We start from the raw sequence: 112,760 nt of genomic DNA on the forward strand, positions 1-112,760 counted from the left end.
GTTCAGCCCGACGAACTTCTCATCGAGGAAGGCGGTGAAATCGGTGTCGTTGGGCAGCGCGCGGTAGATCTCCACAGCGAACGAGGTGCCGACCGGGTGAGGGGCGGCCCGGCCGAAGATGTCCACCAGCTTCGCGTTGTTCCGGGACGTCTCGAACATGATCACCGGGCCGGTGGAGCCCCGCGCCTCCAGGTTGAGCACCACACCGCCGTCGGCGGCCAGCGGGTGGCTGGCGGCGAACGCGGCAGCGCCGCAGAGGCACGCCTCCTCGGCGTCGGTGAGCACGAAGACGATGTCGTTGCGGGGCCGGGGGCCGGTGGTCAGCGCGCGGGCCACCTCCAGGATGGTCGACGTGCCGGCCGCGTCGTCGTTGCCGCCCGGCCCGGTCTGTACCGAGTCGTAGTGGGAGACCAGGAAGACCCGGCCCGTCGAGTCGGTGCCGGGCAGCCGGGCCACCACGTTGCGGACCCGGGCCACTGTCGCCCCGCCCGCCGCCCCGCTGAGCTGACCGGCCTCCGGAGCCAGAGTGTCCTGCACCTCGGTCTCCAGGCCCAGCCCCCGCAGCTGCTGCTCAAGGTGCGCGCGGACCTGCTCGTTGGCCGGGCTGCCAGCGACGTGCGGCCGGGCGGCGATCACCTGGACGTCCTGGTACGCCCGGCCGGCGCTGAACTCGTCCGCTGGCGCGTCGGCCGGCTTCGGAGCCGGGGTGCGCAGGTCGAGCAGGCTGCCGGCGCCGACAGCGGCCAGCGCGACCAGCGCCGCCGCGGCCGCCACGAGCCGCCGACGCGGCCGGGTCAGCGCGCGGTGGGCCGGGGGTACGCCCGGAATCGGACGGGGCGGCGTGCCCGTCGCGGCCGGGGTGGTAGGTGCGCCCACGGGGACTCCTCGGGGGGTGGTGGGGCCTGGGGTGGGATCATCCTGCCCGTCGGCGGCCGCGGACGGGATGGCCGGTAGGCCGGGGGTTCACCAGCCGCCCGGTTTGTCATCGGGCGGGCAGTGATGCGGCCCATCCCCGCCCGCGCCGCGGGCATCGTGTTGTGTGCGACCGTTGTCTAATACAGGATCAGCAGGGCACTCGGAAGGAGCCCGACATCACCAGCGAACTCCCGCGTCTCGCGGCGGTGACCCGGCCGCACCGGGGGACCGGCTCGGCCGGCTCCCCAGTCGTGCCGTATCCGCACGGTGGCCTGGCGCGGCATGCCAACCTGCCGCCGGGTGAGCGGCTGCGGGTGCTGCTGGTGGAGGACGACGAGGGCGACGCCTTCCTGGTCGGTGAGCTGCTCGCCGAGACGAACTCGATGATCGACCTGCTGGTCGCCACCAGCCTCCGGGAGGCGCGGCAGCGGATCGGCGGCGTCGACTGCGTCCTGCTCGATCTGGGCCTGCCCGACGCGCAGGGGCTGGACGGGCTGCGCCAGGTGTTGGAGATGTCCAGCGGCGCCGCGGTCTGCGTGCTGACCGGCCGCACGGACGAGCACCTGGGCGTGGTGGCGGTCGCCGAGGGCGCCCAGGACTACCTGGTCAAGGGCCAGGTCGACGGGGTGCTGCTGACCCGGGCGCTGCGCTACGCCGTAGAGCGTAAGCGCGCCGACGAGAACGCCCGCCGGCTGCGCGAGGTCGAGCTGCGCCAGGCCGAGTCGGCCCGACTCGAACGCGGTCTGCTGCCCCAACCGCTGATGACGACCGACCAGGTGGCGGTGCACACCTTCTACCGGCCCGGCCGGCACGCCGCGTTGATCGGCGGGGACTTCTTCGACGTGGTGCAGACCCATCCGGACCGCCTCGACCTGATCGTCGGCGACGTCTGTGGGCACGGGGTGGACGAGGCCGCGCTCGGGGTCGAGCTGCGGGTGGCCTGGCGGGCCCTGGTGCTCGCCCGGGTGCCGGACGACGAGGTGCTGCCCGCCCTGGAGCAGGTGCTGATGAGCGAGCGCCGCCTCCAGGAGATCTTCGCGACGGTGGCCACCATCAGACTGGACCTGGACGCCAACCGGGCCACCGTCCGCCTGGCCGGGCACCCGCCACCGCTGCTGCTCTCCGGCGGTCGGGTCGCCCCGGTGCCCGCGCCCGGCGGCCTGCTGCTGGGCGTACGACCGCGCCGGCCGATCGCCTACGACCTGGAGTTCGACACCGATGACTGGTCCCTGTTGATGTACACCGACGGCCTGATCGAGGGGCGGGTGGGCGCCGGCAACGAGCGGCTCGACGTGCCGGGCCTCAGCGGGTTGCTGGACGAGCCGGCGAACCGTTCGGTGTCGCTGCCCGAACTGCCGGCCTGGCTGGTCGGGCGGGCCGAGCGGCTCAACGGTGGCCCGCTCGCCGACGACGTGGCCATGCTGCTGGTCAGCCGGGGTGGTGGCCGGTGAAGCCGGTAATCGGCGGCTGGAGTCTGCGCCGCCGGGTGATCACTCTGCTCACCGTCGTGGGCGTGTTGCTGATCGGCCTGGCCGCCGCGGAGGCGGCGATGGCCGCCCGCAACCGCACCCAGATCGACGCCGTGCTGAACCAGACCGGCCCGTTGCGGGTGCAGTCGCAGGAACTGCTCAACGCGCTGCTCGACCAGGAGACGGCGATCCGGGGGTACGCGGTCAGCGGCGATCCGGCCGACCTCAGCCCTTACCGGGAGGGGTTGGAGCAGGAGAAGACCGTCGTCGCCTCGATGCGGACGCTGCTCGACGACTATCCACAGATCGGCCAGGAGCTGCGGATCGTCGAGGAACAGACGGCGCAGTGGCGGCAGTCGGTGGCGGAACCGGTGATCACCACCACCGAGCAGAATGGCACCAGGGCCGGCCAGGCGTTGGTCACCGAAGCGGCCCGGCAGCAGTTCGACCAGGTGCGGTCGGCGGTGAACGACCTCCAGGAGGAGATCCTGACCGCCCGGGAGCAGGCCGCCTCCAACGTGCGCACCAGCAGCAACATCCTGGTCGTCCTTCTGATCGTCGCCGCGCTGGTGGTGGTCGTCGCCGGGGCGCTGCTGCTGCTCTCCCTGGACCGGATGGTCATCCGACCCCTGATCGGGCTCGCCGACCAGGTGCGCGAGGTCGCCGAGGGCGACTACCAGCACGGCATCGCCACCACCGGCCCACCGGAGTTCGTCCGGCTCGGCGAGGACGTGGACGCGATGCGGCAGAAGATCGCCGCCGACCTGGCCGAGGTCCGGGCCGCCCGCGAGCGCATCGAGTGGGTCAACAGTCAGCTCCAGAAGCAGGCCGAGGAGCTGACCCGGTCCAACCGTGACCTGGAGCAGTTCGCGTACGTGGCCTCACACGACCTGCAGGAACCGCTGCGTAAGGTCGCCAGTTTCTGCCAGCTGCTCCAGCGCCGTTACGCCGGGCAGCTCGACGAGCGGGCCGACCAGTACATCGCCTTCGCGGTGGACGGCGCGCAACGGATGCAACGCCTGATCAACGACCTGCTCGCGTTCTCCCGGATCGGGCGGCTCACCACCGGCTTCGTCGAGGTCGACCTCAACAAGGTGATGGGCGACGTGGCCGGCCAGACCGAGGCCGCCAGGCAGTACGCGGACGCCGAGTTGACCTGGACCGAGCTGCCGGTGATCTCGGGTGAGGAACCGCTGCTCACCAACCTGCTGGCAAACCTGGTCAGCAACTCGATCAAGTTCCGCCGTCCGGACGTTCCGTCGAAGGTGCACGTCTCGGCCCGGTTGGTGGGCTCCGAGTGGGAGATCACCTGCCAGGACAACGGCATCGGGATCGAGCCGGAGTTCGCCGACAAGATCTTCGTGATCTTCCAGCGGCTGCACTCGAAGGACGCGTACCCGGGCACCGGCATCGGGCTGGCGATCGTCAAGAAGATCGTCGAGTACCACGGCGGTCGCGTCTGGGTGGACACCGACGTGCCGGAGGGCACCGCGATCCGGTTCACCCTGCCGGCGCTTCCCCAGGACGTCGAGGCGGCTGCCGCCGCCGATTCCGCGGATGAGCCGGACGCCCCGACCGTTGACGACCCGACGCCCTCGACCGAGGCGCCAGCGGTGCTGGAGGAGCAGGCCGACGGGGCGGACCAGCCGGACCGGGCCGACGAGAGGCCGGAAAGCGGTAGAACGGGTGACATGAGGGAGACGGTGGGATGACCGCGCCGGCGGATGGCAAGAGCCCGATCGAGGTCCTGCTCGTGGAGGACGACCCGGGTGACGTGCTGATGACCCAGGAGGCGTTCGAGGAACACAAGCTGCGTAACCGGCTGACCGTCGTCTCCGACGGGGCCGAGGCGCTCGCCTACCTGCGACGGGAGGGCCAGTACGCCGACGCGGTGGCGCCCGACCTGATCCTGCTCGACCTCAACCTGCCCCGCCGCGACGGCCGGGAGGTGCTGGAAGAGATCAAGAAGGACGAGAACCTGCGCCGGATCCCGGTGGTGGTGCTCACCACCTCCCAGGCCGACGAGGACATTCTGCGCAGCTACCAGTTGCACGCCAACGCCTACGTGACCAAGCCGGTGGACTTCGAGCGCTTCATCTCTGTGGTCCGTCAGATTGACGAGTTCTTCGTCAGCGTGGTCAAGCTGCCGCCGCGTGGCTGACACGCTGCTGGACGACGTCGGCGACCTGCTCTGGGAGGCCGCCGAGCAGGTCGTGCTGCCACTGTTCCGCAAGCTCGACGACGACGACGTGTCGGAGAAGGCGCCCGGCGAGGTGGTCACCGTCGCCGACCGCCGGGCCGAGGAACTGCTCTCGGCGGGGTTGCGACGGTTGCGGCCGGGCTCGATGGTGGTCGGCGAGGAGGGTGTCGCCGACGATCCGGGGTTGCTGCGGCACCTGCGCGACGGCGGGGACGTCTGGCTCGTCGACCCGGTCGACGGCACCGCCAACTTCGCCGCCGGTCGCCGGCCGTTCGCCCTGATGGTGTCGCTGTTGAGCGACGGGCGGCCGACCGCCGGCTGGATCCTCGACCCGCTCGCCGACACTCTCGCCGCCGGCTCGGCGGACGAGGGCACCCTGCTCAACGGTCGTCCGGTGGACGGCGCCGGTTCGGTGCCGCCGCTCGGCGAGCTGCGCGGCGTGGCGATGACCCGGTTCCTGCCGCCGGAGACCCGCGACCGGGTCCGCGCCGGCGGTCGGCGGCTCGGTGAGCTGCTGCCCGGCCAGCACTGCGCCGGTCGGGAATACCTGGACATCCTCACCGGCGAGCAGCAGTTCGCCCTGTTCTGGCGCACCCTGCCCTGGGACCACGCCCCGGGCGCCGTGCTGGTCCGGGCCGCCGGTGGTGTCGCCCGCCGGTTCGACGGCGTCGACTACCACCCCGCCGACGAGGGCCACGGTCTGCTCGTCGCGGCCAACGAGCAGGTCTGGGCCGAGGTGCGCGACGCTCTGCTCAGCACCTGATCAGCGCGCTGAGCGACCGGGCTGGGACGCTCCGTCGACATCGGGGCAGCCCGAGGGTCATGGGGGTGGTCACCGGCCCGCAGTCCGGTATCGTGACCGGCGGTCTCCGCCAGCAGGCCGCCGACCGGCGCCGAAGTGCAATGTTCCTCGGGGGCCGGCGGTCGACGGAAGGACGCTTTCGTGCCCAGGACCAGGCTCAGCCCGCGGCTCGGTCGCCGCGCTCTGTTCGCCCTGCTTGCCGCAGTCGCGCTGGTGCTCGGCGGTGCCGCCGTGCCGGCGTACGCGGAGCCTGGCGAGGGGGGCAGCAAGAAGCTGCAGGACGCGCTGGAGCTGACCGCCAAGGGGCACATCGAGGCCAAGGCCAAACTCGACAACTCCAAGCGTCGCCAGACGGCGCTGACCGGCGAGCTGACGACGCTGGAGGGTCGGCTGGTCGGGCTCAGCGCCCAGGTGGGCGAGGTGGCCGCCCAGTCGTACCGGGTTGGTCGGCTGAGCGCGGTCTCGATGCTGCTCAACACCGCCACGCCGGAGGCGTTCCTGCAACGCGCTGGCGACCTCGACCTGATGGCCCAGCGGGACAGCAAGCGGCTGCGTGACCTCACCGACGCCCGGCAGCAGGCGCAGCAGGCAAAGGTCGCCATCGACGCCGAGGTCCGCGAGCAGCAGAAGCAACTCGCCGTGATGGCGAAGAAGAAGAAAGAGGCCGAGGCGGCGCTCGCCGAGGTCAGCTCCGGTGGCAGCAACGGTTTCAGCGGTGGCAACTCCGCCTCGGCGAAGCCGGCGCCGCGTAACTCCGACGGGTCGTGGCCGTCGGAATCCTGCTCGGTGAAGGACCCGACCACCTCCGGGTGCATCACCCCGCGCACCCTCAACGCGCTCAAGCAGACCCAGGCGGCCGGCTACAAGCGGCACGTCTCCTGCAAGCGCAGCGGTGGCAGCGGCGAGCATCCGAAGGGCCGAGCCTGCGACTTCTCGGCCGCCACCAACGGCTTCGAGGACAAGAACGCGACCGGCGGCGACAAGGCGTACGGGGACAGCCTGGCCGCCTGGCACGTCCGCAACGCCGACCGGCTGGGTGTGCTCTACGTGATCTGGTATCGGCAGATCTGGCACCCCGGCACCGGGTGGCGCTCGTACAGTGGGAGCGGCAGCCCGGCGGCGTCCCACACGAACCATGTTCATCTCTCGATGTACTGACCCGAAGCACCAGCTTCGCTGCGTACCATCGCGACGATGAGCTCCCCACCGTCCGACGTAGCGGCCCTGCCTGCGCCCCCGGCCCCGCCCGTGCCGATCACCGGCCGGGCGCTGCCCAACGGCCTGGCCGCCTTCCTGGTCTTCTTCTCCAGCGGTGCCGTGCTGGTGCTGGAGACCGTCGCCCTGCGCCTGGTCGGCCCGTACGTCGGGGTGACCCTCCAGGTGACCAGCTCGGTGATCGGCATCGCGCTGGCCGCCATCGCGTACGGGGCGTGGTTCGGCGGCTGGCTGGCCGACCGACGCAACCCGCGAGGGCTGCTCGCGCCGGCGTTGGTGCTGGCCGGCATCGCCACAGCGGTTACCCTGCCCGTCGTCCGGTACGCCGGTGAGGTGCTGCGCGGCGGTGCGGCCAGCGGCATCCTGCTGCTCGTCGCGCTGGCGGTGTTCGTGCCGGCCGCGCTGTTGGCCGCTGTCACCCCGTTGGTAGTGAAACTCCAGCTCGCCGACCTGCGTCGTACCGGCCAGGTGGTCGGTCGACTCTCCGGGATCGGCACCCTGGGCGGCATCACGGCAACCCTGCTCACCGGGTTCGTGCTGGTCGCCGCCCTGCGTAGCACCGTCATCCTGCTGACCCTGGCGGTCGCGCTCGGGCTGGTCGGCCTCGGCCTCGGCTGGTACCTGCGCCGGCAGGAGCCCACCGAACTGCCCGGTCCAGCTCGGGCCCGGGCCGCACTGGCAGTGCTCGGACTGGCCGGGGCGGGGCTGACCACAGTGGCACCCAACCCGTGCGACATCGAGACGGCGTACCACTGCGCCCGGGTCACCTCGGACCCCGCCCGGCCCAGCGGGCGGACGCTGCTGCTCAACTCTGCCCAGCACTCGTACGTGGACCTCGCCGACCCGAAGCACCTGGAGTACGGGTACACGAAGTGGATCGGCGCGGTCGCCGACGTCGCCGCGCCGGCCGGTCGGCGGGTGGACGCGCTGCACCTGGGCGGCGGCGGGTTCACAGTGCCGCGTTACCTGACCGCCACCCGCCCCGGCACCGACAACCTGGTGTTCGAGATCGACGGCGGGCTGGTCGAGTTGGGCGAGCAGGAGCTGGGCGTACGGCCGGGGCCGGAGCTTCGGGCGGTGGTGGGTGACGCACGGATGCTGGTGGCCGGTGAGCCGACCGACAGTCGTGACCTGGTGGTCGGTGACGCGTTCGGGCACCTCGTGGTGCCCTGGCACCTGGCCACCCGGGAGATGGCAGCCGACGTCCGGCGGGTGACCCGCCCCGGCGGCGTGTACGTGCAGAACGTCATCGACTACCCGCCGCTGCGGTTCATCCGCGCCGAGTTGGCCACGGTGGCCGCCGAGTTCGGGCACGTCGCGTTGATCGCGCCTCCGGAGGCGCTCGCCGAGGAGCAGGGCTCCAACTTCCTCATCGTCGGCTCCGATGCGCCGCTGCCGTTGGAGGCCGTTCGGGCCCGGCTGGCCGAGGTGGACCCGAAGGTCAGCCTGCTCTCCGGTGCGGCGCTGACGGACTTCGTCGGCGGGGCGATGGTGTTGACCGACGACTACGCCCCGGTGGACCAACTGCTGGCCACCGCCTGATCGAGTGACAATCGTGACCGATTCCGATACTCCAGGTGTAGGCCGGTTGATCCTGGGCAACAACGGTCACCATGGGTGGTGGGGACCGAAACGGCGCGCAGTTGCTCGATGAGCGGTACCGGCTGATCGAGCAGCTCGGCGCGGGTGGCATGTCGGTGGTCTGGCGTGGCTACGACGAGGTGCTCGGCCGCCAGGTCGCGGTGAAGGTGCTGGCGTCCCGGCTGGCCAGCGACCGGGCCTTCCGCCACCGCATCCGGATCGAGGCGCAGGCCGCCGCGCGGCTCTGCCACCCCAACATCACCAACGTGTACGACTACGGCGAGTCCGAGCAGGTCGGGCTGACCGTGCCGTACGTGGTGATGGAGCTGGTCGACGGCGCTTCGCTGGCCAGCCGGTTGGGCCGGGAGAGCCGGCTGCCGTGGCGGGAGGCGGTGACCATCGGCGCCGAGGTCAGTTCGGCGCTGGCCACCGCGCACGCCCGAGGTGTGGTGCACCGCGATGTCACCCCGGGCAACGTCATGCTCACCTCGACCGGGGTCAAGGTGGTCGACTTCGGCATCTCCGCGCTCGTCGGGGAGAGCGAGAAGGGGCCGGACGGCGCGCTGTTGGGCACTCCCGCGTACCTCGCCCCGGAGCGGCTGGACAACGGCCAGGTCTCCCCGGCCACCGACGTGTACGCCGTGGGGCTGCTGCTCTACCGGATGCTCACCGGCCGACTGCCGTGGCAGGCCAACACCACCACCCAGATGCTGCGTGCCCACATGTACAGCGACCCGGATCCGATGCCGGAGGTGCCGGGGCTGCCCGACGAGGTGACCGACCTGGTGCGGCGCTGCCTGGCCAAGCAACCCGCAGACCGGCCGGCGACCGCCGAGGTGGCCCGGACCCTCGCCGACGCGGCGGGGATGCTGGCGGCGGTGCCGGTCTCCCCGGCCGGAGGGCCGCTGGACGCGGCCGCGCTCGCCAGCGCGGGCACCACGATCCTGCCCTGGTCGGCGGAGACCGACGCGTTGCCGATCTCCCGTACCCGCCAACGGGACCGGAGGGTGCGCCAGCGGGTGAGCCGTCGTCGGCGTGTGGAGGCCGGAGTGGCCGCCGTGGGGTTGATCGCGGTCACCGGGGCGATGTGGGGGTTCACCTCGCGCAGCCCGGCCAGCGGCGGCGACCGGCCGACGACCGAGGCCCGGATGGGTCTGCCGGCGGCGGCGCCCTGCGAGGTGGCGTACGCGCTGCGCACCGACTCCGGCACCGAGTTCGCCGCCGAGCTGACCCTCACCAACACCAGTGGCCGTGAGCTGCGGGACTGGACGATGAGCTTCGCCTTCCCCGGGCAGCAGAAGGTGACGAAGGCGGAGCCCGCGCCGGTGCACCAGCAGGGGAGCACTGTGCTGGTTCGGCCGGCGCCCCAGCGCACCACGCTGGCGCCCGGTGCGGCCGAGAAGGTGACCCTCACGGGTAGGTACAGCGGGGCGAACCCGTTGCCTGTCGAGTTCCGGCTCGGCGAGGCGACCTGCGGGGTTCGGGTGTCCGGGGTGGCCGGCAGCGTGCCGTCCACGGCCCCGCCGAGCAAGGCCGTCACGACGAAGGCTCCGCCCAAGGCCGCGAAGGGGCCCAGCGGCTCCGGTTCGGGTGGCGGTGCGTCGAAGGCCAAGCCGCCGAAGCCTCCCCAGGCTCCCGCGAAGGCCAAGGCCGCGGGTGGTGGTCCGGGAAAAGCGGCAAGGTGACCAAGGGGCCGGGTGGTCACCGGAAGAAGTAGGCAGGCCACACCGAGGCCGGTCGGCGTGCGGCGGGTCAGCGCATGCCGGCGAATCGCTGCACCTGGTCGATCCCACCCTCGACGATGACCACCCCACCCCGGGGGAGTGCGATGTCGTCGGACGCGTACCGGAAGCGCTCGCCCGGCAGCTTGGCGCCGATCACGCGAATCCCGTAGCGCTCCTCCGGTCGCAGGTCGACCAGGGTGCGGCCGACCAGGGACTCCGGCACCCGGACGGTGGCGATCGCGAAGTCGTCGTCGAACTCGATGAAATCGAGCAACCGGCTCACGATCAGGTGCGCGACCCGGTCCCCGGTCTCCGCCTCCGGGAAGATCACGTGATGCGCGCCCACCGATGCCAGGATCTTGGCGTGCTTCTGCGAGGTCGCCCGCGCCCAGATCTGGGGCACACCCAGCTCGACCAGCGCCAACACGGTGAGGACACTCGCCTCCACCGAGGCCCCGATGGCCACCACCGCCCGCCCGAAACTGGTGATGCCCAGTTGCCGCAGCGCCCCCTCCTCGGTCGCGTCGGCCTGAACCACACGGTCGAGCTGCGCCGACCAGCGCTGCACCTTCGCCGGGCTGCGGTCGATCGCCAACACCTCGCGGTTCATCCGGGTCAGCGACCCGGCCAGGTGACAACCGAATCGACCCAACCCGATCACCACGATGCCGCCGCTGTCCGCCCGTCTAGCCGACACCTCGGCCCTCCCTGCTTCCAAGGGCGGGTCTCCGACGCGCGGGCCGCCCGACACGTCCGAAACACGCCCTAGCCGACAATGGGTTGCTCCTGGGGATAGCGGTAGAGCCGGCGCCGGGTGTTCAGGGCGATCGCCGACCCCAGGGTGAGCGTCCCGACCCGGCCGATGAACATCAGCACGGTCAGCGCCAGTTGGCCGCCGGCCGGCAGTTCGGCGGCCAGACCGATGGTCAGACCGGTGGTGCTGAACGCCGAGGTGATCTCGAACAGGGCCGCGACGAAGCGGACGCCCTCGGTGAGCAGCAGCAACAGCATGGTTCCGGCCGCCACCAACGCGACACTCAGCAGCGCCACGGTGACCGCCTGCCGCTGGCTCGCGGTGGCCACCCGCCGGTGCCCGATCGTCACGTCGGGCTCACCCCGCAGCTCCGCCCAGATGGTGAACGCCAGCAGGAAGAACGTGGAGACCTTGATGCCCCCGGCCGTGCTGGCGCTGCCGCCGCCGATGAACATCAGCACGATCAGCAGGGGGTAGCTCTCCTCCTGAAGGGCGGCGATGTTCAGGACGCTGTAGCCGCCGGTGCGGCTCAGCGCGATCTGGGTGAACGACGCGAGGATCTTGCCGGGTACGTCGTACTGGCCGATCGTGCTCGCGTTGGTCCACTCGGCGGTGAGCAGGCCAACGAAGCCGATCACCAGCAGCACCACGCTGCCCCAGATGGTCAACTTCGTCGCCACCGCCCAGTGCGCCGGCTGACGCCACTCGCGTACCGCCTCGAACAGCGCGGGAAACCCGAGCCCGCCGATGATCGCGCCGATCGCCAGCGGCAGCGACACCCACGGGTCACGGCTGAAGGCCAGCAGACCGTCGGTGTAGAGCGCGAAGCCACCGTTGTTGAACCCCTGTACGGCGTGGAAGGCACCGGACCAGAGGGCCCGCCCGAACGGATAGTCGTAGGCCAGCCAGAGCCGACCGGCGATCAGCACTGTCATCACCGCCTCGCAGGCGAAGACGGTCAGCGCGATCCGGCGGAGCAACCGGCCCACGTCACCGATGCCGAACTCCGCCGTCTCGGCCTGCACCAGCAACCGGTTGCGCAGCCCGAGCTGACTGGAGACCACCAGGATGACCAACGCCGCGACGGTGAGGATGCCGAGGCCGCCGAGCTGGGTGAGCAGGGTGATCACCACCAGTCCCCAGCCGGACCAGTAGTTCGGCGTGTCGGTGATCGCCATGCCGGTGACCGACACGGCCGAGGTGGCGGTGAAGAGCGCGGTGACCACGGGTGGGCGTACGTGTTCGACGGTCGCCCAGCGCGCCATGAGCAACCCGGTCCCGAGCAGGATCGGCACCAGGAACGCGAACGGCACCAGCCGCACGGGATTGCGGAAAAACCGGCGCACCAGACAATCTTCCTGGCCGCCCGCCACCCTGGAGGGGGAACGGGCATTCCGGAGATTCATCTGCCGGCCAGCCATCGACCAACTCCTGGCAAATCGCGGGCGGTCTGCTTACCCGGACCAACCGATGACAGGAGACGGCGTTGCGACGTACCCTCTCGACCCTCGGCGTGGCCGGCGTTCTGCTCGCCGCCGCCGTGGCCCTGCCGACCATCGCGGCCGCCGAACCGGCTACGAACGCTGACCACTCCCGGGCCAACGACCGACCAATCGTGATCGGTCACCGGGGCGCCAGCGGCTACCGCCCGGAGCACACGCTGGAGGCGTACCGGTTGGCGATCCGGATGGGTGCCGACTACATCGAGCCGGACCTTGTCTCCACCTCCGACGGCGTGCTGGTCGCCCGGCACGAGAACGAAATCTCCGGCACCACCGACGTGTCGACCCGCCCGGAGTTCGCATCCCGCAAGGCGACGAAGACCATCGACGGCGTCGCGGTGACCGGTTGGTTCACCGAGGACTTCACCCTCGCCGAGCTGAAGACGCTGCGGGCCAAGGAGCGGCTACCGCAGGTACGCGTGGCGAACACCGCCTTCGACGGCCGCTTCGAGGTGCCCACCCTCCAGGAAGTCATCGACCTGGCCCGGACCGAGGGGCGGGCACGGGGCCGCACCATCGGCATCTACCCGGAGACCAAGCACCCGAGCTACTTCGCCTCGATCAAACTGCCGTTGGAGGAGCCACTGCTCCGGGTGCTGCGGCAGAACAAGCTGGACCGGAAGAACTCGCCGGTCTTCATCCAGTCGTTCGAGACGGCCAACCTGCGTCGCCTGAGCCGGCTGACCGACGTGAAGCTGGTCCAACTGCTCGACGCGACCGGCCGCCCCTACGACTTCACCGTCGCCGGTGACGCCCGCACCTACCAGGATCTGGTCACGCCGGCCGGGCTGAAGTGGATCGCCGGGTACGCCGACGGCATCGGCGCGAACAAGAACCTGCTCGTCCCCCGGAACGCCGCCGGCGCCCTGCTCGCCCCCACCACAGTGGTACGCGACGCACACCGGGAGCACCTGCTCGTGCACTCGTGGACGTTCCGCGCCGAGAACCAGTTCCTTCCGGTGGACTTCCGGATCGGCACCGACCCGAACGCGCGCGGCGACATCACCGCCGAGTACGAACTCTTCCTCGGTCTGGGCCTCGACGGTGTCTTCAGCGACCACCCGGACACTGCCGTCGCCGCCCTCGCCGGCCGCTGACCCACACTCGGCCCGGAGCTGATCCGCTCCGAGCCGACCACCGGGCCGACCATGCCCGGCCCACACGCTGGCCCGTCGTCCGTCACCCGGACGACGGGCCAGCGGCACGTCCGAGCGGGTCCGCCCCGCAAGATCACAGGATGACGGCCGCTCCTAGCCGCCGTCCGCCGCAAGATCGTGCTCGATCCAGGAAGTAGTGGTGTCGTGCGCGGGGCGAGGCCCCTACATCCAGGATCGAGCACGATCTCGAGACCAGACCGCCGACTCGAAGGTGTTAAGGCAGCAACATCACCGTTGTTGCTGCTTCGACTCGCTCCGAGGCAGCAACAACGGTGAAGTTGCGGCGATCTTCGCCCGCTGCGGTCGGACGGGGAGTGCTACCGGCCGGGGTGTTCGGCGACGTAGGTGCCGCGGCCGGGCTGACCGGTAATCAACTCGCGGTCGTGCAGCAGAGAGAGCGCCCGGGAGGCCGTGTTCATGTGCACGGCGTAAGCCTCGGCGAGTTCCCGGGTGGAGGGCAGCTTGTCACCCGGCTTGAGGTCGCCGCTCTTGATCTTCGCGGCGATCTCGTTGGCGATGCGGCGATATGGGGCTTCTGCTGTGGGCATGGTGAGGACTCCGGTCGGTTCGGCGTCCTCGATCATGCCGGCCTACACCAGTTACTGCAACAGGCTGTGGTGTCGCTGCTTCGAAGGGTCGACCTACACAAGCATTTGGGGTAGGTTGCTGATGTCCGGCTCCGGTTGGTTCGGCAAACCCTCGGGGGCGGGCGTGAGGTGGGCTCCGCGTTCGTACCGCCGCCGATGAGGGCTGCGGGCGTGGGGCCGGGCGGTCTGGTGGGCGTCCCCTACCCGCACACCGGACCGCCCACCAGATCGACGAGTCGAGGGTGATGGCTGTGCGCATGGATAGAGAGCGTTTCGTGGTGCACCTGCCGGTGGTCGCGGTAGACCTGCCGGGGGCGCTGCGGTTCGCTCGGGTGATCACCCGGGCGCTGGGCTTCCTCGCCGACGTCGATCGGGCGGAGACGACGGTGTCCGAGGAGGACGCTCAGTGCGTACGTCATCGGGTCTTCTGCGACAGCTTGCTCGATGGTCGTCGGCGCTGCCCGCGCGCGGCGGCCCACGACGGACCCTGCGGGTGACCGAACCGGGCGAATGGCGCGGAGAGACACACGGCTCGGGTGGTCCGTGGGGGTTCGGGCCATCGAGGGCGTGGGCTCCCGGCTGGTAGTGCGGCCCGTTGTAACCCTCGGCCACCTCATTCCTGTTACTTGTGTGTTTCCGCCACATAGCTCGTGGGTGACGTCACTTCTAGCGTGAGCCGTCACGAAGAAGTTCTCTCCCTCTGAGTCCTCATGTGGAGTCGCAATGACGGTCCGGACGACGCGGCGGGCGTTCCTCTCCGCCGCCACGATGATGGCCGCGGCGCTGGCCGCCACGGCCTGTGGCAGCCCGCAGGACACCGCCACCGGCGGCGGCGACAGCGCCGCGCCGGTCAAGGTCGGCCTGGTGTACTCCCAGTCGGGAGCCCTGGCCAGCTACGGAAAGCAGTACATCGAGGGGTTCAAGGCGGGGCTGGACTTCGCCACCCAGGGCACCGGCAAGGTCGGTGACCGGAAGATCGAGCTGACCGAGGTCGACGACGCGGGCGATCCGGCCAAGGCGGTCTCCGCGGCGAAGGACCTGATCGGCAAGGGCACGAAGATCATCGCCGGCTCCACCGCCTCCGGTGTGGCGCTCCAGGTCGCGCCGATCGCGGCGCAGAACAAGGTCCTGTTCATCTCCGGCCCGGCCGCCACGGACGCGGTGACCGGCGCGAACAAGTACACCTTCCGCTCCGGTCGGCAGTCCTACCAGGATGTGGTGACCGCCAAGTCGTTCATCGGCGACCCGACCGGCAAGAAGGTGGTGGTCTTCGCCCAGGACGGCGCGTTCGGCGACGCCAACGAGGCGGCCGTCAAGGCCGTCATCGGCACCGCGGGCGCGACAGTGAGCAGTGTCCGGGCCCCGGCCAGCGCCACCGAGTTCACCCCGTTCGCCAGCCAGATCAAGGCCGCCAAGCCGGACCTGCTCTTCGTGGCGTGGGCGGGCACGACCGCCCCAGCCATGTGGCAGACCCTCGACCAGCAGGGCGTCCTCTCGTCCACCACTGTCGTCACCGGCCTGGACATCCGCGCCTCGTGGCCGACCTTCGGTGCTGCCGGCGCGAAGATCTCCTTCCTGTCGCACTACTTCGACGGTGCCAGCGACACCGAGGCCAGCAAGGCGCTGAAGGCCACTGTCAACACCATCGACCTGTTCCACCCGGACGGCTTCGCCGCCGCCCAGATGGTGGTCCGCGCCGTGCAGGAGGGTGGGGACGACGTCGACAAGATGGTCACCGCACTGGAGGGCTGGAGCTTCGACGGGGTCAAGGGCAAGATGACCATCCGGGCCGCCGACCACGCGCTGCTCCAGCCGATGTTCCAGGCCAAGCTGACCGGCAGCGGCACCGCGTTCACGGCGACCGCGCAGAAGAGCCTCACCGGTGACGAGACCGCGCCGCCGGCCGTGGCCATGAAGGGCTGACCATGCTCGCCACCCGCGGTCTGACCTGGCGGATCGGTGAGGTCGCCATCGTCGACAGCGTCTACCTCGACCTGGCGCCCGGGGAGTTCCTGGGCGTCATCGGACCGAACGGCGCCGGTAAGACCTCACTGTTCAACCTGATCACCGGCCTGCGCCGGGCCACCGAGGGCCGGATCGTTCTGGACGGGCAGGACATCGGGGCGCTTCCGCCGCACCGGCGGGCCCGCCTCGGTCTGGGCCGTACCTTCCAGGCGTCCTCGGTCTTCGGCTCGCTGAGCGTGCGGGAGAACGTCCGGCTCGCCGTGCAGGCGCACCGCGGGGGCTCGATGGCGCTGTGGCGGCGGGCGGCGGCCGACCGGGAGGTCGCCGCCGCCGCCGACGCGGCGCTCGACCGGGTCGGTCTCGCCCACCGGGGTACGGCCCTCGCCGGCACCCTGGCCCACGGCGAGAAGCGCAAGTTGGAGATCGCCCTGCTGCTCGCCGGTGAACCGCGGGTGATGCTGCTGGACGAGCCGATGGCCGGGGTCAGCGCCGAGGACGTACCGGAGCTGGTGGCGGTCATCAAGTCGTTGACCGGCGACAGCGGCCGGGCGGTGCTGATGGTCGAACACCACATGGACGTCATCCTGGAGTTGGCCGACCGCATCGCCGTCATGCACCACGGCGCGCTGTTGGCCTGCGACACCCCGGAGACGGTCATGGCCAACCCCACGGTGCAAGAGGCCTACCTGGGGGAGTCGCTGTGAGCGCGAGGAGTGAGCCGGGTTTGCGAGCCCCGCAGTCGCGAACGGAGGCAGCCCCGATGGAACCGATCCTCAGTGTCGAGGAGCTGTCGGTCCGGATCTCCGGGCTGCACATCCTCCAGGGGGTGTCCTTCACTGTCGCCCCGACCGGCGTGACAGTCCTGCTCGGTCGCAACGGCGTCGGCAAGACCACCACGCTGCGCGCGATCGTCGGCCTCACCCCACCCGCCGGGGAGGTCCGCGGCACCATCCGGATGGGCGCGCAGAGCCTGCTGGCCCGGCCGACGCACCGGCTGGTCCGCGGCGGGCTCGGCTACGTGCCCGAGGACCGCTGCGTGTTCGCCGGGCTCACCGTCGCCGAGAACCTGCGGCTCGCCGAGCGGCGCGGCACCACCCCGGCGTACGACAAGGTCTTCGCGCTCTTTCCGGAGCTGGACCGGCGCGGACGGCAACGGGCCGGTTCGCTCTCCGGCGGTCAGCAACAGATGCTCGCGATCGGTCGGGTGCTGCTCAACGACAACCGGCTGCTGCTCGTTGACGAGCCGACCAAGGGGTTGGCGCCGAAGGTGGTGACCGAGGTGGCCGAGGTGTTGGAACGGGTCGCGGAGTCGGTGCCGGTGCTGCTGGTCGAGCAGAACCTGGCCGTCGTACGCCGACTGGCCCGCGACGCGGTCGTGCTGGCCGCCGGCAAGGTGGCCTGGACCGGCGACGCCCGTGAGCTGCTGTTGGAGACCGCGTTGACGAAGTCGCTGCTCGGGGTCGGCTCGGCGGAGGTGTCTCACTGATGGGGACCGTGATCCTGTTGGCGCTGACCGGGCTCGGCCTGGCGGCGCTGTACTTCCTGGTCGCCTCGGGCCTGTCCCTGGTCTTCGGCCTGGCCGACGTGCTCAACTTCGCGCACGGGCTGTTCCTCGGCGTCGGCGCGTACGGCACCTGGTGGGCGGCGGGCAACCTGCCGGGCGCCGGCCCGGACGGGTTGGGCTTCGTGTTCGCTGTCGCCTTCGGGGTCGCCGCCGGCACGCTGGTCGCGATCCTGGTCGAGCTGGTGCTGATCCGCCCGCTGTACTCCCGCACCATCGAGCAGGTGCTGGTCACCGTCGGGCTCTCGCTGGCCGGGGTGGCGTTGCTCCAGGCCACCTGGGGTGCGGACGCCCGGCCGTTCCCGCGTCCGGACTGGACCCGGCAGGTGACCGGGATCCTCGGCGCGCAGGTGCCCAACGGTGGTCTGCTGCTGATCATCGCGGCGGTGCTGGTGCTCGGCGCGATCCTGGCGTTCCTGCGCTGGACCCGGTACGGCCTGGTGATCCGGGCCGGGGTGGAGAACCGGGAGATGGTGACCGCGCTGGGCATCGACGTCCGCAAGGCGTTCACTCTGGTCTTCGCGATCGGTGGGGCGGCTGCCGCGCTCGCTGGCGCGCTCGGCGGGGTCTACTTCGGCACCGTCTCGCCCGGGCAGGGCGGCTCGCTGCTGATCTTCGCGTTCATCGTGGTGGTGATCGGCGGGATGGGCTCGGTGGTCGGCTCCGCGTACGCGGCGGTCGTGGTCGGGCTGGTGCAGCAGTTCGTCAACTACTACGGCACGTCCGGGCTGGGCGACATCTGCGTGGTCGGGCTGCTGGCCGTGGTGCTGCTGCTGCGCCCGCAGGGCATCGCCGGAAAGGTGGCAACGGCATGACGGTGATCGACGCGCCTCGCGCGCAGGTGCCCGACGAACTGAGCCCGCAGCGGGGGCGGTGGCACCGGGTCCGCCCGTTCCTGCCGCTGGTCGCGCTCGTCGTGCTGGCGATCCTGCCGTACTCGACGATCTCCCTGCCGGGGATCTTCGAGGGGCCGGTCAACTCGCCCGGCACCCTGCAACTGCTCGCCATCTGCCTGATCTTCGGCGGGTTGGCGGCCGGATACGACCTGCTCTTCGGCCGGACCGGGATGCTCTCCTTCGGGCACGCGTTGTACTTCGCCGCCGGTGTCTACGGCACCGACATCCTGGTCACCCGGGCCGGTCTGCCGCTGTGGCAGGCGGCGCTGCTGACCATCACCGGCGGCACCATCCTGGCGGCGCTGCTCGGCGCGGTGGCGCTGCGGACTGTGGGCATCGCGTTCGCCATGGTCACGTTGGCCTTCGCCCAGGTGGGCGCGATCCTGGTGGCCCGGGACTTCGGCGGCCTCACCGGTGGTGAGGAGGGCCTGCCGCTGGACGTGTCCGGGCTGCCCGCCGGGCTGGTGGGGGTGACCAACACGGTCAACCTGTACTGGTTGGCGCTGGCGTACCTGACCCTTGTGGTCTTCGTGGTGCACCGGGTGAGCGGGTCACCGACCGGTCGGGTGCTCGCCGGGCTGCGCGACGACGAGCGGCGGATCGGCGTGCTCGGGCTGGACCCGTACCGCTACAAGCTGGTGGCGTTCACCCTGGCCGGTGGCCTGGCGTCGGCGGGCGGGGTGGTCTACGTCCTGATCGTCGGCGGCGCGTCGCCGCACATCACGTCCTCCGAGCTGACCCTGTCGCTGCTGGTCATGGTGGTGCTCGGCGGGCCGGGCACCCGGTGGGGTCCGGTGCTCGGTGGTGTCCTCTACATGTACCTGGACCACCGGCTCACCGCCTTCGGCACGAGCGACGCGGTGGACAACCTGCCGGCCTTCCTCAGCCGTCCGCTGAGCCAGCCACTGTTCGTGCTGGGCACTGTCTTCATCCTGGCCGTCTACTTCTTCCCCGGAGGCCTGGCCAGCCTGGCCCCCCGCCTGTCCCACCTGACCCGCGCCCTCCGCCCCCGCTCCCCCCGCTGAGGTCCGCCCGCTGTCGCCCCGTCGATCATGAAGTTGTTGCCGTGACACGCCGCACCGGATGGCGATAACTTCATGATCGACGGGGTTCTTTGGCAGGGGGAGGGGTGGGAGATGGATTCGCGGGTCGCTGTTGTCAGTGGGGGCGGGACCGGGATCGGCGCGGCCGTGGCGGGAGTGCTCGCCCGCGACGGTTACGACGTACTGATCGTCGGGCGGCGGGCCGACGTGCTGACGGCAGCCGCCGAGCAGATCGGCGCGGACTGTGGGCGGCCGGACGCGATCACCGCCGTGACCGCGGACCTGACCGATCCGGAGCAGCTCGACGCGGTCCTCGCGGCGGTTGGTGACCGGCCGGTCGACGTGGTGGTCAACAACGCTGGTGGTTACCTGGGCGGGGATACCGACACGTTGGCCGGGACCGCCGCACACTGGCGGGCCAACCTGGACGCCAACGTGCTCACCGCAGTGCTGCTGACCGAGGCTCTGCGGCCGGCTCTGCGGCGCCCCGGTGGGCGGGTGATCCTGGTCAGCTCGATCGCCGCCCAGCGCGGCGGCGGTGGGCCGTACTCGGCGGCGAAGGCGGCCCTGCACGGCTGGGCGTACGACCTGGCGGCGCAGCTTGGTCCGGAGCAGATCACTGTCAACGTGGTGAGCCCCGGCTACGTCGCCGAGACTGAGTTCTTCGGTGACCGGATGACCGCCGAGGGGCACGCGAAGCGGGTGGCGGCGACCCTGGTCGGGCGGGCCGGGCTGCCGGACGACATCGCCGAAGCGGTCCGCTATCTGGCCAGCCCGGCGGCCGGTTACGTCACGGGTCAGATCCTGGGCGTCAACGGAGGCTCAGTCCTCGGCCGCTGACCCCCGGCCCTGACCTGGTTGATCAAGAGGTTTGCGTCAGAATCAGGCCGAATGATGACGCAAAGCTCTTGATCAACAAGGGCTTGACGCACGGCGCTGGTAGAAATGCCGGGTGGAGACAGCAGAGCGGGCAGGCGTACGGGAGCGGGCCGAGGCGGTGCTGCGCCGGCTGGCCGGTGACCACGCCCGGCTGCGCGAGGACCAGTGGCGCGCCATCGAGGCACTGGTCGTCGACCGGCGGCGGGTGCTCTGCGTCCAGCGCACCGGTTGGGGCAAGTCGGCTGTCTACTTCGTGGCCACCGCCCTGCTCCGGGACCGTGAGCAGGGCCACCAGGCCGGGCCGACGGTCATCGTGTCGCCGCTGCTGGCGTTGATGCGCAACCAGGTCGAGGCGGCCGCTCGGGCCGGCATCCGGGCCCGCACGATCAACTCGGCGAACCTCGACGAGTGGGACGAGATCACCGCCGAGATCCAGACCGGCGCTGTGGACGTGCTGCTGATCAGCCCGGAGCGCCTCAACAACCCGGACTTCCGCGACGGCGTCCTGCCGAAGTTGGCCGCCACCACCGGCCTACTGGTGGTCGACGAGGCGCACTGCGTCTCCGACTGGGGGCACGACTTCCGGCCGGACTACCGGCGGCTGCGGACGTTCCTCGCCGAACTGCCCGAGCGCACCCCCGTGTTGGCGACCACCGCCACCGCCAACGCGCGGGTCACCCAGGACGTCGCCGAGCAGCTCGGCGACGCCCTCATCCTGCGCGGCACCCTGGACCGCGAGTCGCTGCGCCTCGGGGTGCTCGACCTGCCCAGCCCGGCGCACCGGCTGGCCTGGCTCGCCGACCACCTGGACCAGCTGCCCGGCTCAGGCATCGTCTACACGCTGACAGTGGCGGCAGCGGGCGAGACGGCCGAGTTCCTGCGCTCCCGGGGCTACCCGGTCGCCTCGTACAGCGGGCAGTCCGACGACGCCGACCGGCGGGCCGCCGAACAGGACCTGCTCGACAACAAGATCAAGGCGTTGGTCGCCACCAGCGCCCTCGGCATGGGCTTCGACAAGCCTGACCTGGGCTTCGTCGTCCACCTCGGCGCGCCACCCTCGCCGATCGCGTACTACCAGCAGGTCGGCCGCGCCGGCCGCGCCGTCGAGCACGCCGAGGTGCTGCTGCTGCCCGGCGTCGAGGACGCCGCGATCTGGCGCTACTTCGCCTCGCTGGCGTTCCCACCGGAGCAGCAGGTCCGGGCCGTGCTGGCAGCCCTGCACACCGACCGCCCGCTCTCCACCCAGGCACTCGAACCCCTCGTCGACCTGCGCCGGGCCCGGCTGGAGCTGATGCTCAAGGTGCTCGACGTGGACGGCGCGGTCCGCCGGGTGCGCGGTGGGTGGCTCGCCACCGGCGAGCCGTGGGTCTACGACGAGGCCCGGTTGCGCCGCGTCGCCGAGGCGCGCACCGTCGAGCAACAGGCCATGCGGGAGTACGCGACCACGTCCGACTGCCGGATGCGGTATCTACGGGAACGCCTGGACGACACCGAGGCGGTCGACTGCGGCCGGTGCGACAGGTGCGCCGACCCTCTCTTCGCCGCCGACGTGTCGACGGCCGCGCTCGCCGCCGCGCAGGCCTTCCTGGGCCGACCCGGCGTGGAGATCGCGCCGAAGAAGCTCTGGCCGACCGGGCTCGACGCGGTGGGCGTACCCCTCAAGGGCCGGATCGCCCCCGCGGACCAGGCGCTGCCGGGCCGGGCCGTCGGGCGGCTCTCCGACCTGGGTTGGGGTGGCCGGCTGCGTGCTCTCGTCGGCCCGGAAGCGCCGGACGCGCCGCTGCCCGACGACGTCGCCGGCGCGGTCGTGGAGGTGCTGAAGGCGTGGGCGCACGGCGACGACCCGTGGCCCCGCCGGCCGGTGGCGGTGGTCGCTGTCGGTTCCCGGAGTCGGCCCCGGCTGCTCGGCTCGCTCGCCGAGCGGATCGCCACAGTGGGCCGGCTGCCGCTGTTGGGTGAGGTCGCCGCATCCGGCCCCGGAGGCCCGGCCGGGCCGCGCGGCAACAGCGCCCAACGGGTACGCGCGCTGCACGACGCCTTCACCGTGCCGGCCGACCTGGCCGACGCGCTGGCCGGGCTGGACGGCCCGGTGCTGCTCGTCGACGACCTGATCGACTCGGGCTGGACGATGACACTGGTGGCCCGGGCCCTACGCCGGGCCGGCGCGACGGACGTGCTCCCGCTCGCCCTCGCCGTGGCCGGCTGACCCGCCGCCGTCGTGCCGGTCGCGTGGCCGTTCGGGTCTGCGCCGTCGTCCGTGCTTGGTCCGGGTGCTGCGGCGCGGGTTGCGGCGGTCGGGTGGGAAAGTTCCCGGGCGGCGTCGAGTGCGACAGGCGCCACGCTGTCCGGGCGTCGGCCTGACCCGGCCGGACGCGGCGGTACCGTGGGCGGCATGACCGACCACCAGCCCGTCCGCCGCCCGTACCCCGGCGCGGACCCGACCGCCGGGGACGAGGCCGGCCAGGCGCTGGGCGTCGGTCGTGGCTGACGAGGTTCCCGCCGGGCCGGACAAGAGCACTCTCCGGCTGGCGCTGGTGGTCGGCGGGCTGGTGCTGGCGGTGCTGCTCGGCTTCGGCCTCGGCCGGCTGAACGCCAACGGTGCCGCCACCGGCAGTCCGTCGTTGGCCGCCGAGCACACCGACCCGCCGGGCGTCGCGCCGCACAACCACGGCTCCGCCACGGCCGCCGATCAGGGCGCTGCCAGCGAGCCGGGCGGTCTGGCGGTCAGCGCGGCCGGGTTCACCCTGGCCCCCCTGGCCACCGAGTTCGAGGCGGGTCGTCCCGGTCAACTCCGCTTCCAGGTGCGCGACGCGCAGCGCCGGCCGGTCACCCGGTTCGCCATCGTGCACGACAAGCCGCTGCACCTCATCGTCGTCCGGCGGGACCTGACCGGTTACCAGCACCTGCACCCGACCATGGCGGCGGACGGCACCTGGTCGGTGCCGTTGACCCTCGCGCAGCCCGGCCTCTGGCGCGCGTACGCCGACTTCACTGTTGTCGCCGACAACGGCGCGCAGACCGCGGTGACCCTCGGCACGGACCTGGTGGCGCCCGGTGACTACCAGCCCAGCCCGCTGCCCGGGCCGGCCACCTCGACGACAGTGGACGGCTTCAGCGTCGGCTACCAGGGCACCCCGCAGGCAGGGGCGACAGTGCCGCTGACCTTCCGGGTCGACGGCGCTGGCGGTGCCGCCCCGCTGGAGCGGTACCTCGGGGCGTACGGGCACCTGGTGGCGTTGCGCGAGGGCGACCTCGGCTACCTGCACGTGCACCCGGAGACCGAGCTGGTGGACGGTCAGATCAAGTTCTGGTTGACCACTCCCGGTCCGGGCCGCTACCGCCTGTACCTCGACTTCCAGGTGAACGCCGAGGTCCGAACGGCGGAATTCACCCTCACCGTCCCCTAGGCTCGACCCCCACCCCTCCCGTTGATCATGAAGTTATCGCCACCCGCCGCGGCGTGTCGGGGCAACAACTTCATGATCACCGGTGCTTGAGCGGGAGTGGGAGTGGGAGCGGGACGGGGTTAGCCGGCTCGGCGGATGGGGCGGCGGGCCAGGTAGCGGAGCAGGTCGCGGATGTGGTGTTTCTCCTCGGCGGGGACCGTCGGGTCGGCCAGCCGGTCCAGGATGGCCCGGACGTCGGCCTCGACCGGGCCGTCGTCGTGGCGTCGGCGGGGCGTGGGACCGGCGTCGGGTAGCCCGAGCGCGCGGAACGCGGCGGCGACCGGCAGATCCAGTGCGGCGCAGAAGCCGCGCACCTTGGCCAACTCGGGGTAGTCGTGCCAATCGCCGGCCAGCCAGCGGAACACGGTGGAGCGACCCACGCCCGTGTGCGAGGCAAGATCAGTCACGGTCCAGCCACGTTCGTCACGAGCGTCATCGATGGCGCGCCGGACGAAGCGGGCGAAGGCCATCTGCGGTGATACGTCGGCGGATCCCATCCCTGTGTGTCTTCCCCTCCCGCCGGAGCACCGGGACGATGCGCCTTCCGAGGGTAGTACGCCCAGGGCCGGAAACAATTGACTGACCGCACAAACTGTCCCGTGGGTGAGACTTTTCTCTGGAAGCGTTTGTGCAGAACGAAAATTGCATCGAGCGATCATCATCGTTCTTCTATAAGCTCGGTGCCCGTCCCGACCTGGGGTCTGTCGCCTGCCGCGTCCGACCGGACCACCGCCGAGGAGCACCATGGCCGATTCGAGCCGCCCCCAGCCGTACCAGCCCGGTGCGGTGAGCCTCTTCTTCGTCGCCAAGGCCGGCGTCTTCGCGGCCGCGTTCTGGATCTGGTTGCTGGTCCTGGTGCTGCGCGCCGACTCCGCGACCGGCCTCCAGGTGCTGGCCGCCACCGGCACCATCACCACCACCCTGGTCGCGGTCCTGCTCGGTGCACGCATGGCGTTGCAACACAACGCCGCCATCCGGCACGCCGAGGTGAAGAAGCTGCTTGTCGACATCTCCTGGAACGCCTTCGCGGCCGCCGGGAACGCCGAGACCGGGGGCAAGGTCGTACCATTCCCGACCGTCCCGGGCGACGCCCAGCGGCCCGGTGCCGAGCGGGTGTCGGTCCTCGACCGCGGTGTCAGCGAGCGCAACGGTGGCCGGGACCGCCGACGCTAGCCAGCTAGGAGGCGGGCGTCTCTCCGGCGGCCAGCAGGGCCTCCAGCCGGGGGGTGACCTGCCACTGGTCCACCAGCTCGCGGTACTCCGCGCGCTGCGGTCCGGTCGCCTCGGCCCCGGTACGACGTGCGCGGATCAGCAGGTTACGCGGTGTGTGCTGCGAGTCCACGAACTCCACCACCTCGGCCCGGTAGCCGTGCACCCGCAGCAGCCCGGCGCGCAGGGCGTCGGTGAGTACGTCGGCGAAGCGCTCGCGCAGGATGCCCTGCCGGGTCAGCAGCTCGTACGGGCCCGGGGCGGGGTGGGCGCGGAGCTGCTTCGCCAGATCGTGGTGGCAGCACGGCGCGGCCAGCACCCAGCGGGCCTCCCAACGCACCGCTCGGGCCAGCGCCTCGTCGGTGGCGGTGTCGCAGGCGTGCAGTGCCAGCACCAGGTCGGGGGCGGGGTCGACGACGGCGTCGGCGATCGTCCCGGCCACGAAGCTGACCTGGTCGGCCCAGCCCAGCCGCTGCGCCAGCTCGGTGTTGCGCCGCCGCTGGTCCTCTCGGACGTCCACGCCGATCAGCTGGACGTCGAGCCCCCGACCCGTCAGGTAGCGGTACGCGGCGAACGTCAGGTACGCGTTGCCGCAGCCCAGGTCGACCACCCGTAGCGGACCGGTCAGGTCGTCGGGCAGGGTCGCGGCCAGGGCCCGCAGGAACGCGTCCACCTGGCGGCGCTTGGCCGCCGAGCCGCCGATCTCGGCGAAGATCGGGTCACCGGGGTCGAGCAGGTATTCCTTGGCCCGGTCGTTTCCGCTGGGCGTCGCCGCCGGTCGGGACGTCGCGGCCCGGTGCACCTGCGCTTCGCCCGACTTGGTTACCCGCAGCTGGAGCGTCGCGTCGGCCGTCTCGACGTGCCAGTTGCCGAACGGCTCGGCGAGCAGTTCGTCGATCGCCGCTGTGGCCTCGGGACCGGAGGCGACGTTGCGGGTGTACGGGCGAGCGCCGTCGGACGTGGTGATCTGCATCCGGTGCCCGGCCTTGAGCGTCACCGGCCGCAGTTCGGCCCGCTCAACGGTGGGGCGGCGGCCGCGTCGACGTCCGGCGGCGACCGCCCGGGTCAGCGCGGGGTCGAGCAGCAGCGCCCGAACCTCGGTCAGGGCGGCGTCCAGTGGTTGCGGCATCGTTCCATCTTCGGCAGGTGGGGTGGGAGAAGGGAAACATCCCCCGCACCGCGCGAGGCGGTGCGGGGGATGTCAGGTGTGGCTGGTGGTCAGTCGGCTGTCGCCTCGGCCGGCGTACCCGCACCGGAACCGCCACCACGGCGGCGTCGGCGGCGGCGCGGCTTGGACGCCTCGCCGTCGGACGCGGCGGCCGCCTCGGCGGGGGCGTCGGCGGAGATCACCGCTGTCGCCTCGCCCGGGACCACCTCGCCGGCCCGGCGGCGACGCCGGCGGCGCGGGGTACGGCTGCCTTCGTCGGCGGCGTCGCCCGCAGGTGCCTCGGCGACGGCCGGCGTGCCGGCGTCGGAGCGGTCGCGGCGGCCATCGCTCCGACCACGGCGCTCGCCGCGACCCTCGCCACGGCTCTCACCGCGTCGGGGGCCCCGACCACCGCTGTCGCCCCGGCGGGAGCGGGTCGTTCCACCCAGATCCTCTTCGATCTCGGCGGACAGCCCGGCCCGGGTGCGCTCGGCCGTGGGCAGCGTGCCGCTGACCTCGGTGGAGATGTGCAGGTCGGTGTAGAGGTGCGGCGACGTGTGGTACGTCTCCGGCGGCTCCGGCATCTCCAGACCGAGGGTCTTGTCGATGATCCGCCAGCGCGGCATGTCGTCCCAGTCGACGAAGGTCACCGCGACACCCGTCGCGCCGGCCCGGCCGGTACGACCGATCCGGTGGGTGTAGGTGTCCTGGTCTTCCGGGCAGTCGTAGTTGATGACGTGGGTGACGCCGGTGACGTCCAGCCCGCGCGCCGCCACGTCGGTGGCGACCAGAATGTCGATCTTGCCGGCCCGGAAGGCCCGCAGAGCCCGCTCACGGGCGCCCTGGCCGAGGTCACCGTGCACCGCGGCGACCGCGAACCCGCGGAAGTCGAGGTCCTCGGCGACCCGGTCGGCGGCCCGCTTGGTCCGCGTGAAGATCATGGTCAGGCCACGCCCCTCCGCCTGGAGGATGCGCGCCACCACCTCGACCTTGTTCATCGAGTGGGTGCGGTAGACCAGCTGCTGGGTCTGCGGGGACGGGCCGGTCTCGGCGGTGTGCCCGGCGTGGATCGTCATCGGCTGGCGCAGGAAGCGCCGCGACAGGGTGACGATCGGATCCGGCATGGTGGCCGAGAAGAGCATCGTCTGCCGGTCTTCCGGCAGCATCGCCAGGATCTTCTCGACGTCGTCGAGGAAGCCCAGGTCGAGCATCCGGTCGGCCTCGTCGAGGACGAGTGCGTGCACCCGGTCCAGACGGAGGTGCTTCTGCTTCTGCAGGTCCATCAGGCGGCCGGGAGTGCCGACCAGGATCTCGACGCCCTTGCGCAGCGCGTCGATCTGCGGCTCGTACGCCACGCCGCCGTAGATCGGCAGCACCCGGACGCCACGCGTCCGGCCGGCGGCGGCCAGATCCTTGGCGACCTGGATGCCCAGCTCACGGGTGGGGACGACGACCAGCGCCTGAGGGACACCGTCGCTGCCCTCGCCCGGGGCGAAGACGCGGTCGAGCAGCGGTACGCCGAAGCCGAGGGTCTTGCCGGTGCCGGTGGGCGCCTGACCGATCAGGTCGACGCCGCGCAGCGCGATCGGGATCGCGTACTCCTGGATGGCGAAGGCGCGGGTGATGCCGGCCGAGGCCAGGGCCTCGACGGTCTCGGCGCGGGCGCCGAGTGCGGCGAACGTGGGAGCCTCCGGTCGAACCGGGGCGATGGGGGCCAGTTCCTGGCCGTCCAACAAATCTTGAGTCAGGTCGCTCATGTGGATGTGGGGGTGCCCTCTCGTGGGTGCGCCCGTCATGTCCTCAGGGCGCGTTCGGTATGACGCGGGCCACACGGTCGGCGGCAGATTGCCGAGCCGGACCGGGCCGCACGCGCGCCGCGGGCTGAGCTTCGATCAGGTCGGCGCCCACGGCAACTGCTCCATGTTACCTGAACAGGCATGCCCCCGTCCCGATTCCCGGTCGGCCACCCGCCACGCGGGGCAAGTAAATGTGACCCACGCCACTTATTGCATGTCCGTCGAGTGGGGCTGGGGTGCGACGTGCGCGGGACGCGCCCGAGGGTCGGCGCGCGGTAACCTGCCGCTCGTGTCTGATTTCGCCGTCGCTGACCTGTTGGGTCTCGTCGCCTTCGGCGAGCTGCTCGCCTTCGAGCGGATGGCCGGGGACGCCCGGCTCGCTCCCGACCTGCGCCGCCGGGCCGCGCTGAACGAGATGGCCGCGGCCGAGATCACCAACTACCGGCGCCTCGCCGACCGGCTCACCGTGCTGGGCGTACCGCCGGAGGATGCGATGGCGCCCTATGTCGAGCCGGTGCAGGCGTACCACGACTCGACCGAGCCACGGGACTGGGCGGAAGTGGTCACCAAGGCGTACGTCGGCGACGCGATCACCGACGACTTCGTTCGCGAGATCGCCGATGCGCTGGAGGAACCGGACCGGGCGTTGGTGCTGGACGTCCTGCACGACTCCCGGTACGCGGACTTCGCCGCGGCGGAGATCCGGGTGACCGTCGCCGACGACCCCCGGGTAGCTGGTCGGCTCTCGATGTGGGCCCGGCGGCTGGTCGGAGAGGCGTTGTCCCAGGCCGGCCGCGTCGCCGCCGAGCGGGCCACCCTCACCGCGCTGATCGCGCGGGACGGCCGGGTCGACGTGCCTGGGCTGTTCGGCCGGCTCACCACCGCGCACACCGCGCGGATGGCCGCCGCCGGGCTGAACAACTGACCGCCCGGCTGGTCGGGCCGGTGCCGGCCTGCGGCAGGTGGGCCGAGTGCCGACCTGCCGCGATGGCCGGACCGGTCAGCGGACGGTGAACCCGACCGCCCGGGACGACGCCTCGGCGATCTCGACGTAGGCGACCTTCTCGATCGGAACGATGACCCGCCGGCCCTTCTCGTCGGTCAGGGACAGCGTGCCGCCGTTGCCGGCGAAGGCGTCGGTCACGATCTGCTCGATCTCGGCCGGCGACTGCGCGCTGTCCAGTACCAGCTCGCGCGGCGCGTACTGCACGCCGATCTTGACCTCCACTGTGCCTCCTCAACTGGGGCGAAAGAACCGCCCTGCGAAGGCTATCCGATCACGGGGTCGGCGGTCAGGCTGACTCACCTTGCAGCGGGAAGCTCGCGATGCCCCGCCACGACAGCGCGGCCACCAACGCCTCGGCCTCGGCCTTCGGCACCTGCCGGCCGCCGGCCAGCCAGAACTGCGCTGCCGTCTCCGCCGCGCCGACCAGCCCGGAGGCCAGCAACTCGGCGTGCGCCCGGCTCACCCCGGTGTCGGAGATGATGGTGTCGGTGATCGCCGCGATGCAGCCCTGCTCGACCCGCTCCACCCGCTGCCGCACCGCCGGGTCGTTGCGCAGATCCGACTCGAAGACGAGCCGGAACGCCTCGCTCTCGTGGTCGACGAAGTCGAAGTACGCCCGCACCGACGCGCTGACCCGCTCCTTGTTGTCGCTGGTGCCGCGCATCGCGTCCTGCACCTGAGCGACGATGGCGTCACAGTGCGTGTCGAGCAGCGCCAGGTAGAGATCCATCTTTCCGGGAAAGTGTTGGTAGAGCACCGGCTTCGAGACCCCGGCCCGCTCGGCGATGTCGTCCATCGCGGCGGCGTGGTAGCCCTGCGCGACGAACACCTCCTGCGCCGCAGCGAGAAGCTGCTTACGACGCGCGGAGCGGGGCAGGCGGGTGGGCCGGCCGGCGGTCTGTGCACCGTTCCCCGCAGCGGTCATGGGATCCTCCGAGTTCTCCGTACGAGCCGGCATTTTCCCCCCAGACCGGGCGAGGCCCGTGACCTCGGTCGTGGAAATGGCCCGCCGCTGTAACTTATCGCCACTCTCGGCACACGGTAGCCTCAGCGGGGGCGACCAAGGAGCGCGCGGTGAGTGAAACAGGGCAACCCGGAGCCGCCACCCCGGGAGAGCACGGTGACGGAACGGGTCAGCACGACGACCCGAGCCGTTCCGTCAGCGGGTGGGCACCTCCGGCGGGTGGGTGGCCCCGAGCCGCCGACCGTGAGGACGCCCGGGACGAGGCGCCGCGCTGGCAGCCCGACCCCGCGTCGGGCTGGCGGACCTCCTCGACACGGCACGGCGACCTGCCATCGCCGCTGGTCGGGCGGTCGGGCGACCCGGAGTCGCCGGCCCGCACCAACGGCCACCACGTCAACGGCACGCACCACCCGGATGACGTCAACGGCGTCCCGCACCCCGGTCTCGAACCGCCCGTGGGACGCACCACCCCGGTGAGCGCACCGCCGGGGCTACCCGCCGAGGGCCGCCCCGGGGCTGCCAGCGACCGGCTCGTGGTGCCCGCCCAACGTCCCGCCCCGCCAGCGGAGCAGGGTGCCGCCGAGCCCGACCCGGGCCTCGCCCCACAGTCCACCGTCGATCCGGCCGCCGCGCACCGTGCCCGCTGGGCCGAGCCCGGGTTGCCCACCTCGGCCCCACCGGCCGTCCAGGTGCCGCCGGTCGGCACCGCGGCGTCGGGCTTCGAGGTGCCGCCCGGCTTCCACGCGCCGACCGGCGAGCGGCTGGCCGCCGACGAGAACCCGACCGCACCGCGCGACTGGCGCGACCCGCTCGCACCCGAGCACGCGGCGACCTCTGGGCGCACCCCGGGCCCGGCCGGGCCCGCCGACGACGGTGAGCCCGGTCGCGCTGCCGAGGGTTCGCGCCCGGCAGAGACACACCGCACCGGGGACGCGCACCGGCCCGGTGACACGCACCGTGCCGGGGAGTCGCCGGCCATCGAGCCCGACTGGTCGGGGCCGAGCTGGAACCGTCCCAGTTGGGGAGGCGGGTGGGCCCCGCCCTGGTCCCGTCAGGACGATGAGCCGGCTGGGCCGGCAGCACGGGACGAGTCGGCACCGGGCTGGGTCGCCGAGCCCAACCAGCCGTACGAGCCGGTGCGCGCCGAGGTGCCCCGCCCGTACGAGCCGGTGCGCGCCGATCCGCCCCGGGCGTACGAACCCGGCCGGGGCGAGTCCGAGCCCGCGCCGGAGCGCAACGCCGAACCGACCAGCGCACCGCCCGCCGACCGGCCGTCCTGGGCCGGTGGTGCGACGCCGACCAGTGGTCCGCCGGCTGACCGGCCGTCCTGGGCCGGTGGGGCGACGCCGACCAGTGGCCCGCCCAGCGGCCGGCCGTCCTGGGCGGGGTCTGGGGCGACCGGCGCACCAGCCGACCGTCCGTCCTGGGTTGGCGGTGGCGACCCCGACCCCGCCAGCCCGTCGCCCGCGCGGCCGTCCTGGGCCGGGGGATCCGATCCGACGCCGCCCAGCGTGCCGCCGGCGCGGCCGTCCTGGGCTGGCGGGTCCGAGGCGGCGACAAGCGTGCCGCCGGTACGACCGTCCTGGGCTGGCGGGTCCGAACCGCCCGCGACCAGCGCGGCGCCGACGCGGCCGTCCTGGGCCGGCGGTTCCGATCCGGCGCCGATCAGTCCGGCGCCGCCCAGCTCCCCGCCGATGCGACCCTCCTGGGCCGCCAGCCCGGCACCGGCCGACCCGCCGGCATCGGCCGAGGCGACACCCCTGGCACCCGCAGGGCCGCCCCCGGCACCGGCCGGGCCACCTCCCACGCTGACCGACGCGCCACCGGCTCCGGCAGGCCCGTCGCTGGTGACGGAGCGACCGTCCTGGACCAGTGCTTCGCCCACGGCGAGCAGCAGTTCCCGGGCCGAGCGGCCGGACTGGTCCGAGGGCCGGCTCCCCGCCACCCCGGTCGAGCGCCCGTCCTGGCCGGCCAGCCGGTCGGCCAGCGCCGGTGGGGGTGACGGCGGCGAGACGCCCGGCCGGTCCCGGCCCGAGAGCCGGCCGATCGCACCGTTCCGGCTCCGGCCGGCGACACCCGAGCCGGGTCCGTCACCCGTCGAGTCATCCCAGCCGGCCGCGCCGGCCAACGAATCACCATCGAATGACGTCACCCCGTCATCCACCGCGGCGGTCCCGCCCGCCGCCATGAACGGTCCCGGCCGCCGCGATCAACCCGCACCGACGTCCGCCTCGTCCTACGCGGCGCGCCGATCCGCCCCCGACCCGACGTCGCCGGTCGAGGATGGCCGGCAGTCGGCCCCGAGCGCCGTGGTGTTGCCGCAGCGCGTCCCCGCGGAACCGGACGTGCCCGTCGTGCCGGAGCCGCCAGCCGTGGAGCCGCCCGCCGAAACCCCGGAACTCGCCCGCATCGCCACCCACCTGCGTCGGGACGACGAGCCAGCCCCGCTGCGCGAGCGCCCCGAGGGGTTCGATGTCAACGCCATCCTGGACGCCGTCCGGGAGGTGGCCGGTGTCCGCGACGCGGCCCTGCGCCGTACACCGGCCGGGGCGCACAGCCTGCGACTGGACCTGGCCGACGGCGCCGACCCGGCCGAGGTGAGCCGGCAGGTCGCCCGGCTCCTCCAGGAGCGGATGGGGTTGGCCGCGGCCCCGCAGAACGTGCCCGGCCTGCCCACCACGCCACCTCCGCCGGTTCGCCGTCGCGCAGCCGACCGTCCCGCCGAGCGGCGTACCCCGGAAACTCGGAACGCGGCTTCGCGCGAGCCCGGCGAGGTTCGGGCGGCCGAACCGCCGACTGTCGTCCGCCCGCCCGGCGGCCGGGTCGAGGCCCCGCAGGCCGGCCCGGAGCAGCGGACCGGCCCGGACCCGACGCGCCGCCGGCGCACGAACGCTCCGCACCGGGGTCGCGCCACGGTGGAGGAACCCGGATCGGTCTCGTCCGCGCCGGCCGGCGCCGCGACCGGTAGCCCGGCGACGCTCGGCACGTCGTACTCCGGTGGTCAGGTGACCACGACGGAGTCGGCGCCGTCCCGGCCGCTGGAGACCGGCGGCACGCCGGGGCCTCGGGTGGTGATCGACCACGTGCAGGTCAGCACCTTCGGCCTGGACGCGAACGTGGAGGTCCGGCTGCTGGCCGGGGGCGACAGCGCCTCCGGGTACGCCACCGGGCCGGCGGTGGACGGCTACGTGCTGCGGCTCTGCGCGGTGGCGGCGGCGGCAGCGGTGGACGAGTTGCTGCGCGGCGCCGAGAACGCCGAGCGGGGGCGCTGCTTCGTCGAACACGCGGCCGTGGTGCCGTTCGGCAATTGCGAGGTGGCCACCGTGGTGGCGCTGCTGGTCTGTGAGGGTTGGGTCGAGCAGCTCGCCGGGTCGGCCCTGGTCGCGGGTGATCCGCGTCAGGCGGTGGTCCGGGCGACGCTGGCGGCGGTCAACCGTCGGCTGGAGGCGCTGCTGTCCTGAGTGGTTCGAGGCAGACTGGAGCGATGAGACGCGCCACTCTCTGGCCGGACCACCTGCTCCCCGACGACCGCGTTCCGCCGCCGTGGCCGGGCCGGGAGGTCCGCCTCGACGGCCGGGTCACGTACGTCCGGGACACCCCGGCCACCGCCGCTGGCGCGGAGCCGGCGCTGTACGTGCACGGGTTGGGCGGGTCGTCGCAGAACTGGACCGACCTGGCCGGGCTGCTCGCCGACCGGCTGGACGGTCAGGCCATCGACCTGCCCGGCTTCGGCCGGAGCGAGCCCGGCCCGCGCTACACGATTCCGGCCTTCGCGGATCTTGTCGTCCGGTGGATCGAGCATTCCGGTCGAGGCCCGGTGCACCTGTTCGGCAACTCGCTGGGCGGGTCGGTCGCGGTCCAGGTCGCCGGGCTCCGGCCGGATCTGGTCCGCACCCTCACCCTGATCTCCCCGGCGCTGCCGTTCCTAAATTTCCGGCGCTCGTTGCAGGGGCGGATGCTGCCGGTGCTCGCCATTCCCCGAGGTGAGCGGCTGGTCGCCCGGCACCTCACCCAGCTCGCGCCCGAGGTGATGGCCCAGCAGGTGCTGGAGGCGTGCGTCGCCGACCTCAGCCGGATCTGCGATCAGCGCCGGGCCGAGGCGCTGGAGGAGATCCGGGTGCGGTACGAGGCCGAGCACTACGCCGCCGCGTACGTCCGGACGTTCCGTGGGCTGGTCTCCAGCTTCCTGCGTTCGTACCTGCCCGGGCCGGGGTCGCTGTGGCGCCTCGCCGAGGCGGTACGCGCACCGACCCTGGTGGTGGGCGGTCTGCAGGACCGTCTGGTCGACGTGCGGGTCGCGCCGCAGACCGCCCGGGTCATTCCGGACAGCCGATTGATGATGCTCAAGGGCGTCGGCCACGTGGCGCAGTTGGAGGTTCCCCGGCTGGTTGCCCGCGCGGTGGTCGGCCTGCTCGCCGAAACGGAGGACGCCGCGGGGCGGTCTGATCTGGCAGGCTGACGTGGATGCCCAGCTCAGCCCGCCATCCTGCTCGCCGTCGGCGACGTTTCGCGCTGCTCGCCCAACTGGTGGCGGTGATGGTGGCCGTCGGCGCGGCGGTGACCGTGATCGCCGAGGGGCCGGGTGGGCATCCCGGCGCCGACCGGTTGGCCGCCGAGGAGATCGGCCCGCCGCCGCTGGTAGCCGGGCCGCTGCCGCCGTCGGCTGAGCCCTCGCCCTCCGACCCGGTTCCGTCCAGCCGGCCCCCGGTGTTGCGGGTGCCCGGTGCGGTTCCGAGCGCCGGTACGGGCGGGTTCGGTTACGACGCCCGCTCCGGCCCGGTGCTGGGTAGGGCGGGTGAGCTGCGGCGTTACCGGGTCGCTGTGGAGTCGGGCAGTGCTGAGGATGCCGGCGAGTTCGCCGAGGCGGTTCAGGCGGCGCTCGCCGGGCCGGGCAGTTGGGTCGACAGCGGTCGGCTGCGGCTCCAGCAGGTGCCGGGGGCCGCGCCTCGTGACTTCACCGTCTACCTGGCCACCGCCCGCACCGCGGGTCGGATGTGTGCCAGGGGTGGGGTGGACATCCGGATCAACGGTCGGCCGTACACGTCCTGTCGGGCGCCCGGCCAGGTGATCATCAATCTGGATCGGTGGCGGTTGTCGGTGCCGCACTTCGTCTCGGCCGGTGTGCCGTTGACGGTCTACCGGACGTACGTGATCAACCACGAGGTGGGTCACCAGCTTGGGCATCGGCATGAGCGCTGCCCCGGTGCGGGCCGGCCGGCGCCGGTGATGATGCAGCAGACGCTCTTCCTCAGTGGGTGCCGGGTCAATCCGTGGCCGTACCTGAACGGGCGGCGGTACACCGGCCCCGCCCTGTGAGCCGGCCGGTCCGACACGCCCACCATTGAGCCCTCATCGGGCGTCTTGCAGCAAAAGCGAAGAAACGGAGAAATGCCCGAATAATCTGGCAGGCTTGATGCCATGACGCCGTCGTCCCCTTACGGCCCGCCCCGGCCGCCCGGCCACCGGTCGGTACTGCGGGCTGTGCGTCCCGCGTTCGTCCGGATGCACCGGCGTCGGCGCCGCAGCATGCTGCTCGGCCTGCTGGTCCTTGCCGCCGCCATCGGGGTGACGGTGAGCCGGGGCGGCGAGCCGTCAGCCGAGCCTCCGGCCACCACCCAGGGCGGAATGGGCCACGGAGGTGGCGTGGCCGCTCACCCGGCGCCCACCGGCTACCCGTCGGTCGGCGCGGGACGCTTCACCGCCGCCGACGGCGAGACTCTCGTGCACGGCACGGACGGGCCGCTGCACCGGTACCGGGTCGTCGTCGAACGCGGCGCCGGCCAGGACGCCGACGTGTTCGCCGCCACGGTGGACGAGGTGCTGGCCGACCCGCGCAGTTGGATCGCGTCCGACGAGCTGCGGGTGCAACGGGTGGCCGACGCCGGGGCCGCCGACTTCACCATCTACCTGGCCACCCCGGTCACGTCCGAGCAGATGTGCGCCGAGGGCGGCCTGACCACGGAGCGCTACACCTCCTGTCGCCTGCCCGGTCAGGTCATCATCAACCTGGCCCGCTGGATGGAGGCCGTCCCCGACTACGGCGCCTCGCTGGACACCTACCGGACCTACGTCATCAACCACGAGGTGGGCCACGAGTTCGGCGAGGACCACGAGGCGTGCCCCGGCCCGGGGGAGCCCGCCCCGGTGATGCAGCAGCAGACGTACGGCCTGCAAGGGTGCGTCGCCAACGCCTGGCCCTACCTCGACGGCCGTCGCTACGCGGGGGACATCGTCCCCTGATCGGCCGGGTCGTCGGTTATTCCCGCTCCCGCATACCGGACCACGTGTCGTCCCTCATGGCCGAGGGGGGCTCCCGCGAGCAACAATGGCGCGGTTCACACCGCCGATCCCGGGGAGTCCACCGTGTCGTTGCCCCCGCTCGTCGAGCCCGCCGCCGAGCTGACCGTAGACGAGATCCGCCGCTACTCACGCCACTTGATCATTCCGGACGTCGGGGTGACCGGCCAGAAGCGGCTGAAGAACGCCCGGGTGCTCTGTGTCGGCGCCGGTGGCCTCGGGTCGCCCGCCCTGATGTACCTCGCCGCGGCCGGGGTCGGCACGCTCGGCATCATCGACTTCGACACCGTCGACGAGTCCAACCTCCAGCGCCAGATCATCCACGGCGTCTCCGACATCGGCCGATCCAAGGCCGAGTCCGCCGCCGCGTCGATCCGCGAGATCAACCCTCTGGTCAACGTGGAGATCCACAACACCGCTCTGGACCGGGAGAACGTCCGCGAGATCTTCGCCCAGTACGACCTGATCGTCGACGGCACCGACAACTTCGCCACCCGCTACATGGTCAACGACGCGGCGGTGCTGCTGGGTAAGCCGTACGTCTGGGGCTCGATCTACCGCTTCGACGGCCAGGCGTCGGTGTTCTGGGCCGAGCACGGCCCCTGCTACCGCTGCCTATACCCGGAGCCGCCGCCGCCCGGCATGGTCCCGTCCTGCGCCGAGGGTGGCGTGCTCGGTGTGCTCTGCGCGTCGATCGGCTCGATCCAGGTGAACGAGGCGATCAAGCTGCTCACCGGCATCGGTGAGCCGCTGGTCGGCCGCCTGATGGTCTACGACGCCCTGGAGATGGAATACCGCAAGATCAAGGTCCGCAAGGACCCGAACTGCGCGCTCTGCGGCGACAACCCGACGGTCACCGACCTGCTGGAAGACTACGAGGACTTCTGCGGCGCGGTCTCCGAGGAGGCGCAGGAGGCGACGCTCGACTCGACCATCACCGCGCTGGAGCTCAAGGAGTGGCAGGACGCCGGCAAGGACATCTTCCTCGTCGACGTGCGCGAGCCGGCCGAGTACGAGATCGTCCAGATCCCCGGCGCCACCCTGATCCCCAAGGGCGACATCATCTCCGGCGAGGCCCTCGCGAAGCTGCCGCAGGACCGGCAGATCGTGCTGCACTGCAAGTCCGGCGTCCGCTCGGCGGAGGCACTCGCCGCCCTCAAGGCGGCCGGCTTCAAGGACGCCGTGCACGTGCAGGGCGGCGTGCTCTCCTGGATCAAGCAGATCGACCCGTCGCTGCCCGCGTACTGACGATCGAGCCGGGGCGGCCCACAAGGCCGCCCCGGCCGGACTGGCAAGCTTCACGCCGCCGCCCTGGCGAATCGACGCAGATGACGCCGAGCGGTCGTCCGGCGGGAGCGACGCAGCCATTCCGGGCTGGCCGATTCCCTGAGGCGGCATCGCGTCTGCGCAGGTAGCGTCTCCGCCGTGGTCGACTTGGAAGCCGCGATCGGGTTCGTCGTGGCGCACGGGGATGCGGTGGAACGCGCCCGCCTCTCCTGGCTCCGCAACGGCACCCCCGTGCCCGCCGAGTTGCTGGAGACGGCCGAGGTCGGCCAGTCACCGGACGGCGGTTGGCCGGCCACCTGGGGCGGTGAGATCGCCTCGATCGACGCCACCTGTTTCCGGCTCGCCGAGCTGGACGACCTGGGTGCGCTCGGCCGCCCCGCCGCCCGCCGTGCCCTGGACTGGCTGGCGTCCCGGCAGCAGGCCGACGGCGGTTGGGAAGAGGACGCGTCGCTGGCCGACTCGGCGCCCGAGTGGGCCCGGCCCGGCGACCCGGAGGCCGGGTTCCTCGTGTCGGCGAACGCCGGTTTCTGGCTCACCGTCGCCGGCCTGGACGCGCGGGCCTCGGGTCCGCTCGACCACCGGGTGGGTGGGGCGTACGCCGGGGTGGTGCAGGCGGCGGCCCACTCGCTCGCCGCGCGGCTGCGCCCGGACGGCAGTTGGCCGTCGTACCTCGCCGCGGGCTGGCTGAGCGCGGCAGTGCTGCACCGGCAGGAGATGTTCCAGGAGTCGGCGCGGATCCAGGTGGTGCTCGCCGAGCGGATGCCGAAGATGTCCCCGGGGGACGTGGCGTGGCTGGCGGCCACGCTGCGCCGCGCCGGTGTCGACCCACAGGACTGGATCATGGTGCGGGCGCTGCGCCGGCTGACCGAGACCCAGCGCAGCGACGGCGGCTGGGAGAGCGACGACGGCCACCAGTTCGACGTGCACGCCACGCTGGCCGCGATCCGGGCGGCCCGCCCCACCCCACCGGGCTGAGCCCCGCGCCCCGCCCTCAGGCGGCGATCTTGCAGTTTCTGTCGCGGGTTTACGTCGAATGCCCCTTATGCCGGGGCAGTAAGTGCAAGATCGCGGGAGGGGGTAGGGCCGGCCTCAGCGCACGTGCCCGTCTCCGGTGACTACGTACTTCGTGCTGGTCAGCTCGGGAAGGCCCATCGGGCCGCGGGCGTGCAGCTTCTGGGTGGAGATGCCGATCTCCGCGCCGAAGCCGAACTCGCCACCGTCGGTGAACCGGGTCGAGGCGTTCACCATCACCGCCGCCGCGTCCACCCGCGCCACGAACTCGCGGGCAGCGCTCTGCGAGTCGGTGAGGATCGCCTCGGTGTGCCCGGTGCCGAAGCGTCGGATGTGCGCGACAGCCGCGTCCAGCGAGTCGACCACGGCCACCGAGATGTCCGCGGAGAGGTACTCGGTGGCGTAGTCCTCCTCGGTTGCCGGGACCACGGCGGCGGAGTAGGCGGCCACCTCGGGTGAGCCGTGCACTGTCACCCCCGCCTCGGCGAACGCAGCCAGCACCGGCGGCAGGAACGCGTCGGCGATGCCCGCGTGCACCAGCAGCGACTCGGCGGTGTTGCAGGTGGACAGGCGCTGGGTCTTGGCGTTCAGCGTCACAGCGACGGCCTTGGCCAGGTCGGCGGCGGCATCGACGTAGACGTGGCAGTTGCCCACCCCGGTCTCGATCACCGGCACCGTCGACTCCTCGACCACGGTGCGGATCAGCGACGCCCCACCGCGCGGAATGAGCACGTCGACGAGACCCCGGGCGCGCATCAGCTCCTTTACCGAGTCACGGGAGCTGGCGTCGAGCAACTGCACCGCGTCGGCGGGCAGACCGGCCCCGGCGACCGCGTCGCGCAGCACCGCCACCAGCGCGGCGTTCGAGTGCGCAGCCGACGACGACCCGCGCAGCAGCGCCGCGTTGCCGGACTTGAGGCAGATCCCGGCGGCGTCCACTGTCACGTTGGGCCGCGCCTCGTAGATGATGCCGACCACCCCGAACGGCACCCGGATCTGACGCAGCTCCAGGCCGTTGGGCAGGGTGGACCCGCGGACCACCTCGCCGACCGGGTCGGGCAACGCGGCCATCTCGCGCAGCGCGTCGGCGATGCCGGCCACCCGGCCCGCGTCGAGCGCGAGCCGGTCCAGCACGGCCGCGCTCAGCCCGGCCTCGCGGCCGGCCGCCAGGTCCGCCTCGTTCGCGGTCAGGATCTCCGGGGTACGCGCCACCAGCGCCTCGGCCATCGCCACCAGCGCGGCGTCCTTGACCGTACGCGTGGCCACGGCCAACTCGGCGGCGGCGTCCCGTGCCCGTCGCGCCTGCTCGGTCACGCTCATCATCGACTCCTTAGAGCAGCACCAGGTCGTCGCGGTGGACGACCTCTCGTTCGTACGCCGGGCCGAGCGCCGCGGCGAGTTCGGACGTGGAGCGGCCGAGCAGCCCGGGCAACTCCACCGCGTCGTAGTTGACCAGCCCTCGGGCGACCGAGGCGCCGGCGGTGTCCACCAGGTCCACCGGATCGCCGGCCGTGAACGTGCCGTCCACTGCGGTGATGCCGGCCGGGAGCAGCGACTTGCGCCGTCCGACGACGGCGGCGACCGCGCCCGGGTCGAGGTGCAGTCGCCCCCGGGGTGAGGTGGCGTGGGCCAGCCAGAACAGCCGGGCCGTCGGGCGTTGCCGCTGGGGGTGGAAGAGCGTGCCGACCGGTTCGCCGGCCAGCGCCTGGGTGGCCAGGTCGGCGGCGGTGAGCACCACCGGGATGCCGAAGCCGGTGGCGATCCGGGCGGCTTCGACCTTGGTCACCATGCCGCCGGTGCCGACGCCGGACCGGCCGGCCCCGCCGATGGTGATGCCGGCGAGGTCCGCGTCGTCGCGCACCTCGGCGATCCGGGTCGAGTCGGGTTTGGCGGGGTCGCCGGTCCAGAGGGCGTCCACGTCGGAGAGGAGCACCAGCAGGTCGGCGTGCACCAGCGCGGCCACCAGGGCGGCCAGCCGGTCGTTGTCGCCGAACCGGATCTCCTGGGTGGCGACCGTGTCGTTCTCGTTGACGATCGGCACGGCCCGCAGGTCGAGCAGTTTGCGCAGCGTCCGGTACGCGTTGCGGTAGTGCGCCCGCCGGGTCACGTCGTCGACGGTGAGCAGCACCTGCCCGACGGTGCGGCCGTGCCGGGCGAAGCTGGCCGCGTACCGGCCGATCAACAGCCCCTGCCCGACGCTGGCGGCGGCCTGCTGGGTGGCCAGGTCGCGCGGGCGTCGGGACAGCCCGAGTGGGGCGAGCCCGGCGGCGATGGCGCCGGAGGAGACCAGCACCACCTCGCGTCCTTCGGCGGTGAGCCGACCGAGGGTGTCGACGAGCGTGTCGACGCGCTCGTCGGCCAACCCGCCGGTGGCGGTGGTCAACGAGGAGGATCCGATCTTGACGACGACCCGCCGGGCCGTCGTGACTGCGTCGCGCACCCGACCATTCTGCGTGGTCACGGCCGCACCGCCCGGCGGCGTTCCCATATGGTGGCGGATTGTGACTCCTGACGAGTACGTCGAGGCGGTGCTCGACCTGGTGGAGCGGATCCCGGAGGGTCGGGTCATGTCGTACGGCGGGGTGGCCGACGCGTTGTCCGAGCGTTCGGGACGCGCCTCGGCCCGGTTGGTCGGCAACATCATGGCCCGGCACGGCGGCTCGGTGCCCTGGCATCGGGTGGTGACGGCGAGTGGTCGGCTGCCACCGGGGCACGAGCGGGAGGCGCGGGCCCGACTGCGGGCCGAGGGGGTGCCACTGCGCGGCGAGGGTGTGGACATCGCGGCGGCGGGTTGGTCGCCTGATGAGGGGATGTGACCTCCGTCCTAACGTGAGTAACATTCGGCCCCATGAAAACGCCGCCGGGCGCCGGCTCGTCAGCCACCGGCTCGCTGCCCCGCTCGGTGCACGCCGGATACGCGCTCGGTTCACTGGCGACCGGAGCGTTCGGCACAGTGCCCGGCCTGCTGCTGCTGCCGTACCTGACCGACACCCTGGGCGTGGCCGCAGGGCTGGCCGCCCTGCTGGTGTTGCTGCCCAAGGCATGGGACGTGCTGGTCAACCCGGTCGCCGGGCGGATCTCCGACCGCACCCGGTCACGGTGGGGCGCCCGCCGGCCGTACCTGCTCGTCGCCGGCCTCGCGCTCGCCGTCCTGTTCGCGTCGATCTTCGCCGCGCCGTTCGGTAGCGGCCCGGCCGCCGTGGCGTACGTGGCGTTCGCCTTCCTCGCCACCGCCACCGCGTTCGCCTTCTTCCAGGTGCCGTACGTGGCGATGCCGGCGGAGCTGACCGGCGACTACGCCGAGCGAACCCGGTTGATGACCTGGCGGATCGCGGTGCTGGCGCTGGCCATCCTGGTCTCCGGCGCGGTCGCGCCGCTGGTGGTGAGCGCCGGTGGTGACGGCGTGACCGGGCACCGCTGGATGGGCCTGTTCGTGGCGGCGCTGATCGCGCTCGGCGCCCTCGGCGCGTTCCTGGGCACCCGGTCGGCGCCGACCGGCACTGTGGGCGAGAGCGAGCCGACCCTGCGCGCCCAACTCGCCGTGGCCGGCGCCAACCGCCCGTTCCGGGCACTGCTGATCTGCTTCGTGGTGCAGTCCGCCGGGGTGGCGACGATCCTGGCCGGGGTCAACTACTTCGCGGGGCAGATCCTGCGCGACGAGGAGAGCGGGCCGACACTGCTCTTCGTCTGCTTCGTCGGGCCGGCGCTGCTGGTGATGCCGATCTGGACCCGGATCGGCGCCCGGCTGGGCAAACGGACCGCGCTGGTCGTCGCCTCGCTGATCCTCGCCGTCGGTGCGTTCGCCCTGGTCGCCGCGCCGGTGCTGCCGGCGGTCGCCGTCTATCTGATGGTCGCGCTGCTCGGCGTGGGGTACGCAGGGCAGCAGGTCTTCGCACTGGCGATGTTGCCGGACTGCATCGCGCACGAGACGGCGCGCACCGGTCGACGGCAGGCGGGCGTCTTCACCGGGCTGTGGACCGCCGGGGAGACCTTCGGCCTGGCGCTCGGCCCGGGCATCTACGGGCTGGTGCTTCAGCTCTCCGGTTACGTGTCGTCCGACACCGGCTCGGCGGCGGCCCAGTCCGACACGGCGAGACTGGGCGTCCTTCTCGGCTTCACGCTGATCCCGGCCCTGCTGATCGCCCCTCCGGTCCTCCTGCTCCGCCAGTACACCCTCACCGCCCAAGCCCTGACCGACGCCACGCCCGACGGACGGGTCGATCATGGAGTTGTGGTGGGGGACGAAAGCCGTTGACCGTCACGAGAAGGGCACCATAATTCCATGATCGACGAGAACAGGGTTCTACCTTCCGGGGTTGCCGCTGACGTTGCGCTTGCCGAGGTTCGAGGGCTTCGCGCGGGGGACCGGCCTACGCACGGGGGACGGCTGTTCGCGTACGTCTACGACCCGGCGGTGCCAGGGCTGGACGAGCTGACCGCCGCCGCCCACCGGGAGAGCGCGCACGTCAACGGGTTGGACCCGACCGCGTTCCCGTCCCTGCTGGCCATGGAGAACGCGCTGGTCGGCGCCGCCGGCCGGGTGCTGGGCGCCGGCCCGGGCACCACCGCCCCGGACGTCGTCGGCAGCGTCACCAGCGGCGGCACCGAGTCGCTGATCCTCGCCGTCAAGACCGCCCGGGACGCCCACCCGGAGATCGCCGCGCCCCGGATCGTGGTGCCGTCGAGCGCGCACGCCGCGTTCGCCAAGGCGGCGCACTACCTGCGGGTGGCGCTTGACGTCGTGCCGGTCTCCCAGGACACGCTGCGCCCCGACCCGGCCGCGATGGCCGCCGCGATCGGCCCGGAGACGGTGCTGGTCGCCTGCTCCGCGCCGTCGTACGCGCACGGGGTGGTGGACCCAGTCGCGGAGATCGCCGCCGCCGCGGCCGAGGCCGGGGTGCGCTGCCACGTGGACGCCTGCTTCGGCGGCTGGACCCTGCCGTACCTGCGCCGCCTCGGGGAGCCGGTGCCGCCGTTCGACTTCGCGGTGCCCGGGGTCACCTCCATCTCGGTCGACCTGCACAAGTACGCGTACGCGCCGAAGGGGGTGTCGGTGCTGCTGCACCGCGACGCCGCCCTGCGCGCCCCGCAGTACTTCGCGTACGCCGACTGGCCCGGCTACACGATGATCAACCCGGTGATCGCGTCCACCCGCTCGGGCGGTCCGATCGCCGCCGCGTACGCCACGGTGCGGCACCTCGGCGACGACGGTTACCTGCGGCTGGCCGCCGTCACCCGGGACGCCGTCGCCGGTCTGGCCGACGCGGTCCGCGCCGTCGACGGGCTGCGCCTGATGGCCGAGCCGGAGTCGACTGTCGTCTGCTTCACCGCCACCGCTGGCGGCCCCGACCTGTTCGTCCTGGTCGACGAGCTGACCGCGCGGGGCTGGCACACCCAACCCCAGCTGTCGTACGCCGGTCTGCCCGCCAGCGTGCACCTCACGGTGACCGCCGCTGTCGCGCCCCGGGTCGCCGAGTTCGGGCCGGACCTGGCCGAGGCGGTGGCCGCCGCCCTGGCCGCCGGCCCGGTGCGGCTGCCCGCCGAGCTGGCGGCCCTGGTCGGCGCACTGACCCCCGAGGCGCTGACCCCGGAACTGGTGCTGGGCCTGGCTGCCGCGCTGGGTCTCGGTAGCGGTTCGGGCACCGGGCCGCTGCCGGAGCGCATGGCACTGGTGAACACGCTGCTCGACGTCGCACCACCTTCCCTGCGCGAGCGGTTGTTGGTCGAGTTCGTCGGTCTGCTGCAACGACCCGCGTGGGGTTCGGACGGCTGAACCACTCTGGGAGAGGGCCGGTACCTCGTCCGATCAGCCGTAGTAGTGGGTGATGGTGGCGAAGTTGTCGTTCCGATCACGCTCCATCAGGCTGCCCCCGTCCGCAGCGGAGACGAGAAGTTCGATGGTCGCCTTGCCGCTGGCCAACGGCATTCCCTGCCCCCGGCGCAATTGAAGGTTGAGACGGATGTCAGCGTGCGGTGCCAGCCGCCCCAGGGTGCACTGGTATGGCGCTCGCGCCTCGAGCATGTTCTCGCGACACCGTTCCCAGCCATCCCCGAACGGCCGCAACTGCCATGGCAGGCCGAACGACAGCACGGCATTGGGCACTTCGCCCGCGCTGGCGTTGCGTACCCGGACCTGGATCGTGCCCGCGAAACTGTCGCCCGGTTCCCTACTGAGCGCCAGGTTCGAGGAGCTGACTGACACGTCGGCGGCGTACGGGTTGGGACCGAAGCTCGTCGGCCCCTCCACCTGCCGGAACCGCTCGCCGTCCCACCTGTACCCGCGCCACTGTCGCTGCGACTGCTCAAGCGGCCAGCCAACTCCCGGCGCCCGGTCGGCCATCGCCACCCGGATCACCCCGTCAGCGGCCCGCACCTGCAGCCCGATCAGCCACTCGGGAGTCGGGTCGGCGGTGGCGGCCACCCGGCCGAGCGTGACGACCCGGCCGGCGGCGTCTCGGTCGAAGGCGACCACCTGCGCCGGCCCACGAGTGCCGAACAGGCAGCGCACCAGGACGACGGTCTCCGTCGCCCCGTCCCGATCGACGTCCCCGTACGCCAGCTCGACGAGCAGGTTGGCGTCGTCACCTACCGGGTCACCGCTGAGCCGGATCCCACGGGAGTGACACTGCTTGCCGTCCGGGCGGTCCGGCAGGTCGTCCCAGCTCGGCAGGTCGACGGTGGCGGCGAGCAACTCGGCGCGTTCGATCCGTCCGTCCGGTGCCGCCGGGGAAGGGGAGGCGCTGGGCGTCGGCGACGGGGACTCGGACGGGGTCGGTGAAGCCGTCGTCGACGTCGCAGGCGGTCCCGGGTTCCGGCGCAGCCCGGCCTCCCCGGCCACCGGCACGGCCACCGCCACCACCAGCGCCGCGGCCACCGCCACCGCGGTGCGCCGCCGTCGGCGACGGACCGTCTGTCGGACCGAGGCTGGCCCGTCCGGCGCGATGGCCGGAAGCAATGCCGTCCGATACGCGGCGAACTCCGCGTCGAGCTGGACTTCGTCGAACTCAGCCATGGTCGGTCACCTCATTCCGCGGAGCCAGCTGGGCCGCCAGCGCGGCACGGCCCCGATGCAACCAGGACTTCACCGTGCCCTCCGGCACGTCTTCCTGCTGGGCGATCTCGGTGACAGAGAGGTCCGCGAGGTGGTGCAACACCACCACACGTCGATGGTTCGGCGGCAGTGCCGCCAGTGCCCGCGCCAACACGACCCGGTCCGGGCCGGGGCCGGGCACGTGCTCCTCCCGCTGACGTCGCAGGTATGCCTGGGCGGTCCGCAGCCGGCGCCAGCGGCTGGTGGCCAGGTTCCAGGCGACCCGCCGCACCCAGGCGACCGGGTCGTCGTAACGCGATACCTTCGCCCACCGGGCGAAGGCCCGGCAGAACGCCTCCTGAACCAGATCCTGAGCCTGGTTCAGGTCGCCGCAGTACGCGGCGAGCTGAATGGTCAGCGACCGAAAGTGAGCGTGGTACAGCTGATCGAAGTCGACGCTGTCGGTAGACGGCCGACCGGCCTGGCGGGCCAGGTCCTCTGGTGGAGGCTTGTCGAGCCTCGATTCGGTGCTCACCCTCACCTGGGTCCTCCCCGTCTCCGTCGCCCTCCCTCGTCGGGGCGACGCCGCTCGTTCGCCACACGTGGGAAAGCCGGATCAGGTTGCGGTCCTCCCGCAACGGTTCGGTGAACGCCCGATGAAGCCCGTGGCACCAGGCCCGGCCGGAAGTGCCGGCCGGGCCTGATCGGCGGGGTCAGGAAACCACCCGCACATCCACGTGGTTGTCGCGGTAGGTCAGGTCCATCCAGTGCCGGTCCTGGTCGTCGAAGTGCACGACCCGGACGCTGGGCTGGTCCAGCGACGTCGGATCTACCAGCAGGTGGAACGTGTAGGCCCGGCGCTCCCCGGACCGTAGGCCGGCCGTGCGGCAGCTGGCCCCCGACTCGTCGCCTTCCCGCCACGGCACGCAGATCGACGAGTCGGCCCTGATCAACGCGCCGATGAGGCTCAGTTCGGCGAAGCCGATGTGCGCCACGTCCACCGGCCCCTTGTTCGTCACGGTCACCGTCAGGGTGCCCGGACGCTTCCCGTCCGCGTCGGCCGGCCCGAGCACCAGGTCGCCGCCGGACAGCACCAGGTCGGTCAGCCGGGGGTCCCTGCCGAAGGACCTCGGCCCGTCGCTCTGGGTGAAACCGTCGCCGGTCCACCGGTACGTCCGCCACTGCTTCTGTGCCCAGTAGCTCCGCATCGAGCAGCAGGGCTGGATGTCCGCCACCTGTGCCCGTACCTTGCCGTCCTCCGTGACGTCGGCGTCCGTGATGTCGTCGAGCCCTTCGGCGGTGCCGACGACCCGGCCCATGGTCACGATTCGGCCGCGCCCGTCGCGGTCGAACGCCACGAGTTGCTTCGCCGAGGCCTCGCCGAACCGGCAGGTGACCAGGGCGACCGTCTCGGTCGCGCCATCGCCGTCCAGATCGGTGTAACCCAGGTCCAGGTCTGCCAGTGTCGGCACATCCTGGTTGCGCGCCGGAGGCTGCAACCGCACGTTCGAGGTGGCGCAACCCCTCGCGTACGAGGACCAGGCCGGTAGGAGAACGGGGGCGGCCAGCAACTGCGCCCGGCTGATCCGACCGTCCGGTGCGGCCGGGCTCGTGGACGTGGTGGTGCTGGGCGTGAGCGGGGTGGACGGCGTCGGTGCGGGAGCACTCGGCGGCGGCGTGGACGGCTCGCCGGTCTGCGCCGGCACCGGCACCGACCCGTCATCGCGCAGCGCGGCGTTGGCGACGATCGGTGCGACAGCCAGGACGATCGCCGTCACGGCCACCGCCACCGCCCTCGCCCGCCGCCGCCACCGAAGGGTTCGCCGGGCCTGGTCCGGTCCCGGACCCGCGATAGTGGAAACCGTCTCGGCGCGGTAAGCGGCGAACCGCTCCCGCAGCCGCGGGTCGATATCAGACATTGCCCACCTCCTCGATGCTCTCGTCGAGCAGCCCCGCCAGCGCCAACCGGCCGCGGTGCAGCCAGGACTTGACAGTGCCCTCGGCCACTCCCTCCTGGCTCGCGATCTCGTGGACCGGCAGGTCGGCGAGGTAGTGCAGGACGACAGCCCGCCGGTGGTTGGCGGGCAGTTGGGCCAGCGCGGCGTCGATCGCCACCCGATCGGGCGTCGGACCCGCCATCGTGACCTCCGTCCGGCGCTGCCGCAGCAGGTGGTTGCGCGCGGTCCGGAGCCGCCGCCAGCGGCTCCGGGCGAGGTTCCAGGCGACCTGACGGACCCAGGCGACCGGATCGTCGTACCGGGCCAACCGGTCCCAGCGTGCCAGCGCACGGCAGAACGCCTCCTGCGCGAGGTCCTGGGCCTGCGAGAGATCTCCGATGTACGCGCCGAGCTGGGTGGTCACGTTGCGGAAGTGAGCGTGGTAGAAGTCGTCGAAGCTGATCGTCGCCGCGTTGTCAGTGGTCACCGCCGCTGTCGCACCCGGCGGCTCGTTGGCGCGGGCTCCCGTCATCGCTGTCACTGCCCCTCCCCGTTCGCCGTCGGGCCTCTGCCCGAGGCGGTCGTCACACGTGCCAGTCGGCAGGGGGTCGCCGTCCCGCCGCCGGGTCGGAACCGGTGCCAGCCGTGGCAGCCCGGTGGGGGTGAGATGCGAGGTCGGGGGCGTACGCCCCGCCGTGCGTCGCCGGCCGGACCCCCGTGCCGGCCGGCGACGCACCGCCCGGTCAGCTGTCGTCGGAAGCGGTCACTGTGACCCGGACGGTGTTGTCGGCCGGCGCGGCGTCGGCCACCTCGCCGGCGCCGTACCGGGTGCTCAGGACCAGGTCGACGGATCCCAGGTCACCGGCGACGGTGCCGGGCGACGTACGGAACAGCACCGCGAAGGTGCGCTCCTCTCCGGCGGCCATCCGTCCACCGGGGACCTCGAAGAACCCGCCGAAGCTCGGCGAGTCCTGCGGGTCGGTGCCGGCGATCTCCAACCCGGCGGGCACTGTCGCCTGCACCGCCAGGTAGTCGTGTGCAGCGTCGCCCGCATAACGAACGGTCACCGGCAGCCGGCCCGCGTACGTCCCGTCGGCCTGCCGGGTCACTGTGAGCGCGTCAGCTCCGGCGGCCAGCGAGGCGTTCGCCGAGGGGTCCTGGACGTACGGTCGCGGGTGCCGCAGTGATCCGTTGGTGGCCCGGAACAGGGTGGTGAAGTCCTTACCGGCAGCCACCTGCTGGGTGCGCCCGGGCATGACCTCGACCCGCCCACCCGCGGCGGACATCGCGTACGGGCGCGGCGCGGTCCGCACCGTGAAGGCGACTTCGAGGCTGCGCCGCTCGCCCGGCTCGAGGTCCGGTCCGTCCACCGAACAGGCGAAGACCCGCAGGTTGTCCACCGGGTCGGCCTGGATGCAGGCGCCGTTGGGCACCAACCCGTCGAAGGAGCCGGCGACCGGCTCGGTGACCAGGACGGTGTAGTAGTCGGCGGCCCGGCTGCGGTTGGTGATGGTCACCGGCAGGGTGCCCCGGTAGCCGTTCCCGGTGGGCTCCAGGACCAGCCGGCCCGCCGAGATGGCGGCCGGTGCGCCGGTCGACGCCAGCGCGGCGGTGCCCGGCAGCGTGGCCACCAGGGCCAGCGTCGAGCCCAACAGCACACCTGCGCGGAGCTTGATACGAGTGTTCATGGAACGGTCCTCCCGTGGTCCCCGTTGTCGACGGCCGTGCTCGGCGCGCCATACCCCGTTAGAAGCCCCGAACGGGCCTCGGGGTTGCAGCCGGACGTTGTGGTTGACTGTCGGGAGGGGGACAGGAGGGGGTCGTCGTGCAGCTGCCGGCAGTGCTCGGTGAGCCGATCCGGTTCGTGCTGAACTGGGGGCGCCGCTACTCGCTCTGGGTGTTCAACTTCGGCCTGGCCTGCTGCGCCATCGAGTTCATCGCCACCAGCATGGGTCGGCACGACTTCATCCGGCTCGGCGTGATCCCGTTCGCCCACGGCCCCCGCCAGGCCGACCTGATGGTGGTCTCCGGCACGGTGACCGACAAGATGGCCCCGGCGATCAAGCGGCTCTACGACCAGATGCCCGAGCCGAAGTACGTCATCTCGTTCGGCGCCTGCTCCAACTGCGGCGGCCCCTACTGGGATTCGTACTCGGTGACCAAGGGTGTCGACCAGCTCATCCCGGTCGACGTGTACGTGCCCGGCTGCCCGCCCCGGCCAGAGGCCCTGCTGCACGGCATCCTGCGCCTCCAGGAGAAGATCGCCGCCGAGCAGTCCGGCATCGGCGGTGTGCCACAGCGGGACGTGCTGGCCGCGCCGCTGGACGCCCCGCCCCGCGAGGCCGCCGCCCCCCGCTCGGTCGACTCGCTCAGCGCCCCGCCGGTGCGCCCGCCCGCCGCGACCTGAGGTCACGCCCGTCACGACGGGGCCGTCGCGCAGCATGATCGATGGATGGTCGGTTCGCCACCCCCTCCTGGACCGGCCGCACTAGCCTGCGCACTATGAGCAGCTCAGTGGACCAGCGGTCCACCCATATCGTCGACGTGCTCACCGAGGAGTTCGGCGCGTCGATGGCGATCGACCCGGCCGCCTTCCGCCGCAAGTTCCGCAAGATGGCGGCTTCCCCGTTCGCCTTCTACCGGGGCAGCGCCGCGCTGTTCTACGCCGACCAGCGCGGCGACTTCGCCGACGACCGGTTCGCCGACGAGCGGACCAGCCGGGTGTGGATCCACGGGGACCTGCACGCGGAGAACTTCGGCACCTACATGAACGCCTCCGGGCAGCTGGTGTTCAACGTCAACGACTTCGACGAGGCGTACGTCGGGCCGTTCACCTGGGACCTGCGCCGGCTCGCGGCCAGCGTGGCGCTGCTCGGCTACGGCAAGGCGCTCTCCGACACCGCGATCGGGGAACTGGTGGCCGGGTTCGCCCGGTCGTACCTGACCGAACTGCGGGCCATCGCCGCCGGCGGTGACGACGCGATCGGTTCGATCACCCTGGACAACGCCGACGGGGTGCTGCGCCGGGTGCTCCAACGGGCCCGACTCAACACCCGCGTCGACCTGCTGGCCACGCAGACCACCATCGACAACTACGAGCGACGCTTCTCCATCGGCGACGGGGTCTTCGAGATCGACGACGCCACCCGGGACCTGGTCAGCGCCGCCTTCCAGGACTACCTGGGCACCCTGCCGACCGCGTCGACGCAGCTGCGCCCGGTGGCCGCGCGGATCAAGGACGTGGTGCTGCGCAAGGGGGTGGGCATCGGCTCGGCCGGGCTGCCGTCGTACAACCTGCTGCTGGAGGGGCACACCCAGGCACTGGAGAACGACGTCGTCATCTACATGAAGCAGGCGCAGGTGCCAGCCGTGGCGCGGTACGTCACCGACGAGACGGTCCGCGGCTACTTCCAGCACCAGGGGCACCGGACCGCCGAATCGCAGCGGGCGTTGCAGGCGCACGCCGACCCGTGGTTGGGCTTCACCGAGCTGAACGGGACCGGGCAGCTCGTCGCCGAGGTCTCCCCGTACGCCGCCGACCTGGACTGGTCGGACGTGAACGAGCCGGAGGAGCTGACCGGGGTTCTCGTCGACCTTGGCCGGGCGGTGGCCCGGATGCACTCGGTCGCCGACGACGAATCCAGTCACGACCTCGTGGACTACTCCACCGAGGAGGCGATCGTCGCGGCGGTGGATTCCGACGAGCCGGCCTTCGTCACCCACCTGGTGGACTTCGCCCACGCGTACGGGGTGCGCGCCCGCCAGGACCACCAGCTCTTCGTCGACCTGTTCCGCAACGGTCGGCTGCCGGGCATCTGACCGGGCGCGGCGTCGCTCAGGACGCGAACTCCAGCACCACCTTGATGTCGTCCGGCCCCGGGGTGTACGCGTCGGCGTACCGGTTCACCGGCACCCGCCGGGTGATCAGCGACTCGAGCCAGACCTGGTCGGCGCGGGCGAGGGCCTGTGCCGCCATGTTCCAGTGCCGCCGGTTGGCGTTCACCGAGCCGAACACCACGTTGTTCTCCAGCACCAGCGCCCGGTTGAGAGCCCCGGCGTCGAAGTCGATGGTGCGGCCACCGCTGGACACCCCGGCCAGGCAGACGATCCCGGTCGGGCCCGCCTTGCACATGACGTCGAGGACCACAGTCGGCGCGCCGGTGCACTCGATGACCACGTCCGGCTCGAAGGGCAGGTCGTTGACCGGCACCGCGTGGTAGGTGGCGCCGAGCCCGGCGACCAGTTCCGGCTTCGGCCCGTCGGTGGCCCGGTCCAGCACGTGCACGGAGAGCCCGCGTTGGGCGCCGAGCAACGCGGCCAGCAGCCCGATCGGCCCGGCCCCGGTCACCAGGACCGTCTGCGGCTGCCACTCGGCCCGATGCCCGATCCGCTCGATGTGGTCCCACGCCTTCGCCACCACACTTGTCGGCTCCAACAGCACGCCGACCTGGGCCAGCGCCGGGTCGAGCGCAACCGCGAACCGCGGCTCGACCCGCCAGCGGTCGCGGGCGAACCCGGGTAGCGCCTTGATGCCGTGTTCGGTGTACTGACCGTTGCGGCACATGTCCCACTCGCCGACAGCGCAGTTGGGGCAGGGCACCGGGTCGGGATGCCGGACGATCCCGGCCACCAGATCACCGGGTTGCAGGGTGCCGCTCGCGTCCTCGATCACCCGGCCCAGTGACTCGTGGCCGATGACCAGGCGGTCGGCACCCGGCGGCGCCTCGCCGTACTCCCCGGCGATGATCTCGTGGTCGGTGCCGCAGATTCCCACCGCCAACGCCTCGACGAGGACAGAGCCCTCCTCGGCAGCCGGCTCGGGCTGATCCTCGACGAGGCTCAGCGAGTTGGCGACCCCAGGTCTCACCGTCACAGCGCGCACGCCCCTCATCTTTCCCCGCTGCAGCGCGCGCCGCGCCCAAAGTCGGCAGATCGCCTGGCATCGGCGGCGGGCAGGCGCGGACCGGGCCGGCACCAGGGCCTGTTTCATAAGAACTGGCCGGCCTGCGGCGGGCCCGGACGACGACCGGCGGCGTCGCGGTTTCGTCCGGATACGACACCGGTATCCGGACGAAACCGCGCCTTGCCGGATCGCCGCCCGGACTCCGCCTCGGCTCGACCGCCCTTATGAAACAGGCCCTAGGATCAGCGGCATGACTCCCGAAGAGGTCGGCGCTCGACTGGTCGCGCTGCTCGCGCCGGTTGAGGCGACCCCGTCGGTCTCCGGCGGGCAACGGTTCGCCCGAGCCACAGTCGACGTGCCGCCCGGGAGCTGGCTGACCGCCGTCTCCGCCGCCCGTGACGACACCGAGCTGGCCTGCGACTTCTTCGACTGGCTCTCCGCAGTCGACGAGTTGGCCGAGGGCTTCGACGTGGTGGCGCACCTCTGGTCGACGCGACTGCGCCACGGCCTGCTGCTGCGCACCCGGTTGCCGCGCGAAGCGCCCACCGTCGCCTCGGTCGTCGACGTCTACCCCGGGGCCGCCTGGCACGAGCGGGAGACGCACGAGATGTTCGGCATCGACTTCGCCGGGCACGGGGAACTGCTGCCGCTGCTGCTGCCCCCGGAGTTCGAGGGCCACCCGCTGCGTAAGGAGTTCGTGCTCGCCTCCCGCGTGGCCAAGCCCTGGCCGGGTGCGAAGGAGCCGGGCGAGTCCGAGGCCGGCGGCGGGCGTCGACCGATCCGCCCGCCGGGCGTTCCCGCTCCGGGCGAGTGGGGGCCCACGCCCACCCCGGCCGGTGCCGGTGGGGTGGGGGAGGGCCCGCGCGGCGGCACTCCGGCCAGACCGGCCCGTGAGCGTCCGGCGCGGCCCGCCCCGGGGGCCCGTCCGGCGCGTACACCCCAGCCCGCCGGCGCCGCCGACGGCCCGACCCCCGCCGACCAGCCCGCGCCCGACGCAGGCCCGGCCGCCGAGTCTGTGCCCGCGCCGGGCATCGGCCAGGCCGACCAGTCCGCGCGCGGCGCGGCCGGGTCGGACACGCCTGGCGCAGGCCCGGCCGCGCCGGGCGGCGAGCCGATCGCGGACCCGCCGGGCCGCGCTGGCCGGAGCGACCACGACGGGGGTACGGCCTGATGCCGCTCTGGGTGGAGTTGTTGCTCCGGATCGGCGGCGTGGTGGTCGCGTTCCTCACCCTGCCGTTGCTCGTCGGTCAGGCCGAGCACAAGGTGATGGCGCACATGCAGGGCCGGCTCGGCCCGATGTACGCGGGTGGCTTCCACGGCTGGGCGCAGCTGGTGGCCGACGGGGTCAAGTTCGTGCAGAAGGAGGACATCACGCCGCGCGAGGCGGACCGGGCGGTGTTCCGGCTGGCCCCGGCGGTGGCGCTGGTGCCCTACCTGCTGGTGCTGCTGGTCATTCCGCTCGGTCCGAACGACCTGGTCGGGCAGCCGTTGGACATCGGCCTCTTCTTCGTGCTGGCCGTGGTCGGCGTCGGGGTGGTGGCGGTGCTGATGTCGGCGTGGGCGTCGGCCAACAAGTACAGCCTGCTGGGCGGGCTGCGCGGGGCGGCCCAGTTGCTCGGTTACGAGCTGCCGCTGGTGCTGGCCGCCGCGTCGGTGGCGATGGCGGCCGGCACGCTCAGCCTGTCGGGCATCGTCGAGGCGTGGCAGCCGTGGTGGCTGCTCTGGCAGGCACCCGCGATGATCATCTTCTTCGTCGCCGGGCTGGCCGAGATCCGTCGGCCCCCGTTCGACATGCCGGTGGCCGACTCGGAGCTGGTCTTCGGCTACATGACCGAATACACCGGTCTGCGGTTCGCGTTCTTCCTGCTCGCCGAGTACGTCGGGATCGTGGTGATCGCCGCGCTGACCACTGTGCTGTTCCTCGGCGGTTGGCAGGGCCCGTTCGCCGACGACCAGCTGGGCTGGCTCTGGACGCTGCTCAAGATCTTCGCGGTGTCCTTCGTGATCATCTGGCTCCGGGTGTCCTACCCCCGGCTACGCGAGGACCAACTGCAACGCCTCTGCTGGCTGGTCCTCGTGCCCGCATCCCTGGCCCAACTGGTCCTCACCGCAGCCGTCCGCATCGCCCTGTAAACCCCCGCGCACGACGTCGCCCAAACTCCCGCGTCGATCTTGCACTTCCTGTCCCGGCATAAGCGGCCGAGTGGGGCATTCCGGCGTCAGAAAGTGCAAGATCGGCGCGCGCAGGGGGCGGGTAGAGCCCCGGTCAGCGCAGCGGGGTGTGTTCCGGGTCTACCGGCTCGGCCGGGGGTGGGGGCGGGGTGCCGTCGCCGAAGGGGCGGCCACCGAGCGCTTCCCGGCCGTGCGGGATGAGCCAGTTGGACAGGTCGGGGCCGAGCGGAACGATCCCGGTCGGGTTGATGTCGCGGTGCACCTCGTAGTAGTGCCGCTTGATGTGGTCGAAGTCGATGGTGTCGCCGAACCCGGGAGTCTGGAACAGGTCCCGGGCGTACGCCCACAGCACCGGCATCTCACTCAGTTTCTGCCTGTTGCACTTGAAGTGCCCGTGGTAGACCGGGTCGAAGCGGACCAGCGTGGTGAACAGCCGTACGTCGGCCTCGGTGATGGTGTCGCCGACCAGGTAACGCTGGTCGGTCAACCGCTCGGTGAGCCAGTCCAGCCGGTCGAAGAGCTGGTGGTACGCCTTGTCGTACGCCTCCTGGCTGCCCGCGAACCCGCACCGGTAGACGCCGTTGTTGACGTCCCGGAACACCACTGCGTTGACCTCGTCGATCTGCTCCCGCAGGTGCGCGGGGTAGAGCTGCGGGGCGCCCTCGCGGTGGTACGCCCGCCACTGCGTGGACAGGTCCAGGCTCATCTGCGCGTAGTCGTTGGTCACCACCTGCCCGGTCGGCACGTCCACGATCGCCGGCACTGTGATGCCGCGCTCGTAGCCGGGGAAGCGCTTGAAGTACGCCTCCTGGATGCGCTCGATGCCGAGCACCGGGTCCCGGCCGCCCGGGTCGAGGTCGAAGGTCCAGCTCCGGGCGTCGTGGGTCGGGCCGGCCACCGCCATCGAGATGGCGTCCTCCAGACCGAGCAACCGCCGCACGATGATCAGTCGGTTGGCCCACGGGCAGGCCCGGCTGACCGCCAGCCGGTACCGGCCCGGCTCGACCGGATATCCGTCGCGCCCGTCCTCGGTGATCCGGGTGGCGATGTACCGCTGGTCGCGGGTGAACTCGCCGCCCGGCTCGACGTACTTGCCGCCTTTTTCCTCGCCCACGTCGCCCTCCCGGTCTGGTCTGTGTCTCTACCCAATCCTCGCGGATCTACGGCGCACAGTGGTCCCGGATACCCTGCCGGCATGACGGATGTGGAGGCGTCGGCCCGACGGTTCATCGCCGATGTGTGGAATGCCCGCCGAGAGGAGTCGGCGTACGAGCTGGTCGCCGAGGAGTGCCCGGGGCTGGGCGGCACCGGGCCGGAGGCGACGTTGGCCTGGCACCGTGAGCGCCGGGCGGCCTTCCCGGACCTGCGCTACAAGATCGTTGACGTGGTCGCGGCCGGCGAGCGGGTGGCAGTGCACTGGCGGGCCGCCGGCACCCACGTCGGGCAGTTCGGGCCGGTGCCGCCGACCGGGCAGGTGGTCAGCTACTCGGGGGCGACGTTCCTGCGCTTCGACGCTGCGGGCCGGATCGTCGAGGTGTGGAGCTGCAACGAGCTGTTCCAGTTGCTGCAACAACTCGGCGTCGAGATGCTCCCCCCGGCAGTCGTCAACGGACCCGGGGCGTGATCCGACTGATCGGCAGATTGATCGGAAAGGGCTCGCCGGTGTCGACGAACTTCGTCCACCGCCCGGTCTCGGTGTAGACCTCGTTCACCGCGTCGATCCGGTAGGTCACGACCTCAAGCGCACCCTCCGTCTCGATCCGCCAGTAGAAGGGGATGCCGGCCTGGGCGTACAGCGCCGGCTTCAACACCCGGTCGATCGAGCGGGTGCTCGGTGAGACGATCTCGATGGCGAGCACCACCTCGTGCGGTTCGTACTTCGACGGCTCGCGGGCGGCGGCGACCGACGTGGTCACCAGAACGTCGGGGATGAACGAGCGGGTGCGGTTGATACGCACCGCTACCGCCTGGGTCACGTCGTAGCCGTCGGGGCACTCTTCGTCGAGCGCGGCACCAAGACGCATCGCGATGGTCTGGTGGGTGCGGGTGGGGGAGGGGGACATCAGCAGCACTCCATCGAGCAGTTCCCGGCGACGGCCATCCTCGGGCAGCGCATCCAGATCGTCAGTCGTCCACTCGCTCTCGGGCGGGTAGTCGCTCTGCAGCGCGGCGGTCATGGCAGGTCCTTCCAGGTGCGTTCGTTCTCCCCACGGCCACGGTACCGCCCCCGACCTGTGGGTGGTGGTCGCGCGCGCCGTGGCCACAGGGCAGGATGGTCGACATGAGTGACCCCAGCGAGCGTGGTGACACCGGCGAACGCGGCCTTCCCGGCGCGGGCCTGGTGAAAGGGCTGGCGGTCACCCTCAAGACGATGACCAGCCGTTCGACCACCCAGCAGTACCCGGACACGGCCCCCGACCTGCCGCCGCGCTCGCGCGGTGTGATCGCCCTGTCGGAGGAGAACTGCACTGTCTGCATGCTCTGCGCCCGCGAGTGCCCGGACTGGTGCATCTACATCGACTCGCACAAGGAGGAGGTGGCGGTGCCCGGCGCCGCCCGCCCCCGCCAGCGCAACGTGCTCGACAAGTTCGACATCGACTTCTCGCTCTGCATGTACTGCGGCATCTGCATCGAGGTCTGCCCGTTCGACGCGCTCTACTGGTCACCGGAGTTCGAGTACGCCGAGTACGACATCAAGGACCTGCTGCACGACAAGGACCACCTCGGTCAGTGGATGGCCACCGTTCCGCCGCCGCCCGCGCACGACCCGAACGGCGAGCCGGCCAAGGAGGAGACGTCCGCCGCGCGTAAGGCGGCCGCCGCACGTCCCGTTCCGCCAGCGGTACGCCCCGACGCCGACCAGGGCCCGACGTCGTGACCGCCCGAGCCGGAGGGGTGGCCCGGTGACCGGGGCGGACGTGCTGCTGCTCGCCCTCGGCGCGGTGGCGGTCGGTGCCGGCGTGTTGGTGGTGACCACGAAGCACCTGGTCCGGGCCGGGCTCTACCTGGTGGTGTGCCTGGGCGCGTTGGCCGGTGACTTCCTGGTGCTCAGCGCCGAGCTGGTGGCCTGGGTGCAGGTGTTGATCTACGTGGGCGCGGTGGTGGTCCTGCTGCTGTTCGCGGTGATGCTGACCCGGGCCCCGATCGGTGTCTCCGACGACCTGGACCGGCCGGGCTGGCCAGCCGCGCTGATCGGTGGCGGCGCCGGGCTGGGGCTGACTGCCCTGCTTGTCGACGCGTACCGCTGGAGCACCGTCACGCTGCCCAGCGCCGGCACCGCCGAGCGGTTGGGTGAGCAGATCTTCCAATCCTGGGTGCTGCCGTTCGAGGTGCTCTCGGTGCTGCTGCTCTCCGCCCTGGTGGGCGCGATCGTGCTGTCCCGGCCGGACATCGGCCGAGCCGCCCCGTACCGCGACGGCACGGCAGGCGACCTGGTCGACAGTGAGCCCGGGGGGCGCCGGTGAGGCCGGTCATCCCGTACGTCACCGCCGCGCTGCTGTTCGGCCTCGGCGTGTACGGCGTACTGCGCCGCCGCAACGCGGTGCTGGTGCTGATGTCGGTCGAGTTGATGCTCAACGCGGTCAACCTGATCCTGGTCACCGCGGACACCACAGCCCGCGCCGTGCTCCCGCACTCGGGGCAGGTCTTCGCGCTGTTCGTCATCGTCCTCGCCGCCGCCGAGATCGGGGTGGGGCTGGCGATCGTCCTCCAGCTCTACCGGCTGCGGGCGACGGTCGCCGTGGATGACGTGCCCCTGACCGAGTCGCCGGATGCCGTCGGAGGGCGTGAGCCGGCAGTACTGGACTCGGAGGCGGGCCGGTGAGCGGGTTGCTCGGGGCGCTGCTGCCCGCCGTACCGCTGGTCGCCGGGCTCCTCGGCCTGTTGCTACCACCGGCCCCTCGGCGCGACAGCGCGACCGGCGGCGACCGGGCCCGGACGATCGCCGTGACGCTCGGCGTCACCGGCGCGGCCGGCGCGTTGGCACTGGCCGTCGCACTGCTGCTCACCGTCGACGGGCCGACGGAGACGTCGAGCACCTGGGTCGACTTCGGCGGCCTGGTCGTGACCCTCGGCGTACGGCTGGACGGCGCCGCCGCGCTTGTCGCGGTGGCGGTCACCACGGTCGCCCTGGCCGTGCAGGTCTACTCGATCGGCTACCTGCGGCGCGGTCCACACGACGACGTCGACGTGGACCACCGTTACCCGCCCTACGCCGCCCAGATCAGCCTCTTCACCGGTGCCATGCTGCTGGTGGTGGTCGCCGGTGACCTGATCATGCTGTTGGTCGGCTGGGAGGTGATGGGCCTCTGCTCGTACCTTCTGATCGCCCACGACCGCCGACTGGCCGGCGCCCCCGCCGCCGCCATGAAGGCGTTCCTGGTGACCCGGGTCGGTGACGTCGGGTTCCTGCTCGGCATCGCGCTGCTGGGTGTGTCGACGGGCAGCTTCCGGATCGCCGACGTGCTCGCCCACGACCACTCCGGCGCCACGTTGACCGCCGCCGGCCTGCTGCTGCTCGCCGGTGTGGCCGGCAAGAGCGCCCAGTTCCCGCTGCACACCTGGCTGCCGGACGCGATGGCCGGCCCGACCCCGATCTCCGCGCTGATCCACGCCGCGACGATGGTCGCCGCCGGGGTGTACGCGGTGGCCCGGCTCTACCCGCTGTTCACGGCCGCGCCGGTGACGCTGACAGTGCTGGGGGTGCTCGGCGCGATCACGCTGCTGCTCGGCGCGCTCGCCGCCACCGCCCAGGACGACATCAAGCGGGTGCTGGCCTGGTCGACGGTGTCCCAGTTGGGTTACATGACCGGCGCGCTGGCGGTCGGCTCACCGTCGGCGGCACTGTTCCACCTGCTCACCCACGCCGCCTTCAAGGCGCTGCTGTTCCTCGCCGCCGGCGCGGTGATCCACGCCGTGGGCACCACACTGATGTCGGAGATGGGCGGGCTGCGACGCAGCATGCCGGTGACGTTCTGGTGCACTGTGGTGGGCCTGGGCGCGCTGGCCGGGGTGCCACCGTTGGCCGGCTTCTGGAGCAAGGACGGCGTACTCACTGTCGCCGAGTCGGCCGCCCTGGAGGGCACCGGCCCGGCCCCGTCCTGGGTGGGCTGGATCGTCTGGATCGCCGGGCTGGTCGGTGTGGCGGTCACCGCCTGGTACGCGGGCCGGCTGCTGCTGCGCGCCTTCTTCGGCGCCCCGCGCCTGCCGCTGGTTCAGCCGCACGACCCACCGGCGGTGCTGCGCTGGCCGGTGTTGCTGCTGGCCGTGCCGGCCGCACTGCTCGGTCTGGCCGGGTTCGTCGGGGCGTTCGCCGACCGCCTGCGGTTCCCCACCGTCCCGGTGGCGGGCTCCGAGGACGGCCTGGTCCACCTGGGGCCGGGGGTGCTGCTGCCGCTGGCGTTCCTGCTGCTCGGCGCCGCGCTGGTGACTCTGGGCTGGCGGCGTGACAGGGCCGCCGACCCGGCGGCCGCGCTGGGTCCGCTGCGGCCGGTCTTCGCCCGCGCGTTCCGGCTCGACGACGTCCAGCACACAGTCGTGGTACGCCCCGTCCGCGCGCTCGCCCGCGCCGCGCGCACCGGCGACGAGGTGGTGGTGGACGGCGCGGTCGAGGGCAGCGGGCGAGCGACGTCCGGTCTGGGCGCGGGGCTGGCCACGCTGCACCGCGCGGCGCTGCCCCGGGCCGCCGCCGGCGTACTGGCCGGCGCGCTGCTGATCGGCCTGGCCGCCGCCCTGATCGGAGGAGTCTGATGAGCCTCGGCCAGGTGTTGCTGGTCGCTGTCCTGGCGCTGCCGGCGCTGGGTGCGGTCGCGGTGGCGGCGACGCCCCGGGACCGGGCGGCCCGGTTGGTCGGCACGATCGCGGCGGCGTTGACCCTGCTGGCGGCGGTGCCGCTGGTGTTCGGCGGTCGAGGCTGGGTCGCCTGGTCGGCCGGCGCCCCGGCGGTGCGCCCGTGGCACCAACTGGATCTGCCCTGGGTGCCCGGTCTGGAGTTGCGCTTCCACCTCGGCGTCGACGGCATCTCCTGGCCGCTCGTGGTGTTGACCGCGCTGCTCACGTTGCTCTGCTGCGCGTACACGATGTGGCGGGTGCCGGACGGCGGCAGCGGCCGGGCGCTCGTCGCGCTGCTGTTGGTGGTCGAGGTGGGCATCCTGGGCACCTTCCTCGCCCTGGACCTGGTGCTGTTCTTCCTCTTCTTCGAGGTCGTCCTGCTGCCGATGTACGCGATCATCGCCGGCTGGGGTGGCGCGGACCGGCGTCGGGCGGCCCGGAAGTTCGCCCTCTACACGCTGTTCGGCTCGGTGCTGCTGCTGGTCGGCGTGTACGTGGTGGTAGCCGCCGCGGGCACCGCCGACCTGGTGACGCTGACCGGTGGCGCGGGGATGTCCCGGGGCACCCAGTTGGCGGCGTTCACACTGCTCGCGGTGGCGTTCGCCGTGAAGAGCCCGCTGTGGCCGTTGCACTCCTGGCTGCCCGACGCGCACACCCAGGCACCCACTGTGGGCAGTGTCGTGTTGGCCGGTGTGCTGCTCAAGATGGGCACGTACGGCCTGATCCGGGTCGCGGTGGGGGTGGCGCCGGAGGGCGCCCACTGGGCGGCGCCGGTGCTCGGCGTGCTGGCGGTCGCCGCGATCCTGATCGGTTCGCTGGTCTGCCTGGCCCAGTCGGAGGTGAAGCGGCTCATCGCGTACTCCAGCGTGGGGCACATGGGCTTCGTGCTCCTGGGCGTCGCCACGCTGACCGCCACCGGCATCCAGGCGGCGTTGATCGGCAACGTCGCACACGGCGTGATCACCGGCCTGCTGTTCTTCCTGGCCGGGGCCGTGAAGGACCGTACCGGCACGGGCACCCTCGCCGAGCTGTCCGGGCTGCGGGAGACCGCGCCCCGGCTGGCGGGCCTGCTCGCGTTCGCGGCGATCGCGTCGCTGGGCCTGCCCGGGCTGGCCGGCTTCTGGGGCGAGGCGTTCGCGGTGATCGCCGCCGTGCAGGTCGGCGGCCCGCTCTGGACCACCCTCGGGGTGCTGGCGGCGGTCGGCGGGGCGCTCACCGCCGCGTACTTCCTGCGGTTGCTGCGCCAGGTCACCCACAACCGGCCGAGCCCGGCGGTTGGGCAGGTCGGCCCCGGGCTGGCCGGCGCGGAGCTGACCGCGTGGGTGCCGCTGGTGCTGCTCGCGTTGGCCATCGGGCTGGCGCCGACGCTGGTCCTCGGCGTCGCCGAGGCTCCCGTCGACGCCCTGATTGGTGTGGTCAAACCATGAACGTCGTGCAGAGCGTGGACAGCGTCGCGTTGCTGCCGGCCTATCTGGCCGCCGGCACTGCCGTACTCGTGCTCATCACCGATCTGCTCGTGGCCCGACCGCGGGCCACCATCGCGGTGGCCGCGCTCGGCGCGCTCGGCACCGCCGTCGGTTCCGCGCTGGTCGGGGCGGGCGCCGAACGGCGGACGTTCTGCGTGGGCGCCGACTGCTCCTGGATCTTCGGTGGTCGCGCGGCCCTGGTTGGCGTGGTGGTCGCGCTGCTCACCCTTGGCGTGCTCGGGCTGTCGGTGCCGGCGCTGCGGGCCGGTCGGTCTCCGGTCGGGGAGTACGCCTTCCTGCTGGCCTGCTCGATGACCGGCGGCGTGGTGCTCGGCGCGGCCGGCGACCTGATCACGTTGATCGTGGCCCTGGAGACGCTGACCCTGCCGCTGTACGTGCTGGTCGGCCTGCGCCGGGGGAGCCTCGCGAGCGCCGAGGCGGCGGTGACCTTCTTCGTGGTCAGCGTGGTGGCGACCACGCTGACCCTGCTCGGCGGGGCGCTGCTGTACGCGGTGACCGGTGGGCTGCACCTGGACCGGCTCGGCACGTTGCTCGCCGAACAGCCCGAGCTGCGGGAGCTGCCGTTGACCACCGCCGCGGTGGCGGTGCTGCTGGTCGGGTTGGCGTTCAAGGTGGCGGCGGTGCCGTTCCACGCCTGGGCGCCGGCCACCTACGACGGCGCGCCACTGCCGGTGGCCGCGTACCTGTCCACCGCGTCGAAGCTGGGCGGCCTGGTCGCTCTGCTCGCCGTGGTGCAGCGGGCGCTACCGGCGGACCAGACCGGTCCGGTGCTCGCCCTGCTGGCCGTGCTCACCATGACCGTCGGCAACCTGGTAGCCCTGCGTCAACGGCGGACCGTCCGGCTGCTCGCCTGGTCGTCCGTCGCGCAGGCCGGGTACATCCTCGCCCCGCTGGGAGCGTTGGCGCTGGCCGCCGGACGCACGGACGAGGCACGGTCCGCCGCGTACGCGGCCGCCGTGGCGTACGCCGTCTTCTTCGTGGTGTTGGAGCTGGCCGCCTTCGCCGGATTGACGGCCCTGCGGCCGGCGGGTGCGGACGGCGGCACGCTTGACGACCTGCGCGGGGCAGCCCGGCGGCACCCGTGGCGGGCCGCCGCGTTCGGTCTCGCGCTGGTGGGTCTGGCTGGTCTGCCGCCCGGGCTTGCCGGCCTGTTCGCGAAGGTGACGGTGGTCCGGGCGCTGCTGGACGGCGGCGCGGCCTGGCTGGCGCTGGTGGTGGCGCTGAACGCCGTGATCGGCCTCGCCTACTACCTGCGGGTGACCGCCGCGCTCTGGGCGCCGCCGACGACGCCCGGCCCGGCCGCGGCGCTCGCCGGCGACGGAGCGTCGGGCGTACCCGTGGTGGGTGTGGTGGCTGTGGTGCTGGCGGTGGCGACGGTGGCCGCCGTGGTGCTCGGCGTCGCCCCGCAGTTGGTGCTTGACCTGGCCGCCCGCTGACCCCACCCGGCTCCGGTCTCAGTCAACTCTCAGCGTTGAGACGGATGGTTGGCGGGTACGGGGTTGTTACACCGGTCAGCGGATCCCGGCGATCCGTGCACCGAAGGAGACATCGTGCACCACAACCGTCTGAAGACCGCAGCGCTGCTCGGCCTGCTCAGCGCCCTGATCCTGGCGGTGGGCTACTGGTTCGGCGGCAGCGGCGGCCTGGTCATCGCCGTCGTCGTGTCTCTGGTCATGAACGGCGTCACCTACTTCTACTCCGACAAGCTCGCACTGCGCTCGATGGGGGCGCAACCGGTCACCGAGGCGCAGTTCCCCGAGTTGTACCGGATGGTCCGGGAGTTGGCCACCGACGCCCGGCAGCCGATGCCGCGGCTCTACGTCAGCCCGACCTCGCAGCCCAACGCGTTCGCCACCGGTCGCAACCCGCAGCACGCGGCCGTCTGCGTGACCCAGGGCATCACCGAGATCCTCGACTACCGTGAGCTGCGCGGCGTGATCGGGCACGAGTTGTCCCACGTCTACAACCGGGACATCCTGATCTCCAGCGTGGCGGCCGGCCTGGCCAGCATCATCACCCTGCTGGCGAACCTCGCCTTCTTCATCCCGCTGGGTGGCGGGGACGACGAGGACCGACCCAACCCGGCTGTGCTGCTGCTCACCTTGATCCTGGGCCCGATCGCGGCCACGGTGATCCAGTTGGCGATCAGCCGGAGCCGCGAGTTCCAGGCGGACGCCTCCGGCGCCGAGCTGAGCCGCGACCCGCTGGCCCTGGCCAGCGCGCTCCGCAAGATCGACGCGGTGGCCCGACGTCGGCCGTTGCCGGCCCAGGGCCAACTCACCAGCACCGCCCACCTCATGATCGCCAACCCATTCCGGGGCGGCGGCATGGCGGCGCTCTTCTCCACCCACCCGAAGATGGAGGACCGCGTCGCCCGGCTGGAGCAGATGGCCCGCAACGCCGGGCCGGTGCAGTTCCAGCGCTGACCCGTTCCCACCTCCACCCGCGTCCCATGTGGGCGCGGGTGGAGTCACGTCCGGGGGTGGACCGGGCATCACTGCGGGGAGACCGGCAACCGGTCCGGGCGGGTCAGCAGCACGACGACCAGCAGGACGACGCCCGCCGTCAGGTACGCGGCGGCGGGCGAGACCGCCGCGGCCACGCCACCCAGCAGGAAGATCCCGCACCCCGAGGCGACGATGTTGGCCGCCACGATGGTCGCCTCGACCTGCCCCATCCGTTCCGGAGGGGCCAACCGGGCGAAGGTCGCCTGCGCCCCGATCAGCCAGCCACCGCCCGCGCCGATGAACGCGTTGCCCACCGCCAGCGCCCACAGCGGCGCATCCACCGCGACCAGGACGCCGGCCAGCAGCAGCGCGCCGGCCAGCGCGGCGGCCACTGCCACCTGACCGGCCACCCGAGCCAGCCAGCGGGACCGGCCCACCAACAGGACGAAGAAGGCGCCTCCCAACGCCGAGGCCGCCAGCACGACAGGACGCCAGGCACCGCGCGCGAGTTCCGGGGCGAGGGTCTCCGGCAGCGCGCCGGAGAGCACCGTGGCCAGGGTGAGCAGAGCGACGCTGCGGAGCACGGGATGGCCGGCGATGATGCGTACACCCGCGGTCGCCGGCGGACGCGGTCCCCGCCGGCGGTGCGGATGCCTCGGCAGCCCGGCCAGGACGATCGCGGCGATCAGGAACGAGACGAGATCGATCAGGAGCGCCACCCGGGCTCCGAGGGCCACGGTCAGGCTGGCGCCAGCGAGCAGACCGATCACCTGACCCGCCTGGTTGGCGAAGGCGGAGAGACCGAACAGCGGCAGCCGCAGCGGGGCGTCCACCGCCTCGGCGGCGACCGCCACGTTGACGCTCGCATAGGCGGCCCGCACCGCCCCGAGCAGGCCGGCCGCCACGATCGCCGGCACCGGCTGGGGGACCGCCGCAGGCACGGCGATCAGCACGGCGCCGGCCACCGACAGCCAGACCAGGAGGGTACGCCGGGCCGGAACGTCCAACCAGCCGCTGAAGACGGTCGCGACCAGCAGGGCGGGCAGGGTACGGGCGGCGTAGACGGCGGCCGGGCCGAGCACGGAGTTCGTCTGGTCGAAGGCCAGCAGCAGCAGTGCCGCCAACCCGACGAAGTCACCCAGCTCCGAGATGCCCCGGGCGATGACCAGTCGGGAGGCGACCGGATGCCGGAACAGGGCCCGGTAGCCGGGCCGCTCGTCGGTGTTGGACATCAATTCGACTGGTCCGGTTCCGCCACCCCGATTGGTTGGTAGGTGGCGTTCTCCCGGACCCGGCGGGCCTGTTCCTGCCGGTAGCTGCCTTGGATCTCCGGGTCCTGGCGGCGACGGCGCAGGGCCACGAAGTCCGACCAGACGTCCTCCGGCCACGCCGCCAACCCCTGCCCGGTGGTCAACTCGGCGTGCCGGAACGCCTCCAGCGTCGAACGGTGCACCGGCTGCAGGCACATGAGCGGGATGTTCCGGTAGAAGCGCACCACCTGCCCGGCCTCGGTCAGTCGCAGGATGGTGGGCAGGAGCGAGGTGTACCAGTCGGTCTCCACCACCCCCTCATAGAGCTGCAGGCCGCGCTGGACGGGCCAGTTCGGCACCCCGCGGGCGAGCAGACACCAACCCGGGGACGTACGGGCCACCACGCCGGTGACCAACTCGATCGTGTTGGCGGCGCGCGGGTCGGCATCGAGGAACGGGATGCTGGCGCCGTACCGGTCGAAGATGTCCAGGTCGCCCCGGAACTGCTCCGGTGCCGCCGCCAACTGGGCGGCTGCGTCCGGCAGCTTGCCGTCGTACCCGCCGGCGAGGGAACGCCAGCCTGTCGGCTCGTTCTCCTCCAGCAGGGTCCACTCGGTGTCCTGCCCGTCCCACCGGAGCGCGAAGTCGGCCGGCGGGTAGACGTACCAGCCGAACCCGGAGCCGGCGGCGACCGGCGGGCAGCGTTGCACGGCCCGCGCCGGCAGGGAGCCGCGCAGACTGGGCGAGGCGGCTTCGGTGGCCCGGGCGTCACCGTACAGCGAATAGATCTCGACCCGCAGCGGTGCGTTGGCAGTCCCGGTCATCGGACCTCCTGGCTTTCGTGCGGCCTCAGCGCATGGATCCAATTCGATCAACAACTTACTCGTTTCGACCGTTCCGGTCAGCCCCGCCAGCAGCGCCACTGTGAGCGGCCCGACCATCCGCGGTGCCGACCTCGGGGTTAGGGTCGAAAGAGCTTCTACCCGTTACCTGTCCCAGAGCCGGAGGTGTCCGTGACCGCACTGCGCCAGTACCTGGGCGTCTGGCGGATCCCCGGCGCGCCCATGCTGCTGGTCACCGGCATCATCGGGCGGCTCGGCATCGGCATGACCCCGCTGGCGCTGCTCCTGGTGGTCGAGCAGGTGACCGGGCGGTACTCACTGGCCGCCATCGCGGGCGGGATCTACGCCCTCGCCGGCGCCGCGCTCAGCCCGATAGCCGGACGGATAGCCGACCGGGTCGGCCCCAGCCCTGTCCTGCTGCTCACCGCCGTGGCCCACCCGCTGGCGCTCATCGGGCTGCTGCTGGCCAGCCGCTCCGGTGACGACGCTCTCCCCGTCATCTACCTCGCCGCGGGCGTGGCCGGTGCCACCTACCCGCCGCTCACCGCCGCCATCCGAGGCGCCTGGAACGACCTGACCAGCCCCAACTCCGGCCGATACCCGCTCCGCAACACCGCCCTGGCTGCCGAGACCACGCTGTTCGAAATCGTCTTCGTGCTCGGCCCGCTGCTCGTCGCCGGCTTCGTCCTCGTCGCCGACGCGGCCGCCGCGCTGATCGGTGCCGCAGTGGTCACCCTGGTCGGCACGACCGCCGTGGCCCTCGGCCGGGTCATGCGCGGCTGGCGTCCGCACCCGCGGGAACACCATGCCCGCGGGCTCGGCCCGCTGCGGGTCCCCGGCTTCCCAGCCCTGCTGATCTGCGTGGCCGGCCTGGGCATCGCGTTCGGGGCCGCCGGGGTGATCGTGCCGGCGTTCGCCAGCGACCATGCCACCGACGACCCGGAGAGCCTCGCCGGCCTGCTGCTCGCCGTCTGGGGGGTCGGCAGCGCCATCGGTGGGCTCTGGTTCGGCGTCCGCAAGCCGGCACCGAACATGACCCGGCAGTTCGCCCTGCTGCTCGGCGCGCTGGCCGCCACCTTCGCCGTCTTCGCGGTGATGCCCACCCCACTTGCGCTGGGTGTCGCACTGGTCGCCGGCGGGGCCACCATCGCACCCGCGCTGACCCTGGAGAACACCCTGGTCGGCCGGATCGCCCCCACCGGCATGTTGAACGAGGCGTACACCTGGGTGGTCACCGTCGCGGTGGCGTCGAGCGCCGCCGGCGGCTCGGTGGCCGGCGTGATCGTGGACCACGCCGGCGGCGTCCGCTGGGCGTTCCTGTTCGCCGGGGCGGCAGTCGCCGTCGGGGCCGCGGTCGCCGCCCTACCCGCCGGGCCCATCGCCCGCGCGGAAACCACAGCGGTACGCGCCGAACACCCCGTCACCGTCTGACCGCGCGCTTTGGTCGGGTTGTGCTTGATCGACTCGGGTTTCTGAATGCCGCGGTGTCCCGGTCGCCCGGATGCCCCGACTTCCAGGAGCCCGAGTCGATTTCAGTCGGGCGGGTGGGAGCGGTGACGATCTCAGTAGGATGCGCCGATGTCTCGGCCAGTGATCTTCGACCTCTTCCATACCCTGGTTCACGGTGCCGATGACGAGCGTGACCGGGTAGTTGGCGAGATGGCGCTCGTGGTCGGGGTGGCTCCGGCCGCGCTGGTCGCTGCGTACCACGCCACCTGGCGTGACCGGCTGGTCCGGTGGGACGTGGAGGAGACCGTCCGCATTCTCGCCGGACGCCTCGGCGGCACGCCAACCGACGAGCAGGTGACACAGGCCGGTGGCCATCGGCGGGCCCTCGCGCGCCGGGTGCTGGGCACTGTCTCGACCGCCACCCTGGACGTGCTCGACGCGCTGCGCGACGACGGGCATCCGCTGGCCCTCATCAGCAACGCCACCTCGGAGACCGCCGAAGCATGGCCGCAGAGTCCGCTTGCCCGCTGCTTCGACGTCGCGGTCTTCTCCTGCGACGTCGGGCTGGCCAAGCCCAACCCGGAGATCTACCGCATTGCCGCCGAGAGGTTGGGCGTCGCGCCGGCAGAGTGCGTCTTCGTCGGTGACGGCGCAGACGGCGAGCTCGCCGGCGCGGCAGCGGTCGGCATGGCCGTGTTTCGTACCACTGAGCACAACGACACCGACCCGAGCTGGGGCGGACGTGCGTTCGCCACCCTTGACGACCTGCCCGCCCTGCTGCACGAGTCGGCCGGTCTACGTTCCGCTTCAACGTCCGACGGTCGGGCCGGGTGACCTACTGAGTGACGACGGACGCGACCGAGGCCGCCTTACCTGTAGTTGTTGAACTGGAGGGCTACGCCGAAGTCCTCGCCCTTGAGTAGCGAGATGACAGCCTGAAGGTCGTCGCGCTTCTTGCCGGTGACGCGCAGCTGGTCACCCTGGATCTGCGCCTGCACGCCCTTGGGGCCCTCGTCGCGGATCTTCTTGCTGATGGCCTTGGCCTTGTCCGTCTCGATGCCCTGGATCACCTTGCAGTCGATCTTGAAGATCTTGCCCGACGGGCGCGGCTCCCCAGCATCCAGCGACTTCAGCGAGATGTTCCGCTTGACGAGCTTCTCCTTGAACACGTCCAGCGCGGCGCGGACGCGCTCCTCGGTCTCCGCCTGGAGGCCGATCGCCTCCTCACCAGACCAGGAGATCTCAGCGCCGGTGCCGCGGAAGTCGAACCGCGTCGCAAGCTCCTTCTCCGCCTGCCGAAGGGCGTTGTCGACCTCCTGACGGTCAACCTTGCTCACGATGTCGAACGACGGGTTCGCTGCCATGTTTCTGCTCCTGCTGTCCGGCGGTCTGGGCCTGCCGTCGGCCGCCGACCAGCGGCACGACCCCCTGACGGTACCCGGTTGCGTCGGTACCGGGGGAAGCCGCTATTCTTGCTTCCGCCGCCGCGTTGCGACGCGGTGGGGTGCCCTGGCGGGTTGCCCGAGCGGCCAATGGGAGCGGACTGTAAATCCGTCGCGAAAGCTTCAGAGGTTCGAATCCTCTACCCGCCACCAGGTGCAGACACGGCCCCTGACCAGCAGAGATGCTGATCAGGGGCCGTTGTCGTTGATCTAGCCGAGTCCGGCTGAGTCCAGCCGTTGACGACTGGTTGTGGGCAGAAGGCGGGCGGGTCGGCCATGCTCCTGCCAGTCGACGTCGAGTGGCCGATCGCAGGTTCCTGGATTCGGCTTCGGAGTCGGATCCCTCCGGGCCTGGATCGTCGACGGAGCGGCAGGATGGCCCGGTGGAGCGAGACACCCTGATCGTCCTTCTCGGCGCTGAGGATGGCGACGTCTACAGGTCATGTCGCGACGCTCTGCGGGCGGGCTACGACTTCAAGGTCTTCGACGGGGCGGCACCGGTTGGGGCTCTGATCACCACCTATCGGCGTCGAGAGCGTCACACCCGTATGCGCGGCATCCGGACGCTCGGGTTCGTCCAGGCGGTGGATCGGCTGGTCTCGGCCGAAGAACTGGGAGAGTTGCTGATCGGTCAGGTTGGCGGCGCCGGGACGACCTGGTTCTACCAACTCTTCTTCGCACCTGACGGCTCCCGCGTCGTTGCCTGCTTCGCGGTCAGTCAGGACGGGGGCGACGCTCAACGCCCGTAGCCGGCGGGTCGCTGCCCCCACCCGGATGCGGGGGCGACGAAACCATGAACGACAAGTTCGGCGACGCACTGCGGTGAGAGCAGCCGGCTCGGACCGTGCCTTGGCGGCTCATGAACTGAATCTTGAGCGTGCTCGACCGGTCGTAATGCCCGAAACGCCTGCGGGCCATGGGCGCCCGGTCGCGTCTTGTGCCCGCTCGTGCCCGTTGGAGGCCCTGGTTACCGAATCATGGGGACCCTGAGTCCAGAGATCACCTAGCTTGGAAACGGCCGGTCAGGCGATACGCGTTGTGCATTTCCAGGACAACTCGGGTCTGTGGCTGCAGCGGGCCGGGTGGGGTTGCGGGGTCAGCGAAAGCTACTTCGAGCACCTCTGTGCTCTCCGGCTCGATCACTCCTGACCATCGTCGCGCTTCGAAGCACATGGCGAAGCAGTGCATCCGGTCCCCGTTGGGATAGGTGATGACGTGAGCATCCGGCTCAGACAGGCAACCGAAGGCAACGAGATCGGAGCCGTCGACTATGAGTCCGGTTTCCTCTCGGACCTCATCGATTGCGGTACCGACGAAGCTTCCTCCTGGCTCGGCGGCCCCTGCCGGTATCTCCCACAAACCAGAATCACTACGTCGCTGGAACAGGACATGCTCGGCCGAGTCGAGGAGAACGACCTGCGCTCCGGGCATGAGCAGCAGTCGAGACCCGACCAACTGTCGGAGTTGCCAGGTGTAGGAACCGACATAACCCATCCGATGATCAAACCAGGAGCGTGGCGTTGCCGCGCTGGTGCTCGTCCGCCGACCCTGCGACCTACGGCACGCGGCTGCCTCGCTCTGGCTGAATGCCGGCGTCCCGCCGACCGAGGTCGCCCGGCGAATGGGCCAAGGCGTCGCCGGCCAGTTCCGCGTCTACGCCAACTGCATCGACGGCGGCGACGACACCATGCCTGACAAGATCGGCCACGCTCTCACATGAGCGTCCGGGCGTTAGTCCTCATCGCCGAGGATGCCGCGCGGGAACTGGTCAGCCGAGAACTGCCAGCCGTGGGTGGTTATCGGCAACTCGCGTTTCGGCCCGCGAGACGTTGGCGCGCTGTGAGACTGGGGGAGTACCAGCACCGCCGGTGTTTCGGCGGTGGTCGAGTCGACCCGGCGGGTGGGGAAGATGTCCAACGACAACGAGATCCGGCCCTTCCGGCTCGACACGCCGGAGGACGCGATCGCCGACCTGCGTCGCCGGATCGCGGCCACGCGCTGGCCTACCCGCGAGTTGGTCACCGATCGCTCGCAGGGGGTGCAGCTGGCGACGATCCAGGAGCTGGCCCGCTACTGGATGACCGATCACGACTGGCGTGCGTGCGAGATGAAGCTGAACGCCCTGCCGCAGTACACGACGAACATCGACGGCGTCGAGATTCACTTCATCCATGTGCGCTCGCCGCATGAGAACGCCCTGCCGCTGATCATGACGCACGGCTGGCCGGGCTCGGTCGTCGAGCTGCTCGGGGTCGTTGGCCCAATGACCGACCCGACGGCGCACGGCGGCACCCCTGAGGACGCGTTCCACCTGGTGCTGCCGTCGTTGCCGGGCTACGGCTTCTCCGGCGAGCCGACCGAGCCTGGCTGGAATTCCGCGCGGATGGCACAGGCGTGGGCGAAACTCATGGACCGCCTCGGGTACCCGCGTTACGTCGCACAGGGCGGCGACGTCGGCGCCGCCGTCACGGACGCCATGGGGCGCCAGGCACCCGCAGGGCTGCTCGGCATCCACGTCAACCTGCTCGCCGGGGCGGTCGGCATCAAGGACAAGTTGCCGGCCAATTCGGAGCAGGAACGCGCCGCGCTCGACGCGCTCAAGCTGTTCTCGATGGACGGTTTCGGCTACTTCCTGGAGCAGTCCACCCGGCCGCAGACGATCGGCTATTCGCTGCTGGACTCACCTGTCGGGTTGGCAGCCTGGATGCTCGACCACGACACGGACAGCTACTACAAGATCTCCCGCGCGTTCCTTGACGGTGATCCGGCCGGCAGTCTCACCCGGGACAGCATCCTCGACAACATCACGCTGTACTGGTTGACGGGCACCGGCGCGTCGTCCGCCCGGTGGTACTGGGAGCAGGGGCGGTTTCAAGCCGCGGCCCAGGCGGCCGGTCAGGCTCCGCCGCCGGTCACGGTTCCGGTTGGCTTCACCACGTTCCCCGGGGAGATCTGGGCCGCTCCGCGTAGCTGGGCCGAGGCGGTCTACCCCGGCATCGCGTACTTCAACGAGGCTGAGCGCGGCGGCCACTTCGCGGCCTGGGAGGAGCCGGAGCTCTTCACGGCCGAGGTGCGGGCCGCATTCCGGCCGCTACGCAGTTCCTGAGCTCGCGCCCGGATATCGGTCCGGGCAGCGACCGCACGTCCAGGGTCGCCGCTGAGTGGGGAGAGGCGCTCGTCGTGAATCGTCCCGAGCCGACCTCGCGCATGGGAAAGGATCCGTCGGGGTACTGGCGCGTGCGCGAAGACCAGGTATGGTGGTCGATGGCTGGCGCAGAGCGCAGCGCAGGCGCACCCCTTCGAGGCGTCACGGACAGTGACCGACACGTCAGATTTGACAGCTCCGTTGTGGCTGCGCCGAATTGCGTTGAAGGTCGTATTCAACGCTGTGTGAAGCGGTGATCTGCCCCGCAGGCTCGTGATCTGGCCCAGTGTGACCCGGGCGGTGGGCCGAACGGCGGGAAGTCACAGACGGTGGGGCCAGTCGGGGCCTCCACGACTTCTCTGGCTGTCTGCACTGTGGCACGATCGTGGAACCTCCACTATCCCCACGACACTTTCCGACAGGAGCAATCATGTCTGGTCGTAGGTTGGGCCGGCTGCTTGGCTCACTTCTACTCGTCGCCGCACTCGTGAGCGGCATCGGCAGTGTCAATCTCTTCGGCAATGCAGGGGGCAGCTCGCAGGCTGGCGACATCGTCTGGCAGCGCGTGCAGGCTGGCGACATCGTCTGGCAGACTGCGCAGGACGGCGACATCGTCTGGCAGACTCCGGGGACTGACGACATCGTCTGGCAGTGAGCTGGGCGCCTTGGGTCGGTCATCCAAGTTGGCTGTTGGGGATGCCGCGCGCCATTGACGGAATGCTCCGTGGCGGTGTCGTGACCGCTCGGCGTCAATCCGAAGGAGCGGCATGATCGGTCGCGGTCAACCCCGGCGCAGGTCGTCCGAGGACGCGTGGATCATCACCGCGCCTCTCGCTCTGATTGCAGTCACCTGCGCCACCATCACGGGTCTGGTCGCCAAGGAGCCAATCGGTGACTGGCCGGAGGCAGCCCTTCTTCTCGTCCTCATGATCGCGGCCGGTCTGCCGCTGCTCAGCCTGGTTGTTCGGCGGCAGACGATCGGTGTCACGCTCACCGAGCTGCCGATGGTCCTCGCGCTCTACTTCCTGCCGCCGCTGACGGTGGTGGTCATCTACACCCTGAGTTCGCTCATCACCCACACCCGGCAGCGGTTTTCGGCGCCCAAGGTGTGGTTCAACGTGGCGCGGGCGGCGGCCGGGACATCACTGGCCGTCCTGGTCCTCCAGGCGCTCCCGCCCATCGAGGGAGTGGGGCCAAGCACCTGGGGCAGCATCTTCGCCGCGGTGAGCATGGTGATCCTGGTCAGTTACGCCAGCGTGGCAGCGGTGCACACCCTGCTGCACGGCTGGCAGACCGGGCGTGGGACCTTGCGGACCGCCACTCCGGCGGTGCTCACCGCGGCGATCAACGTGTCGGTTGGCCTGATCGTTCTGATCCTGGTCGAGAACACATGGTGGTCGCTGCTCCTGCTCGCCGCCCTCGGCGCCGGCCTTGCCCTGGTCTACCGGGCCTACGCCCAGTTCTTCCGTCAGCACCGCACCCTCACCGACCTGTACGACCTGACCCGCGCGGTGGTGGAGAGCGGTCACAGCGGCACGCTCGCGGACGCCCTGCTCGGCCGGGTCCGCGCTCTCATGCAGGTGGAGTACGCGACGCTGTGGCTGCCGGCCCAGGGGTGGCACCCGGAGACCTTGCTGACCGCCCGAGTCGACGACCGCGGTCTGCTCGACCTGGCCCTCACTCCGCCGACCATCCGGGAGCGGGCCCGCGACACCCGGCGCACCGTTGCCGTCGGCCGCGGCGTGACCACCGACGGAGAGTTCCGCGCCGACCTGGCCGAACGGCGGATCAAGGACGCGGTGGTGGTGCCGCTGCGGTCGGGTCAGGTGGTCATCGGCACCCTTGAGGTGGCCAACCGTCTCGGCGACGGCAACCATTTCACGCCCGCCGACATCGCGGTCCTGGAGACGGTGGCCGCGCACGCGGCGGTGGCCCTGGAAAACTCACGGCTGGTCGATCGGCTGCGACACGACGCGTACCACGACGCCCTGACCAAGCTGCCCAACCGGCGGCGGATCACCGCCGCCCTGGAGGAATCGGTCAAGTTCCGTACCGACGGCGAAGTGGTGGCCCTGCTGCTCTTCGACGTCGGCGGGCTGCGCCAGGTCAACGAGTCCCTGGGGCACGCGGCGGGGGACAAGGTCCTCACCGAGGTCGCCAACCGGTTGCGGGCCAGCGCGCCGTCGTCGGCTCTGGTCGGCCGTGCCGGCGGGGACGAGTTCCTGGTGACGCTGCGGTTGGAGAGCGCCGAGGCCGCGCTTGAGCTGGCCGCTCAACTGCGCGACCAGATCCGCGACGAGATGGTCTTCGACGCGCTCACCCTCGACGTGAACACCGCCGTCGGGGTGGCCCTGCATCCGGATCACGGCAGCGACGCGGCCACCCTGCTGCTGCGGGTCGACCTCGCCGCCACCGCGGCCAAGTCGGTGCCGGGCAGCGTGCAGCTGTTCAACCCGGGCCTGGAATCCCGGTCGCTGCGCCGGCTGGGTCTCGCCGGCGATCTGCGGCGAGCACTGGACCAGGACGAGCTGGAGGTCTACTTCCAGCCCAAGGTGACCCTGCGGGACCGGCGCCTGGTCGGTGTGGAGTGTCTGGCCCGGTGGGAGCACCCGGCGCACGGCACTGTCGCTCCGGAGGACTTCGTGGCGGTGGCCGAGCACACCGGCCAGTTGAGTCGGCTCACCGAGGTGGTGCTCCGCGAGGGCCTGCGCCGCAGCCGGGACTGGGCGCTGGCCGACCAGCCGCTGCCCATCGCTGTCAACCTCTCCGCTCGTACGCTGATCGACCAGCACTTCCCGGACCGGGTCCAGGAGTTGCTGACCGAGTACAAGGTGCCGGCGCAGCGCCTCACCCTGGAGATCACCGAGTCGGGGGTGCTGGACGGCACGGACCGACCCATCCCCACCCTGCAACGGTTGCGGGACCTCGGCGTACGGCTGTCGGTGGACGACTTCGGCACCGGTGACTCGTCCCTGGCGCACCTGCGCCGGCTGCCGGTGCACGAGGTGAAGGTGGACCGCTCCTTCGTGCAGGGCATGGCGACCGATCCGGGGGACCTGGCGATCGTCAACGCGGTGGTGACCCTCTCCCAGCAGTTCGGCCTGGCCGTTGTGGCCGAGGGTGTGGAGAGCGAGCTGACCCTGGAGCTTCTCCAGGACATCGGCTGTGAGATCGGGCAGGGCTTCCTGTTCAGCCGGCCGCTGCCGTACGAGCGGTTGGCCGCCTGGTTCGGCGCCCAGGTTGAGCCGGAGACGGCCTCCAACGGGGAACTGCCGCGCCTTCGTGTCGTGCCCTGAGCAGGGTGCGGACGATCACCGGGGATCCGATTTCACCTGTCGAGCCGGGCCGTGTACTCTTACTCCTGCGCGCCCCACGGGGAGATCGCGCAGGCCCCCTTAGCTCAGTCGGCAGAGCGTCTCCATGGTAAGGAGAAGGTCTACGGTTCGATTCCGTAAGGGGGCTCGAGGGTTCAGCTGGACCCATCGCAGCGGTGTAGCTCAGATGGTAGAGCAAGCGGCTCATAATCGCTGTGTCGCCGGTTCAAGTCCGGCCACCGCTACTCTCGTCTTCCGGGCTTGTTGCCGGTGGTCGTAAGAAAATGGGCGCTTCTGGCGCCCACTTTGCATGTCCGCGCTGTCAGCGTCTAGGCTGGCGCGTCGTAGTTGTTTCCGTTAGCGAGGAAGGCACTCCGCCGTGGCGAAGGCTACCGATGTCCGGCCGAAGATCACTTTGGCGTGTGTGGAGTGCAAGGAGCGCAACTACATCACGCGCAAGAACCGCCGCAACGACCCCGACCGCATCGAGCTGAAGAAGTTCTGCCCGCGCGACGGTCGGCACACGGTCCACCGCGAGACCCGCTGATTGCTGGCCGGCTTCAGGGCCGGCCGCTGTCGAGGCTTTTCCATCGCCGATCTGACCGGTTTGGCGCGGCTCCGCCGCCGCCTACCGATCAGGTCGGCGATTGGGCTTTCCGTGTAGGTTCGCGGAATGCCTCTGGACCCTTCCTTCGTCGGCCGGACCTATCCGCCGACCGCCCCCTACCAGGTGGGCCGAGAAAAGATCCGCGAGTTCGCCGGCGCCATCGGCGCCACCGACCCGGCCCACCATGACCCGGAGGCCGCGCGGGCGCTGGGCCACCCCGACGTGGTGGCCCCGCCGACCTTTCCGGTGATCGTGACGATGGCCGCGAGCAGCCAGATCATCGAGGATCCGGCCCTGGGTGTCGACTACAGCCGCCTGGTGCACGGCGACCAGCGGTTCGCGTACACCCGGCCGGTGTTCGCCGGCGACGAGCTGGTCTGCACCAACACCATCGAGGACGTCAGCACCCGGGGTGGGCACGGCTTCCTGACCACGCGCACCGACGTGAGCACCGTCGGCGGGGAACCCGTGGTCGCCGTCTGGGCCCGGTATGTCATTCGCGGGGAGGCGTGAGATGGAGTTGCCAGCACAGACGTTTCGGGTGACCCGCGCGGACCTGGTCCGCTACGCCGGCGCCTCGGGCGACTTCAACCCGATCCACTGGAGCGACCGGGTCGCCACCAAGGTAGGTCTGCCCGGGGTGATCGCCCACGGCATGTTCACCATGGCGTTGGTCGGCCGGGCCGTCACCGAGTGGGCCGGGTCGCCGGACGCGGTGGTCGAGTACGGCGTGCGGTTCACCCGGCCGGTGGTGGTCCCGGACGACGACCAGGGGACCGAGATCGAGGTGACCGCGCGGGTCCGCGAGGTGACCGAGGACGGTCTCACCCGGCTTGAGGTGACCGCCACCTGCCTGGGTGAGAAGGTGCTGTCGCAGGCGCGGGCAACCATCCGGACGGCACGCTGAACCGAGCCCGCCACGCGTGGCGGAGAGACCGGTTGGGAAAGTCGGGCGGCTACCCGTACACTGGTCCGCCGTGGGGCAAGTGACCCCTGCTCGGTCGTCTGTGGCCGCGTGGGGCGAGTGTTGCCGCATAGGGGTGTAGCTCAATTGGCAGAGCAGCGGTCTCCAAAACCGCAGGCTGCAGGTTCAAGTCCTGTCACCCCTGCGCCTCAGGCCTGACCGTTCCCGTGGGTCGCGCCGCCAGCTTGGCGGCGTCCGGCCCGTGGTGGTGGCATCGGCGGTGTGGCTCCGAGGCAATCGGGGCCCTCCGGGTGATCCACCGGCCGCGGCCCGTCGCGGGACGGTTGGGTCCGGCCGGCGTGACCAGCGCCGCGTACGCCACTCGGCGTGCGACCCCAGATTCCGCGACGGAGGGCGAAGTGGCCGACAACAAGCGGCGCGACGACGACGGCGACGATCGTCTGGACGACGAGGTCGTCGACGACGTGGCCGACGACGACGCCTCCGGCGCGGACGAGCCGGTCTCCCGGGGAGGCACCGCCACGCGGTCCCGTGCCCGGGCGGAGTCGGCGGACAGCCGGCCGACCACCCGGTCGGAAACGGGTCGGGTGGGCGTCTTCGGCCGCATCGCGCGGTTCTTCCGCGAGGTCGTAGCCGAACTGCGTAAGGTCATCTGGCCGACCCGCAAGGAGTTGCTGACCTACACCGCCGTGGTGGTGGCGTTCGTCGCGGTGATGCTGACGATCGTGGGTGTGCTGGACTTCGGCTTCGCCAAGGTCGTGTTGTTTGTCTTTGGCAACTCGGACTGACCGGCTGCCTCCAGCCATAGTGACGGAAGTGAGCGAGCGTGCCTGAGTACGACGAGACCGCCGGACCGGTGGACGAGCAGTCCACGGTCGCGACGGCGGCTGGTGACGAGTCGGTTGAGGCCGCCAGCGAGCCGGAGTTCCCAACGACCGAGCCCGCACCGGACGAGGACTACGACCCTGTCGCGGAGCTGAGGCAGAAGCTGCGCTACGCGCCGGGCGACTGGTACGTGGTGCACTCGTACGCCGGCTACGAGAACAAGGTCAAGACCAACCTCGAGACCCGGATCACGAGCCTCGACATGGAGGACTTCATCTACCAGGTCGAGGTGCCGACCCGGGAAGAGGTCGAGGTCAAGAACGGTAAGCGTTCGCAGATCCAGGCCAAGGTCTTCCCGGGCTACATCCTGGTCCGGATGGAGCTGACCGCTGAGTCCTACTCCTGCGTCCGGAACACTCCGGGTGTGACCGGCTTCGTCGGCGCGACCGACCGGGCCGACCGGCCCGCTCCGCTCTCGCTCGACGAGGTGCTGAAGTGGCTGGCGCCGGCTGTCGAGACCGAGCAGAAGAAGGCGAAGCCGGAGATCAAGGTCCTCGACTTCGAGGTGGGCGACTCCGTCACCGTCACCGACGGCGCGTTCGCGTCGCTGCCGGCCACGATCAGCGAGATCAACGCCGACCAGCAGAAGCTCAAGGTGCTGGTGTCGATCTTCGGTCGCGAGACTCCGGTGGAGCTCAACTTCAACCAGGTCGCCAAGATCTGATTGGTCGTCGGCGGCGGGCCCGACCCGCCGCCGACGTCGGCGTACGCGCTCTCGCTCGACCTCGGCGGACGAGTGGGCTGCGACCTGCGCTACTCTTGAATGTCGCCGCTGTCGCACCGCGCTGACCGTGCGCGCCCGAGGGCGGCGACAGCCGCATTTTCCCAGCTCCAAGCCCCAGGAAGTGACATGCCTCCGAAGAAGAAGCTCGTCAAGACGTTCACGCTTCAGCTGCCGGCGGGCCAGGCCACGCCGGCGCCGCCGGTCGGCCCCGCGCTCGGCCAGCACGGCGTGAACATCATGGAGTTCTGCAAGTCCTACAACGCGCAGACCGAGTCTCAGCGGGGCGACATCGTCCCCGCCGAGATCAGCGTGTACGAGGACCGGTCCTTCACGTTCGTGCTGAAGACCCCGCCCGCTGCCCGGCTGCTGATCAAGGCCGCCGGTGTGCAGAAGGGTTCGGGTGTTCCGCAGTCCGAGAAGGTCGGCTCGGTCAGCCGCGCCCAGCTGCGTGAGATCGCCGAGAAGAAGATGGCCGACCTCAACGCCAACGACATCGCCCAGGCCGAGAAGATCATCGCCGGCACCGCCCGGTCGATGGGCATCACCGTCAACGACTGACGTCGGCCCCGGCCTTCGACCCGACCGTGGGAGGGCTCGCGCCGAGCGGCCCGCCAGAGACCACAGGAGTAATCAGCAATGCAGCGCAGCAAGAGCTACCGCAAGGCCGCCGATGTCATCGACCGGTCGAAGCTCTACACCCCCACCGAGGCCGTGAAGCTGGCCAAGGAGACCACCAACGTCAAGTTCGACGCCACGGTCGAGGTCGCCATGCGCCTCGGCGTCGACCCCCGCAAGGCGGACCAGATGGTCCGCGGCACGGTCAACCTGCCGCACGGCACCGGTAAGACCGCCCGCGTGATCGTGTTCGCCAGTGGCGCGAAGGCCGAAGAGGCCGCCGCCGCGGGTGCGGACGAGGTGGGCACCGATGAGCTGGTCGCCCGGATCCAGGGTGGTTGGCTCGACTTCGACGCGGCGATCGCCACGCCGGACCAGATGGCCAAGATCGGCCGGATCGCGCGGATCCTGGGCCCGCGCGGTCTCATGCCGAACCCGAAGACCGGCACGGTGACCATGGACGTCACCAAGGCGGTGCAGGACATCAAGGGCGGCAAGATCACCTTCCGGGTGGACAAGCACTCCAACCTGCACCTGATCATCGGCAAGGCTTCCTTCACGGAGACCCAGCTGGTGGACAACTACGCTGCGGTGCTCGACGAGGTGCTGCGTGCCAAGCCGTCGGCGGCCAAGGGCAAGTACCTCCGCAAGGTCATCCTGACCACCACGATGGGCCCGGGCGTCCCGGTCGACCCGAACCTGGTGAAGAACCTTCGGGAGGACCAGGCCGACGCCTGAGTCGACAGTTCGCTCCACCGGGGCGCCGCCACGATCGTGGCGGCGCCCCGTCGCGTTTGAGGTGTGGCAGGCTCGACCCCATGCGGCTGGAGAACGTCTGGTTGCGGTACCACCGGCGGGGGCCGTGGGTGCTGCAGGGCATCGACGTGCGGATCGGTCCCGGCGAGGTGGCGATCGTGCTGGGCCGCAACGGGGTGGGCAAGTCGACACTGCTCCAGGTGGCCGCGGGGGTCCTCCGGCCGGGCCGGGGCCGGGTCACCGACCGGCCGGCGCGGGTGGGCTGGGTGCCGGAGCGTTTCCCCGCCGACCAACCGTTCACTGTGACCCGTTACCTGACCGGGATGGCCCGGGCGGCGGGGCTGGGCAGGGCCGCGGCCGGCGAGGCGGTGACCTCCTGGACGGACCGGCTCGGGCTGTCGGCGTTCCGCTCGGTCCGGCTGCCCGAGTTGTCCAAGGGCACCGCGCAGAAGGTGGGCCTCGCCCAGGCGATGCTGCGCCCGCCGGGCCTGCTGGTCCTCGACGAGCCGTGGGAGGGGTTGGACGCCGCCACCCGCGAGTTGGTGCCCGAGCTGATCGCCGAGGTGCTCGCCGCCGACGGTTCCGTCCTGGTCAGCGACCACCGTGGCGAGACGGTCCGGCTGCCGGCCGCGCGCCGCTGGTTGGTGGCCGACGGCTCGCTCACCGAGGAGGCGCCGTCGACGGACGAGACGTTCGCTGTGGTCGAGGTCGCGGTGCCGGCCGCGCGGGTCGCCGGCACCGTCGCCCGGTTGCGCGCCGAGGGCCACCAGGTGCTGCGGGTACGCTCCGACGCCGCCACCGCGGCACCCCAGGCTCGACCCGCCGAACCGTTCCGGGCCGCCGGTGCCGCCCGACCCGCCGAGCCGTCGCTCGGGATGACCGGGGAGCTGGCAGCGGAGCAGCCGGGGGCCGCCGATGCCGCGGTCGAGCCGGCAGCGGGGGAGGCCCGGTGAGCGCCCTGGTCCGGATGCGGCTGGCCGGTTTCCTGCGAACCGGTCGGGCGGTGGCACCGTTGCTCGCCGGCCTGATCACGCTCGGCACGCTCTATGGCGGTGGCCGCGCCCAGCCGGCGGAGGCGTACGGCGTCTCCGCGGTGGTGCTCTTCCCGGTGATCGCCTGGCAGACCAAGATCCTGTTGGACGTCGAGCCGGACGTGCAGCGTCGGCTGGCGCAGGTGACGGTCGGGGTGGCGCGGGAGCGGTGGGCCGGGCTGCTCGCCGCAGCGGTGGCGGCGCTGGTGACGGTGGCCGTCGCGCTGCTCTTTCCGTGGCTGGTCGGCGGGGTGTCCGGCCCGGTCGACCCGGGGGACCGGTCGATTCCGGTCGGGCTCGCGCTGGGGTTGTGGGCGCACCTGCTCGTCGTACCCGCTGCGGTTGCTCTTGGGGCGCTGGCCAGCCGGGCGTCGGTGGGCGGCGCCGGGTACGGCGTCGCGGTGTTGGCCCTCGGCGGGGTCGGCGCTGTGGTGCTCGGCCTGACCGGCTCGGTGGCCCCCTGGCTGGCACCGCCGATCATGGCCGCCGCTCGCACCACCGCCGGCGACGCCGCCGCGCTGACAGTGCTGGGGCTGAGCGGGTGGGCGCTGGCCTGGAGTGCGGCGGTCGTCGGGGGTTACCTGTGGCGGCGGCGGGCCCAGGGCTGACCTGGCCGGGGCTGGTGGCGCGGCTCACAGGCAGCGATTTGGTGCTGGTGACCCGGGCGCGTACTCTTCAAACGTCATCCGTGTTCTCATGGATGAGGAACCACCCAAAGACCGCTGGTCACCGTGCTTCGGCACGGTCGAAGGTCCCGCGACAACGGGCGACCCGCGTAGGGCGGCAAGCGTAATTCGGCAGTGAACGTGGTCCGCCGACCACGATGATCCGCCGGCCCTCGCCCCGTGCGCCCTGCGCCGGGGCTTTTTCGTTGTCGTGCTGCCCTCCGCCCCCGTTCCGGCTTCGGCCGAGACGGGGACCAGCCTCGAGTAACGAGAGAGGAGGGACATGGCGGACAAGCCGATCCGGGCCGACAAGGCCACGGCCGTCGCTGAGCTGACCGAGAGCTTCCGCAGCTCGGGCGCCACCGTGCTGACCGAGTACCGCGGTCTGACGGTTTCCCAGCTCACCCAGCTTCGGCGCTCGCTCGGCGCCGATACCAGCTACACGGTCGCGAAGAACACGCTGGCCAAGCGTGCTGCGACGGACGCGGGCATCACCGGCCTCGACGAGCTGTTCACCGGTCCTACCGCGCTGACTTTCGTTTCGGGCGACGTCGTCGAGGCGGCGAAGGGGCTTCGCGACTTCGCGAAGGCCAACCCGAAGCTCGTCATCAAGGGCGGTGTCTTCGAGGGCAAGGCCATTTCCGCGGCCGAGGTCACGAAGCTCGCCGACCTGGAGTCCCGCGAGGTGCTGCTGGCCAAGCTGGCCGGCGCGATGAAGGGCAACCTGAGCAAGGCCGCGGCCCTGTTCCAGGCCCCGCTGTCGAAGACCGCCCGTCTGGCGGCTGCACTGCAGGACAAGCGCGAGAAGGAGGGCGCCGAGGCGGCCTGAGGCCCCCACGGCGCACCAGTTCTTACTTAACAGAATCAGGAAAGGACGCCAGATATGGCGAAGCTCAGCACCGGCGAGCTGCTCGACGCGTTCAAGGAGATGACGCTGATCGAGCTCTCTGAGTTCGTGAAGCAGTTCGAGGAGACCTTCGAGGTCACCGCCGCGGCTCCGGTCGCGATCGCGGGCCCGGGTGGCGGCGGCGGCACCGCTGCTCCGGTCGAGGAGGAGAAGGACGAGTTCGACGTCATCCTCGAGGCCGACGGCGGCAAGAAGATCCAGGTCATCAAGGTCGTGCGTGAGCTGACCGGCCTGGGCCTCAAGGAGGCCAAGGACGCGGTTGAGTCCGCGCCGAAGGCCATCCTGGAGAAGGTCAACAAGGAGACCGCCGACAAGGCGAAGGCCAAGCTCGAGGGCGAGGGCGCCAAGGTCACCCTCAAGTGACCTGACGTTCCACCAACGCGTACCCGGCTCGTGAGCCGGGACACCATCGCGTCGCGGCGGGCGGTGATCCGACACGGATCACCGCCCGCCGTATTGGTGGAGCCGGCTCCGATCGGCTCTGAGCTGGGCTCCGACCAGCGGCTGGGTGGGCCGGAACGAGGGCGGCGGGTCGCTCTCCAGAGGGAAACACGCAGCAAGGGCAATACCGGCCCTTGACGCGGCCCGGGGCTGCCAGGCACGCTGACACCAGCAAGACACCGCGCTTGCGACGGCCACGACGTGGGTATGACAGCGGCGGCACCATCGGCCGCGGTAACCCGAGCGGCCCAGTGGGGAGTTGCGTTCTGAGCGGCCCGGCAGACCCCGGTTGACGGGGGCCGAGGCGCGCTCCGCAAACAACCTGCGGGGTGGGCTGGACAGCGGTTAGCCTCTCGGCTACACTGCTAGTTTGCGCTGCCTTCCGACTTGACCCCTGCTCGGAAATGTCCGTTTACGGATATTTCTGGTGGGGTCATTGGAGTGCACGCGTACCAGCCGTTCTGCAGCACCGGTCCTCGGAAGGACGCATCTTGGCAGCTTCCCGCCCTGCGAAGACCAGTCGTACGTCGAGCGCATTCGCTCCCCGCCGAGTTTCATTCGGCAGGATCACCGAACACCTCGAGGTCCCCAACCTCCTTGCCATTCAGAACGAGTCCTTCGACTGGCTCGTCGGCAACGAGGCTTGGCAGGGCCGGTCGGCGGACGACCCGCACGCACGCTCGGGTCTCGCGGAGATCCTTGAAGAGATCAGTCCCATTGAGGACTTCTCCGGCACCATGTCGCTCTCCTTCTCAGCGCCGCGCTTCGACGAGGTCAAGGCCTCGATCGAGGAGTGCAAGGAGAAGGACCTGACCTACTGCGCTCCGCTCTTCGTGACCGCGGAGTTCACCAACAACACCACTGGCGAGATCAAGAGCCAGACGGTGTTCATGGGTGACTTCCCGATGATGACGCCCAAGGGCACCTTCGTCATCAACGGCACCGAGCGTGTCGTGGTCAGCCAGCTCGTCCGGTCTCCGGGCGTGTACTTCGACAAGCAGCCGGACAAGACCTCCGACCGCGACCTCTCCAGCGTCAAGGTCATCCCGAGTCGGGGTGCCTGGCTGGAGTTCGACATCGACAAGCGCGACACGGTCGGCGTACGCATCGACCGTAAGCGTCGGCAGGCCGTCACCGTCCTGCTCAAGGCCATCGGATGGTCGGCCGAGCGGATCCGTGAGAAGTTCGGCTGGTCCGAGCTGATGATGACCACGCTCGAGAAGGACCACATCGCCGGCGCCGACGAGGCACTGCTCGACATCTACCGCAAGCTGCGCCCTGGCGAGCCGCCGACGCGCGAGAACGCCCAGACCCTGCTCGACAACCTCTTCTTCAACCCGAAGAGGTACGACGTCGCCAAGGTCGGGCGCTACAAGTTCAACAAGAAGCTCGAAGTCGACGTGCCGATCACCACCGGCACGCTGACCGAGGACGACATCGTCGCCACCGTGGAGTACCTGTGCCGGCTGCACGCCGGTGAGGACGGCTACGAGGCCGACGACATCGACCACTTCGGTAACCGGCGTCTCCGTACCGTGGGCGAGCTGATCCAGAACCAGGTTCGGGTCGGTCTGTCCCGGATGGAGCGGGTCGTCCGCGAGCGGATGACCACGCAGGACGTCGAGGCGATCACCCCGCAGACCCTGATCAACATCCGCCCGGTGGTGGCGGCGATCAAGGAGTTCTTCGGGACGTCCCAGCTGTCCCAGTTCATGGACCAGACCAACCCGCTGGCGGGTCTTACCCACCGGCGTCGGCTGAGCGCGCTCGGCCCGGGTGGTCTGTCCCGGGAGCGGGCCGGCTTCGAGGTCCGCGACGTGCACCCGTCCCACTACGGCCGGATGTGCCCGATCGAGACGCCGGAAGGCCCGAACATCGGCCTGATCGGCGCGCTGTCCACCTTCGCCCGGGTCAACCCGTTCGGCTTCATCGAGACGCCGTACCGGAAGGTCGTCGAGGGTCGGGTCACCGACCAGATCGACTACCTGACCGCGGACGAGGAGGACCGGTTCGTCAAGGCCCAGGCCAACGCGCGCCTGAAGGCTGACGGCACGTTCGCCGAGGACCGGGTGCTTTGCCGTCGTAAGGGCGGCGAGACCGAGGACGTCGTCCCCGGTGCCGTCGACTACATGGACGTCTCGCCCCGGCAGATGACCTCGGTCGCGACCGCCATGATCCCGTTCCTCGAGCACGACGACGCCAACCGGGCACTGATGGGCGCGAACATGCAGCGCCAGGCGGTGCCGCTGGTCAAGGCCGAGGCGCCGCTCGTGGGTACGGGCATGGAGTACCGGGCCGCTGTCGACGCTGGCGACGTGGTTGTCGCCGAGGTCGGCGGTGTGATCGAGGATCTCTGCGCCGACTACGTCACCATCCACCAGGATGACGGCCACCGCCGGACGTACCTGCTGCACAAGTTCCGCCGCTCCAACGCCGGCTCCTGCGTCAACCAGAAGCCGGTGGTCTTCGAGGGCGACCGCGTCGAGGCCGGTCAGGTCATCGCCGACGGTCCGTGCACCGACGAGGGCGAGATGGCGCTCGGACGCAACCTGCTGGTGGCGTTCATGTGCTGGGAGGGCCACAACTACGAGGACGCGATCATCCTGTCGCAGCGCCTCGTGCAGCAGGACGTGCTCACCTCGATCCACATCGAGGAGCACGAGGTCGACGCTCGGGACACCAAGCTCGGCCCGGAGGAGATCACCCGCGACATCCCGAACGTCAGCGAGGAAATGCTCGCTGACCTCGACGAGCGCGGCATCATCCGGATCGGCGCCGAGGTCGTCCCCGGTGACATCCTGGTTGGCAAGGTCACGCCCAAGGGCGAGACCGAGCTGACCCCGGAGGAGCGGCTGCTCCGCGCGATCTTCGGTGAGAAGGCGCGTGAGGTTCGGGACACCTCGCTGAAGGTGCCGCACGGCGAGACCGGCACGGTCATCGGTGTGCGCACGTTCTCCCGCGAGGACGGCGACGAGTTGCCGCCGGGTGTCAACGAGCTGGTCCGGGTCTACGTCGCCCAGAAGCGCAAGATCCAGGACGGCGACAAGCTCGCCGGCCGGCACGGCAACAAGGGTGTCATCTCGAAGATCCTGCCGATCGAGGACATGCCGTTCCTCGAGGACGGCACCCCGGTCGACATCGTGCTCAACCCGCTCGGTGTGCCGAGCCGGATGAACATCGGCCAGGTGCTGGAGACCCACCTCGGTTGGGTCGCCAAGACCGGTTGGAAGGTCGAGGGTGACGACGCCGACTGGAAGCGCCAGCTCCGTTCGATCGATGCGCACGAGTCCGAGGGCGACACCAACGTGGCCACCCCGGTCTTCGACGGTGCCCGCGAGGAGGAGATCTCCGGTCTGCTCGAGTCGACCCTGCCCAACCGGGACGGCAAGCAGCTGATCGGGCGTACCGGCAAGGCGCAGCTGTTCGACGGTCGTTCCGGCGAGCCGCTGCCGGACCCGATCGCGGTCGGCTACGTCTACATCCTGAAGCTCAACCACCTGGTCGACGACAAGATCCACGCTCGTTCGACCGGCCCGTACTCGATGATCACGCAGCAGCCGCTGGGTGGTAAGGCGCAGTTCGGTGGTCAGCGTTTCGGTGAGATGGAGTGCTGGGCGATGCAGGCGTACGGCGCTGCCTACGCCCTGCAGGAGCTGCTCACGATCAAGTCCGACGACGTGCTCGGCCGAGTGAAGGTCTACGAGGCCATCGTCAAGGGCGAGAACATCCCGGAGCCGGGCATCCCGGAGTCGTTCAAGGTGCTGCTCAAGGAGCTGCAGTCGCTGTGCCTCAACGTTGAGGTGCTCTCCAGCGACGGTGTGGCCCTGGAAATGCGCGAGACCGACGACGAGGTGTTCCGGGCCGCTGAGGAGCTGGGCATCGACCTGTCCCGGCGCGAGCCGAGCTCGGTCGAAGAGGTCTGAGGTGAGCGGTCGGGGGCCGGCTCGCCGGCCCCCGACCCCACCCGAGAATTAGCAGTACAGACGACGACATAGGGGACATAGTGCTCGACGTCAACTTCTTCGACGAGCTGCGCATTGGTCTCGCCACCGCCGACGACATCCGTCAGTGGTCGCACGGCGAGGTCAAGAAGCCTGAGACGATCAACTACCGCACCCTGAAGCCGGAAAAGGACGGGCTCTTCTGCGAGAAGATCTTCGGTCCGCAGCGGGACTGGGAGTGCTACTGCGGTAAGTACAAGCGCGTTCGGTTCAAGGGCATCATCTGTGAGCGCTGCGGCGTCGAGGTGACTCGCTCCAAGGTCCGTCGTGAGCGGATGGGGCACATCGAGCTCGCCGCTCCGGTGACCCACATCTGGTACTTCAAGGGCGTTCCGAGCCGGCTGGGCTACCTGCTGGACCTCGCCCCCAAGGACCTCGAAAAGATCATCTACTTCGCCTCGTACGTCGTGACGAGCGTTGACGCGGAGTCGCGTCACCGTGACCTCTCGACGATCGAGAACGAGATCCTGGCCGAGAAGCGGCAGTCCGAGAACAGCCGCGACTCGGAGATCGAGAAGCGGGCCGCCAAGCTCGAGGCCGACCTGGCCGAGCTGGAGGCCGAGGGTGCCAAGGCGGACGTCCGGCGCAAGGTCAAGGAGGGCGGAGAGCGCGAGATGCGCCAGATCCGCGACCGGGCCCAGCGCGAGATCGACCGCCTGGACGAGGTGCTGGACACCTTCCGCAAGCTGGAGCCGAAGCAGCTGGTCACCGACGAGCTGCTCTACCGCGAGCTGCGCGACCGGTTCGGTGAGTACTTCACCGGTTCCATGGGCGCCGAGGCGATCAAGGCGCTGGTCCAGAACATGGACCTCGACGCCGAGGCCGAGAGCCTGCGGGAGACCATCCGGTCCGGCAAGGGCCAGCGGAAGATCCGGGCGCTCAAGCGACTCAAGGTCGTCGCGGCGTTCCTGAACACCCGCAACTCGCCGCTCGGCATGGTGCTGGACTGCGTTCCGGTCATCCCGCCGGACCTGCGCCCGATGGTGCAGCTCGACGGTGGCCGCTTCGCGACCTCGGACCTGAACGACCTGTACCGCCGCGTGATCAACCGGAACAACCGCCTCAAGCGGCTGATCGACCTCGGCGCGCCCGAGATCATCGTCAACAACGAGAAGCGGATGCTCCAGGAGGCCGTCGACGCGCTGTTCGACAACGGCCGTCGCGGCCGGCCGGTCACCGGTCCGGGTAACCGCCCGCTCAAGTCGCTGTCCGACATGCTCAAGGGCAAGCAGGGCCGGTTCCGCCAGAACCTGCTGGGCAAGCGCGTCGACTACTCCGGCCGTTCGGTCATCGTGGTCGGCCCGAAGCTCAAGCTGCACCAGTGCGGTCTGCCCAAGCAGATGGCGCTGGAGCTGTTCAAGCCGTTCGTGATGAAGCGGCTGGTCGACCTCAACCACGCACAGAACATCAAGTCCGCCAAGCGGATGGTCGAGCGTCAGCGCCCGGTCGTGTGGGACGTGCTGGAAGAGGTCATCGGCGAGCACCCGGTGCTGCTCAACCGGGCACCGACCCTGCACCGCCTGGGCATCCAGGCCTTCGAGCCGCAGCTGGTCGAGGGCAAGGCGATCCAGATCCACCCGCTGGTCTGCACCGCGTTCAACGCCGACTTCGACGGTGACCAGATGGCGGTGCACGTGCCGCTGTCCGCCGAGGCTCAGGCCGAGGCGCGGATCCTGATGCTGTCGTCGAACAACATCCTCAAGCCGGCCGACGGTAAGCCGGTCACCATGCCCACCCAGGACATGGTCATCGGTCTGTACCACCTCACCCACCTCACCGCCGGTGAGAAGGGCGAGGGCCGGGCGTTCAGCTCGGACGCTGAGGCGCGGATGGCCTTCGACAACGGCGAGCTGCACCTGCAGGCGCCGGTGAAGATCCGCCTGCGTGGCGTGGTCGGTGTCGACAACGGCAACGGCTCCGAGGCGTGGGCCGCCCCGGAGGGCTGGGTCGAGGGTGACCCGCTGACCGTGGAGACCACGCTGGGTCGCGTGCTGTTCAACGAGACGCTGCCGCAGGGCTACCGCTTCGTGAACTACGAGATCCGCAAGGGTCAGCTCTCCGCGATCGTCAACGACCTCGCCGAGCGCTTCCCCAAGGTCGCGCTGGCCGCCACCCTGGACGGGCTCAAGGAGGCCGGTTTCCACTGGGCCACCTGGTCCGGCGTGACGATCGGCATGGAGGACGTCATCGCGCCGCCGCGCAAGGCGGAGATCCTGGCGCGGTACGAGAAGGACGCCGACCAGATCGACAAGCAGTACCAGCGTGGTCTGATGACCGCCGAGGAGCGTCGCGGCGAGCTCATCGAGATCTGGACCAAGGCGACCAACGAGGTCGCCAAGGAGATGGACACCGCGCTTCCGCAGGAGAACCCACTGTGGAAGATGATCAACTCGGGTGCTCGCGGTAACCTGCTGCAGCTCCGGCAGATCGCGGCGATCCGTGGTCTGGTGGCCAACCCCAAGGGCGAGATCATCCCGCGGCCGATCAAGGCCAGCTACCGGGAGGGTCTGTCCGTGCTGGAGTACTTCATCTCCACGCACGGTGCCCGTAAGGGTCTCGCCGACACCGCGCTGCGGACCGCCGACTCGGGTTACCTGACCCGTCGTCTGGTGGACGTCTCGCAGGACGTCATCATCCGCGAAGAGGACTGCGGCACCGACCGGGCGATCCCGATGCAGATCGGCGAGAAGCTCGACGGCAAGCTCGTCGTCCACACCCACGCCGAGACCAGCGTGCACGCCCGTACCCTCGCCGACGACATCAAGGGGCCGGACGGCACCGTGGTCGCCGAGCGCGGTCAGGACATCAACTCCATCGGGGTCGACAAGATCGTCGCCGCTGGTGTGGAGACGGTCCGGGTTCGCAGCGTGCTCACCTGCGAGTCGAAGCTGGGTGTCTGCGCGGCCTGCTACGGCCGGTCGCTGCCGACCGGTAAGTCGGTCGACATCGGCGAGGCGGTCGGCATCATCGCCGCCCAGTCCATCGGTGAGCCCGGTACGCAGCTGACGATGCGTACCTTCCACACCGGTGGTGTCGCGGGTGAGGACATCACCCAGGGTCTGCCGCGTGTTCAGGAAATCTTCGAGGCTCGGGTCCCGAAGGGTAAGGCGCCCATCGCCGACACCCCGGGTCGGATCCGAATCGAGGACGGCGAGCGCTCGCGCAAGATCATCGTGGTGCCGGACGACGGCAGCGAAGAGATCGTCTACGACAAGATCTCGAAGCGGGTCAAGCTCCGTACCCACGACGGCGGTCACGTCGCTGTCGGCGAGAAGCTGACCGAGGGCACCATCGACCCGCACGAGCTGCTGCGGATCATGGGTCCGCGGGCGGTCCAGGTCCACCTGACCAGTGAGGTCCAGGAGGTCTACCGCTCGCAGGGTGTGCTCATCCACGACAAGCACATCGAGATCATCATCCGCCAGATGCTCAAGCGGGTGACGGTCATCGACTCCGGCTCGACCGAGTTCCTGCCGGGTGTGCTCGTCGACCGGGCGCTGTTCGAGTCGGAGAACCGCCGGCTCGTCTCGGAGGGCGGCGAGCCCGCCGCCGGTCGTCCGGTGCTGATGGGTATCACCAAGGCCTCGCTGGCCACCGACTCCTGGCTCTCGGCGGCCTCCTTCCAGGAGACCACCCGGGTGCTGACCGACGCTGCGATCAACTCGCGCAGCGACTCGCTGGTCGGCCTCAAGGAGAACGTGATCATCGGAAAGCTCATCCCGGCGGGTACCGGCATCAGCAAGTACCGCAACGTCCGGGTCGAGCCGACCGAGGAGGCCAAGGCCAAGGTCTACTCGATGACCGGTTACCCGGAGACCGACTACGGGTTCGGGCCGGCCAGCGGGCAGGCAGTGCCCCTGGACGACTTCGACTTCGGGTCGTACCGCTAAGCACCAGTCACACGACGAGGCCCCCGGTGAAAGCCGGGGGCCTCGTCGTGTCCGTGCCCACCCACCCTCGGGCCGGGTTCGGCATGATGGGGGGATGACGACCGCACCCGGGCAGGTGTCCCTCGCCCAACCGGGCCTGCGCCACCCGCTGGACCCGGACCCGGCCCGCGCCACGAAGGCACGGGCGGTCTTCGCGCTGGGCCTGCTCGGCATGCTGACCGGGCTGTTCATCGGTGGCGTGGTGCCGGCGACGGTGGCCCTGCAACTGGCCCGCCAGGCACGCCGCGAGGCGTACGCCTCGGGGGGTTTCCTGACCGGCAGCGTCTGGCTGCGGCGGGGGGAGTGGATGGCCTGGACCGGCCTGGTGCTTGTCGCGGTCAGCCTGGTGGCCGCTGTGGTCATCGGGGTGGTCCGGTTGGCCGGCGCCCCGTTCGGTCACGACTACCCGGCGAACATGGACTGAGCCGCCGGCGCCCGCGCCCGGCGCGGGCGGCGGCGCCCGCGGCGGTAGCCTGGCCGATGTCCGCCGTGTGGCGGTGGCGGCCTTTCGACTGGAGGACCTCGTGACGGAACCGGCGCGGCCCCCTGCGGACGAACCGGCTGGCGTGCCGGACCCGCCGGTTCCTCCGTCCGAGCCGAGTGACTGGGCGCGACCCGGCCCGGGTGACGAACCACAGCCACCGGTGTCCACCCCGAGCCCGCCGCCGCACTCCGGCTGGGGTACGAGCACGGCACCCGACTCCGCGCAGCCGTACCCGGTCTCCAGCGCGCCGGCCTCGATGCCGCCGCAGGGCTGGGGTCCGCCCCCGTCGGGGCCGGGTGTGCCGCTCCCGGGCTGGGGTCCGTCCCCGTCGGGGCCGGGTGTGCCGCCCCCGGGCTGGGGTCCGCCCTCGTCCGGGCCCGGCATGCCGCCGCCCGGCTGGGGTCCACCCCCATCTGGGCCCGGTGTGCCGCCCGGCTGGGGCCCGCCGGCAGTTGGGCCGGGTGTGCCGTACGGGTGGGGTCCGCCGCCGTCCGGGCCTGGAGCGCATCCCGGGTGGGGTCCGCCGCCGTCCGGGCTCGGGGCGCCGCCCGGCTGGGGTCCGCCGGGGCACGGCCCCGGGTGGGGTGGCATGCACGAGCGTTCGGTGCCGCCGCCCACCGACGACCAACGCCGACCGCCGAAGCGGGTGGAGACGGTCTCCGGTACGCCGTTCGGCGTCGTTCACCTGGACGTGGCGCCGGTCACCTCCGGGTTGGCCATCGGGGCGCTGGTGGCGGGGGTCGCGTCGGTCCTGGTCTCGCTGCTGGTGATCTGTTTCGGAGTGGCCTTCAAGAACGACGGCGGGGCGTGGGCCTCCGGAGCGTTCGCCGCGCTGGGTGTGCTGGCCGGCGGCGCGGCGGTCGTCGTCGGGCTGCTCGGCCGGCGGCAGATCCGCCGGCCAGCCGCGCCCTCCGCGGTCCAGTTCACCGGGCGCGGGCTGGCGATGGCCGGGATCAGCTGCGGCGCGGTGGGGGCACTGCTCAGCCTGCTGGGCCTGGGCCTGGCCCTGCTTCTCGCCCTGACCTGAGGGTGACCACCGACAGTTCCGGCACCTGACGGGGCTTTCCCGCGGAAGGGTTCGGTCCCTCCGGGGGCGATGGGTGCTTCTGCGGGGAAGCCGGTACACTTGTATTCGTAGGTGCCCATCGCGGGCGACGGGGCAGGACGAGATCCGGCCGGCGGGTTGTGAGACGGTCGCCGGGCCATTCCGTTTTGACCTGGGCGGTTGTGGTAGGTACTCTTTCCCCTTGTGCCCGGGCATGCCCGGGCAACTCGTGCGTGCGCTGTTTCCGGCTTACGGGCGGCGGCACGACAAGTCAAGGATCCGGGGCGGGGCGACCCGCGCGCCGGTGACACAAACCCGGTACGCACGCGAGAGCGTCGCAACGGGGCCGTGACGAGGGCGACACGCCCGACCGCGGGTGCCGGGGTCTCCGCAAGGCGACCCTGGTCGGAATGTAGGAGAGCCGGTCATCAGGCCGGCTAACGAGCAGACGGCGCGGCCGCTAACGCGGCCGAAGGGAGCGGAGAAACCCGGTGCCCACGATCCAGCAGCTGGTCCGAAAGGGCCGCCAGGCGAAGACGACCAAGACCAAGACCCCGGCGCTGAAGGGTTCTCCTCAGCGGCGCGGCGTGTGCACCCGCGTGTACACCACCACCCCTAAGAAGCCGAACTCGGCGCTGCGCAAGGTCGCTCGCGTGAAGCTCAGCAGCCAGATCGAGGTGACCGCCTACATCCCCGGCGTCGGTCACAACCTGCAGGAGCACTCGATCGTGCTCGTTCGCGGTGGCCGGGTGAAGGACCTCCCCGGCGTGCGTTACAAGATCGTTCGCGGCTCGCTGGACACCCAGGGTGTCCGTAACCGCAAGCAGGCGCGCAGCCGTTACGGCGCGAAGAAGGAGAAGAGCTGACATGCCGCGTAAGGGACCCGCTCCGCGGCGGCCACTGGTCGCTGACCCGGTGTACAACTCGCCGCTGGTCACCCAGCTGGTGAACAAGATCCTGCTCCGCGGCAAGCGTCAGCTCGCCGAGTCGATCGTGTACGCGGCCCTCGAGGGCTGCCGCGAGAAGTCCGGCACCGACCCGGTCGTCACCCTCAAGCGGGCGATGGACAACGTCAAGCCGACCCTCGAGGTGCGCAGCCGTCGTGTCGGTGGCGCCACCTACCAGGTTCCGGTCGAGGTCCGCCCGACCCGGGCGACCACCCTGGGCCTGCGCTGGCTGGTCACGTACTCCCGCGCCCGTCGCGAGAAGACCATGGTCGAGCGGCTGATGAACGAGCTGCTGGACGCGAGCAACGGCCTCGGTGCCGCCGTCAAGCGGCGCGAGGACACGCACAAGATGGCCGAGTCGAACAAGGCCTTCGCGCACTACCGCTGGTAACACCCTGGTTCCGGCGCCTCCGGGCGCCGGAACCGCCACCAGTTGAGTCGAGACGACGATAAGTAGGGATTGAAGTGGCCGCCGCAGACGCGCTCGCCAAGGTACGCAACATCGGCATCATGGCGCACATCGATGCTGGTAAGACCACGACCACCGAGCGAATCCTGTTCTACACCGGCATCACGTACAAGATCGGTGAGGTCCACGAGGGCGCTGCCGTCATGGACTGGATGGAGCAGGAGCAGGAGCGTGGTATCACCATCACCTCCGCTGCTACCAAGTGTGAGTGGAAAGACCACACGATCCAGATCATCGACACGCCTGGTCACGTCGACTTCACGGTCGAGGTCGAGCGGTCGCTGCGGGTCCTGGATGGTGCGGTCGCGGTTTACGACGGTGTCGCCGGCGTGGAGCCGCAGACGGAGAACGTCTGGCGGCAGGCCGACAAGTACAACGTCCCGCGCATGTGCTTCGTCAACAAGCTCGACCGGACCGGCGCCGACTTCTTCCGCTGCGTGCAGATGATGATCGACCGGCTGAACGCCACCCCGCTGGTGCTCCAGATCCCGATCGGGCTCGAGGGCGACCACATCGGTGTCGTTGACCTGATCGGCATGCGCGCCCTCACCTGGCGCGGGGAGACCCAGAAGGGTGAGGACTACGCGGTCGAGGAGATCCCGGCCGACCTGGCCGACTCCGCTGCCGAGTGGCGCGAGAAGCTGATGGAGACCCTCGCCGACGTCGACGACTCGGTGATGGAGAAGTACCTGGAAGGCGAAGAGGTCTCCGTCGAGGAGATCAAGGCCGCCATCCGGCGTGCCACCATCGCCGGCAAGGCCAACCCGGTGCTGTGCGGCTCGGCGTTCAAGAACAAGGGCGTCCAGCCCATGCTCGACGCCGTTGTCGACTTCCTGCCGTCGCCGCTGGACGTTCCGGCGATCGAGGGTACGGCCACCGACGGCGAGACCCCGCTGCTGCGTAAGCCGTCCAACTCGGAGCCCTTCTCCGGCCTGGCCTTCAAGATCCAGACCGACAAGCACCTGGGCAAGCTCACCTACGTGCGGGTCTACTCCGGCACGCTCGATTCCGGTTCTCAGGTGGTCAACTCCACCAAGGACCGCAAGGAGCGGATCGGCAAGATCTACCAGATGCACGCCAACAAGCGGGAAGAGCGTCCGTCGGCGCAGGCCGGCGACATCATCGCCGTGCAGGGTCTCAAGCAGACCACCACCGGCGACACTCTCTCCGACCCGGCGAACCCGGTCATCCTGGAGTCGATGACGTTCCCGGAGCCGGTCATCTCGGTGGCGATCGAGCCGAAGACCAAGTCCGACCAGGAGAAGCTGGGTACTGCCATCCAGCGCCTGGCCGAGGAGGACCCGACCTTCCGCGTCCAGCTGGACGAGGAGACCGGTCAGACGGTCATCTCCGGCATGGGTGAGCTGCACCTGGACATCCTGGTCGACCGGATGCGCCGCGAGTTCAACGTCGAGGCCAACGTCGGCAAGCCGCAGGTGGCGTACCGCGAGACCATCCGCCGCAAGGTGGACAAGGTCGAGTACACCCACAAGAAGCAGACCGGTGGTTCCGGCCAGTACGCCCGCGTGATCGTGAGCGTCGAGCCGCTTCCGCTGGACAACGACTCGCCGACCTACGAGTTCGCCAACGCCGTCAGCGGCGGCCGCATCCCCCGGGAGTTCATCCCCTCGGTGGACGCCGGTGCGCAGGACGCGCTGCAGTACGGCATCCTGGCGGGCTTCCCGCTGGTCGGCGTCAAGCTGACCCTGCTGGACGGCCAGTACCACGAGGTCGACTCGTCGGAAATGGCATTCAAGATCGCCGGCTCGATGGTGATGAAGGACGCGGCCCGCAAGGCCGACCCTGCGTTGCTCGAGCCGATGATGGCCGTTGAAGTCACCACTCCTGAGGAGAACATGGGTGACGTCATCGGTGACCTCAACTCCCGCCGCGGCATCATCCAGGCGATGGAGGAGCGCAGCGGCGCCCGCATCGTCCGGGCCCTGGTGCCGTTGTCGGAGATGTTCGGCTACGTCGGCGACCTGCGGTCGAAGACCCAGGGCCGGGCTAGCTACAGCATGCAGTTCGACTCCTACGCCGAGGTTCCGCAGAGCGTCGCGAAGGAGATCATCGCCAAGGCAACGGGCGAGTAAAGCCCTGAGCTGGTGATTCGTGGTTGGTCGCGGGAGGGTTCACCCGCCCGCGGCCACCACGATCGGATCGCGTGAGACCGGGCCTGTAGGCTTCATCGCCGCAGAACCCACAAAGGCTCTCCGGCCGTCAGGCCGGAAAGGCTGTCGACAGAGTCCTAAGCGCCGACCGGCGCGCCGGGCGTACGAACCAAGAAGTCCACAGGAGGACACCAGTGGCGAAGGCTAAGTTCGAGCGGACTAAGCCGCACGTCAACATCGGCACCATTGGTCACATCGACCACGGTAAGACGACGCTGACGGCGGCCATCACCAAGGTCCTGCACGACCAGTACCCGGACCTGAACCCCTACACGCCGTTCGACGAGATCGACAAGGCGCCGGAGGAGAAGGCCCGCGGCATCACGATCTCGATCGCGCACGTCGAGTACCAGACCGAGTCGCGGCACTACGCGCACGTCGACTGCCCTGGTCACGCCGACTACATCAAGAACATGATCACCGGTGCCGCGCAGATGGACGGCGCGATCCTGGTGGTCGCGGCGACCGACGGCCCGATGCCGCAGACCCGCGAGCACGTGCTGCTGGCCCGTCAGGTCGGTGTGCCGTACATCGTCGTGGCGCTCAACAAGAGCGACATGGTCGATGACGAGGAGCTCCTGGAGCTCGTCGAGCTCGAGGTCCGTGAGCTGCTCTCCTCGCAGGAGTACCCGGGTGACGACCTGCCGGTCGTTCGGGTCTCGGCGCTGAAGGCCCTCGAGGGTGACCCCGAGTGGACCGGCAAGCTGCTGGACCTGATGACGGCTGTCGACACCTCGATCCCGCAGCCGGAGCGCGAGGTTGACAAGCCGTTCCTGATGCCGGTTGAGGACGTCTTCACGATCACCGGTCGTGGCACCGTCGTCACCGGTCGCGTGGAGCGCGGCGTTCTCCTGCCGAACGAGGATGTTGAGCTCGTCGGTATCAAGGAGAAGAGCTTCAAGACCAAGGTCACCGCGATCGAGATGTTCCGGAAGACCCTGGACGACGCCCGCGCAGGCGAGAACGTCGGCCTGCTGCTGCGTGGTACCAAGCGCGACGAGGTCGAGCGCGGCATGGTCGTCGTGAAGCCGGGCTCGAACACCCCGCACACGGAGTTCGAGGCGACGGTCTACATCCTCTCCAAGGAGGAGGGCGGCCGGCACACCCCGTTCTTCCAGAACTACCGTCCGCAGTTCTACTTCCGGACCACGGACGTCACCGGTGTCGTCACCCTCCCCGAGGGCACCGAGATGGTCATGCCGGGTGACAACACCTCCATGTCGGTGAAGCTGATCCAGCCCATCGCCATGGAGGAGAACCTCAAGTTCGCGATCCGCGAGGGTGGCCGCACCGTCGGCGCCGGGTTCGTCACCAAGATCAACAAGTGAGCTAGGTAACCCCGATTAGACCCGCCGCCGGTCGTGCGGCATACTAGTCAGGTTGCGTAACGACAGTTCGTCGCCTGTGTTCGGCTTTCGCTGAACCTCCGGGTGGCGAGGCAGTCGAGCGTAGGGTGGTTGGCGGCCCAGTCGCCAACCACCCTCGCACGGCGTTCAGGTCGCGGTAATGCGATCGGCGCCTTGACCCACCGCGCGGTCAGCACCACTCCGGAACCACGGGGCGGAGCCCGGCCCGAGGGCGCGACACGCCCGACCGCGGGGGTCGGCGAAGTGGGCCTGTGCCAGCCGGTACAGGCGCCCGCAACACAGCGGCATCGAGAGAAGGAACAGAAGCCACCATGGCGGGACAGAAGATCCGCATCCGGCTCAAGGCCTATGACCACGAGGTCGTCGACTCCTCGGCTCGGAAGATCGTCGAGACGGTGACGCGCACCGGGGCGCAGGTCGCGGGCCCGGTGCCGCTGCCCACGGAGATCAACCGTTTCTGCGTTATCCGCTCGCCGCACAAGTACAAGGACTCGCGCGAGCACTTCGAGATGCGCACGCACAAGCGGCTGATCGACATCATCGACCCGACCCCGAAGACGGTCGACTCGCTCATGCGCCTCGACCTGCCGGCTGGCGTCGACATCGAGATCAAGCTGTAGGGACCGGACAAATGGACAGGCAAGTCAAGGGGATCCTGGGCGCCAAGCTCGGCATGACCCAGGTCTGGGACAACAACCGTGTTGTTCCCGTGACCGTGGTCGAGGCCGGCCCGTGCGTCATCAGCCAGGTTCGTAGCGCCGAGAAGGACGGTTACTCAGCGGTCCAGCTGGCATACGGCACCATCGACCCGCGCAAGGTCAAGAAGCCGATCAGCGGGCACTACGCCAAGGCGGACGTGGCGCCGCGCCGGCACATCGTCGAGCTGCGCACCACGGACGCTGGGGAATACTCGCTCGGCCAGGAAGTCACTGTCGAGGAGTTCCCGGCCGGCGTCACCATCGACGTCACCGGCAAGACCAAGGGCAAGGGCTACGCCGGCCCGATGAAGCGGCACGGCTTCCACGGTCTGCGCGCCAGCCACGGTGTCGAGCGCAAGCACCGCTCGCCCGGCTCCATCGGCGCCTGCGCCACTCCGGGTCGTGTCTTCAAGGGCACCCGGATGGCCGGCCGGATGGGTGGCGTGCGGTACACCGTGCAGAACCTCACCGTCCAGGCGGTCGACACCGAGAACAACCTGCTGCTCGTCCGGGGTGCCATCCCTGGTCCGAAGGGCGCGCTCGTTCTGGTCCGTACCGCGGCCAAGAGCAAGGTGAAGAAGGGCGGTGCGGCCAAGTGACCACCGTTGACGTGCGCACCGTCGAAGGCACCACCAGCGGCTCGGTCGAGCTGCCGGAGGACATCTTCGACGTGCAGGCCAACGTCGCGCTGATGCACCAGGTCGTGGTGGCCCAGCTCGCGGCGGCCCGACAGGGCACGCACAAGGCCAAGACCCGCGGCGAGGTCGCCGGTGGCGGCAAGAAGCCGTACAAGCAGAAGGGCACCGGTCGCGCCCGGCAGGGCTCGATCCGCGCGCCGCAGTTCGCCGGCGGTGGCGTCGTGCACGGTCCCGTGCCGCGCGACTACAGCCAGCGGACCCCGAAGAAGATGAAGGCCGCCGCTCTGCGCGGTGCCCTCTCCGACCGGGCCCGCGCCGGGCAGGTGCACGTCGTCGAGGCGTTCGTCTCGGGCGAGAAGCCGTCGACCAAGGCGGCCCTGGCCACGCTGACCAAGCTCACCGAGGCCCGTCGGGTCCTGGTCGTGCTGAGCAGCACCGACGAGCTGAACTGGGTGTCGCTGCGCAACGAGCCGCGGGTGCACCTGATCGAGTCCGGCCAGCTGAACACGTACGACGTGCTGGTGGCCGACGACGTGGTCTTCACCAAGGACGCCCTGGACGAGTTCCTGGGCGTGCCCGCCGAGACCACCGAGGAGGGTGGCAAGTGAGCACGATCGCCGACCCGCGCGACATCATCGTGGCGCCGGTCGTCTCGGAGAAGAGCTACAGCGAGCTGAACCGGAACTGGTACACCTTCCTGGTGCACCCGGACGCGAACAAGACCGAGATCAAGATCGCTATCCAGCAGATCTTCAACGTCCGCGTCCTGACGGTCAACACGCTCAACCGCCAGGGTAAGCGCAAGCGCACCAAGACCGGCTTCGGTCAGCGCAAGGCGACCAAGCGGGCGATCGTGAAGCTGGCTGACGGTGACCGCATCGAGGCCTTCGGCGGCCCGGTCAGCTGAGGGGTGTAGACAATGGCTATCCGTAAGTACAAGCCGACGACGCCGGGCCGACGTGGCTCGAGTGTCGCTGACTTCGCCGAGATCACCCGGTCCACGCCGGAAAAGTCGCTGCTGGCTCCGTTGCCGAAGAAGGGCGGGCGTAACGCCCACGGCCGGATCACCACGCGGCACCACGGTGGCGGTCACAAGCGCCAGTACCGTCTGATCGACTTCAAGCGGGTCGACAAGGACGGCGTGCCGGCGAAGGTCGCTCACATCGAGTACGACCCGAACCGCACGGCGCGTATCGCGCTGCTGCACTACGCCGACGGCGAGAAGCGGTACATCATCGCGCCGAAGGACATGAAGCAGGGCGACCGCGTCGAGTCCGGCCCGGGCGCCGACATCAAGCCGGGTAACAACCTGCCGCTGCGCAACATCCCGGTCGGTACCACGATCCACAACGTGGAGCTGCGTCCGGGTGGCGGGGCCAAGCTGGCCCGTTCCGCCGGCGTCGGCATCCAGCTGCTCGGCCGCGAGGGCGCGTACGCGACCCTGCGTATGCCGTCCGGTGAGATCCGGCGGGTGGACGTGCGCTGCCGCGCCAGCATCGGCGAGATCGGCAACGCCGACCAGTCGAACATCAACTGGGGTAAGGCCGGCCGGATGCGGTGGAAGGGCAAGCGCCCGACCGTCCGTGGTGTCGCCATGAACCCGGTCGACCACCCGCACGGTGGTGGTGAGGGTAAGACCTCCGGTGGTCGCCACCCGGTCAACCCGCAGGGTAAGCCCGAGGGCCGCACCCGCCGTAAGGGCCAGCCGAGTGACCGGCTGATCGTCCGCCGCCGCTACGCCACGCGTAAGCGCGGCTGAGGGAGATAAGACATGCCTCGCAGCCTGAAGAAGGGCCCGTTCGTAGACGACCACCTGCTCAAGAAGGTGGAAGTTCAGAACGACAAGGGCTCCAAGAACGTGATCAAGACCTGGTCGCGGCGCTCGACGATCATCCCCGAGATGCTGGGGCACACGATCGCCGTGCATGACGGACGCAAGCACGTCCCGGTGTTCGTGACCGAGGCGATGGTCGGGCACAAGCTCGGCGAGTTCGCGCTGACCCGCACGTTCAAGGGTCACGAGAAGGACGACCGGAAGAGCCGTCGGCGCTGACGCCGCGGGCATACGGATAGAGGGAACAAGGGGTTACAGCGATGCCAGGAAAGGGCGACGCTCCGGTGCTTCCGGGCGCGCGGGCGGTTGCGCGGCACGTGCGCATCTCGCCGATGAAGGCGCGCCGGGTGGTCAACCTCGTCCGCGGCCTGCCCGCGAAGGAGGCGCTCACGGTGCTGCAGTTCGCGCCGCAGGCTGCGAGCGAGCAGGTGTACAAGGTGCTCGCTAGCGCGATCGCCAACGCGGAGAACAACGAGCGGCTGGACCCCGACGCGCTGCTCGTCAGCGAGGCCTTCGTGGACGAGGGCCCGACGATGAAGCGGTTCCAGCCGCGGGCGCAGGGTCGGGCGTACCGAATCCGCAAGCGCACCTGCCACATCACCGTGGCGGTCGAAGCGGTCGCGCCGGCAGCGCCGAGGAAGGCCGCGGCGAAGAAGGCCGCCCCGGCCACGGAGGCCGCACCGGCCGAAGCGCAGAGCAAGACGGAGGACGCCGAGTAATGGGTCAGAAGGTTCACCCCACTGGGTTCCGGCTCGGCATCTCGACCGACTGGAAGTCCCGCTGGTTCGCGGACAAGCTCTACAAGGACTACATCGGCGAGGATGTCAAGATCCGCCGCATGATGTCCAAGGGCCTCGAGCGTGCCGGGATTTCCAAGGTCGACATCGAGCGCACCCGCGACCGGGTCCGGGTCGACATCCACACCGCCCGGCCGGGCATCGTCATCGGCCGTAAGGGTGCGGAGGCCGACCGGATCCGCGGAGAGCTTGAGAAGCTCACCGGCAAGCAGGTTCAGCTGAACATCATCGAGGTGAAGAACCCCGAGTCGGACGCTCAGCTGGTCGCGCAGGGCGTGGCCGAGCAGCTGTCCAGCCGGGTCAGCTTCCGTCGGGCGATGCGCAAGGCCATGCAGTCGGCGATGAAGAACCCGGTCTGCAAGGGCATCCGGGTTCAGGTTTCGGGTCGCCTCGGCGGCGCCGAGATGAGCCGGACCGAGTTCTACCGTGAGGGCCGGGTTCCGCTGCACACGCTGCGGGCCAACATCGAGTACGGCTTCTTCGAGGCCCGTACCACGTTCGGTCGGATCGGTGTGAAGGTCTGGATCTACAAGGGCGACGCCGTCCCGGGCCGGGAGGCTCCGGCCGAGGCCGGTCCGTCCCGCCCGCGTCGTGGTGAGCGCGGCGACCGTCCCGAGCGTCCGCGCCGTGGCCGGTCGGGTTCGTCCGGCACCACGGCTGGTGGCACCGAGGCCGGTCGGGCTGCTGCGACCACCATCGCGCAGCAGGCCGAGACGCCGAGCGGCGAGCCGGTGGACAGCGCAGCTGTCGCCGCCGCTGCTGCTCCGGCAGAAACGCAGCAGGAGGGCTGACAGATGCTGATGCCGCGCAAGCCCCCGAAGGGCTTCCGCAAGCCGCACCACCCGGACCGCAGTGGCGCGTCCAAGGGTGGTAACCGGGTGGTGTTCGGCGAGTTCGGAATCCAGGCTCTCGAGCCGGCGTACGTGACGAACCGACAGATCGAGTCGGCACGTATCGCGATGACTCGCCACATCAAGCGTGGTGGCAAGGTCTGGATCACGATCTTCCCGGACCAGGCCCTCACCAAGAAGCCTGCCGAGACCCGGATGGGTTCCGGTAAGGGTTCGCCCGAGTGGTGGGTCGCCAACGTCAAGCCGGGGCGGGTTCTCTTCGAGATGTCCTTCCCCAACGAGCAGACCGCGCGAGAGGCCATGCGTCGCGCGATCCACAAGCTCCCGATGAAGTGCCGCATTGTTACGCGCGAAGTGGGTGAATCCTGATGGCAGCGGGCGTTAAGGCGACCGAGCTGCGTGAGCTCTCCGAAGAGGAGCTGGTCACGAAGCTGCGGGAGGCCAAGGCGGAGCTGTTCAACCTCCGCGTGCAGGCCGCAACCGGGCAGCTGGACAACAACCGGCGGTTGCAGGTCATCCGTCGGGAGATCGCCCGGATCTACACGATCATGCGTGAGCGCGAGCTGGGGCTCTCGGCCGCGCCGACTGAGGTGACTGCATCATGACCGAAGAGACCGCCACCGCCGCCGCGCGGTCGCGCCGCAAGGTCCGCGAGGGCCTGGTGATCAGCGACAAGATGGACAAGACCGTCGTTGTCGAGGTCGAGGACCGGGTTCGGCACGCGCTGTACGGCAAGATCATGCGCCGTACGGCCAAGCTGAAGGTGCACGACGAGCAGAACGCCGCTGGCACCGGTGACCGGGTTCTCATCATGGAGACCCGGCCGCTGAGCGCCACCAAGCGTTGGCGGATCGTGGAGATCCTGGAAAAGGCCAAGTAGCGAAGGCTCGAGCTCGCCCGGCGTTGCGTCGGGCGTAGGTTCCGCCAGGCTCCGGCCGCTACGGCGGCCGGAGAACCGGCAGACATAGGAGATAGACGTGATTCAGCAGGAGTCGCGACTGCGCGTCGCCGACAACACGGGTGCTCGGGAGATCCTGTGCATCCGGGTTCTCGGCGGCTCGGGTCGGCGCTACGCGAGCATCGGCGACGTCATCGTGGCCACGGTCAAGGACGCGATCCCGGGTGCCGGTGTGAAGAAGGGCGACGTCGTCAAGGCTGTCGTCGTTCGCACGGCCAAGGAGAGGCGTCGTCCGGACGGCTCGTACATCCGCTTCGACGAGAACGCCGCCGTCATCATCAAGGACGGCGGGGACCCGCGTGGAACCCGTATCTTCGGCCCGGTGGGCCGGGAGCTGCGGGACAAGCGGTTCATGAAGATTATTTCCCTCGCGCCGGAGGTGTTGTGACCGTGAAGGTCAAGAAGGGCGACACGGTCGTCGTCATCGCCGGCAAGGACAAGGGTGCCAAGGGCAAGGTCATTCAGGCCTACCCGCGGCAGGACAAGGTCCTGGTCGAGGGCGTGAACCGGGTCAAGAAGCACACTCGCATCAGCACCACCCAGCGTGGCGCCAAGACCGGCGGCATCGTCACTCAGGAGGCCCCGATCCACGTCTCGAACGTGCAGGTCCTGGACTCCGACGGCAAGCCGACCCGCGTCGGTTACCGGATCGACGACAACGGCCAGAAGGTCCGCATCGCGCGTAGCACCGGTAAGGACCTGTGATGACCACGGCTACCGAAAAGACCCTGCCGCGCCTCAAGGAGCGGTACCGCAACGAGATCGTGGCCCAGCTGCGTGAGCAGCACAGCTACGGCAACCCCATGCAGGTGCCGCGGCTGGTCAAGATCGTCGTCAACATGGGTGTCGGCGAGGCTGCTCGCGACGCCAAGCTGATCGACGGTGCGGTCCGCGACCTCGCCACGATCACCGGCCAGAAGCCGCAGGTGCGGCGGGCGACCAAGTCCATCGCGCAGTTCAAGCTCCGCGAGGGCATGCCGATCGGCGCGAAGGTCACCCTTCGCGGCGACCGGATGTGGGAGTTCATGGACCGGCTGCTCTCCATCGCGCTGCCGCGTATCCGCGACTTCCGCGGCCTGGACGGGCGCAAGCTGGACGGGCACGGCAACTACACGTTCGGTCTGACCGAGCAGTCGGTGTTCCACGAGATCGACCAGGACCGGATCGATCGCCAGCGGGGCATGGACATCACGGTGGTCACGACCGCCACGACCGACGACGAGGGCCGGGCGCTGCTCAAGCTCCTGGGCTTCCCGTTCAAGGAGAACTGAGATGGCCAAGAAGGCGCTGATCATCAAGGCGGCCGCGAAGCCGAAGTTCTCGGTTCGCGCGTACACCCGCTGCCAGCGGTGCGGGCGTCCGAAGGCGGTCTACCGCAAGTTCGGGCTCTGCCGGGTCTGCATCCGGGAGATGGCTCACCGCGGTGAGCTGCCGGGCGTGTCCAAGGCTTCCTGGTAAGGGCGACCGCGTCCCGGCCGTCGGCCGGGAACTCCTGCACCGATTAGGTATTGCTCTTCGCCGTAGGCCCGGGGCTGATGCCCCGGGAACCCCGGCGAGAAAGGCTGACGAAATCCATGACGATGACCGACCCGATCGCAGACATGCTCACGCGTCTGCGTAACGCCAACCAGGCGTACCACGATCAGGTGAAGATGCCCTACTCCAAGATCAAGGCGAACATCGCCGAGGTCCTGAAGGCCGAGGGTTACATCGCCACCTGGTCGGTCGAGGAGCCCGAGGAGGGTGCCGTCGGCAAGCGACTGGTCGTCGAGCTGAAGTACGGCCAGAACCGCGAGCGGAGCCTGGCCGGCATCAAGCGCGTGTCCAAGCCCGGTCTCCGGGTGTACGCCAAGTCGGACGGGCTCCCGCGGGTGCTCGGTGGGCTGGGCGTGGCGATCATTTCGACGTCCCAGGGGCTGCTGACCGACCGGCAGGCCCGCAAGCGGAGTGTTGGCGGGGAAGTCCTCGCCTTCGTCTGGTAACGGGAGACAGGTAGAAATGTCGCGAATTGGACGTAAGTCGATCCCGGTACCAGCCGGCGTCGACATCACGATCGACGGGCAGACCGTCAAGGTCAAGGGCCCCAAGGGCCAGCTTGAGCACACCCTCGCCGAGCCGATCACGATCGAGCGCGCCGAGGGTGGGGAGCTGAGCGTCAACCGGCCGAACGACGAGCGCAAGGCCAAGGAACTCCACGGCCTGAGCCGTACGCTGGTTGCCAACATGATCGTCGGGGTCACCGAGGGCTACCGCAAGAGCCTGGAGATCGCCGGCACCGGTTACCGGGTCACCGCCAAGGGTTCGGACCTCGAGTTCGCGCTCGGGTTCTCGCACCCGGTGGTCGTCCCCGCCCCGGCGGGCATCACCTTCACGGTGGAGCGGCCGACCCTGTTCCACGTGGCTGGCATCGACAAGCAGCAGGTCGGTGAGGTCGCCGCCAACATCCGGAAGATCCGCCCGCCGGAGCCCTACAAGGGCAAGGGCGTCAAGTACCAGGGCGAGGTCATCCGCCGCAAGGCTGGAAAGGCAGGTAAGAAGTGAGCGCCACGCTGCTCAAGCGCCGCCGCGGTGTCGCCGCCAAGCGCGCCGTTGGGCGTGCGCGTCGACACTTCCGCGTCCGCAAGAACGTCAGCGGTACGGCCGAGCGTCCGCGCCTGGTCGTCACCCGCTCGCTGCGGCACATGGTCGCCCAGATCGTCGACGACACCAAGGGTCACACCCTGGCGTCGGCGTCGACCCTGGACGCCTCGCTGCGCGGTGCGGAGGGCGACAAGAGCGCCCTGGCTGGCAAGGTGGGCGCGCTGCTCGCCGAGCGGGCCAAGGCCGCCGGCGTCTCCAAGGTCGTCTTCGACCGCGGCGGCAACCGGTACGCGGGGCGAGTCGCCGCGCTTGCCGACGCCGCCCGCGAAGCCGGGCTCGAGTTCTAACAACCCCGTCACGAGAGAGAAGGAAGGCTGCTGATGCCAGGTCAACAGCGCCGTGGCGGCGGGTCCGGTGGCAACGAGGGTGGTCGCCGCGACAACCGCCGTGAGGGCGGCCGCGGAAACGCGCCCGTCGAGAAGACCCCGCACCTTGAGCGGGTCGTCGCGATCAACCGCGTCGCCAAGGTCGTGAAGGGTGGTCGTCGCTTCAGCTTCACCGCCCTGGTGATCGTGGGCGACGGCGACGGCACGGTCGGCGTGGGCTACGGAAAGGCCAAGGAGGTGCCCGCGGCCATCGCCAAGGGTGTCGAGGAGGCCAAGAAGCACTTCTTCAAGGTCCCGCGGATCGGTCAGTCGATCCCGCACCCGGTGACGGGTGAGGACGCCGCTGGTGTGGTGCTGCTCAAGCCGGCCTCGGCCGGTACGGGTGTCATCGCCGGTGGGCCGGTGCGTGCCGTGCTGGAGTGCGCTGGGATCCACGACGTGCTCTCCAAGAGCCTCGGCTCGTCGAACCCGATCAACATCGTGCACGCCACCGTGGCGGCCCTGAAGGGGCTTGAGTCCCCCGAGCAGGTCGCGGCGCGTCGTGGTCTGCCGGTGGAGGACGTCGCGCCGGCCGCCATGCTGGCGTCGCGTGCGGGGGTGGCGCACTGATGGCACGCCTGAAGGTCACCCAGCTCCGGTCCGGTATCGGGACCAAGCACAACCAGCGTGAGTCGCTGCGTTCGCTCGGTCTCAAGCGGATCAACGACGTGGTGGTCAAGGAGGACCGGCCCGAGATCCGCGGCATGATCTTCACTGTGAGCCACCTCGTGAAGGTCGAGGAGGTCGAGTAATGACGATCAAGGTGCATCACCTGCGCCCGGCGCCCGGTTCCAAGACCGCGAAGACCCGTGTGGGTCGCGGTGAGGGTTCCAAGGGCAAGACCGCTGGTCGCGGTACGAAGGGCTCCAAGGCCCGCAAGAACATCTCGGCGGCGTTCGAGGGTGGGCAGATGCCCATCCACATGCGCCTGCCGAAGATGAAGGGCTTCAAGAACAAGTTCAAGGTCGTCTTCCAGGTGGTCAACCTGGACCGACTCGCTGAGCTGTTCCCGAACGGTGGTCAGGTCGGCCCGCTGGAGCTGGTTGAGTCCGGCGCGGTCCGCAAGGGTCACCCGGTCAAGGTCCTCGGCACCGGGGATCTCGGCGGTGTGGCGCTCCAGGTGTCGGCGCACGCGTTCAGTGCGTCGGCCAAGGAGAAGATCGCTGCCGCCGGTGGCTCCGTCACCGAGCTGTAAGGCGTACGACCATGGCGCCCGTCCAGTTGAGAGCAACTGGCGGGCGCCATGGTCTGCCTGGGGCGTGAGCGCCCGGTAATATCGGAATCGATTTATGTAGTCGGGCGCATCTGCCCGGACCGGGGTGAGGCTGTTAGAGTCCCATCCCAGCCATGGATTGCGGGCACTCGCCCGTGATCCACCCCGACCCGCCAGGGATCACCGGCGGCCCGCCTCGCGCAGGAGGAAGAAGTTGCTGTCCGCCTTTCTCAGTGCGTTCCGTACGCCTGACCTGCGCAAGAAGCTGCTGTTCACAGTAGGCATCATCGCGGTCTACCGGCTGGGTGCAACGCTCCCCAGCCCGGGCGTCTCGTACGGCAACGTGCAGAAGTGCCTCGACACCATCCAGGGTGACACCACCGGGGTGGTGAACCTGCTCAACCTCTTCTCCGGCGGAGCGCTGCTACAGCTCTCGGTCTTCGCGCTGGGCATCATGCCCTACATCACCGCGTCGATCATCTTGCAGCTGCTGACCGTCGTGATCCCCCGCCTGGAGCAGCTCCGCAAGGAGGGCCAGGCCGGTCAGGCGAAGATCACCCAGTACACGCGCTACCTGACCCTCGGTCTCGGTGTGCTGCAGGCCTCGGCGTTCGTGGCGCTGGCCCGCTCGGGCCAGCTGTTCCAGAACCGCTGCGACCAGTTCCCGATCATCCCCACCGGCACCGGTATCCCGGACTGGCTGACCCTGGCCATCCTGGTGATGACGATGACCGCCGGCACCGGCATGGTCATGTGGCTCGGTGAGCTGATCACCGACCGCGGCGTCGGCAACGGCATGTCCGTCCTGATCTTCACCTCGATCGCGGCGCGGCTGCCCAGCGAGGGCTGGCAGATCAAGACCAGCAAGGGCTGGGACATGTTCGCCCTGGTCATCGCGCTGGTCCTGGTGGTCATCACCGCTGTCACGTTCATCGAGCAGGCGCAGCGCCGGATCCCGGTGCAGTACGCCAAGCGGATGATCGGCCGACGGATGTACGGCGGCACCTCGACCTACATCCCGCTCAAGGTCAACCAGGCGGGTGTGATCCCGGTCATCTTCGGCTCGTCGCTGCTCTACCTGCCGCAGTTGGCACTGCAGTTCTTCGACCAGACCGACCCGGGCAAGACCCAGTCGTGGATCCAGAACAACCTGGTCAACCCGAGCAGCCCGATCTACATCTCGGTCTACTTCCTGCTGATCATCTTCTTCACGTACTTCTACGTCTCGATCACGTTCAACCCGACCGAGGTCGCGGACAACATGAAGAAGTACGGCGGGTTCGTGCCGGGTATCCGCCCGGGCAAGCCGACGGCCGATTACCTCGACTTCATCCTCAGCCGGATCACCCTGCCGGGCGCGCTCTACCTCGGCGTCATCTCGATCCTGCCGAACTTCTTCTTCATCTGGCTGGACAACCAGCAGTACCAGAACTTCCCGTTCGGCGGCACCGCTGTGCTCATCATGGTCGGCGTCGGTCTGGAGACCGTGAAGCAGATCGAGAGCCAACTCATGCAGCGGAACTACGAAGGGTTCCTGCGGTAGATGAGACTCGTTCTGGTTGGCCCGCCGGGCGCGGGCAAGGGCACACAGGCCGAGTTCATCGCCGCGCACCTCTCGGTGCCGAAGATTTCGACCGGAGACATCTTTCGGTCGAACGTCACCCAGGGCACTCCGCTCGGTGTCGAGGCGAAGCGGTACATGGACGCGGGCGAGCTGGTCCCGGACGAGGTCACCATCAACATGGTCCGGGACCGGCTGGCCGAGCCCGACGCCAGCGAGGGTTTCCTGCTCGACGGCTTCCCGCGGACCACTCCGCAGGCGGCCGCTCTGGACAAGCTCCTCGCCGATCTGGGCACTGCCCTGGATCTGGTCCTGGAGTTGGTCGTGGACGACGACGAGGTGATCCGGCGGCTCTCCGGTCGGCGTACCTGCCGGGGCTGCGGCAAGATCTGGCACGTCGAGTTCGACGCCACCACCCGGCCGGGCATCTGTGACCGGTGCGGCGCCGAGCTGTTCCAGCGCGACGACGACAAGCCGGAGACGATCGCCACGCGGCTCCGCGAATACAGCGAGAAGACCGCACCCCTGGTCGACTACTACGGCGCTCAGGGCAAGCTGGTCGGGATCGACGCCACCGGGCCGGTGGAGGACGTCACCACCCGGGCCATCGACGCGTTGCGGTCGTACGGCGGCTGAGGTCCGGCCGGGCCACGGCGGATAGAGTGCGAACAGCGGGGTACGCGTTATGTGCCCCGCTGTTCGGCAACGAAAGGTAACCGCTCCATGCGTCGTCCCCAGCTGGACATCCAGCTGAAGACCCCTGACCAGATCGAGAAGATGCGGGCCGCCGGGTTGGTGGTGGCCGAGGCGCTGCGCCGGATGCGGGAGGCTGTCGCCCCCGGTGTGAGCACCGCCGATCTGGACGCCATCGCCGAGGCGACCATCCGCGAGGCGGGTGCCGTTCCGTCGTTCAAGGGTTACCACGGTTTTCCGGCGTCGATCTGCTCCTCGGTCAACGAGCAGGTCGTGCACGCCATCCCGTCGCCGAAGCAGGTGCTCCAGGCCGGTGACCTGATCTCCATCGACTGCGGCGCGGTGCTGGACGGGTGGCACGGCGACTCCGCGATCACGGTCGGGGTCGGTGACGTCGACCCGGCGCTGCTGAAGATGGCCGAGGTCGCCGAGGACGCGATGTGGGCCGGCATCGCCGCCGCCGCGCGTGGCGCGGCCAGCGGCAAGGGCCGCCTCACCGACATCTCGCACGCAGTGGAGACCGCTGTCCGCAAGGGCGGCCGGTACGGCATCGTCGACGGCTACGGCGGCCACGGCATCGGCACCGAGATGCACCAGGACCCGCACGTGCTCAACCACGGTCGACCGGGCAAGGGCCCGCGGCTGGTCCCGGGAATGGCGCTGGCCATCGAGCCGATGATCACGATGGCGTCCCCGCGTACGGCCGAGTTGGCCGACGGGTGGACTGTCGTCACCCGGGACGGCTCGGTGGCTGCGCACGTCGAGCACTCGATGGCGCTGCTGCCGGACGGCGTGTGGGTGCTCACCGCCTTCGACGGCGGCCGAGCCCGCCTGGGCGACCTGGTAACGGCACGCCAGCCCGCAGCGACAAAGACCCCCTGACCCCCGCCCCACCCGTTGATCATGAAGTTGTTGCGCTGACACGCCGGCGAGGCCGGCAACAACTTCATGATCGACCGATGTTCGAGGTAGGGCGGGACTGGCGCGGCGGTGGCATGCTTGCCGGCATGGACGGGCGCGACGGGATGCGAGCCGCGGACTCGGACCGTGCGGCGGTGGCCGACCGGTTGCGGGTCGCCCTCGACGAGGGCCGACTGGATCTGCATGAGTACGACGAGCGGTTGCAGCGGGCCTACGCGGCACGCACGTACGCCGACCTGAAGGCCCTACTCACCGACCTGCCGCCGGTGACGCCGGCGCAGCGGTCGGGCCTGGCGCCGACCGCCGGGCCGACGGTGAGCCTGCTGGGTGACCAGCTCGGCCCGGCCTCCAGCAGCGGTGTCACGGCCCGCTGGTTGGCCGACGTGTGGTTCCCGTACCTGCGGGTGATCGCCATCGTGGTGACCATTTGGGCGGTGACGTCGCTGCTCAGCCAGGATCTGCTCTACTTCTGGCCGGCCTGGGTGGCGGGGCCGTGGGGCGCGGTGCTGGTGGTCCGCACGGTCTCCGGCATGGCCGCCAAGGAGCCCCAGCGCCAGGCCATCAAGCGCCAACGCCGCCGAGAGCGCAAGCAGGCCAAACGCGCCATCAAACCGGACGACGCCCCACCAACCCCCTGACCCCACCCTCACCTCGTTGATCATGAAGTCATTGCCACCGATGCCGGCGTGTCCTGACGATAACTTCATGATCAACCGCGCTGGGGGCGGGGTTGTGAGGGCGCCGCGCGGGTTGGTGGGTGGTCGGTTTGGCGGGGGAGTGCAGGCCGGCGTACACTTTCAGATCGGCGCACAGCGTCCACTCCGGCATGCCCACCCTGCGCTTCGGTGGGAGCTGGAGCCGCGGCTGGCGCGGGCTTCTGATTCTGATCAGATTTCCGTGTAAGACGTTGTGGGCCGCCCGGAGCAATCGACGTCAGGACAGCGGAGGACATGCCGAAAAAAGACGGAGCCATTGAGATCGAGGGTCGGGTCATCGAGCCCCTGCCGAACGCCATGTTCCGGGTGGAGCTCGCGAACGGCCACAAGGTGTTGGCTCACATCAGCGGCAAGATGCGGCAGCACTACATCCGCATCCTTCCGGAGGACCGGGTCGTCGTCGAACTCTCGCCGTACGACCTGACCCGCGGGCGCATCGTCTACCGCTACAAGTAGTCCTGACGACGGCCGGGAAGTCCCGTGTCCGTCTTCGACGTCCGGTGTCGCGCAGAGCGCGTCCCCGGGCCAGATGGGAAGTAAGGCAACCGTGAAGGTCAAGCCGAGCGTCAAGAGGATCTGCAACAAGTGCCGGGTTATCCGCCGGCACGGCCGGGTCATGGTCATCTGCAGCGACCCGCGCCACAAGCAGCGCCAGGGCTGACTCAGCCCGTCCGGCCGGAACACGGCCGGGTGGCGTTGGTCCGGGCAGATCCCCAGCGACACACACATCACACATGCTCGTCCCAGCCGCGAGCGGTACGCCAGACGTACCTCTGCGTGGCTGACCCCCGGTCGGAGGCCGGGGCCCGCTCGGGCAGCGACCGATCCCGGTCGCCGGCGCTCACCGCGTCGGAAGGACGGGACGGCCGGTAGCGGGGTGGGACGGGTCCACACCTCCGCCACACATCACGAGGAGTACGCCCGCACATGGCACGTCTAGTCGGCGTGGATCTCCCCCGCGAAAAGCGGTTGGAGATCGCGCTCACCTACATCTTCGGGGTCGGTCGCACCCGCGCCCTGGAGACACTCGCCGCCACCGGCATCTCGCCGGACAAGCGCGCTCGGGACCTCACGGACGAGGAGCTCGTGCAGCTCCGCGACCACATCGAGGGCAACTACAAGGTTGAAGGCGACCTGCGCCGCGAGGTCGCCGCTGACATCCGCCGCAAGGTTGAGATCGGCTGCTACGCCGGCATCCGGCACCGCCGGGGCCTGCCCGTGCGTGGCCAGCGGACCAAGACCAATG

General features: G+C 70.5%; 115 protein-coding genes, 4 tRNA genes and 1 pseudogene (2 of these 120 only partly in view). 97 read left to right on the forward strand and 23 right to left on the reverse strand.

All coding sequences use genetic code 11. The features are described 5' to 3' along the window. Positions 1-876, reverse strand: the 5' portion of a protein-coding gene (locus OH804_RS31190) for a M28 family peptidase (protein ID WP_406061223.1). It extends 1,545 nt beyond the left edge of the window; the window shows 876 of its 2,421 coding nt (coding positions 1-876); it begins with the start codon at positions 874-876; the stop codon falls past the left edge of the window. Between the two features lie 290 nt (positions 877-1,166). Between OH804_RS31190 and OH804_RS31195 the strand changes: the two genes are divergently transcribed. The 7 genes from OH804_RS31195 to OH804_RS31225 all read left to right on the forward strand — a co-directional run bounded on the left by OH804_RS31195 (position 1,167) and on the right by OH804_RS31225 (position 9,867). Further along, on the forward strand, positions 1,167-2,366 hold the full coding sequence (locus OH804_RS31195) for a PP2C family protein-serine/threonine phosphatase (protein WP_406061225.1): 1,200 nt from the start codon (positions 1,167-1,169) through the stop codon (positions 2,364-2,366). Continuing rightward, entirely contained in the window at positions 2,363-4,096 is a 1,734-nt protein-coding gene (locus OH804_RS31200) for an ATP-binding protein (protein ID WP_406061227.1), read from the forward strand. Before OH804_RS31195 ends, OH804_RS31200 begins: the two co-directional genes overlap by 4 nt. Continuing rightward, positions 4,093-4,545 carry a response regulator gene (locus tag OH804_RS31205; protein WP_196919890.1) on the forward strand — a complete coding sequence of 151 codons (453 nt, stop codon included), beginning with the start codon at positions 4,093-4,095 and terminating at the stop codon, positions 4,543-4,545. Before OH804_RS31200 ends, OH804_RS31205 begins: the two co-directional genes overlap by 4 nt. Then, positions 4,538-5,347 (forward strand): inositol monophosphatase, encoded by an 810-nt coding sequence (locus OH804_RS31210; protein WP_196919889.1) that lies wholly within the window; start codon positions 4,538-4,540, stop codon positions 5,345-5,347. The genes OH804_RS31205 and OH804_RS31210 overlap by 8 nt, the downstream gene beginning before the upstream one ends. A gap of 180 nt (positions 5,348-5,527) precedes the next feature. Further along, on the forward strand, positions 5,528-6,544 hold the full coding sequence (locus OH804_RS31215) for a coiled-coil domain-containing protein (protein ID WP_406061230.1): 1,017 nt from the start codon (positions 5,528-5,530) through the stop codon (positions 6,542-6,544). Between the two features lie 36 nt (positions 6,545-6,580). Beyond that, positions 6,581-8,143, forward strand: coding sequence for a fused MFS/spermidine synthase (locus tag OH804_RS31220; protein ID WP_406061232.1), 1,563 nt, complete (start codon positions 6,581-6,583; stop codon positions 8,141-8,143). A 71-nt stretch (positions 8,144-8,214) separates the two neighbouring features. Beyond that, positions 8,215-9,867: a protein kinase domain-containing protein gene (locus tag OH804_RS31225; protein WP_406061234.1), complete on the forward strand. Its 1,653-nt coding sequence runs from the start codon at positions 8,215-8,217 to the stop codon at positions 9,865-9,867. 67 nt (positions 9,868-9,934) lie between these two features. Here the strand turns inward: OH804_RS31225 and OH804_RS31230 are convergent, their stop codons facing one another. Together OH804_RS31230 and OH804_RS31235 are read right to left on the reverse strand one after the other, a co-directional pair. Next, positions 9,935-10,603, reverse strand: coding sequence for a potassium channel family protein (locus tag OH804_RS31230; RefSeq protein WP_406061236.1), 669 nt, complete (start codon positions 10,601-10,603; stop codon positions 9,935-9,937). 68 nt (positions 10,604-10,671) lie between these two features. Then, positions 10,672-12,006, reverse strand: a complete 1,335-nt coding sequence (locus tag OH804_RS31235; protein ID WP_406061238.1) for a TrkH family potassium uptake protein — start codon at positions 12,004-12,006, stop codon at positions 10,672-10,674. 140 nt (positions 12,007-12,146) lie between these two features. Here OH804_RS31235 and OH804_RS31240 point away from each other — a divergent pair, with 140 nt between their 5' ends. Next, a complete protein-coding gene (locus tag OH804_RS31240) occupies positions 12,147-13,259 on the forward strand; it encodes a glycerophosphodiester phosphodiesterase (protein ID WP_406061240.1) in 1,113 nt (370 codons plus the stop codon). 377 nt (positions 13,260-13,636) lie between these two features. Here the strand turns inward: OH804_RS31240 and OH804_RS31245 are convergent, their stop codons facing one another. Next, positions 13,637-13,903, reverse strand: coding sequence for a GntR family transcriptional regulator (locus OH804_RS31245; RefSeq protein ID WP_231392420.1), 267 nt, complete (start codon positions 13,901-13,903; stop codon positions 13,637-13,639). A 260-nt stretch (positions 13,904-14,163) separates the two neighbouring features. Between OH804_RS31245 and OH804_RS31250 the strand changes: the two genes are divergently transcribed. From OH804_RS31250 to OH804_RS31290, 9 genes are all read left to right on the forward strand, one after another. Further along, complete coding sequence (locus tag OH804_RS31250) at positions 14,164-14,403, forward strand: hypothetical protein (protein WP_406066750.1); 240 nt, start codon at positions 14,164-14,166, stop codon at positions 14,401-14,403. 226 nt (positions 14,404-14,629) lie between these two features. After that, positions 14,630-15,829 carry a substrate-binding domain-containing protein gene (locus tag OH804_RS31255; RefSeq protein ID WP_406061242.1) on the forward strand — a complete coding sequence of 400 codons (1,200 nt, stop codon included), beginning with the start codon at positions 14,630-14,632 and terminating at the stop codon, positions 15,827-15,829. A gap of 2 nt (positions 15,830-15,831) precedes the next feature. Next, entirely contained in the window at positions 15,832-16,575 is a 744-nt protein-coding gene (locus OH804_RS31260; protein WP_112584733.1) for an ABC transporter ATP-binding protein, read from the forward strand. A 56-nt stretch (positions 16,576-16,631) separates the two neighbouring features. Then, positions 16,632-17,357: an ABC transporter ATP-binding protein gene (locus OH804_RS31265; protein WP_406061244.1), complete on the forward strand. Its 726-nt coding sequence runs from the start codon at positions 16,632-16,634 to the stop codon at positions 17,355-17,357. Then, the gene (locus OH804_RS31270; RefSeq protein WP_196919880.1) at positions 17,357-18,247 is read left to right on the forward strand and encodes a branched-chain amino acid ABC transporter permease; all 891 of its coding nucleotides are present in this window, start codon (positions 17,357-17,359) and stop codon (positions 18,245-18,247) included. Before OH804_RS31265 ends, OH804_RS31270 begins: the two co-directional genes overlap by 1 nt. Continuing rightward, entirely contained in the window at positions 18,244-19,353 is a 1,110-nt protein-coding gene (locus tag OH804_RS31275; protein ID WP_406061246.1) for a branched-chain amino acid ABC transporter permease, read from the forward strand. The genes OH804_RS31270 and OH804_RS31275 overlap by 4 nt, the downstream gene beginning before the upstream one ends. 111 nt (positions 19,354-19,464) lie before the next feature. Further along, positions 19,465-20,211, forward strand: coding sequence for an SDR family NAD(P)-dependent oxidoreductase (locus OH804_RS31280; RefSeq protein WP_406061248.1), 747 nt, complete (start codon positions 19,465-19,467; stop codon positions 20,209-20,211). Positions 20,212-20,323: 112 nt separating this feature from the next. Continuing rightward, on the forward strand, positions 20,324-22,456 hold the full coding sequence (locus OH804_RS31285; protein ID WP_196919876.1) for a DEAD/DEAH box helicase: 2,133 nt from the start codon (positions 20,324-20,326) through the stop codon (positions 22,454-22,456). 274 nt (positions 22,457-22,730) lie between these two features. Continuing rightward, complete coding sequence (locus tag OH804_RS31290; RefSeq protein WP_406061250.1) at positions 22,731-23,657, forward strand: hypothetical protein; 927 nt, start codon at positions 22,731-22,733, stop codon at positions 23,655-23,657. A 119-nt stretch (positions 23,658-23,776) separates the two neighbouring features. On the opposite strand, the gene OH804_RS31295 is transcribed toward OH804_RS31290, so the two are convergent. Then, a complete protein-coding gene (locus OH804_RS31295; RefSeq protein WP_196919874.1) occupies positions 23,777-24,193 on the reverse strand; it encodes a helix-turn-helix domain-containing protein in 417 nt (138 codons plus the stop codon). 247 nt (positions 24,194-24,440) lie between these two features. On the opposite strand from OH804_RS31295, the gene OH804_RS31300 reads away from it, so the two are divergent. After that, on the forward strand, positions 24,441-24,869 hold the full coding sequence (locus OH804_RS31300) for a hypothetical protein (protein ID WP_196919873.1): 429 nt from the start codon (positions 24,441-24,443) through the stop codon (positions 24,867-24,869). A gap of 4 nt (positions 24,870-24,873) precedes the next feature. Here OH804_RS31300 and OH804_RS31305 read toward each other — a convergent pair whose 3' ends face one another. Then, the gene (locus tag OH804_RS31305) at positions 24,874-26,034 is read right to left on the reverse strand and encodes a class I SAM-dependent methyltransferase (RefSeq protein WP_406061252.1); all 1,161 of its coding nucleotides are present in this window, start codon (positions 26,032-26,034) and stop codon (positions 24,874-24,876) included. 89 nt (positions 26,035-26,123) lie between these two features. Continuing rightward, positions 26,124-27,809 (reverse strand): DEAD/DEAH box helicase, encoded by a 1,686-nt coding sequence (locus tag OH804_RS31310; RefSeq protein ID WP_406061254.1) that lies wholly within the window; start codon positions 27,807-27,809, stop codon positions 26,124-26,126. Positions 27,810-28,137: 328 nt separating this feature from the next. Between OH804_RS31310 and OH804_RS31315 the strand changes: the two genes are divergently transcribed. After that, entirely contained in the window at positions 28,138-28,773 is a 636-nt protein-coding gene (locus tag OH804_RS31315) for a ferritin-like fold-containing protein (protein ID WP_406061256.1), read from the forward strand. Positions 28,774-28,848: 75 nt separating this feature from the next. On the opposite strand, the gene OH804_RS31320 is transcribed toward OH804_RS31315, so the two are convergent. Together OH804_RS31320 and OH804_RS31325 are read right to left on the reverse strand one after the other, a co-directional pair. Next, positions 28,849-29,076, reverse strand: coding sequence for a DUF3107 domain-containing protein (locus OH804_RS31320; protein ID WP_196919870.1), 228 nt, complete (start codon positions 29,074-29,076; stop codon positions 28,849-28,851). A gap of 64 nt (positions 29,077-29,140) precedes the next feature. Continuing rightward, entirely contained in the window at positions 29,141-29,779 is a 639-nt protein-coding gene (locus OH804_RS31325) for a TetR/AcrR family transcriptional regulator (RefSeq protein ID WP_030489514.1), read from the reverse strand. Between the two features lie 149 nt (positions 29,780-29,928). Between OH804_RS31325 and OH804_RS31330 the strand changes: the two genes are divergently transcribed. The 6 genes from OH804_RS31330 (at position 29,929) to OH804_RS31355 (ending at position 38,377) form a co-directional block, all read left to right on the forward strand. After that, positions 29,929-33,279 (forward strand): hypothetical protein, encoded by a 3,351-nt coding sequence (locus tag OH804_RS31330; protein ID WP_406061258.1) that lies wholly within the window; start codon positions 29,929-29,931, stop codon positions 33,277-33,279. A 23-nt stretch (positions 33,280-33,302) separates the two neighbouring features. Continuing rightward, entirely contained in the window at positions 33,303-34,277 is a 975-nt protein-coding gene (locus tag OH804_RS31335) for an alpha/beta fold hydrolase (protein ID WP_406061259.1), read from the forward strand. A gap of 5 nt (positions 34,278-34,282) precedes the next feature. Then, positions 34,283-35,134, forward strand: coding sequence for a DUF3152 domain-containing protein (locus OH804_RS31340; protein ID WP_406061260.1), 852 nt, complete (start codon positions 34,283-34,285; stop codon positions 35,132-35,134). Positions 35,135-35,236: 102 nt separating this feature from the next. Beyond that, complete coding sequence (locus tag OH804_RS31345; RefSeq protein ID WP_406061262.1) at positions 35,237-36,058, forward strand: DUF3152 domain-containing protein; 822 nt, start codon at positions 35,237-35,239, stop codon at positions 36,056-36,058. A gap of 123 nt (positions 36,059-36,181) precedes the next feature. Continuing rightward, the gene (moeZ, locus tag OH804_RS31350) at positions 36,182-37,363 is read left to right on the forward strand and encodes an adenylyltransferase/sulfurtransferase MoeZ (protein WP_196919866.1); all 1,182 of its coding nucleotides are present in this window, start codon (positions 36,182-36,184) and stop codon (positions 37,361-37,363) included. Between the two features lie 126 nt (positions 37,364-37,489). After that, positions 37,490-38,377, forward strand: coding sequence for a prenyltransferase/squalene oxidase repeat-containing protein (locus tag OH804_RS31355; protein WP_196924648.1), 888 nt, complete (start codon positions 37,490-37,492; stop codon positions 38,375-38,377). 114 nt (positions 38,378-38,491) lie between these two features. Here the strand turns inward: OH804_RS31355 and OH804_RS31360 are convergent, their stop codons facing one another. Together OH804_RS31360 and proB are read right to left on the reverse strand one after the other, a co-directional pair. Beyond that, on the reverse strand, positions 38,492-39,733 hold the full coding sequence (locus OH804_RS31360; RefSeq protein WP_196919865.1) for a glutamate-5-semialdehyde dehydrogenase: 1,242 nt from the start codon (positions 39,731-39,733) through the stop codon (positions 38,492-38,494). 10 nt (positions 39,734-39,743) lie between these two features. Continuing rightward, entirely contained in the window at positions 39,744-40,901 is a 1,158-nt protein-coding gene (proB, locus tag OH804_RS31365; RefSeq protein ID WP_406061265.1) for a glutamate 5-kinase, read from the reverse strand. Positions 40,902-40,914: 13 nt separating this feature from the next. Between proB and OH804_RS31370 the strand changes: the two genes are divergently transcribed. Genes OH804_RS31370 through OH804_RS31380 form a run of 3 tightly spaced genes read left to right on the forward strand, consistent with a single transcriptional unit; the run spans position 40,915 to position 44,186 of the window. After that, positions 40,915-41,229 (forward strand): MGMT family protein, encoded by a 315-nt coding sequence (locus OH804_RS31370; protein WP_196919863.1) that lies wholly within the window; start codon positions 40,915-40,917, stop codon positions 41,227-41,229. A 32-nt stretch (positions 41,230-41,261) separates the two neighbouring features. Next, positions 41,262-42,668, forward strand: coding sequence for an MFS transporter (locus OH804_RS31375; protein WP_196919862.1), 1,407 nt, complete (start codon positions 41,262-41,264; stop codon positions 42,666-42,668). Between the two features lie 27 nt (positions 42,669-42,695). Beyond that, positions 42,696-44,186, forward strand: coding sequence for an aminotransferase class V-fold PLP-dependent enzyme (locus tag OH804_RS31380; RefSeq protein ID WP_196919861.1), 1,491 nt, complete (start codon positions 42,696-42,698; stop codon positions 44,184-44,186). A gap of 33 nt (positions 44,187-44,219) precedes the next feature. Here OH804_RS31380 and OH804_RS31385 read toward each other — a convergent pair whose 3' ends face one another. From OH804_RS31385 to OH804_RS31405, 5 genes are all read right to left on the reverse strand, one after another. Next, positions 44,220-45,425 (reverse strand): hypothetical protein, encoded by a 1,206-nt coding sequence (locus tag OH804_RS31385; protein WP_196919860.1) that lies wholly within the window; start codon positions 45,423-45,425, stop codon positions 44,220-44,222. Continuing rightward, on the reverse strand, positions 45,418-45,984 hold the full coding sequence (locus OH804_RS31390; RefSeq protein ID WP_196919859.1) for a SigE family RNA polymerase sigma factor: 567 nt from the start codon (positions 45,982-45,984) through the stop codon (positions 45,418-45,420). Before OH804_RS31390 ends, OH804_RS31385 begins: the two co-directional genes overlap by 8 nt. Positions 45,985-46,156: 172 nt before the next feature. Next, the gene (locus OH804_RS31395; protein WP_196919858.1) at positions 46,157-47,362 is read right to left on the reverse strand and encodes a hypothetical protein; all 1,206 of its coding nucleotides are present in this window, start codon (positions 47,360-47,362) and stop codon (positions 46,157-46,159) included. Continuing rightward, on the reverse strand, positions 47,355-47,921 hold the full coding sequence (locus tag OH804_RS31400) for an RNA polymerase sigma factor (RefSeq protein ID WP_406061268.1): 567 nt from the start codon (positions 47,919-47,921) through the stop codon (positions 47,355-47,357). The genes OH804_RS31395 and OH804_RS31400 overlap by 8 nt, the downstream gene beginning before the upstream one ends. Positions 47,922-48,123: 202 nt before the next feature. After that, positions 48,124-49,068 carry a hypothetical protein gene (locus tag OH804_RS31405; protein WP_196919857.1) on the reverse strand — a complete coding sequence of 315 codons (945 nt, stop codon included), beginning with the start codon at positions 49,066-49,068 and terminating at the stop codon, positions 48,124-48,126. Positions 49,069-49,205: 137 nt separating this feature from the next. Here OH804_RS31405 and OH804_RS31410 point away from each other — a divergent pair, with 137 nt between their 5' ends. After that, positions 49,206-49,787 (forward strand): NADH-quinone oxidoreductase subunit B, encoded by a 582-nt coding sequence (locus OH804_RS31410; protein WP_196919856.1) that lies wholly within the window; start codon positions 49,206-49,208, stop codon positions 49,785-49,787. A 95-nt stretch (positions 49,788-49,882) separates the two neighbouring features. Next, positions 49,883-51,199 carry a DUF2252 domain-containing protein gene (locus OH804_RS31415; RefSeq protein WP_196919855.1) on the forward strand — a complete coding sequence of 439 codons (1,317 nt, stop codon included), beginning with the start codon at positions 49,883-49,885 and terminating at the stop codon, positions 51,197-51,199. Between the two features lie 16 nt (positions 51,200-51,215). On the opposite strand, the gene OH804_RS31420 is transcribed toward OH804_RS31415, so the two are convergent. Beyond that, complete coding sequence (locus OH804_RS31420) at positions 51,216-52,262, reverse strand: glucose 1-dehydrogenase (protein WP_196919854.1); 1,047 nt, start codon at positions 52,260-52,262, stop codon at positions 51,216-51,218. 271 nt (positions 52,263-52,533) lie between these two features. Between OH804_RS31420 and OH804_RS31425 the strand changes: the two are divergent. Both OH804_RS31425 and OH804_RS31430 read left to right on the forward strand, forming a co-directional pair. Further along, a pseudogene (locus OH804_RS31425) lies at positions 52,534-53,130 on the forward strand (NADH-quinone oxidoreductase subunit C); the annotation flags it as partial. 323 nt (positions 53,131-53,453) lie between these two features. Further along, positions 53,454-54,416 (forward strand): NADH-quinone oxidoreductase subunit H, encoded by a 963-nt coding sequence (locus OH804_RS31430; RefSeq protein WP_396713120.1) that lies wholly within the window; start codon positions 53,454-53,456, stop codon positions 54,414-54,416. A 133-nt stretch (positions 54,417-54,549) separates the two neighbouring features. Here OH804_RS31430 and OH804_RS31435 read toward each other — a convergent pair whose 3' ends face one another. Further along, on the reverse strand, positions 54,550-55,569 hold the full coding sequence (locus OH804_RS31435) for a glutathione S-transferase family protein (protein ID WP_406061269.1): 1,020 nt from the start codon (positions 55,567-55,569) through the stop codon (positions 54,550-54,552). Between the two features lie 81 nt (positions 55,570-55,650). On the opposite strand from OH804_RS31435, the gene OH804_RS31440 reads away from it, so the two are divergent. Then, the gene (locus OH804_RS31440) at positions 55,651-56,079 is read left to right on the forward strand and encodes an ester cyclase (RefSeq protein WP_406061270.1); all 429 of its coding nucleotides are present in this window, start codon (positions 55,651-55,653) and stop codon (positions 56,077-56,079) included. Here OH804_RS31440 and OH804_RS31445 read toward each other — a convergent pair. Continuing rightward, on the reverse strand, positions 56,060-56,632 hold the full coding sequence (locus tag OH804_RS31445; protein WP_196919850.1) for a Uma2 family endonuclease: 573 nt from the start codon (positions 56,630-56,632) through the stop codon (positions 56,060-56,062). The genes OH804_RS31440 and OH804_RS31445 overlap by 20 nt on opposite strands. Before the next feature lie 104 nt (positions 56,633-56,736). On the opposite strand from OH804_RS31445, the gene OH804_RS31450 reads away from it, so the two are divergent. The 7 genes from OH804_RS31450 (at position 56,737) to htpX (ending at position 64,197) form a co-directional block, all read left to right on the forward strand. Next, positions 56,737-57,333: a NuoI/complex I 23 kDa subunit family protein gene (locus tag OH804_RS31450; protein WP_406061272.1), complete on the forward strand. Its 597-nt coding sequence runs from the start codon at positions 56,737-56,739 to the stop codon at positions 57,331-57,333. Between the two features lie 25 nt (positions 57,334-57,358). Beyond that, a complete protein-coding gene (locus OH804_RS31455; protein WP_406061273.1) occupies positions 57,359-57,919 on the forward strand; it encodes an NADH-quinone oxidoreductase subunit J in 561 nt (186 codons plus the stop codon). Further along, on the forward strand, positions 57,916-58,278 hold the full coding sequence (gene nuoK, locus OH804_RS31460) for an NADH-quinone oxidoreductase subunit NuoK (RefSeq protein WP_406061275.1): 363 nt from the start codon (positions 57,916-57,918) through the stop codon (positions 58,276-58,278). The genes OH804_RS31455 and nuoK overlap by 4 nt, the downstream gene beginning before the upstream one ends. Continuing rightward, the gene (locus tag OH804_RS31465; RefSeq protein WP_406061276.1) at positions 58,275-60,203 is read left to right on the forward strand and encodes an NADH-quinone oxidoreductase subunit L; all 1,929 of its coding nucleotides are present in this window, start codon (positions 58,275-58,277) and stop codon (positions 60,201-60,203) included. Before nuoK ends, OH804_RS31465 begins: the two co-directional genes overlap by 4 nt. After that, the gene (locus OH804_RS31470) at positions 60,203-61,711 is read left to right on the forward strand and encodes a NuoM family protein (protein ID WP_196919845.1); all 1,509 of its coding nucleotides are present in this window, start codon (positions 60,203-60,205) and stop codon (positions 61,709-61,711) included. Before OH804_RS31465 ends, OH804_RS31470 begins: the two co-directional genes overlap by 1 nt. Beyond that, positions 61,708-63,207, forward strand: coding sequence for an NADH-quinone oxidoreductase subunit N (locus OH804_RS31475; protein WP_406061278.1), 1,500 nt, complete (start codon positions 61,708-61,710; stop codon positions 63,205-63,207). The genes OH804_RS31470 and OH804_RS31475 overlap by 4 nt, the downstream gene beginning before the upstream one ends. 114 nt (positions 63,208-63,321) lie before the next feature. Next, complete coding sequence (htpX, locus tag OH804_RS31480) at positions 63,322-64,197, forward strand: zinc metalloprotease HtpX (RefSeq protein WP_196919843.1); 876 nt, start codon at positions 63,322-63,324, stop codon at positions 64,195-64,197. 68 nt (positions 64,198-64,265) lie between these two features. On the opposite strand, the gene OH804_RS31485 is transcribed toward htpX, so the two are convergent. Then, a complete protein-coding gene (locus tag OH804_RS31485; protein WP_406061280.1) occupies positions 64,266-65,450 on the reverse strand; it encodes an MFS transporter in 1,185 nt (394 codons plus the stop codon). Then, complete coding sequence (locus OH804_RS31490) at positions 65,450-66,292, reverse strand: DUF6065 family protein (RefSeq protein ID WP_196919841.1); 843 nt, start codon at positions 66,290-66,292, stop codon at positions 65,450-65,452. Before OH804_RS31490 ends, OH804_RS31485 begins: the two co-directional genes overlap by 1 nt. A gap of 189 nt (positions 66,293-66,481) precedes the next feature. Between OH804_RS31490 and OH804_RS31495 the strand changes: the two genes are divergently transcribed. Both OH804_RS31495 and OH804_RS31500 read left to right on the forward strand, forming a co-directional pair. Next, complete coding sequence (locus tag OH804_RS31495; RefSeq protein WP_196919840.1) at positions 66,482-67,741, forward strand: MFS transporter; 1,260 nt, start codon at positions 66,482-66,484, stop codon at positions 67,739-67,741. 147 nt (positions 67,742-67,888) lie between these two features. After that, positions 67,889-68,593: an HAD family hydrolase gene (locus tag OH804_RS31500; protein WP_406061281.1), complete on the forward strand. Its 705-nt coding sequence runs from the start codon at positions 67,889-67,891 to the stop codon at positions 68,591-68,593. Between the two features lie 35 nt (positions 68,594-68,628). Here OH804_RS31500 and OH804_RS31505 read toward each other — a convergent pair whose 3' ends face one another. Then, a complete protein-coding gene (locus OH804_RS31505) occupies positions 68,629-69,123 on the reverse strand; it encodes a YajQ family cyclic di-GMP-binding protein (RefSeq protein ID WP_124774541.1) in 495 nt (164 codons plus the stop codon). 147 nt (positions 69,124-69,270) lie between these two features. Between OH804_RS31505 and OH804_RS31510 the strand changes: the two genes are divergently transcribed. Both OH804_RS31510 and OH804_RS31515 read left to right on the forward strand, forming a co-directional pair. Then, positions 69,271-69,354, forward strand: a tRNA-Tyr gene (locus OH804_RS31510). Between the two features lie 230 nt (positions 69,355-69,584). Further along, positions 69,585-69,950 carry a hypothetical protein gene (locus OH804_RS31515; RefSeq protein WP_196919823.1) on the forward strand — a complete coding sequence of 122 codons (366 nt, stop codon included), beginning with the start codon at positions 69,585-69,587 and terminating at the stop codon, positions 69,948-69,950. A gap of 250 nt (positions 69,951-70,200) precedes the next feature. On the opposite strand, the gene OH804_RS31520 is transcribed toward OH804_RS31515, so the two are convergent. Further along, complete coding sequence (locus tag OH804_RS31520) at positions 70,201-70,695, reverse strand: NUDIX domain-containing protein (RefSeq protein WP_196919822.1); 495 nt, start codon at positions 70,693-70,695, stop codon at positions 70,201-70,203. A gap of 415 nt (positions 70,696-71,110) precedes the next feature. On the opposite strand from OH804_RS31520, the gene OH804_RS31525 reads away from it, so the two are divergent. The 53 genes from OH804_RS31525 to rpsM all read left to right on the forward strand — a co-directional run. Beyond that, positions 71,111-72,307 carry an epoxide hydrolase family protein gene (locus OH804_RS31525; RefSeq protein WP_406061283.1) on the forward strand — a complete coding sequence of 399 codons (1,197 nt, stop codon included), beginning with the start codon at positions 71,111-71,113 and terminating at the stop codon, positions 72,305-72,307. A gap of 469 nt (positions 72,308-72,776) precedes the next feature. Continuing rightward, the gene (locus tag OH804_RS31530) at positions 72,777-73,001 is read left to right on the forward strand and encodes a hypothetical protein (protein ID WP_196919820.1); all 225 of its coding nucleotides are present in this window, start codon (positions 72,777-72,779) and stop codon (positions 72,999-73,001) included. A 112-nt stretch (positions 73,002-73,113) separates the two neighbouring features. After that, complete coding sequence (locus OH804_RS31535; protein WP_196919819.1) at positions 73,114-75,642, forward strand: bifunctional diguanylate cyclase/phosphodiesterase; 2,529 nt, start codon at positions 73,114-73,116, stop codon at positions 75,640-75,642. A gap of 93 nt (positions 75,643-75,735) precedes the next feature. Further along, positions 75,736-75,808, forward strand: a tRNA-Thr gene (locus OH804_RS31540). 24 nt (positions 75,809-75,832) lie between these two features. Further along, positions 75,833-75,905 (forward strand) — tRNA-Met (locus OH804_RS31545). A gap of 134 nt (positions 75,906-76,039) precedes the next feature. Beyond that, a complete protein-coding gene (gene rpmG, locus OH804_RS31550; RefSeq protein WP_007073056.1) occupies positions 76,040-76,207 on the forward strand; it encodes a 50S ribosomal protein L33 in 168 nt (55 codons plus the stop codon). Between the two features lie 126 nt (positions 76,208-76,333). Further along, positions 76,334-76,780 carry a MaoC family dehydratase N-terminal domain-containing protein gene (locus tag OH804_RS31555; protein WP_196919818.1) on the forward strand — a complete coding sequence of 149 codons (447 nt, stop codon included), beginning with the start codon at positions 76,334-76,336 and terminating at the stop codon, positions 76,778-76,780. Position 76,781: 1 nt separating this feature from the next. Then, the gene (locus tag OH804_RS31560; protein WP_355580507.1) at positions 76,782-77,174 is read left to right on the forward strand and encodes a MaoC family dehydratase; all 393 of its coding nucleotides are present in this window, start codon (positions 76,782-76,784) and stop codon (positions 77,172-77,174) included. A 129-nt stretch (positions 77,175-77,303) separates the two neighbouring features. Then, positions 77,304-77,376, forward strand: a tRNA-Trp gene (locus tag OH804_RS31565). 214 nt (positions 77,377-77,590) lie between these two features. Then, the gene (gene secE, locus OH804_RS31570; RefSeq protein WP_091403530.1) at positions 77,591-77,980 is read left to right on the forward strand and encodes a preprotein translocase subunit SecE; all 390 of its coding nucleotides are present in this window, start codon (positions 77,591-77,593) and stop codon (positions 77,978-77,980) included. Between the two features lie 38 nt (positions 77,981-78,018). After that, positions 78,019-78,741 carry a transcription termination/antitermination protein NusG gene (gene nusG, locus OH804_RS31575; protein ID WP_112584800.1) on the forward strand — a complete coding sequence of 241 codons (723 nt, stop codon included), beginning with the start codon at positions 78,019-78,021 and terminating at the stop codon, positions 78,739-78,741. Between the two features lie 186 nt (positions 78,742-78,927). Then, positions 78,928-79,359 (forward strand): 50S ribosomal protein L11, encoded by a 432-nt coding sequence (gene rplK, locus OH804_RS31580; RefSeq protein ID WP_124820953.1) that lies wholly within the window; start codon positions 78,928-78,930, stop codon positions 79,357-79,359. Positions 79,360-79,437: 78 nt separating this feature from the next. Next, complete coding sequence (gene rplA / locus OH804_RS31585; protein WP_091402424.1) at positions 79,438-80,154, forward strand: 50S ribosomal protein L1; 717 nt, start codon at positions 79,438-79,440, stop codon at positions 80,152-80,154. An 80-nt stretch (positions 80,155-80,234) separates the two neighbouring features. After that, on the forward strand, positions 80,235-81,125 hold the full coding sequence (locus tag OH804_RS31590) for an ATP-binding cassette domain-containing protein (RefSeq protein ID WP_406061288.1): 891 nt from the start codon (positions 80,235-80,237) through the stop codon (positions 81,123-81,125). Beyond that, positions 81,122-81,811, forward strand: coding sequence for a hypothetical protein (locus tag OH804_RS31595; RefSeq protein WP_406061290.1), 690 nt, complete (start codon positions 81,122-81,124; stop codon positions 81,809-81,811). The genes OH804_RS31590 and OH804_RS31595 overlap by 4 nt, the downstream gene beginning before the upstream one ends. A gap of 340 nt (positions 81,812-82,151) precedes the next feature. Then, positions 82,152-82,697: a 50S ribosomal protein L10 gene (gene rplJ / locus OH804_RS31600; protein ID WP_030329872.1), complete on the forward strand. Its 546-nt coding sequence runs from the start codon at positions 82,152-82,154 to the stop codon at positions 82,695-82,697. A gap of 54 nt (positions 82,698-82,751) precedes the next feature. Beyond that, positions 82,752-83,138 carry a 50S ribosomal protein L7/L12 gene (rplL, locus tag OH804_RS31605; RefSeq protein WP_196919814.1) on the forward strand — a complete coding sequence of 129 codons (387 nt, stop codon included), beginning with the start codon at positions 82,752-82,754 and terminating at the stop codon, positions 83,136-83,138. 569 nt (positions 83,139-83,707) lie between these two features. Next, a complete protein-coding gene (locus tag OH804_RS31610; RefSeq protein ID WP_196919813.1) occupies positions 83,708-87,139 on the forward strand; it encodes a DNA-directed RNA polymerase subunit beta in 3,432 nt (1,143 codons plus the stop codon). A gap of 80 nt (positions 87,140-87,219) precedes the next feature. After that, the gene (locus OH804_RS31615) at positions 87,220-91,107 is read left to right on the forward strand and encodes a DNA-directed RNA polymerase subunit beta' (protein WP_196919812.1); all 3,888 of its coding nucleotides are present in this window, start codon (positions 87,220-87,222) and stop codon (positions 91,105-91,107) included. Positions 91,108-91,201: 94 nt separating this feature from the next. Then, positions 91,202-91,570 carry a hypothetical protein gene (locus OH804_RS31620; protein WP_196919811.1) on the forward strand — a complete coding sequence of 123 codons (369 nt, stop codon included), beginning with the start codon at positions 91,202-91,204 and terminating at the stop codon, positions 91,568-91,570. Between the two features lie 706 nt (positions 91,571-92,276). Then, a complete protein-coding gene (locus tag OH804_RS31625; RefSeq protein WP_196924645.1) occupies positions 92,277-92,657 on the forward strand; it encodes a hypothetical protein in 381 nt (126 codons plus the stop codon). Between the two features lie 509 nt (positions 92,658-93,166). Further along, positions 93,167-93,541 carry a 30S ribosomal protein S12 gene (gene rpsL / locus OH804_RS31630; RefSeq protein WP_007465318.1) on the forward strand — a complete coding sequence of 125 codons (375 nt, stop codon included), beginning with the start codon at positions 93,167-93,169 and terminating at the stop codon, positions 93,539-93,541. A 1-nt stretch (position 93,542) separates the two neighbouring features. Next, positions 93,543-94,013: a 30S ribosomal protein S7 gene (gene rpsG, locus OH804_RS31635; protein ID WP_007465317.1), complete on the forward strand. Its 471-nt coding sequence runs from the start codon at positions 93,543-93,545 to the stop codon at positions 94,011-94,013. A 74-nt stretch (positions 94,014-94,087) separates the two neighbouring features. Next, the gene (gene fusA, locus OH804_RS31640) at positions 94,088-96,184 is read left to right on the forward strand and encodes an elongation factor G (protein WP_196919810.1); all 2,097 of its coding nucleotides are present in this window, start codon (positions 94,088-94,090) and stop codon (positions 96,182-96,184) included. Between the two features lie 212 nt (positions 96,185-96,396). Continuing rightward, a complete protein-coding gene (tuf, locus tag OH804_RS31645) occupies positions 96,397-97,590 on the forward strand; it encodes an elongation factor Tu (RefSeq protein WP_030489585.1) in 1,194 nt (397 codons plus the stop codon). A gap of 350 nt (positions 97,591-97,940) precedes the next feature. Next, complete coding sequence (gene rpsJ, locus OH804_RS31650; protein WP_007073037.1) at positions 97,941-98,249, forward strand: 30S ribosomal protein S10; 309 nt, start codon at positions 97,941-97,943, stop codon at positions 98,247-98,249. An 11-nt stretch (positions 98,250-98,260) separates the two neighbouring features. Next, positions 98,261-98,926: a 50S ribosomal protein L3 gene (rplC, locus tag OH804_RS31655; RefSeq protein ID WP_030329888.1), complete on the forward strand. Its 666-nt coding sequence runs from the start codon at positions 98,261-98,263 to the stop codon at positions 98,924-98,926. Then, positions 98,923-99,573 (forward strand): 50S ribosomal protein L4, encoded by a 651-nt coding sequence (rplD, locus tag OH804_RS31660; RefSeq protein WP_030489587.1) that lies wholly within the window; start codon positions 98,923-98,925, stop codon positions 99,571-99,573. Before rplC ends, rplD begins: the two co-directional genes overlap by 4 nt. Continuing rightward, positions 99,570-99,872: a 50S ribosomal protein L23 gene (gene rplW / locus OH804_RS31665; RefSeq protein WP_007465304.1), complete on the forward strand. Its 303-nt coding sequence runs from the start codon at positions 99,570-99,572 to the stop codon at positions 99,870-99,872. Before rplD ends, rplW begins: the two co-directional genes overlap by 4 nt. 12 nt (positions 99,873-99,884) lie before the next feature. Further along, the gene (gene rplB / locus OH804_RS31670; RefSeq protein ID WP_030329891.1) at positions 99,885-100,724 is read left to right on the forward strand and encodes a 50S ribosomal protein L2; all 840 of its coding nucleotides are present in this window, start codon (positions 99,885-99,887) and stop codon (positions 100,722-100,724) included. 12 nt (positions 100,725-100,736) lie between these two features. Next, a complete protein-coding gene (rpsS, locus tag OH804_RS31675; RefSeq protein ID WP_007465299.1) occupies positions 100,737-101,018 on the forward strand; it encodes a 30S ribosomal protein S19 in 282 nt (93 codons plus the stop codon). Between the two features lie 41 nt (positions 101,019-101,059). Then, a complete protein-coding gene (gene rplV, locus OH804_RS31680; RefSeq protein ID WP_007465297.1) occupies positions 101,060-101,518 on the forward strand; it encodes a 50S ribosomal protein L22 in 459 nt (152 codons plus the stop codon). Then, complete coding sequence (gene rpsC, locus OH804_RS31685) at positions 101,518-102,387, forward strand: 30S ribosomal protein S3 (protein ID WP_007465294.1); 870 nt, start codon at positions 101,518-101,520, stop codon at positions 102,385-102,387. The genes rplV and rpsC overlap by 1 nt, the downstream gene beginning before the upstream one ends. Before the next feature lie 3 nt (positions 102,388-102,390). Beyond that, a complete protein-coding gene (gene rplP / locus OH804_RS31690) occupies positions 102,391-102,816 on the forward strand; it encodes a 50S ribosomal protein L16 (protein ID WP_053653940.1) in 426 nt (141 codons plus the stop codon). Next, positions 102,816-103,052: a 50S ribosomal protein L29 gene (gene rpmC, locus OH804_RS31695; protein ID WP_007465283.1), complete on the forward strand. Its 237-nt coding sequence runs from the start codon at positions 102,816-102,818 to the stop codon at positions 103,050-103,052. Before rplP ends, rpmC begins: the two co-directional genes overlap by 1 nt. Then, positions 103,049-103,327, forward strand: a complete 279-nt coding sequence (gene rpsQ, locus OH804_RS31700; protein WP_030489590.1) for a 30S ribosomal protein S17 — start codon at positions 103,049-103,051, stop codon at positions 103,325-103,327. The genes rpmC and rpsQ overlap by 4 nt, the downstream gene beginning before the upstream one ends. 97 nt (positions 103,328-103,424) lie before the next feature. Beyond that, positions 103,425-103,793 carry a 50S ribosomal protein L14 gene (gene rplN / locus OH804_RS31705; protein WP_007465279.1) on the forward strand — a complete coding sequence of 123 codons (369 nt, stop codon included), beginning with the start codon at positions 103,425-103,427 and terminating at the stop codon, positions 103,791-103,793. Further along, a complete protein-coding gene (rplX, locus tag OH804_RS31710; protein ID WP_172899047.1) occupies positions 103,790-104,110 on the forward strand; it encodes a 50S ribosomal protein L24 in 321 nt (106 codons plus the stop codon). The genes rplN and rplX overlap by 4 nt, the downstream gene beginning before the upstream one ends. Further along, positions 104,110-104,676: a 50S ribosomal protein L5 gene (gene rplE / locus OH804_RS31715; protein ID WP_196919809.1), complete on the forward strand. Its 567-nt coding sequence runs from the start codon at positions 104,110-104,112 to the stop codon at positions 104,674-104,676. Before rplX ends, rplE begins: the two co-directional genes overlap by 1 nt. A 1-nt stretch (position 104,677) precedes the next feature. Continuing rightward, a complete protein-coding gene (locus OH804_RS31720; RefSeq protein WP_007465272.1) occupies positions 104,678-104,863 on the forward strand; it encodes a type Z 30S ribosomal protein S14 in 186 nt (61 codons plus the stop codon). Between the two features lie 116 nt (positions 104,864-104,979). Continuing rightward, a complete protein-coding gene (gene rpsH / locus OH804_RS31725; protein ID WP_007465270.1) occupies positions 104,980-105,387 on the forward strand; it encodes a 30S ribosomal protein S8 in 408 nt (135 codons plus the stop codon). Positions 105,388-105,403: 16 nt separating this feature from the next. Continuing rightward, positions 105,404-105,946, forward strand: coding sequence for a 50S ribosomal protein L6 (gene rplF / locus OH804_RS31730; RefSeq protein ID WP_196919808.1), 543 nt, complete (start codon positions 105,404-105,406; stop codon positions 105,944-105,946). Next, positions 105,943-106,332, forward strand: coding sequence for a 50S ribosomal protein L18 (gene rplR, locus OH804_RS31735; protein WP_030329901.1), 390 nt, complete (start codon positions 105,943-105,945; stop codon positions 106,330-106,332). The genes rplF and rplR overlap by 4 nt, the downstream gene beginning before the upstream one ends. Before the next feature lie 33 nt (positions 106,333-106,365). Continuing rightward, positions 106,366-106,980, forward strand: a complete 615-nt coding sequence (gene rpsE / locus OH804_RS31740; protein WP_074314587.1) for a 30S ribosomal protein S5 — start codon at positions 106,366-106,368, stop codon at positions 106,978-106,980. Next, on the forward strand, positions 106,980-107,162 hold the full coding sequence (gene rpmD / locus OH804_RS31745) for a 50S ribosomal protein L30 (protein WP_007465262.1): 183 nt from the start codon (positions 106,980-106,982) through the stop codon (positions 107,160-107,162). The genes rpsE and rpmD overlap by 1 nt, the downstream gene beginning before the upstream one ends. Further along, on the forward strand, positions 107,162-107,605 hold the full coding sequence (gene rplO, locus OH804_RS31750; protein ID WP_030329906.1) for a 50S ribosomal protein L15: 444 nt from the start codon (positions 107,162-107,164) through the stop codon (positions 107,603-107,605). The genes rpmD and rplO overlap by 1 nt, the downstream gene beginning before the upstream one ends. Positions 107,606-107,837: 232 nt before the next feature. Continuing rightward, complete coding sequence (gene secY, locus OH804_RS31755) at positions 107,838-109,166, forward strand: preprotein translocase subunit SecY (protein WP_112584818.1); 1,329 nt, start codon at positions 107,838-107,840, stop codon at positions 109,164-109,166. Beyond that, the gene (locus OH804_RS31760) at positions 109,167-109,820 is read left to right on the forward strand and encodes an adenylate kinase (RefSeq protein ID WP_088950228.1); all 654 of its coding nucleotides are present in this window, start codon (positions 109,167-109,169) and stop codon (positions 109,818-109,820) included. 87 nt (positions 109,821-109,907) lie between these two features. After that, entirely contained in the window at positions 109,908-110,759 is an 852-nt protein-coding gene (gene map, locus OH804_RS31765) for a type I methionyl aminopeptidase (protein ID WP_196919807.1), read from the forward strand. A 125-nt stretch (positions 110,760-110,884) separates the two neighbouring features. Continuing rightward, positions 110,885-111,436 carry a DUF1707 domain-containing protein gene (locus OH804_RS31770; protein WP_406066752.1) on the forward strand — a complete coding sequence of 184 codons (552 nt, stop codon included), beginning with the start codon at positions 110,885-110,887 and terminating at the stop codon, positions 111,434-111,436. A gap of 312 nt (positions 111,437-111,748) precedes the next feature. Beyond that, the gene (gene infA, locus OH804_RS31775; RefSeq protein WP_007073013.1) at positions 111,749-111,970 is read left to right on the forward strand and encodes a translation initiation factor IF-1; all 222 of its coding nucleotides are present in this window, start codon (positions 111,749-111,751) and stop codon (positions 111,968-111,970) included. Between the two features lie 91 nt (positions 111,971-112,061). Then, entirely contained in the window at positions 112,062-112,175 is a 114-nt protein-coding gene (rpmJ, locus tag OH804_RS31780; RefSeq protein WP_043965539.1) for a 50S ribosomal protein L36, read from the forward strand. 266 nt (positions 112,176-112,441) lie between these two features. Next, a protein-coding gene (rpsM, locus tag OH804_RS31785) for a 30S ribosomal protein S13 (protein WP_030329917.1) crosses the window boundary here: on the forward strand, positions 112,442-112,760 show its 5' portion. It continues 62 nt past the right edge of the window; the window shows 319 of its 381 coding nt (coding positions 1-319); it begins with the start codon at positions 112,442-112,444; its stop codon lies off the right edge, out of view.

Origin of the sequence: Micromonospora sp. NBC_00860, assembly GCF_045207375.1 — a bacterium.
In the GTDB taxonomy this organism is placed as follows: Bacteria; Actinomycetota; Actinomycetes; order Mycobacteriales; family Micromonosporaceae; genus Micromonospora; species Micromonospora vinacea.

Bases quoted from the DNA above. Each gene is read 5' to 3' on its own strand.
- rplP (WP_053653940.1), top strand. From the start codon at position 102,391: ATGCTGATGCCGCGCAAGCCCCCGAAGGGCTTCCGCAAGCCGCACCAC.
- OH804_RS31295 (WP_196919874.1), bottom strand. From the start codon at position 24,193: ATGGGATCCGCCGACGTATCACCGCAGATGGCCTTCGCCCGCTTCGTC.
- rplL (WP_196919814.1), top strand. From the start codon at position 82,752: ATGGCGAAGCTCAGCACCGGCGAGCTGCTCGACGCGTTCAAGGAGATG.
- OH804_RS31620 (WP_196919811.1), top strand. From the start codon at position 91,202: ATGACGACCGCACCCGGGCAGGTGTCCCTCGCCCAACCGGGCCTGCGC.
- OH804_RS31220 (WP_406061232.1), top strand. From the start codon at position 6,581: ATGAGCTCCCCACCGTCCGACGTAGCGGCCCTGCCTGCGCCCCCGGCC.
- rpsS (WP_007465299.1), top strand. From the start codon at position 100,737: ATGCCTCGCAGCCTGAAGAAGGGCCCGTTCGTAGACGACCACCTGCTC.
- rpmC (WP_007465283.1), top strand. From the start codon at position 102,816: ATGGCAGCGGGCGTTAAGGCGACCGAGCTGCGTGAGCTCTCCGAAGAG.
- infA (WP_007073013.1), top strand. From the start codon at position 111,749: ATGCCGAAAAAAGACGGAGCCATTGAGATCGAGGGTCGGGTCATCGAG.
- OH804_RS31340 (WP_406061260.1), top strand. From the start codon at position 34,283: ATGCCCAGCTCAGCCCGCCATCCTGCTCGCCGTCGGCGACGTTTCGCG.
- OH804_RS31590 (WP_406061288.1), top strand. From the start codon at position 80,235: ATGCGGCTGGAGAACGTCTGGTTGCGGTACCACCGGCGGGGGCCGTGG.
- OH804_RS31345 (WP_406061262.1), top strand. From the start codon at position 35,237: ATGACGCCGTCGTCCCCTTACGGCCCGCCCCGGCCGCCCGGCCACCGG.
- OH804_RS31535 (WP_196919819.1), top strand. From the start codon at position 73,114: ATGATCGGTCGCGGTCAACCCCGGCGCAGGTCGTCCGAGGACGCGTGG.
- OH804_RS31440 (WP_406061270.1), top strand. From the start codon at position 55,651: ATGACGGATGTGGAGGCGTCGGCCCGACGGTTCATCGCCGATGTGTGG.
- OH804_RS31720 (WP_007465272.1), top strand. From the start codon at position 104,678: ATGGCCAAGAAGGCGCTGATCATCAAGGCGGCCGCGAAGCCGAAGTTC.
- OH804_RS31475 (WP_406061278.1), top strand. From the start codon at position 61,708: ATGAACGTCGTGCAGAGCGTGGACAGCGTCGCGTTGCTGCCGGCCTAT.
- OH804_RS31270 (WP_196919880.1), top strand. From the start codon at position 17,357: ATGGGGACCGTGATCCTGTTGGCGCTGACCGGGCTCGGCCTGGCGGCG.
- OH804_RS31395 (WP_196919858.1), bottom strand. From the start codon at position 47,362: ATGTCTGATATCGACCCGCGGCTGCGGGAGCGGTTCGCCGCTTACCGC.
- rplJ (WP_030329872.1), top strand. From the start codon at position 82,152: ATGGCGGACAAGCCGATCCGGGCCGACAAGGCCACGGCCGTCGCTGAG.
- OH804_RS31505 (WP_124774541.1), bottom strand. From the start codon at position 69,123: ATGGCAGCGAACCCGTCGTTCGACATCGTGAGCAAGGTTGACCGTCAG.
- rplK (WP_124820953.1), top strand. From the start codon at position 78,928: ATGCCTCCGAAGAAGAAGCTCGTCAAGACGTTCACGCTTCAGCTGCCG.
- OH804_RS31280 (WP_406061248.1), top strand. From the start codon at position 19,465: ATGGATTCGCGGGTCGCTGTTGTCAGTGGGGGCGGGACCGGGATCGGC.
- rplV (WP_007465297.1), top strand. From the start codon at position 101,060: ATGCCAGGAAAGGGCGACGCTCCGGTGCTTCCGGGCGCGCGGGCGGTT.
- OH804_RS31360 (WP_196919865.1), bottom strand. From the start codon at position 39,733: ATGAGCGTGACCGAGCAGGCGCGACGGGCACGGGACGCCGCCGCCGAG.
- OH804_RS31430 (WP_396713120.1), top strand. From the start codon at position 53,454: ATGCCGCTCTGGGTGGAGTTGTTGCTCCGGATCGGCGGCGTGGTGGTC.
- OH804_RS31255 (WP_406061242.1), top strand. From the start codon at position 14,630: ATGACGGTCCGGACGACGCGGCGGGCGTTCCTCTCCGCCGCCACGATG.
- OH804_RS31530 (WP_196919820.1), top strand. From the start codon at position 72,777: ATGTCTGGTCGTAGGTTGGGCCGGCTGCTTGGCTCACTTCTACTCGTC.
- rplE (WP_196919809.1), top strand. From the start codon at position 104,110: ATGACCACGGCTACCGAAAAGACCCTGCCGCGCCTCAAGGAGCGGTAC.
- rpmD (WP_007465262.1), top strand. From the start codon at position 106,980: ATGGCACGCCTGAAGGTCACCCAGCTCCGGTCCGGTATCGGGACCAAG.
- OH804_RS31500 (WP_406061281.1), top strand. From the start codon at position 67,889: ATGTCTCGGCCAGTGATCTTCGACCTCTTCCATACCCTGGTTCACGGT.
- OH804_RS31310 (WP_406061254.1), bottom strand. From the start codon at position 27,809: ATGAGCGACCTGACTCAAGATTTGTTGGACGGCCAGGAACTGGCCCCC.
- OH804_RS31405 (WP_196919857.1), bottom strand. From the start codon at position 49,068: ATGAACACTCGTATCAAGCTCCGCGCAGGTGTGCTGTTGGGCTCGACG.
- OH804_RS31250 (WP_406066750.1), top strand. From the start codon at position 14,164: ATGGATAGAGAGCGTTTCGTGGTGCACCTGCCGGTGGTCGCGGTAGAC.
- rpsH (WP_007465270.1), top strand. From the start codon at position 104,980: ATGACGATGACCGACCCGATCGCAGACATGCTCACGCGTCTGCGTAAC.
- OH804_RS31225 (WP_406061234.1), top strand. From the start codon at position 8,215: ATGGGTGGTGGGGACCGAAACGGCGCGCAGTTGCTCGATGAGCGGTAC.
- proB (WP_406061265.1), bottom strand. From the start codon at position 40,901: ATGGGAACGCCGCCGGGCGGTGCGGCCGTGACCACGCAGAATGGTCGG.
- OH804_RS31485 (WP_406061280.1), bottom strand. From the start codon at position 65,450: ATGTCCAACACCGACGAGCGGCCCGGCTACCGGGCCCTGTTCCGGCAT.
- OH804_RS31335 (WP_406061259.1), top strand. From the start codon at position 33,303: ATGAGACGCGCCACTCTCTGGCCGGACCACCTGCTCCCCGACGACCGC.
- OH804_RS31245 (WP_231392420.1), bottom strand. From the start codon at position 13,903: ATGATCGAGGACGCCGAACCGACCGGAGTCCTCACCATGCCCACAGCA.
- OH804_RS31205 (WP_196919890.1), top strand. From the start codon at position 4,093: ATGACCGCGCCGGCGGATGGCAAGAGCCCGATCGAGGTCCTGCTCGTG.
- OH804_RS31375 (WP_196919862.1), top strand. From the start codon at position 41,262: ATGAAAACGCCGCCGGGCGCCGGCTCGTCAGCCACCGGCTCGCTGCCC.
- OH804_RS31490 (WP_196919841.1), bottom strand. From the start codon at position 66,292: ATGACCGGGACTGCCAACGCACCGCTGCGGGTCGAGATCTATTCGCTG.
- rplF (WP_196919808.1), top strand. From the start codon at position 105,404: ATGTCGCGAATTGGACGTAAGTCGATCCCGGTACCAGCCGGCGTCGAC.
- OH804_RS31265 (WP_406061244.1), top strand. From the start codon at position 16,632: ATGGAACCGATCCTCAGTGTCGAGGAGCTGTCGGTCCGGATCTCCGGG.
- rpsQ (WP_030489590.1), top strand. From the start codon at position 103,049: ATGACCGAAGAGACCGCCACCGCCGCCGCGCGGTCGCGCCGCAAGGTC.
- OH804_RS31305 (WP_406061252.1), bottom strand. From the start codon at position 26,034: ATGCCGCAACCACTGGACGCCGCCCTGACCGAGGTTCGGGCGCTGCTG.
- rplA (WP_091402424.1), top strand. From the start codon at position 79,438: ATGCAGCGCAGCAAGAGCTACCGCAAGGCCGCCGATGTCATCGACCGG.
- rplC (WP_030329888.1), top strand. From the start codon at position 98,261: ATGGACAGGCAAGTCAAGGGGATCCTGGGCGCCAAGCTCGGCATGACC.
- rplO (WP_030329906.1), top strand. From the start codon at position 107,162: ATGACGATCAAGGTGCATCACCTGCGCCCGGCGCCCGGTTCCAAGACC.
- OH804_RS31520 (WP_196919822.1), bottom strand. From the start codon at position 70,695: ATGGGTTATGTCGGTTCCTACACCTGGCAACTCCGACAGTTGGTCGGG.
- OH804_RS31770 (WP_406066752.1), top strand. From the start codon at position 110,885: ATGGACGGGCGCGACGGGATGCGAGCCGCGGACTCGGACCGTGCGGCG.
- OH804_RS31555 (WP_196919818.1), top strand. From the start codon at position 76,334: ATGCCTCTGGACCCTTCCTTCGTCGGCCGGACCTATCCGCCGACCGCC.
- OH804_RS31450 (WP_406061272.1), top strand. From the start codon at position 56,737: ATGAGTGACCCCAGCGAGCGTGGTGACACCGGCGAACGCGGCCTTCCC.
- OH804_RS31525 (WP_406061283.1), top strand. From the start codon at position 71,111: ATGTCCAACGACAACGAGATCCGGCCCTTCCGGCTCGACACGCCGGAG.
- OH804_RS31445 (WP_196919850.1), bottom strand. From the start codon at position 56,632: ATGACCGCCGCGCTGCAGAGCGACTACCCGCCCGAGAGCGAGTGGACG.
- OH804_RS31260 (WP_112584733.1), top strand. From the start codon at position 15,832: ATGCTCGCCACCCGCGGTCTGACCTGGCGGATCGGTGAGGTCGCCATC.
- OH804_RS31760 (WP_088950228.1), top strand. From the start codon at position 109,167: ATGAGACTCGTTCTGGTTGGCCCGCCGGGCGCGGGCAAGGGCACACAG.
- rpsE (WP_074314587.1), top strand. From the start codon at position 106,366: ATGCCAGGTCAACAGCGCCGTGGCGGCGGGTCCGGTGGCAACGAGGGT.
- OH804_RS31415 (WP_196919855.1), top strand. From the start codon at position 49,883: ATGAGCAGCTCAGTGGACCAGCGGTCCACCCATATCGTCGACGTGCTC.
- rpsG (WP_007465317.1), top strand. From the start codon at position 93,543: ATGCCGCGTAAGGGACCCGCTCCGCGGCGGCCACTGGTCGCTGACCCG.
- map (WP_196919807.1), top strand. From the start codon at position 109,908: ATGCGTCGTCCCCAGCTGGACATCCAGCTGAAGACCCCTGACCAGATC.
- OH804_RS31275 (WP_406061246.1), top strand. From the start codon at position 18,244: ATGACGGTGATCGACGCGCCTCGCGCGCAGGTGCCCGACGAACTGAGC.
- OH804_RS31560 (WP_355580507.1), top strand. From the start codon at position 76,782: ATGGAGTTGCCAGCACAGACGTTTCGGGTGACCCGCGCGGACCTGGTC.
- OH804_RS31300 (WP_196919873.1), top strand. From the start codon at position 24,441: ATGGCCGATTCGAGCCGCCCCCAGCCGTACCAGCCCGGTGCGGTGAGC.
- rpsC (WP_007465294.1), top strand. From the start codon at position 101,518: ATGGGTCAGAAGGTTCACCCCACTGGGTTCCGGCTCGGCATCTCGACC.
- rplB (WP_030329891.1), top strand. From the start codon at position 99,885: ATGGCTATCCGTAAGTACAAGCCGACGACGCCGGGCCGACGTGGCTCG.
- OH804_RS31470 (WP_196919845.1), top strand. From the start codon at position 60,203: ATGAGCCTCGGCCAGGTGTTGCTGGTCGCTGTCCTGGCGCTGCCGGCG.
- OH804_RS31380 (WP_196919861.1), top strand. From the start codon at position 42,696: ATGATCGACGAGAACAGGGTTCTACCTTCCGGGGTTGCCGCTGACGTT.
- OH804_RS31325 (WP_030489514.1), bottom strand. From the start codon at position 29,779: ATGACCGCTGCGGGGAACGGTGCACAGACCGCCGGCCGGCCCACCCGC.
- OH804_RS31385 (WP_196919860.1), bottom strand. From the start codon at position 45,425: ATGGCTGAGTTCGACGAAGTCCAGCTCGACGCGGAGTTCGCCGCGTAT.
- rpsJ (WP_007073037.1), top strand. From the start codon at position 97,941: ATGGCGGGACAGAAGATCCGCATCCGGCTCAAGGCCTATGACCACGAG.